The organism is Caballeronia pedi (genome assembly GCF_001544915.2).
Taxonomy (GTDB): Bacteria; Pseudomonadota; Gammaproteobacteria; order Burkholderiales; family Burkholderiaceae; genus Caballeronia; species Caballeronia pedi.
In genome coordinates this window covers 1-109,605 of sequence record NZ_FCOE02000008.1, presented here as the reverse complement: position 1 = coordinate 109,605, position 109,605 = coordinate 1, and the positions used below count along the sequence as shown (strand labels likewise).

Below are 109,605 nucleotides of genomic sequence, written 5' to 3'. Positions count from 1 at the left end.
ATCGACGCCGCCCGTTTCACTGATCGACTGCACGATGACCGGCAGCGTGCGCACGGCCTTGTTCCGATACACGACTTCGAGCATGCGAACCTCACCATCGTCATAGGCGGCGAGCAGGGCGAGATACGCGGGGTCGGTCGGGTCGATGAAAAAATCGAACGTGAAGGTCCCCGGATCGCGGAAGCCGACGAGCGAAGTCTTTTCGTCATCGCACAGGGTGGTTGTGTCGATCGAGGTCGCGGGCGTCTGCTGCACAGAGTACGTGCGTGCACACAGGTCGATAAACGTGCTCAACGACCACATCGAGAGGTCACCGAACTCCGCTGTCTCTTCGGTCGCGTCACTGCCATAGAGGGCCGCTGACTTGCCGTTAACGTCGAGGTCCTGAAGCACGAACGACTGATTGTCGAGCGAGGGCCAGCCGGTCCCGGTGATTAGAACCGGCTCGCCGTTCTTCAGCTTGCTTACGTCATCGAACACCGCATAGACGGGTTCGCTCGCGCTCGCCGATACAATCGCGCCGGTTGCCGTCGGCGCGCTCGTCAAATCTTCGAGATACATCTTCGTGCCTTGCGCACTCATGGCTTTTTTCATGCTGTCACCTTTCCGGTTGAGTCCCACGTTATGACCTGAACCATGCGGCGACATAGCCGCGTCTCGACCTCATACAACGACTGCTCGTTCTCCACTGTCGGCTGCGGGTCAGCAGCGTGCAGGGCCTGCTTGACGAGTTCCATATTTGCGCGGGCCTCGCCCTTCGTGCGGGCATAGCTGTCGATCTGCCAGTGACATTGATCGAGCCATGCATAACCGCACATCGTGTTGGTTGGTAGGACCGTCACGTCTTGATAGATGACATACGGCTCGACGGTTCCCTTAGGTGCGATCGGCGTGAACACGCGTCCCGGCATCGCACTGTCGAGGATGGCGAAGAGGTCGGCCTCGGTCATGGTCAGAGGCTCGGCACGAACTTGACGCCGTTCTTTTTGCACCACAAGGCCATGCGTCGTTGCAGTTCGACATTAAGGCCGCGACCGGCGTCGTCCTGCTTGGCGATCGCCGCAGGCCGCAGCCACGGCTTGGCCTCCATCTTCGACGTACCGAACTCGAGGAAACGACCATAGAACGGGTCGTCACCGTAAGGCTTACGCACGCCGTTAATGCGTGCGTTGACCTTGCCGGGCGACTTGCTGCGGCGCTTCAGCTTCACATCGATGCGGGCTGCATAGCCTGTGCGCTTGACCTTGCCGCGCGTGATATGCGAGAACAGCACGCCGCTCGAACGCGGATGCCCGCCGAAGTTCATCAGGACGTTAAGCATTGCCTGATCGAGGATCGGCTTTGCAGCGACGCGCAGCGAACTCGTCAGCATGCTTTTCTGAACCTCTTCGGGCAGTGTCGCCAGAAACTCGTCCAGTTCCTTAAGGCCCTTGACTGCGCTTATCGACATCATGGCTGTCCGCCCTCGGTCACGACGCCGCTGCTGCACATCAGGTTCAGTTCGGACATACTCTCGAACCGAGGCAGCACCGCGTCGATGTTGTAAATCGTGTCACCGGCCTTGCGTGCATGAATGACCCGCCATTGCTCGGTCACGTCATCGCGCCAGCGCACGCGAACTCGGGTTGTCGTGCCTGCGCGGAACTCTGCCGAGAGCAGCCACTCGCGACCGCTCAGGCTCTCGACCGAGGCCCATACGGTTCCACGATCAAGCCATTCCGTAATGACCGGCTCGCCGCTCAAGCTGTCCACCTGCACGACTGGCTCTTCGAGCCTTACCCGATGCCTGAGCGGCCCACCTGCGAGGCCTGTGGTCTTGGTTGCCATCGTCCTTACTCCATCGCCGGGTCACGACGTTGGTGCAGCAGGTTGCAGACGGCCCACGGCAGATAGCCTTGCTCCCATGTCTGTGACTCGACGCCATCCGGGTCCCGCAGCAGAATGCCGGCGAGCAGCAAGGTCGCCTGCTGCACGTTCGGCGGGGGCTTGTTCTCGTCGGTGTACGGTTCCTTCAGCTTCAGATACTGAATGACCGAATCGCTCGCGCTCGTGATCGCGATCTGAACCGTGAGGTCGGGGAAGTCATCATCGAGCCGCAGTGCCGCGCGGGCCTGATCGATTGTTACGAGGTCGCCTGTCATGCTGCCGCCCCCACAATGCTCATGCGGTCCTTACCATCACGACCGCGTTTCGCAGCGAGAGTCCATGCATCGCCGCCCGTGTCGGGCTTCGTGTCGGTCGTCGCATTGCAGTGCCAGAGGGAACCGGCCCATGTCACGACGTCACCGGCCTTGTATGTTTCGCCCGCCACAAACACGCCGCGATAGATCATGACCGGCAGGGCGAACGTCGCTGTCTCGTGTGCGCCGCCCGAGCGCACGATATGCACCGTGAAGCTGCGTTCGCTGTCCATCGTGACTTGCGTCGATGCGATGCCATCGACCACGCAGGCCCAGCCGTGCTCGCCGTGCGTGTTTGCGTGTGCACGCCACAAACCGCCCTGATGCTGGGCGAGCGTGCCGCGTGCGTAGTCCTTCGCGAAGTCGATGACCGGCAGCACGTCGAGCTCGAACGCATCGCGCCCCGGCTCGCCATCCTTCACGACAGGCGGCTCGCGGCCTTCGATCGTCTTGACCCGCTCGCCGAGCGCATCGAGGCCGCTCGCGACACGATCCAGTTCGCGCCGGTGCTCGGCAGTCTGCTTGGCCTGCTCTTCGTCATTGCGTTGCAGGCTCGCAACCGCTTCGCTGTGATCCTTCACCGGGAAGCTGGTCACGTTGACGACCGGCTCGCTGCGCTTTTCGATCGAGTCAAGGCGGGCGATGATCGACGCGCAATAGGTCTGCACGTGCAGCTTGATCGCACGCGCGATCACGTCGAGCAGTTCATTCGGGATTCCGGTCACGTCACGCATGATCTGCCTCCGTTAGGCCGCTCACGAGCCGATCGAACCAGCGCGCCGAGCGCTCGCTCGCTGTCTCGTCGTCGTTGGCGTCGTCCGCGTTGCTGCCGCCATTGCCGCTGCTCGTCGGTTGCGGCGGGCCGATGGTCGGCGCAGGGTCAGGCTTCGCGAACGGTGCATTGCGATCGCGTTCGTCGAGTGCCGCCAGCGAATAGTTCTGCTGTTGCAGGTACGGCGTCTGCCCGCCCTTCACAGGCCGCAGGTTCAGCCGCTTGCGTGCTTCATTAGGTGCTGCGATGCCGCCGCCGACCGAATCGACCAGCGTCTTAACCATCGTCGCGGTATCCATGCGCAGCAGGCCGTCGAGGTCTAGCTCGGTGCGATACTCGGGTGGCAGTGCGAGGCCTTCGTCGAGGCATAGCTCGAACGATTCGATCAGCGATTGCAGGCACTGCGAATAATAGTTTTGGGACAGCGACTCAATATTGTTATAGGTCGGGGCAGCGCCAACGCCAACCATATAGCCGGGGACATGAAACACCGAGCACACGACCTCGCTCGTCATCTTCAGTTGATCGACAAGTTCGGCATCGACGGCGGTCATCGTCAGCGGTTGATACTTCAGGTTGTCACCGAGCACGGCAATGCGGCCTCGGTTCGCCCCGCCGTAGTTTTCCTCCCACCGATCCTTAAGGCGCTTCGCTGTCTCGTCACTGATCGCACCGGGCGCGACGAGGATGCCGCCCGGTTCGGCTCCGTTCTCGAAGAACGCCGCCGAGTTGTTCAGGATCGCAAGGCCCTGGCGGGCAGCGAGCGCGCACGCGAACAAGGGCGACGTGCCGCACAGCGGATGGAACAGGCAGTTCATGCGGTCGTGAATGATTTCACTTGCAGGCACGATGACCTGTCCGCCGCGATTGTCATCGTCGGGGACGATGCCCGCGAGGTAGTCCATATCAAGCTGGTAATAGACCGCGCCGTCCTCGGTGACGAGCGGCTTGCATCGGTTCGGGTCGAGCACGTAGAGGGCGACGACGATGCCGCGCGCATCGCGTTCCTTGAGCACGTACGTGTTGCCGCGCGTCAGCTTCGACATGATCCAATTCTCGATAAATTGAATGTGGTTCTGATAGCGGTTCGGCTTGCGCAGCACAGGCGAGAACGCGGGCGACGATGCTTCGATCCAGACCTCGCCCTCGCGGGTCATCAGGCGCACGGCCAGCTTGCCGATATCGGCACTAATCAAGGTGACACAGGCATAGACGGCGTGATACGCGAGGATCGTCTCGGGCCTGAGTTCGATATTGCGTTGCCATGCACCTGCGAAGGCCTCGCGTACGATCAGCGGCCACCAGCCGCCACTACCGAACGGCCCCAGGCTCCCGCTGCCGACCGTGCGGCCATCCATCGGCACGACCGGCTGCGAGGCCGTCGTGCTGCCTGCGCTGCCTGTGCTGCCTCGCGGCGCGGCGCGTGTGATCTCAAGGCCGAAGAGTCGCATGGTCATTCGTCTCCGCTCGGGTTGCCCTCGGCAGTCATGTCGCGGCGCTTGTAGGCTTTGCCCTTGCCCTTGCGGCCCTTGCTGCCTTCCTCGGCATCGTCCTGCTGCTCTGCGTGCTCCTGTCGGTTATCAGGGGCTTGGTGGGGCTTCTGGCGTCCTGCCTGAGGCTTGGCCTTGCCTGCTGTCTGCTCAGGCACGAGGATGCGGCCGGTCGCGGCCAGCAGCTTCGCGTCGCGCTCAGGCATCTCGATTTCGTCGCCCTTGTCGTACTGCTTGCGCCCGTAAGAGAACGCGCGATTCGCCGTGACTTTCATGGTTGCTACCCTCAAAAAGAAAGGGCACGCCGATCGCCGGTCGTGCCCTTCGTTTAGCTGCTGCGGCCTGTTTAGCCTGTATGTGTTGCGCGATCGACTAAACGCACTAGCTGCGGGTCGTCGTCACAAGGCCTGCGTCGCGTACCGGCTCGCCGTTCGTCCCTTCCTCGCCATCAGTCACAGGCGGCTTCGGGATAATGAAGTTGCCGCCGTAGCGTGCGCCCGTGATATAGGCGACCGCCTGATTGCGCCGACGCTGCCAGTTGATGAAACGCTCGGCACGCAGCGCGACCATGTTGTTTTGCCACAGGCTGACGAGCGTCGCGGCTCCCGCTGTCGGCGCATCGTCGAGTTGCAGCGAGGCCTCGCGCGATGCATCGAGCGTGACGCCGCCGTCATCGGCGAGCAGGATTTCAGACGGCAGCACGAGCACGAGCATGGTCGTCGCCGGGTCCGATTCACCTGTGCTCGTGTGGTGCGGCACGTTCGAGGACACGACTACCGGCAGGCCGAAGAACACGCCACCGTTCATGTTGATGCCGGGGAACTCGGCTTGACCGAGCGCGTTCGACAGCATGCCGATCGAGAGCGCCATCACCGGGTCCATGATCCAGTACGCGCCACGAATCGACATGTTGGCTTGCACGAACATCGCGAACAAGGTCCCGATATCCTGCCGCAGGTCATCAGCGGTCGGTCCGCTCGCCGGGATGTTCGGCGCACCGTTCGTGATCGAGGCGGGATGCACGCCCGCGACGGCGGCGACAGTCGGGTCGATGAACTGCACGTCAAGGAACTGTGCGATGGTCGCGATCATGTCGCGTTGCACGATCGCCTCGGCGCTCGGGTTCGAGAACCGGACAAGCTCGTCGGTCATGACGACGATGCCAGCGGCCTTGCTAAAGCCGAGCGTCACCGTGCCGAAGCTCAGGGCGCTAACGGGCTTCGGCTTGCCTTCACCGACCCATTGCGCACTGCTGCCGGAAAGCTGCGACGGCATTTTGATATTGAACGGCACACGACGAAAGCCCTGAATCTGGCCCATGATCGTTTCAGGCCGCAGCAGTTCGATAAACTCACCGGTCATGTTCGTGTAATCAACGAGCGGCGCGGCCCATGCCGGATCGGTCGTCGTGCCTGCGGCAACAGCAGCACGCAACACGAGTTCGACCTGCGGCGTGCTGTCGTGCCAGCCTCGGGCGATCTCGGCGGCTTGCATCAGGTCGCCTTTAGCGCGCATCAGTGCGATCGCATAGCGCGTGAAGGCGACGCCCTTCGCGACGTTCTGCTGCACCGTGATAACCGGATTGCGTTGCTGCTGCTGCGGGACCACGACGCCGCCGCGCACGGCGCTCGCGCTGGCCGGGTCGGTGACGATGATCGGTGAAGCGGCGCGGATGACTTGAGCCTCGATGGTCTTGAGCCGTCCGATATGCGAATCGATCGCCTTGATTTCATCGGTCAGCGTGTCGAACTCTTCCTGTTGGGCGGTGTCGAGCGTCGCGCCGACTTCGGCGGCCGCTTCCATGATTTCGACCATGCGCGCGTTCGCGCTGGCCCGGCGTGCCTCGAACGCCGCGATCTGTTCCTGAATGGTGAACTTCATTTCACGCTCCGATGGATAGTGTGAATCACGAAGGGTTCGCGAGCGCGCGAGAGGGGATCGTCATGCAGGCGCACGACGCGTGATGCGGGACGTTCGATCGTCGACGAACCTTGGCCGGACGCGGCCCGTTCGCTGGCGTCGATGTTGCGAACGACGTTGATGGTTGCCTCACCGTTCGCGGGGATGGTCACGAGCGATAGCTCTAGCCACTCCCACGACAGGAAGCGAATGCCGCCGCCTTCGATCATTGAATACTCGATCGGACGGAAGCCGATACTGACGGCACGAATGAGGCCCATCTTGACGGACTGCCAAGCCTCGTCGAGCCGATCGCGAAGCGTGCCCGGCTCGTCAGTCTTGAGCACGCGGGCCTTGAACGGAATGCCGGTCTTGTCGGGCTTCGCAAACTCGACATGTCCGACAGGTGCGTCGCTGCGGTGCTGCCACAACAGCGGCATCGGCAGTGCATACTTCGCGCCGAGCGGCTCGACGATATCCTCGTAGCGGTCAGGCGTCGGCGTGCTGGCGATGCCCTCAATCGTGCGGGCTTCGTCGTCACTGCTGCGCACGTCGAGCAGCGTGTAAGCGCGTTCGAGTTTCATGTCTATCTCCGTTAGCCGATGAAAAGCATTTGGTACTCGGGCTGGCGCTCGGTCGCGCCTGCGAGTGCGATCGCCATCGTCAAGGCGACAAGGCCGTCGATGCGCTTCTGCTGCCGGGCCTTGTGAAACACGCGATTGTTCTTCGCGTCGGCCTTGACCTCGGCGTTCAGCACGTTCCAGCGCAGGCAGGGGTTATAGGCGACGCGCAAGGTCTGATCGAACACAAGCTGTTCGAGTATTTCGATCGAGCGTGGCATCCATAGGCCCGACTCCGCGGCGCGTGTGAAGCCTTGGCCGTGAGGTACGAGTTTCAGCACGAGGCGGGCCTCTTCGAGGGCCTGCTCGAAGTCCTTCATGCGATACGTGTCGAACGCGATGCGCGCAATGTTCAGTTGCTCGTGTAGCTCGACGAAGCGCTGCACGACATCGCGATAGCGCACGATCGAACCCTCACGCGCATGCATGAATCCGGCCTTGCTCCAGACCGTGTACGGCACGTTGTCCAGTCGCGCACGTTCGGCGAGCGTGTCGCCGGGCGTCCAGAACTCAACGAAGGCATCGACGCTGCCGTCGTCCTGCTTGCACGCAGCTGCGAACGCGGTCAAGTCGCGCGTGCCCGAGAGGTCAAGCCCGCCGAACACTTCGCGGCCTTTCATGCGCTCAAGCATCGCGTCGCGTTCAGCGAGCGCACGCTCGACGGTCGCTTTCCATGTCGCGGGCATCGCGTCGCTATCGGTGTCGGCGATGACCTCATGCACTGCGAGCGGTGCGCCGACCTCACATGACTTCCATACGTCGGTCGTGATCCAAGGATCGTCGGCGTCCACCCACTGACAGAAGTTCAGGCGCCGTACGGTGGATTCGAGCGAAGGCATGCCGCGCGCCTGCCGAACCTGCTCGTCGAGATAGCTATGCTGGATGGTCTGCCCGAGCGAGGGATTCGCCTTGACCCAACAGGCCTCGTCTTCGAACGGGTCCTCGCCTTCGTCAAGGGAACAGATGAACGCGAAGAACGCATCGTCGGCAAGCTGCTGCGCGGCGACCTTTTGCCCGTACTCGTGTTTCTCGAAGCAAAGCGACGTGCGATCGCTGCCCGAGTTCGTAATCATGAAAATGAGTGGCTGGCGTCGGCCTTTCTTGCCTGCCTGCATCATGTCGATGACGGTGCGGTCCTTGTGCTCGTGAATCTCGTCGATCAGTGCGCAATGCGGGCGCGGTCCTGACTGGCCTGTCGTGTCACTCGCGATCGTGCGAAAGAACGAGGCCTTATGTATGTACGCGAGGTTGAACGTGCGTTCGGCGCGGCCCGACTTCGTGATACGTGACGAGAGCGTCGGCGATAGATCGACCATCGCGACCGCATCGCGAAACAGAATCTGCGCTTGCTCTTTCTTCGTCGCTGCTGCATACACCTCGGCACGTTCCTCGCCATCGGCGACGAGCATGTACAGGCCAATGCCGGCCGCAAGCGGTGACTTACCGCTACCCTTGCCCGACTCGACATAGGCCTCACGAAAGCGGCGTGAGCCGTCGCGACGCTTCCAGCCGAACAAGCTGCCGACGATGAAGGCCTCCCACGGCAGCAGGCCGAAGGACACGCCCTCGAACTCGCCGCCGTTCAGGCGCAGCACGTCGGGATAGAAGTTAATCACGCGCATCGCGGCGGGCAGGTCCCACTTAAGCCCTCGGGCCTTGCCGTGCCGCAGGTCATGCAGGTGACGGCGGCAGGCCGCGCGCACGTCAGGGCCTGCCACGATCGCACCGCTATGAACGTCCTTCGCGAACTGCGTGACAGGATCAGCGACCGGCCCTGTCGGCTCAGAAGTAGGCTTTGGCCGGGTCTTGGTTGTCATCAGGATTCACGCGGATGTTCGCGCGTGCCGAAGGTGAGAGGCCGAACTCGGCGGCAAGGTGGACGTATTGATACGCCGCGCGGTTCGCCGTGCCGATCAGCGGGTGCTGTATCCAATTGCCGTTGGTCGTCTTGTACAGCAGCGGACGGCCCATCTTTTCGAGCGCTTCCTCGGCATCGACCCAACGACCGTAGGCCGAGCAGACAGCCGCGAGCGCGCCGCGATCGAGATGCGTGAGCAGGCCGAGCCTGAACAGGACCACACTTAGGCGGTCCCATTCGGCGCGCGCCGTGCGTGACATATGCGTCGGCGGCTCAGGGATCGCGAGTTCGGGCTTAGGTTCGTAGGGGTTGCGGTTTTTGTGCGTCGTGCCTTCAATCACCCGCAGGTGAGTTGGCTTTCTTGGCACTGTGCCGCGCCCTTTTCGGATTCCGGGCATGAGTCACCGTCTTAAGGATGGAGCGCGAGGGTCGGTGTTGAACCGCCGCTGTACCGGTGGAACCGGTCATCGCCCGCTTCTCGCGCGGGGTTGAATCAGACTTCGGGTAAGGCTTGGCAAGCGGTGCGACCTGAGCACGCATGTCGTCATCGAGCGGCAGCAGGTAGCGATGCTTGTCGCCGCCGTCGATGCGGGTCGCCTTCGGATCCACGTTCGCGATTAGCCACTTGAGGTTGAACCCTCGCTTGCCGTAGCGGCTGCTCGCGGTCTTACCGTGCAGGACCTCGCCATGCACGACGACGCGTGTCGTCTTGCCGACGCCGGTATAAATCCAGTTCATGGCCTGATAGATGCCGCCGACATGGCCTTGTACGGTGTCGGCATAGCTGACGATCAGGCGCAGGCCGGGTGAGGCCTTGCGCAGGAACTTGACGGCCAGCATGACGATGCGCGACACAGGCGTCTGATGGTCACGCAGCGCGACGCGCGAGAGTTCGCAGCACTCGGTTTGCGTGAGGCCGTAGGGGTTGCCGATATGCCGGTTCGCGCCGCGACTGAACAGCACGATGCCGATAAAGCGATCGCCTTCCCATGCGCCGATCTTGACGTTCGTACTGACCGGGACCGATCGGGAGTAGTGCCAGTGACCGCAGGCATAGGCGACAGCCTCGTCGGTCGCCCAATCGATGCGCAGAGCGGGCTTCGCTCCGGTCGCTTCGGACAGGCGAGCGGGCGTGCTCATTTGCGGGGGACCTCACCGCCGCAATGCGGGCAGATGATCGGCTGTAACGTCGAGAGGTCGCCTTGATCGCCTGCGCTGCCGGGGCCGAATTCGCCTGCGTTTGCAAGGGCGTCCATCTCGTCGTTCGTGAAGCCGAGCAGCGACATGTCGAACTTATCGGACGCGAGCGCGTCGAGTTCGACCGCCAGCAGTTCATCGTCCCACGGCGACTCGGCCAGGCGGTTGTCGGCCAGGACATACGCGCGGCGTTGCGCGTCGGTCCAACCCTTCGCGATCATGACCGGCAAGCGCTCCCATTCGAGCAGTCTCGCTGCCATGACCCGACCGTGACCGGCGATGATCGTGCCATCCTCGGCGGCGAGAACCGGCATCGTGAAGCCCCACTCGCGCATGCTCGCGGCAAGCTGCGCGACCTGCGTTGCAGAGTGCTGTTTCGCGTTGCGTGCGTAGGGAATCAGCTTCTCGATGTCCCACAGTTGCACCTTGGCCGCGGGCCACTGCGGCGCATTTTTAACAGGCTGGTCCATTGACGCTCCCTATGAGGCAGGCCCGGCGATAGAACGGATTTCTAAAAATAAAGGAGGGCACGGGGTGTCCACCGCTCGCGAAAAAAGTTACAAACGGCCCCCCACGGCGCGACCCGCGAGCGACGACGGCGGCGGCCGATCATCGGAACTTTCGTTTCGCCTCGATCGGCGAGCCGAACACGTCGCAACCGATCGGAGCAAGGCCGCAGTCGTCGCGAGTCTTGTCCGCATGACAGGTCACGCAGAGCGATTGCAGGTTGCTCGGGGCATCAGTGCCGCCCTTGAACAAGGGGACTATGTGGTCGACTTCCTGTGCCTGAGTGGTGAAGCCCTGAGACAGGCACTTGACGCAGAGCGGGTACTCGGCAAGGTGACGGGCCCTGATCCTGAGCCAGCGGCGGCCTCTGGTCCGCACTTGCCGGGGTTGGTCAGGTGCAGACATGACAGAGCGGGCTTTCAGCCAAATGCTAGGAGGGGCTGGCAGGGGCTTCCCGCTGTCCTACTACCTCCGAAGGCCTGCCAGAGGCTTCTAGCTCTACCTGTAACAGATCAGAATCGATTCCTGCCTTTGCCCTTTCCCTCTCTTCCTCAGTCATCAGGGCCTTGACCCAGAATCCGGCAGGATTTACCGCCATGCCAGTGAGGCGCATCTCTGAAGGGGACAAGCATCTGCGGGCCTCAGGTCCTTCGTACACTCCGATGCGGCCTGTACGGTGCTTATCGAAAGCGCCTGAGCTATTGAACAGCAGGCCGCACTCGCTGCACTGATTGCGATCGCCAGACAGGGTTATGCCTTGCCGCATGTCGCGGGCCTGTTGCATCGTCAGCATGAGACCTCCTAGAGCTATCCGCCTATCGGGCGTTGCATAGGGCGAGTCGTCGGATCGACGACCCGAACGATATCGACACGAACGTCTTCGCCGACCATCAGGCAGCAGTTGACCGTCCTCGGCAGTCGTGTCGTGAGGTCCGCGCGCAGCCGCTCGACCTGATCGGGCGATAGCTGCTCGGGAAGGTGAAAGATAAGCAGGTCGCCGGGATGCAACGAGGCGATCTCGATCTCGCTCACGATCGGCGCAACGTCGCCAGTGACCTTGCGCAGCCAGCGTCCGAATGCGTTCATCGTGGCGTCGCTCCAAAAAAAAAGTCCGCTCCCTGCCGAGGGAAGCGGACTGAGACAGCGCAAGCAGAAATGGCGAACACACGACGCCACATTGCGCAGAGCATAGGCAATTTGTCCCACGACCGCAAGAATGTTTCACGCGGTCTGTTTCACGGACCCGCTAGGCGTGCTATCGATCCGGGCGAGCAGCGCCTCGCATAGGCCCTCAGGCACGAATGAATGTTCGAGACTCTTAAGCGCCTGCTGTTCGAGCGCGTCGAGGTCATGCGCGAGTTCGTCGGCGCGGCGCGACAGTGCGGACTTGCTCATATGCGTGCGGCGCGCAATCTCCCGCAGCGACAGGCCGTCGCCGTAGCGCTGCGGCAGGTAATGACGCCAGAGCAGGTCCCACAGGGGATCGGCGAGCGGGTCATCGAGCGAGCGCAGGGAAGCGGGACCCGTCGCCGAGAAATGCGCGACGAGTCCCGACACACCCATTTGCTTCTCGCCGGGGGTTTGACTGAAGCGCGCGAGCACGGCGCACGCTTCGGGAATCGATAGCCGGTTGACGACGGCCTCGCGCACGAGCGCGCATTGTGCGCGGGCTTCGAGCCGCGTGAGTCCTGAGAGGTCCACGACGCGCGAGGGATAGCCGACCAGCCGTTTCACGTAGTCGGACTGCATGCGTGAGCGGCTGGCCTGCGAGACGGCGATCACGATCAGGGCGCGGCGGGTCGCGCCAGCATCGACGGCGGGTGTACTCGCCATGCGATAGCTGGTCGTCAGTGCGACAGCGACGTCCCGAAAAATCTCACCGTGCATGTTCGTCCTCGGTCGTGCAGTTCTCCGCGATCCAAGCGAGCGCGGCCTGATGCGCCTTCACGTAGTAGCGGGTCGGGTGCGCGTCGGCGGCAAGGCCTTGCCGATACGCGCGACCGATCCACGAACGCAGCTGCGACGGCAGCATGTACCAATGCACCTTGCAACCCCACATGTTGCGTGCGACCAATTCGTCGCAGTGAGGCCACGCGCAGCGGTGCTTCGTCGAGTGCATCGTCGTCAGTCCTCGTCGTTGCCGTCGCGGCCTTGGTCCTGGCCCTTCTCGGACGGCGACTGTTTCGTAGGCGCATCAGCGGGTTGCGCAGGCGCGGCAGGCTGCGCCGGTTGGCTAGGAGCAGCAGGTGCCGACGGTGCCACAGGCGCAACAGGTGCGACCGGTGCCACAGGCGCAACAGGTGCAGTCGGCGCTTGTGGATCGACAGGTGCGCTAGCCGGTTGTGCATTGCTGCTCGGCTGTTCATTGGCTTGGCTCATGATGTTTCTTGCTCCGGGTGACGCGGCTCGTGCCGCAATGCTTTGTTCTCGGGTTCTGCCGACAGCAGCGCATTGCGTGCGATGCGTGCGCAGTTGCGAAGGTCAGTTTCGGCATGGCCTTCGCCGATAGCGGCGATCAGTGCCAAGGCTTCACGCAGTCGTTCATTGTCTGCTGCGAGCCGATGCCTGATCGCTTCGAGTCTTACCATCATCGTGAATCCCTTGGCGTTCATGATGCGAATGGGTCATCGACCGTTTGCGGTTGCACAGGCATCGCATCGAAGAGGGCCTGCTGCGGCTCGATATACGGCACGCGCTCAATCGTCACGACGACGCATGCTTCTGGTTTCGGCTCACCGCGTGACGCATCGATTTTCCACACAAAGCGGTCGTCGTAAAAGACTCTGCCTTTGAGCGAGTCAAACAAAATTTTCAGGGCGTTGTCGAGGTCGATGCACAGTAGATCGTCCTCCCAACGATCGCCGAACTTGCGCATGCGCAGCCGTGCATCCTGCGGCATCTTCGGATGCAGCACGATCGTGACCTTGACCCGACCGAACGCAGGCTCGCGAATCTTCGCGACCTTGAGCAGCCAAGCGACCTCGCGACGATAGGCCTTCGCTTCGGCAGACACGACGGTCTGTGCATGACCCTGCACGACGTAGGTCCGCCAATACCTGTTCGAACTCGGCGGATACGGCAGTCTCAGCGTGACCGGCTGCGTGAGCGGCAGCACGTCAAGCGGCTTGTGAGCGGGCAAGGTCGTGCGGGTCATGGTCGGCTCACCACTGCGCAGGATCGATGCAGGCCGCTTCGCCCCATGTGCAGCAGCCGCACATGCCGGTCGCAACCACCACGATGCCGCGATGCACGCCGGTGACGACTGGCGTCTCGCCGCAGTTCTCGCACTCGTGATCGTAGTCCGGGACCCATTCATCGACCGGCTGCTCGATCATGTCATCGGCGATGCGCTCGCTTGCCTGCTTGGCTTTCTTGCTCATGGTCATTCGCTCCGGTCATCACGATGCACACGCACGAGGCCGCCGAAGTTCGGGACCTTCGGCAGGTCGCCGCCGATCAAGCGGAAGGCTACGACACGCAGCACGAGCGTCGGCAATGCATCGGGCGTTACCTCGACATCGACACGCACGACACCAGCGACGGCTTGATCGTCGATCGTCACGAGCGGCTTTTCGCCACCGAGGTCAAGCGTCAAGGTCGGGTTCGTCATGACTTCCTCCCGTTGAGCATTGCAGCCGCGTAAAGGCCTGTGTAGCAGGTCGCGATACGTAGCTCGGCCAGCGTCAGCAGGTAGGCATACGTCGAGACGTTGACCCGATGCCATGTCTGCATATGTGCATGCACGCTCTCAACGTTGACCGCTTCACCGTCGTCGATCAGTGACCGGATCGAGGCGAAGATCATGCCGTGCTGATCGTGTGAAAAGTCATCGCATCGCACGTTCATGCAATGGCGAATGTTCTCGGACTTGCGCAGCAGTGCCGACAGCAGGTTTTGCTCTGCGCGTGTGCGGCGGTCCTGTTCGTAGCGAATCATTGATTTTCCCCTGCGATCATGAAGGCGACATGCTGCGGCAGGCCGAGCACGAGGTCACCATCGGGCACGCGATAGCCGGTCATCAGCGCAATGCGGTGCAATGCTTCCATCGCTCGCATGTACTCGAAGTCGAGCACTTCGACCAACGTCGCGATGCGGGCACGTTCGGCCTCGTCGATCGAATAGTTCGGGTTACGAAGGTGTTCGATGAACACGCCGAGAGTCACGTTCATGGCTGCACCTCGTCATCGCTGCCCGGCTCACGATCGCCGTAGATATGCGGACTCGCGATGCGCTTCGGCAGTTCGAGCGGTGCATCGTTGTCGGCATCCGCCGCGACATGATGCGAGGCCTTCCACCGGCTGATCGCGTCCTCGGCGAAGGCGACCTGATGCGCGTTCGCTTGGCCGCGCGTCGCCTTGTCGAGCAGCTTGTACGCCCATTGAATCCCATCGGCCCGAGGCGCGTTCGGCAGCGTTGCAGGATTCGCATTGACGATGCCTTTGATGCGTGCGAGTTCTGCGAGGCCTTCAGGCGTCATCGGCGAACGCCCGTTGGTCAGGGCCGGTCGATGTTCGAGCGGTACAGCCTCATGACGGCACAGGCCGATGAACGTCGGCAGGTCAGGCGGGCCGGGATGGTGGAACAGCCGCGCGATGCCGTAGCGCAGGTCATCGGAACTTACGAACGCAAGGCCTTGCGCCCACTGCTCGCGCATGTCCTTGATCGGCACAGCACGCCACTTGTCGACATAGGCACTGCCATACATCGCAGCCATGCGTCGGAACAGGCTGTCGATAACGTGGTCAGGAACGCGGGCCATGCAGGACCTCCGTTGCTTCGACGTCGATCGTCGGCATGTCGTCATCTGCGTGTGCGCCGATCTCGGCCATCCAGCGCTTCCGGTCCTCGTTCTTTTCATCGAAGCGCGGGCCTGCATGTCTGCCGTTGAGCGGCGGCTCACTGCCTTCGGCTTGCCATGCCCGCACGGTCTTGAGCGCATAGGCGGCTCGGTCGTGCGCGCCGTGCTCGACCGCAGCTGCGATCGCATGCGCGAAGCTCGCCGACGTGACACCTTCGGCTGCTGCGGCCTCAATGCCGTTCGCCGTTTTCGGCGTCAGCCGAAGCCCGGCTTCCTCCGCAATTTTTCTCAAGGCGAGGGTCGTCTCGTCTCGTCGATCATCGTCACCGTGCCTCGTGCGTGCGCGCGAGGTTTGCTGACGAGACGAGCTAGAACCCTCGGTTTTAGGTTTTAAGGTTTTAGGTTTACTCCCTTCCTTTCCCTTCCCTTCCCCTCGCGAATTCCTAAGCCTGCCCGGTGACGCGTGGGTCACGCGTGATTCACGCGTTCGCAACGCGTCCGCATTCCCTTGTCCCGCGAGGGTTCGCCAAGTCGCGATATCCTCGGCGCTCGGTGCATCGAGTTCCGAAGCCTGTTCCTTGTTGTTGATCGCCTGATGATGGCGAAAAGTCGGAATCGCGCCGAGTACTTCCCCACTGCGCGACGCGTACTTCACGAGAAAGCCACGCGTGGCTAACGCGTCGAGCACGCGTGAAAAGTCGAGGTCATCGAAGGGCAGAATCGCGGCCTTGAGCGTGCGCGGTCGCCACTGAAAGCGGCCTTCGCGATCGGCCTCGGTGAACAGGCCGATGAACGCGAGTCGCAAGGGCAGGCCGCACTCGTGCTCGGCATCGAACAACGCCTCATGCGTGAACAGCTTCGGCTTTACGGTGCGAATGCGAGCCATGTCGTTCATGTCCCGGTTCTCGCGCTACGGCGCAGGTCGATATACCGCAGGATTTCTTGTCCGTGCTGGAACAGTCCTTTCTCCATCGCCTGTAGCTTGTAGAACTGCTCCATAAGCTGCTCGTCACTCATGCTCTCGATCGGCATCGCAACCTCTGTTCCGTCACGCTCGACCAAGTACTCTTTCTGAAGCCGCTCGAAGCCTTCGAGCACACCTTGCCGATCAGGCACGGCCTCTGTGTTTAGCTTCGCTCTGCGCACTTGAGCGGCGACTGCTTCGCGCACGTTGGCGCGCGTGTTGTACTCGTAAAAGTCCGCGTGCTTCGTCACCTTCGGCAACGGATGCCTGCGCATGATGGCCTGCGTGATCCAGTCCGGATGCTTCGGCAGCTTGCGCTGTTCGAGACGCAGCATGATTCGCGCTATCTCGCGCGTGAGTTCTGATCGACTGAACATGACTATCGGCCCTCGGGCAAGTGGTCAGCGAACGCACGCAGCCAATGACCTGCGGCAGTGATATGGGCACGCAGCACGACGCACTCGTGAGCCTTGAACCCTTGTGCGACCTGTGCAGGGTCATGCGTGTTGCAGAACTCTTCGAGGCGGTGCAACAAGCCGCCGAGTTCGGTCGCGTCACGGAAGTTCTGCGGCTTGATGCCTTCGAGGTCAATCAGCGGTTTAGGCCGTGGCTTAGTGCCTTGCTCGGCCATCTTCGTGACGCTCGGCGGATCGTCACTCTCGACCTGTTCCTCGAACACGTCTTCCGGCACAGCAGCGACGCGCAGTGCCGTCTTGATTTGACCTGTGCTCATTTTTGCGTCATGACCAGCCGCGTAAATTCCATCGACGTGCTTTAGGCCATCTGTAACGAACTCACTCGAAGGGCTACTTGGGTTAACGCCTACCCGAGTAGCTTTGTGCGTCGGACTACCGCCCGGATTGCGCGGCACTTGTGCAAGCAGTTCGCCACAGCGGCGGCTCGCCCGATTCTGAATTCGCACGGCCATCTTGCAGAGCGTGTCGTCACGCGACTGACGGGCATAGGAAGCGAGCGCCATCGCCTTATCGGCCCATGACTGGCACTCGTCGATCTTGGTCGCCTGTTCGAGCGCTGTCACCGCATTGCGATAGACGCTCGGGAGTTTTGCATCAGCGATAGAAGGCAAGTTGTCCATCGCGACGCCGACAATGGCGTTCATGATCGTCACTCGAAGGTCATCGGCAGCGGCGCGAGCTGTGTCACGTTGAACTGTCGCAGACAAGCCGACAGGGAGCCTTCGCAGGCCGACGAAATGCGGCCCTGCAACCGCATCGAACACCACCAACCGAACAGGTCCTCGGCCTCGTGCTGTGACTGGCGTTCGTGGGCGTTGATCCACGCCTGCTGGCGAAAAGTGCGAACGGGACTATTCGGCATTGCGCTGTCGGAAACCATGTCGTTCCTCACTACGGTTAATGCATCGATCGGTCGGACGGCTGTTTTATTTTTGTCGTGCCGCAAATAGCTGTCGTGATTAACTCGCGACAGGACTATCGTGCAGAGTAGTTTCCGACAGAGGCCGAATGCAAGAAAAAAAGTTTCGACCGAATTAAGGAGTTTTTATTAACTTTGAACGTCTGAACTCGAATTAACTAACTCGAACTAATGCGAACGCGGAGTAACTAGCATTAGCTAAGATTCAAAACTGATATGCGCGCTGGCACGTAACTTGGAGTCGCCCGAGCCTGCGATCGCCCTTATGGACTCACGACCCATCGGGGATTACCCGTATGGAAAACTGCGACATTCACTCAACCCTGACTTATTGTTTAGACAACCATCAGAGGGTTGACTTTCACGAATCCGAATGCAGTACTACGAATGCATCTAATACTTAAAGCCAATTCTAGATTTATTCGCCGACTACTTACAGGCCGGATTATCTAGATATCCTTTCGAAGTAAAAATTTCGCCCTGTTCATTTGCCTTACGAGGGTCTAATTTTCAAGCCTTGAACTAACGAACAGCGCTCTACGCGGATTAACTGCCGTGTCCGAATCCGTATCACGCTTATTATCAGCGAGGTAATTCCCGATGAACAAAATCGACAGAGCGACGATGCTGGCGACGCGAAGCCTCGGCATCGGCGGCAGCGAGTGCGCAGCAGCATGCGGCCTCGATGCGCGCGTGACCCGCCGCGAACTGTTCGAGCGCAAAAAACGCCGGGTCGCCGATGTCGAGGACAACGAGCGCATGATGGCTGGCCGCTTCGTCGAGCCTGCGATCGCGAACTGGGCTTCGGAGAAATACGACATACAGGTCTATCAGCGCCACCAGACCTTGACTCATCCGAAGTATCCGTGGATGCGCGCCAATGTCGATCGCCTTCGTCGCGGCGTGAAGGTCGGCGTCGAGATTAAGAACGTCGATCTGATGGTGCATCGCTACAGCGGCGAGTGGGGCGAGGAAGGCTCGTCGATCGTGCCCGAGCCTTACTACCTGCAATGCATGCATTACATGATTGTCCTCGACTACCCCGAGTGGGAACTCATTGCGTGCGTCGGCGGGAACTCGCTGTGCCGCTATCACATCGAGCGTGACCCGGAAGTCGTCGAACTCGTGATCGACAACGAGCATGAGTTCTGGCAGTGCGTCGAACGCGACGAGCCGCCCGAGTTCGACTACACCCACCCGAGCACGATCGGCCTGCTCAAGCGGCTCTATCCCGGCACGGGCGGCGGCGTCATCGAACTGCCCGGCGAAGCCATGCACTGGCACGCGACGCTCGTATCGGCGAAGAAGCGACGCGATGGCTATGACGAGGTCGTCGAAGGCTGCAAGGCGCACCTGCTTGACCTGATGGGCGATGCCGCGATCGGCAAGCTGCCGGGCGTCGGCGAGTACCGCCGAAAGATCGTGCAGCGCAAGGGCTACGAGGTCGCACCGACCGAGTATGTCGACTTCCGTTTCACTAAACCGAAGGGGTTGAACGATGACGAATGACGTAATCACGCAGGTCGATGAATCGAACGACATCGCGCCGCGTACCTATGCCGAGTTGATGGAGTTCGCTCGCATGGTCGCCGAGAGCGGCCTCGCGCCCAAAGACTATATCAACGAGCCTGAGAAATGCGCAGTCGCCATGCAGTGGGGCAACGAACTCGGCCTCAAGCCGATGCAGTCGTTGCAGAACATTGCGGTCATCGGCAACCGCCCTTCGCTGTGGGGCGATGCCGTGCTCGCGCTCGTAACCGCCAGCCCGGCCTGTGAGGACGTGATCGAGTTCTACGAGAACGAAGGCACAGAGGACATGACGGCGGTCTGCATCGCGAAGCGCTACGGCAAGGCGGACAAGTCGGCCCGGTTCAGCATCGACGATGCACGCACCGCAGGCCTCGTCGGGAAGGACGTTTGGCAAAAGTACCCCAAGCGCATGTTGCAGATGCGGGCGCGCGGCTTCGCACTACGCGATCAGTTCCCGGACGTGTTGCGCGGCCTGCCGATCGCTGAACTCGTGCGCGAGGCCGTAGACATGGGCCGTGTCGAAGAGATTGACCCGACGACCGGCGAACTCAAAACAGCCGCGCCGCCGCCGCCGCGTACGCCCGGCGAGTCGGTCAAGTCGAAGCTGCGCAAGGTCACGCTCGCCTCGGTCATGAAGGCCATCGACGATGCGCAGACCGCCGATGCACTGAAGGCGGCCGGCGAGATCGCCTCGAAGCTCACGAACGAGGACGAGAAAGCGAAGGCCCGCCAGCACTATCAGGCGAAGCTCGCCGCCGCGAAGAGTAAAGGCAAGCCGCCGCAGGACGAGCAGACAGGCAAAAAGCCTGCTCAGGCCGAATCTGTCGTCGTGACCTATGCCGAGGTCGCCAGCGCGATCGAGGCCGCAGAGCGCCGTATCGATAGCGAGGGCATCGCCGCCGCGGCCGATCTGATCCAGCACGTCGCCGACGAGCAGCAACGGAAGGAACTCACCGGGCTTTACGAAGCTGCGATGCATCGCCTGGGCGACCGCCAGGGCGATGACGAACAAGGGGCGACAGCATGAGTGCAAATCTACAGTTACCCGACGAGCAGGCACAGCAACAGGTCGCCAAGGCCGCGCTCGCCGCTGCGTGTGAAGCCCTCGCCTTGTTTGAGCACAGGCCCTACGACGGCGAGGCCGAAATGCGTGACGGCGTGCGGGCGATCCTCACAGCGTTCGCCGCCGTGCAACGGATCAGAAGCGACGCGAGCGACCTGCACGAGTGCAGCTTCCACCTCGACGAACACCATATCGTCGCATCGGCACTCGACGCAGGCGGCTATCTCGATCTGAACATGGTGCCGTATTCGATCGGCGGCTATCGATACGTTCTGTTCGCACAGGCCTGCCAACTGCTCGACGCGATGTCGCACGTCGAAAGCATCTTGCAGGACGGCGAGTTGTTCGGCGGCTACTTGGCCGATGACCTGCTCGAACGGTTCTGGCAACCCGCCGACAAAGGGGACCAGTCATGACGATCTACTACTCGTCCGACGTGCTCGTGACTGAGTTCGCCCGATTCGCGAAGGCGAACATTCCCGAGGATGCGAGCGAAAGCCAGCGGCTTGACATGCAGCGCGCTTTCTTCGGCGGCGTCCTAATCATGATGAACCTGCATCAGGGTATCTGTGACCTGCCCGACCATTTGGCGGTCGCTGCTATCCATGCGCTTCAGGCCGAGGCGGTCTCGTTCGCCAAGGCGCAAACCGTGATCGCAAGAATGTCCTCGGAGCCTCACGACCATGATTGACTTCCAGCAGCACGAGCTACGCATAACACAGGTCAACGTGCGCACCGAGCGCCACGGCGACGATGAAGTCCTCGCGATGGATCTGAAGTGCGAGACCGACCTGCCGAACATGGCGCTCGATCGGCTTGACGATGATCTGCGGCCCTCACTGTTTCGCACCGATGCGGACCCGGACCTGCTCGGCAAGGATGCCGGGCATATGCCGAACCTCAAGTTCCCACAGTTGGGTCCGTTGACGTGGAACGGCTCGATATCGCCTGTGTCGCTGGCGCTGCACATCGGCACGAAAAAGAATGAGGTCCTGCTCACTGACGCGAAGCTGAACAAGCTGCGTGTCACACCGCGCGAGGGCGGGACCTGCGGCTTTGCGTGGCGGCTTCAGGTGCATCCGAACGAAGACGAGGCTGCGAAGATAATGACCGTGCTTAAGCACACGATCAAGGGCACGCTCGACGTGAGTGCAGCTAACGAAGAGGACGAGGACGCTGACGATGACTGAACGTGAAAAGATTATGCTCGATGCCTTGCTCGCGATCACGAAGTGGCCCGATACGGGCACACGCTACGGCCAAAAAAACATCAAGCGATTTGCTCGCGAGCAGCTTGCATACGCAGCGCAATTCACCGGCGAGGCCAAGCCGGTGAGCGAGGCCAAGCGATGAATGATCGCCTGCCGGGCTTCGTGCCTGCAAACCGTGTGCGGCTTGTCTCACGCGTGCTCGGTTGGCTCATGCTCATGTTGACGGTCACACTGCTGGTCCTCGCGATCACGGCCTCGACGTGGGCGATTCTCTATCTTATTAGGACAGCACCATGACGCCGACACCGGGAGGGAAGCAAGTGACCAAGAAAGCCGCCGCAGCCGTGAAGGCTGATCCGCTGCCGGCCAAACGCGGCCCCGGTCGTCCGCGCCGCCTGCCGATCGTCGATCAACCTGCGGCAGTGCTCGGGCCACCGACGCTGCCGCCGAAGGTGACGACGCCGAAGGCAACCACGCTCGGCCCGATCGAGCCTGATGCATCGCTGTTCCCGATGCTGCTCGAAGAGTCACGCAAGATTCAGGAACGCTGGGACCGTGAAGAACGCAAGGCCGCGAACGAGGACATCGAGACGACCGATCGCGCAGGCGCGGCGCAGATGATCGGAGCCTCGGTGAGCGTCGTCATTGGACTTGAGCAGGACGACCCCGACTGGCCTGCACCGTTCAAGGTCGGGAAGCAAAACTATCGCTACCTGAAACGCAAGGTGCGCGACTGGCTCAATAAGAAAGCTGCGGATGCCGAGCGACTGAAGCACGGCTTGAGCGAATGAAGCGAAGAGGCCCCGACATGCGGGGCCTCGCTCATTGCAGGGTGCGGGAGTTCTTAGGCGCGGGCGTTCGGCAGTTTGACGACCTTGTTGGCCGAGTCGAGGAACATCGCCCAATCTTTCATCAGCGGCGTGCGCTCTTCAAAAAAGCGGGTGCGCTCGTAGGTCTTAGTGAGCGACTTGCGCGTGTCGTGTGCGATCGCCGACTCGGCGATGTCATGCTCGACGTTCTGAGCACGCAGCCAAGTGCGCAAGGACGACCGCATACCGTGCATCGTGACTTCGCCTTGCTTGTATCCGAGCGAGGTTCGCAGTTCGCTGCTCAAGGCCGAGGCATAGTGACGGGCGCCGCTCGGGGTCGTAAAGACAAGTGTCTCGGGATCGGGCTTGGCGTCCTTGTAGCTCGCCTGTGCCTTGAGCAGTGCGATCGCAGCAGGTGAGAGCGGCACGTCGTGCGCCTTGCCTGCCTTCATGCGCTCGGCAGGGATCGCCCAGACCTTGGCTGCGAGGTCAATCTCTTTCCACGGCATCGCGAGTACTTCCTCGACCCGCGTGCCCGTGAGCACGATGAACTCCATCGGCGCGGCAGCAGGCCGCGTACAGGCCCGCAGCTTCGTCATGAAGTCGGGCATGTCCTTCCATTCGAGGGCAGGCCTGTGCGTGCGCTGCTTGACCTGCTTCGGCAGCAGTTGATCGAGCAGCCCCGTCAAGCGTGCCGGGCTGTCCTGCGGCATCAGGCGCTTGGCCTTCGCCCACTTGAACAGGGCGTTCAGGCGCATGATCGTGTCCTCGGCAGTCTGCCGTTTCTCATGCCACATACCCATGATGGACTCGACCACCATGTCGGGCGTGATCTCGTGCAGGTAGTAGGCCGACAGGACCTTGCCCGCTTCTGCGAAGCTGCGTTCCCATGTCGCCGCTTGCCGGTCCTGCTGTTTGAAGTCCTTTTTGCGCTGAGTCATGAACGGCTCGATCGCATCGCTGTACCGGACCTGCTGGCGGGCGACCTTCGCGGCCTCAAGGCGTTCGGTGCGCTCGTGCGCGATCGGGTCTATCACGCCGTCGGCCCGCAGGCGGCGCAGGGCCTCGGCCTTGTCGCGGGCCTGTGCGAGTGTCACGAGCGGGTAAGGTCCGAGGCCTTTCTCGCGGCGCACGCGCTTCGGCTTGTCGCCCTCGGTCACAGGCGGCAGCGAAAAGTTATACTGAAACAGCCAGCTTTTTGCGCCGGTCTTGGTGACCTGCAAAATCAGGCCACCGCCGTCGTGAAGGTAGCCGGGAGTCGCCGCCGACTTGACGCCAGCAGGTGAGAGTTTGTTAAGGGTCGATGCCATGATCGCAGGGGCCTCAGGTTAGAGCTAGTTCTAACCCCCCTATCTACCCCCCGACAGAGTTCTGACGAGAAAGGTTTAGTTCGGGGCAGAAAACAGCAGTTAATAGAGGTCCATTGTACGGCGATCCTTGCTCCATAAGGGTTTTGGGCCGATGAACTAGAACGAACTGCCGAATTCTGACTCCGAGTGTACGCCTTGTTGAGATGCAGCAGCAAAGAAAGTGACTGCCGCCCCGCACAGGGGCGTGCTAATAGACCAGCACGAATACGGGATCCGGCGAAAAAGCCAAACCAGCGACAAGCGCAAAAACAACAAATGCCCAACGCCAACACCGCCCTGATCGAACGCTTCTACACAGCGTTCCAGAACCGCGATGCCGAAGCGATGTCCGCCTGCTACGCCCCCGACATCCACTTCCAGGACCCCGCCTTCGGCGTGCTGCGCGGCGCGGAAGCCGGCGACATGTGGCGCATGCTCCTCGGCCGCGCGACCGACTTCACGCTCACCTACGACAGCATCGACTCCATCGGTCAGACGGCGAGCGCCACAGCCATCGCGCGCTATACGTATTCCGCCACAGGCAACACCGTCGTCAACGCCATCCAGTCGCGTTTCGCGATCCGCGACGGCCTCATCGTCGAACAAACCGATGTATTCGACCTCTGGCGCTGGAGCCGACAGGCGCTCGGCGTGAGCGGCTGGCTTTTCGGCTGGACGCCGCAGATGCAACGCGCAATCCAGCAAAAGGCCCGCAAGGCGCTCAAGGCATATCGCCAGAAGGCAACCCCATGACGCGCATCGAACGCAACGATCAAACGCCGATCGACGCCGCGCGTCTCGAAGACGAATGGCTCGAGGCCGATGCGAGCGGCGGCTTCGCATCCGGCACCGTCGGCACGATGCGCACGCGGCGTTATCACGCGCTCCTGCTCGCCGCGACGCAGCCGCCCGCCGGACGCGTCGTGCTCGTGAACGGCATCGAAGCGTGGCTCGACGTGAACGGCACGCGCTTTCCCCTGACGATGCAGCGCTACGCCCCCGACGTGCTCTACCCGGACACATCCGCGAGCCTGCTTTCCTTCGACACCGAACCGTGGCCGACGTGGCGCTTTCGCATCAACGACGAAGCGACTGTCATCGCAGAGGTGTTGGTGGCGAAGGAGAGCCGCGAAACCGTGCTGCGCTGGCGTCTCGAAGGGGCGTCGACCGCACGCCTGCAGGTGCGCCCGCTCCTGTCAGGACGCGACTATCACGCGCTGCATCACGAGAATCCCGCGTTTTCCTTCGACGCCACACTGGAAGGCGAACGCGTGCAATGGCAACCCTACGGCGATCTGCCCGCCATCTGCGCGACGTCGAACGGCGCCTACGATCACGCGCCCGACTGGTATCGCAATTTCTGCTATGCGCGCGAGCGCGAGCGTGGCCTCGATTTCACCGAAGACCTCGCGACGCCCGGCGTCTTCACCTTCGACCTCACGCGCGGCGATGCCGTGATGATCCTGCACGCGCACGCGGGCCACGATAAACCGTTCGAAGACAGCGCGCTCGCGCATGCAGCGCGGCTGGCGGCGCGGGAAACGGAGCGCCGCGCGGCGTTCGGCTCGCGGCTCGCGCGCTCGGCCGATGCGTACGTCGTCAACCGCAACGTCGGGCGCACCATCATCGCTGGCTTTCCATGGTTCACCGACTGGGGCCGCGATACCTTCATCTCGATGCGCGGTCTGCTGCTCGCATCGGGACGCTATCAGGAAGCGGAATCGATCCTGCTCGAATGGGCCGACACGATCTCCGAAGGCATGGTGCCGAACCGCTTCCCGGACAGCGGCGGGTTGCCCGAGTACAACTCGGTCGATGCCTCGCTGTGGTTCGTCGTCGCCGTGCACGATTATCTGGCGACCAACCACGCGCACGCCGCGACCACGAGCCGCCTGCAACGCGCCGCCGAAGCCATTCTCGAAGGCTATGCGCGCGGCACGCGCTTCAACATTGCCGCCGATACCGACGGCCTGCTGCGCGCGGGCACGCCCGGCGTGCAACTGACCTGGATGGACGCGAAGGCGGGCGACTGGGTCGTGACACCGCGCATCGGCAAGCCGGTCGAGGTGCAGGCGCTGTGGATCAACGCGCTCTCGATCGCGAGCGCGTGGAATCCGCGCTGGCAGGCGTTGCGCGATCAGGCGCAGGGCGCGTTCGCCGCGCGCTTCGTCGATCCGGACGCGCACACGCTCTTCGATGTCGTCGACGCCGATCACGAGTCCGGCAAGCTCGATCGCTCGATTCGTCCGAATCAGATCTTCGCGGTCGGCGGTTTGCCGTTTCCGCTCGTCGATGGCGATATCGCGCGCGCCGTCGTTGCGCAGGTCGAAACGCAACTGCTCGCGCCGCTCGGATTGCGCACGCTCGCGCCGTCCGATCCGGCGTACAAGGCGCGCTATGCGGGCGGCGTGCTGGAACGCGACGGCGCGTATCACGAAGGCACCGTGTGGCCGTGGCTGATCGGGCCGTTCGTCGAGGCATGGGTGCGCGTGCACGGCGCGGCGGGCGCGCGCGAGCGCTTTCTCGCGCCGCTGTACGCGCATCTCGATCACTACGGCCTCGATCACGTCAGCGAAGTCGCCGATGGCGACGCGCCGTACACGCCCGGCGGCACGCCATTCCAGGCGTGGTCGCTCGCAGAGCTGCTGCGCGTCGAGAAGCTGCTCGACGCCGGCTGAAACGCGCTAAATTACCAGTCTTGCCTGCTGTCTTGCCTTCGCAAACGAGGAGACGTCCATGCCGAAATCGCGCCCCGTCAATCAGCTCGACACCGTCGAGGGCTCGCGGCTCCATTCGAAGGAATGCTCGCGCTGGCAGCGCTGGGGCCCGTATCTGAGCGAGCGCCAGTGGGGCACGGTCCGCGAGGATTACAGCGAATTCGGCACCGCGTGGGAATACTTCCCGCACGATCACGCGCGCAGCCGCGCGTATCGCTGGGGCGAGGACGGTCTCGCCGGCTTCGGCGACGACAAACTCAACTGGTGCATCTCGCTCGCGCTCTGGAACGGCTGCGATCCGATCATCAAGGAGCGGCTCTTCGGTCTGACGAACCAAGAAGGCAATCACGGCGAGGACGTGAAGGAACTGTACTTCTACCTCGACGGCACGCCGACTCACTCCTACATGCGCATGCTCTACAAATACCCGCATGCGGCGTTTCCCTACGCCGATCTCGTCGATGAAAACGCGCGGCGCGGCGCCGACATGCCCGAGTACGAAGTGCTCGACACCGGCGTGTTCGACGACGAGCGCTACTTCGACGTGCAGGTCGAATACGCGAAGCACACGGCCGACGACATCCTGATGCGCGTGACGATCGAGAATCGCGGCGACGTGTCCGCGGCGCTCGACGTGCTGCCGCAGATCTGGGCGCGCAATACGTGGTCGTGGAAGCCGACGCCGGTGAAGCCGTCGCTGAAAGTGGAGACGGTGCAGGGCGAGGGAACATACGTGCTCGCGCAACAGGGCAACCACGAGCCGATGGTCGTCACCGCATGGTCGCCGGATGATCAGGATATCGAATGGCTTTTCTGCGAGAACGAGACCAATGTCGAGCGCCTGTTTCACATGGAAGGCGAAGGACCGTTCAAGGACGGTTTCAACGATTACATCCTGCACGGCGACGCAGACGCGATCCGCCGCGACACAGGCACGCGCGCGGCGGCGCATGCGCATCTGGAACTCGCGCCGCACGGCAAGGCGGTGGTGTATCTGCGCTGGCGGCCCGAATCCGCGCCTGACGCCGTGCCGCTCGACGTCGACGGACTCTTCGCGCGCCGTCTTGCGGAAGCGGACGAGTTCTACGGCGCGCTGCAACACGATATCGTCGATGCCGATCAGCGGCTCGTGCAGCGCCAGGCGCTCGCGGGCATGCTGTGGTCGAAGCAGTTCTATCAGTTCGACGTGACGCGCTGGCTCGACGGCGATCCGCTCCAGCCGAAACCGCCGAAACAGCGGCGCTTCGGGCGCAATGTGGACTGGCGGCATCTGTGCAACGCGGACATCGTGTCGATGCCGGACAAGTGGGAATATCCGTGGTACGCGTCCTGGGATCTCGCGTTTCATGCGGCGGCGTTCGCGCTGATCGATCCGGAGTTCGCGAAGCGTCAGTTGCTGCTGCTCGTGAAGGACCGCTATCAGCATCCGAACGGCCAGTTGCCCGCCTACGAATGGGCTTTCAGCGATGCAAACCCGCCGGTGCATGCGTGGGCGACCTGGCGCGTCTACGAGATCGATCGCGCGATCACGGGCACGGGCGATCGCGATTTTCTGGAACTCGTGTTCCACAAGCTGCTTCTGAACTTCTCGTGGTGGGTCAACCGCAAGGACGCCGACGGCAAGAACATCTTTCAGGGCGGCTTTCTCGGGCTGGACAACGTCGGCATCTTCGATCGCTCATCGCCGCTGCCGACGGGCGGTCACATCGATCAGGCCGACGGCACCGCGTGGATGGCCGCGTACGCGCTCGACCTGATGCGCATCGCGCTGGAGCTGGCGTACGCGAACAAGGTATTCGTCGATATCGCGGTGAAGTTCTTCGAGCACTTCCTGTATATCGCCGAGGCCGTGAGTTGCGAAGACAACTGCGATACCGGTCTCTGGGACAGCGAGGACGAATTCTTTTACGACAAGCTGCGTCTACCGGACGGCTCGAACATCCCGATGCGCATTCGCTCGATCGTCGGGCTGATTCCGCTGTTCGCCGTGCACGTGCTGGAGCCGAAGGTGTATCGCTCGCTGCCGGAGTTGCGCGAGCGCCTGCACTGGTTCCTGGAACATCGCACCGATCTCGCGCGGCTCGTGTCGCGCTGGAACGTGGCGGGGCAGGGCAACAGCGTGCTGCTGTCGCTGTTGCGCGGACATCGGATGAAAGCGCTTCTCGCGCGCATGCTCGACGAAACCGAGTTCCTCTCCGATCACGGCGTGCGCGCGCTCTCGCGCGTGCATCTGGACAACCCGTTCGTCTTCTATCACAACAGCGAGAGCTTCAGCATCCGCTATCTTCCGGCGGAATCGGACTCGCGCGTGTTCGGCGGCAATTCGAACTGGCGCGGTCCGGTGTGGATGCCGGTGAATTATCTGCTGATCGAATCGATCCGCGAGTTTCATCGCTATTACGGCGACGATTTTCGCGTCGAATATCCGACCGGCTCGGGGCAGAAGTTCTCGCTCTCGCAGATCGCCGACGAACTCGCGCGCCGCGTGACCACGCTGTTCCTGCTCGATAAGAACGGCGAACGCCCGGTGATGGGCGCGTATCCGCTGCTTCAGGCCGATCCACGCTCGCGAGATCTCGTGCTGTTTCACGAATACTTCCACGGCGACAACGGGCGCGGCGTGGGGGCTTCGCATCAGACGGGCTGGAGCGGGCTGGTCGCGCTGCTGTTGCATCCGCATGCGACGGGACCGTCCGGCGTCGTGCCGCTCGCGGGCGAAGCCGATGCCGATATTCAGGAGTTCGCCGGAGCGAAGTGAAGGGTCGCGCGGCGTGATTTTCGGTGTTTTGCGGAAGTCAACAGCGAAACGCCGAAAACGCATTGTTCGGAATTATCTGGTGTTGCTGGCGTCTCCAACTGAGTAAATTTGTGACGGCGCAAATCGACAACAGTTTGGAGAACGGAATGAATCACTCCATCGGCGGATATTCGTTGAGTGGCTACCAATTGGGCTTGGGAGCCTGCAGCAACACGCATATCGAGCACGAACACTGTCCGCCGTTCATTCTCGTCATGCTGGTGTTCGCTGCCGCCATGCTGGGCGGCGCGTGGTTCAGCAACCATTTCGACAGTTTCGCTGCCGGATGGATCGCGTGGGTCGCGATTCTCGCCATGTTGGGCGCATTCATCGATCGCCGGTTCAGTGGCGCGGCCGCGCTCGAACGTCGCATCCGTCAGCGGGAGAAGGCGCGTCTTCACGCGCTCTGCAGCATGTCTGAAATAGGTGCCTTCAGGCAGCAATTGCCTGACTGGAGGCAGTCAACAACACGGGAATGGACTTCGACGTCGGCGTACCGGCGCCATCCGCAACCGATGACAACGGCACGAGCGGGTTGGTTTCCGGATAATACGCACCGAGGCAGCCTCGCGGAATGTCGTATTCGACGAGCCTGAAAGCGTCCACGCGGCGCTCGACGCCGTCGTCCCACACGCTCGTGATGTCCACGATATCGCCCGACTCGAAGCCGAGCATATCGATATCCTCGCGGTTGGCGAACAGCACGTGACGCTGTCCGTACACGCCGCGATACCGATCGTCGAGGCCGTAGATCGTCGTGTTGTACTGATCATGCGAGCGCGTGGTCATGAGCGTCATCAGGCGCTCGCCGTGAAGCGCGCGAGCGCGGTGGATCGGCGTATCGAACGCGATCTCGTGCACGATGAATTGCGCCTTGCCACTCGGCGTCTTCCAGACGCGATCGCGCGAGGCCACGCCGAGATGGAAACCGCCCGGCTGCTTCAGGCGTTCGTTATAGCGTTCGAAGCCTTCGATCACCTTTTCGATGCCATCGCGGATCAACGCGTAGTCGGCCGCATGCGCGCGCCAGTCGACCTTCGATGAACCGAGCGTCGCATGCGCCATGCGCGCGACGATCGCCACTTCGGAAAGCAGGTTCTGCGACGCCGGCTTGTTCATGCCGTACGAGATGTGCACCATGCTCATCGAATCCTCGACGCTCACGCCTTGCGGCACGCCGTTCTGCAGGTCGATTTCCGTGCGGCCGAGCGTCGGCAGAATGAGCGCGTCGCGGCCATGCACGAGATGGCTGCGGTTGAGCTTGGTCGTGATGTGCACGGTGAGATCGCACGAGCGCATCGCTTCCCAGGTGCGCGGCGTGTCGGGCGTCGCGATCGAAAAATTGCCGCCCAGTCCGATGAACACCTTCACCTTGCCTTCGAGCATCGCGTGAATGGTTTCGACGACGTCGTAGCCGTGCTCGCGCGGCGGCTCGAAATCGTAGGCGGCGCCCAGACTGTCGAGAAACGCCTGCGTCGGCTTTTCCTCGATGCCCACCGTGCGGTCGCCCTGCACGTTCGAATGGCCGCGCACCGGGCACAGGCCCGCGCCGCGCCGGCCGATATTGCCGCGCATCATCATCAGGTTCGAGAGAATCTGAATGGTCGGCACGGAGTTCTTGTGCTGCGTGAGACCCATGCCCCACGTCGAGATGACGGCGCGGCCTTTCGCGTAGATATCGGCGAGATTGAGCAGTTCGTCCATGTCCACGCCCGATTCCGCGATGATCGCGTCCCAGCTTTCGGCGCGCAGGTCATCGGCGAAGGCGTCGAAACCGACCGTATGCTCCGCGATGAAATCGACATCGAGCACGCGTTCGGCGCCGCTCGCGCGGGCTTCATCGTCCAGTTCGATCACGCGCTTCGCGACGCCCTTGATGAGCGCGAAGTCGCCGCCCACTTTCGGGCGCACGAACACCGAGCTGATTTTCACGCCCTTCGGCGAGAGCATGTCGAGCGTGTGTTGCGGGCTCGCGAAGCGTTCGAGGCCGCGCTCCTTCAGCGGATTGATCGAAACGATGGTCGCGCCGCGCTTCGCGCAATCGCGCAGTTCGCCGAGCATGCGCGGATGGTTCGTCGCCGGATTCTGGCCGAAGATCAGCAGCGTGTCGGCGTGTTCGAAGTCGTCGAGCGTGACCGTGCCCTTGCCGATGCCGACCGTATGCGGCAAGCCGCGGCTCGTCGCTTCGTGGCACATGTTCGAGCAGTCGGGAAAGTTGTTGGTGCCGTACATGCGCACGAACAACTGATACAGAAACGCGGCTTCGTTGCTCGCGCGGCCCGAAGTGTAGAACGCGGCGCGATCAGGATCGTCGAGCTTTTTCAGATGCGAAGCGATCAGTTCGAACGCATCGTTCCATTCGATCGGCACGTAACGGTCGCGCTTCGCATCGTAGACGAGCGGGTCGGTGAGACGCCCGTGCTGCTCCAGTTCGTAATCCGTTTGCGCCATCAGCGACGCCACCGTGTTCGCCTCGAAGAACGCGGGCGTCACGCGCTTGCTCGTCGCTTCGGCGGCGACGGCCTTTACGCCGTTTTCGCAGAACTCGAAGGTCGAGCCGTGCTCGCGGTCGGGCCATGCGCAGCCGGGGCAATCGAAGCCGTCGGGCTGGTTCTGCTTGAAGAGCGTGCGGTAGTTCCCGCCGGACACGCGTTCCTTGACGAGATTGATGGCGACCTGCTTCAGCGCGCCCCAGCCGGCGGCGGGATGCGTGTACGGTTCGATGCGGGCTTCGGGCTTCGTCATGGCGTTCGATCAAGGTAAGGCATGCGATGACATGAAGCGTACTGTGTTCCGAATCGAGCGCGGCGCACAGAAAATGCGAAATCGGAGGGATACAGTTGCGGCGTTTTGCCCTAGACTGCAATCACGTCAGAAACAACAGGAAAGCGGCCGTTGAAGCTCTACGAAAAACTCGCCGATGAAATCGCGGAAGCCGTGCGCCGCGGCGTGTTCGCGCCGGGCGAGAAGATCGCGTCCGTGCGGCAGGCGAGCCAGCAGCACGGCGTGAGCATCAAGACGGTGCTGCATGCCTATGCGATTCTGGAAAGCCGCGGCATTCTGGAAACGCGTCCGCAGTCCGGCTATTTCGTGCGCGCGCAACCGCGGGCGGGCGCGGCGCACAGTCAGCCGAAGCGCGTGATCGCGACCGCGTCGGAGGTCGATGTGAGCCGGCTCGTGCTCTCGACCTTGCGCAGCATCGGCGCACACGATGCCGTGCCGTTCGGCTCGCCGTATCCCGATCCCGGGCCGTTCCCCTGGCGGCGCATCAATCAGTACGCGAACGCGATCGCGCGGCGGCATGCAAGCTGGAATCTCATCGACGATCTGCCGCCGGGCAATCCGGAACTGATCCGCCAGATCGCCCGGCGCTACGCGGAGAACGGCGTGCCGGTCGATCCCGAGGAGATCGTGATCACCGTGGGCGCGACCGAGGCGATCAACCTGAGCCTGCAAGCGGTCGCGCAGCCGGGCGACACGGTCGCGGTCGAATCGCCGACTTACTACGCGATGCTGCACGCGATCGAGCGTCTCGGCATGCGCGCGATCGAGGTGCCGACGCATCCGGCCGAGGGCATCGATATCGAGGCGCTCGCGCAGATCATCGGGCGCAGGAAGATCGCCGCGTGCATGGTGATGCCGAACTTCCAGAATCCGCTCGGCTTCCAGATGCCGGATGAGCGCAAGCGGCAGCTCGTCGAGCTGCTGTCCGCGCACGAGATCCCGGTCATCGAGAACGATGTCTATCACGAGCTGTATTACGGCGATGCGCGTCCGTCGGCGCTCAAGAACTTCGACACGAAAGGTCTCGTGCTGCATTGCGCATCGTTTTCGAAGAGTCTGACGGCGTCGTACCGCATCGGCTGGGCGATGCCGGGACGGTATCGGGCGCAGGTCGAGAAGCTCAAGTTCCTCAACACGCTGACGACGCCATCGGTGCCGCAGGTCGCGATCGCGGATTATCTTCGGCAGGACGGCTACGACCGGCATCTGCGGCGCGTGCGCAAGCTGTATCGGCAGCAGTCGCGAATCATGAGCGCGATGGTCGAGCGCTTTTTCCCGGCGGGCACGCGTACGTCGGCGCCACAGGGCGGTTATGTGTTGTGGGTGGAATTGCCGGAACGCGTCGATTCGATGCGGCTGTATCGCGCGGCGCTCGAAAGCGGCATCACGGTCGGACCGGGCCATATGTTCTCGACGCGTAATGCCTTCAGCCACTTCATCCGGCTCAACTACAGTTATCCGTGGACCGCGCAGAGCGAGACCGCGTTGCAGCGGCTCGGCGAACTCGTCGGCGAGATGGGCCACGGCAAGGGAGATCGCGCATGAGTGATGACATCGATCCGGCGCTCGTCGCCGTGCTGGCGCAGCTTTGGCGCGCGCGGACGGAAACGCCCGGGCGCGCGTGGTCGCTCGCGAAGCTGGCGAAACAGTCGGGCTTGCCGATGAGCGCGTTGCGACGGCAACTGACCGGCCTTGCAGACGGCGGGCTCGTCGAAGTGCAGATCAGCGGAGAAGGGACAGGAAGCGCGTGGTTGACGGAGGAAGGGGCGGCACTGTGTCGGGCGGTGTTCGGGGACGATAGCGCAAGTTGAGGCCCGCACGCGAATGATATACGATATGTATATCAAATAGGAGAAATGCGATGGGACGAATTTTGATCGACTTGCCCGATGAGCAGATCGACGACCTCGCGGCGCTCGGCGAGGAACAGCAGCGTTCGCGTGCGGCCGTTATTCGCGACGCCATAACCGCGTATGTCGCGAGTAACAAGCGTCGTCCGGCGGTTGATGTATTCGGTCTGTGGGAGGACAGAAAGATCGACGGACTGCAGTATCAGCAGGAGTTGCGCGAAGAATGGTAAGAGCACTTTTCGATACGAATATATTGATCGACTATCTGGTAGGAGTCGATGCCGCAAAGGCGGAACTCGAACGTTACGAACGGCGCTCGATCAGCATCATCACGGTGATGGAAGTGCTCGTGGGCGCGAAGCCCGATGCGGAGTCACCGGTTCGCGCGTGGCTCTCCACTTTCGATCTCGTGCCGCTCGATCCGTCCGTCGCGAATCTCGCGGTGACGATTCGCAAGAAAGCGCGTATCAAGCTGCCAGACGCTATCGTGTGGGCGTCGGCGCAATCGGTCGGCGCATTGCTCGTTTCGCGCAACACGAAGGATTTCCCGCCTGACGATCCCGGCGTTCGGGTGCCGTATCAACTGTAATCGCGCCATCGTCACCACCCTTGGACATCCACATCACCCTGCACGGCCGCCGCGACCTCACCGGCCAGATCTACGGCCAGCTTCGCGCGGGCATCATCGAAGGGCGGCTCGCCGCGAATGCGCGACTGCCGTCCACGCGCGATCTCGCCGTGCAGCTCGGCGTCTCGCGCAAGACCACGCTCGAGGTCTTCGAGCGCCTCATCGCGGAAGGCTTTCTGCGCACGCGCGCGGGCGATGGCACGTTCGTCGCGGAAGGGCTCATGCGGCTGCCGTCCGCGCAACCCGAACCCGTCTCGGCCCGCGCCCGCGCTACCGGCATCTGGCGCAAGATGCCCGAACGCATGTCGATGCCCATGCCGACCGCGCCCGAGTCGCTCGACTGCGACTTCAAGGGCGGCGTGACCGACAAATCCCTCTTTCCCCACGACGTCTGGCGGCGCTGCATGAATCACGCATTGCGCGCGCAGGCGCGCTCGAGCGGCGGCGTCGCGGGATATCGCGATCCGGGCGGCGAACAGGAATTGCGGCTCGGCATCGCGCGTTATCTCGCGTTCAGCCGCGCGGTCGTGTGCAACTGGCAGGACGTACTCGTGACGCAAGGCGCGCAGCAGGCACTCGATCTGCTCGCGCGCGTCACGCTCCAGCCGGGCGATGTCGTCGCGGTCGAGGAGCCGGGCTATCCGCCCGCGCGGGCGATCTTCACGGCGCTCGGCGCGCGCATCGCGCATGTGCCGGTGGACGGCGAAGGTCTCGTCGTCGGAAAGCTGCCGCGCAACACGCGCCTCGTCTACGTGACGCCGTCGCATCAGTTTCCGCTCGGCATGCCGATGAGCCTCGACCGGCGCGTCGAACTGCTCGAATGGGCGGCGAAGCGCGGCGCGGTGATCGTCGAAGATGATTACGACGGCGAATTCCGCTTCGAAGGCCGGCCGGTGGAATCGCTCAAGAGTCTGGATCGCGCGGGGCTGGTCGCGTATGTCGGCACGTTTTCGAAGACGCTCTTTCCCGATCTGCGGCTCGGCTACGTGGTGCCGCCGGCGACGCTGTCCGGGCCGCTCTGGAACGCCAAGCAGATCGGCGACTGGCACAGCTGCATGCTGACGCAGACGGCGCTCGGCGCGTTCATGCTCGACGGCGAATACGCGAAGCATCTGCGCCGCATGCACAAGGCGTATGCGGAGCGTCGCGCGATACTGATCGGGCATCTGAGAGGCGCGCTCGCGCCCTGGTTCGAGCCGCTGCCCGCGACGGCGGGCATCCATCTGGTCGCGCGGCTCGCGGATCCGTTGCGCGAAGAATCAGTGGTCGCGGCGGCGCGGGCCGTCTCGGTCGGACTGTATGGAATCGGCGCGCTGTACGCTGGCGAGCCGGCGCAGCAGGGCGTGCTGTTCGGCTACGGCGGGACGAACGCCGTCTCGGTCGAGCGCGGCATGACGCGGCTTGCCACGCTCATGCCGACGCTCATGCGCTAGCCTTCGACGTTCACTGATCGCACAACAGCAACAGCTTCTCCTGCGCGCTGCAACTTGCCTTCTTCGGCTTTTGCGCGGCCGGGTCCTGGTCACGCGTGGCGACTCTGCGCGTCGGGTTCTGCGACTGCTCGGCCGCCGCCGTGCGCTGCGCGATGCACGCGCGCAGATGCTTTTCCATCGGCGGATAGTATTTCCAGCCGCGCGTGAGCGGCGGCAGTTCCAGATGCACCTGCTTCCACTTCGGATGGCCGTTCGCCTGCAGCGTGTCGAAGTTCGCGCACAGTGAATCGGCGAACTTCGACAGCGCGCCGACCGTGCCGCGCAAGCCGTAGTCGTAGGTCACGAGAAACGCCTTCACGGTGAGCGTCGGCGTGTCTTCCTGAATCCAGTTCGGATAGCTCGTCGTGCGGATCGTCGCGGGGAAGTAGGTCTGCTTCGCGCGCGCGGTTTCCTGCGCGCTCGAATCGAGACGCAGCAGCTTGATCTGCTTCAGCAACTCGGGATTCATGTCCTGGAACAGTTTGGCCGGCTGGCCCGCGACGATCACCGCCACATCGATCTTGCCGACGATCAGCCGCGCGAGCGAATCCTCGTTGTTCAGATGCTGCTCGTTCGCCTCGGCGATCGGCTCGCCGAACATCAGCCGATACAGCGTCTCCGCCGATTGCGCCGTGCCGCTGCCGATCGGCCCGACGCTGATGTTCTTGCCCTTGATCTCGTGGATGTACTTCATCGGCGAATCCGCGCGCGTGACGAAATAAATCTCCTCGTCGTAGAGCGGCATGATGAGCCGCAGCGGCTTGATGATCTTGCCCGCGTCTGCGTTGCCCGAGGTCGCCATGTCCATGTACGCCTGATACACGTCCGACTGCACCAGCGCGAACTTCACGCCGGGCTCGTAGCGCATGCGCTGCACGTTCTCCGCCGAGCCCTTCGACGGCAGCACTTCCAGTTCGATGCCCGCCGGCTCGGCCACGTACTTCGACAAGTCCTGGCCGATCTGGATATACGTGCCGCGCTCCTGGCCCGTCGTGATCTTGTAGGGGATCGGATCGGCGGCGAAACTCGCTCCTGCGCCGATCAGCCCGGCGATGGCAAGGAGTGCCAGCGCGCCCCGTGCGGCGTTGCGCATGCTTTTTGTGGTGAACATGATTGACCCTTTGATCGGAGTTGGACGGGTGCTTTTGAAACTCGCGCGATGCGAAGGTCGATTCGCGGCGCGCGCAATCTGCTCATGCGCGGTCACTCACATGCATACCGTGCGTCGTTGTTGTCTCGGCGTGTTCTTGTGCTTTTTAGCGCGACGGCTTGGGCGTCGAGTCGCCGCTCCAGCCGTATTGCTTGATGGCGCGCTCGAGTTCCTCTGATTTGTCCGAATCCATATGCGCGCCCGCTGGCATGGTGGCGAACTGAGGCGACGCCGTGGTGGCGGCCGCCGACTGTGTGCTGCGCTGCGCGACCGGTTGCGCGCTGGCCGTCGCGGGCGGACGCGGCACGGCGGCCTGCGTCGTCGCGGTGGATGGTGTCGTCGTCGAACTGCTCTGGCTGCCCGATTGCGGCGGACGCGGCACGGTGGCGCGCGCGCCCGGCTGCGGCGGGTCCTCGCCGAGGTAATACGGGCCGCGCGCGTTGGCCGGGCGTGTGGTCTGCTGTTGCGGCTCATCGCCGAGATAGTAGGGCGCGCGCGGGCTTGCGGCGCGCGTATTGGCGCTGGCGGAAGGTTGCGGTTCTTCGTCGCCGAGATAGTAGGGCGTGCGTGCCGCCTGCGTGACGCTCGCAGTGTTGGGTTTCGCTGCTGGCTGCGCTGACGACGGCGCGGCGGCGGCTTGTCGGGTCGCCTGTGTGGCGGGCGGGGGCGTCGTCATCGTGGTAGCGACGGCAGGTGCGGCGGGCGGCGTAACGGTCGCCGCGGTGATGGCGTTGGTCGCCGCCTGGCCGCGCGCGAACTTCTCGGCGCGCGATTCGAGAGCGGCGGCTTCGTCGTCGGCCTGGCGCGCGGCGGCGCTGCGTTGCGCCGGACGCCGCTCCGTCGCCGGCTTCTGCGCGAGGATGTTCGGCTTCGCGGACGCTGCAACGTTTGCCTGCGCGGGCAGCGGCGCGGGCGCGCTGGCGCCGGGTTTGGTCGCCGCGATTGCCGCTGTGTCGGCAGGCTTCGACGCGGTGGCGGCCGCAGCCGCCGGAGGCGTCGTGCTGGGCACCTTTTTCGCAAGCGCCGCCGATGCCGTCGGCGCGAGCCAGCCCGCATGCGAGATCACGCGTTCGAGCATGGCTTGCGATTCGATGTTGCTGCCGTCGAGCGCGAGCGCCTCGCCCGCGTTCTGCTGCACGCAGGCCCACGCGGACGTGCGTTCGCAGGCGCGCGCGAGCTGCAGCGCGGCGTCGCGCTGGGATTCGCGCTTGACGAGTTCGTCCTTCAGCGTTTCATATTCCGCGCGGCCTTGCTGCTGCGTCGGAAAAACTCTCAGCCGCGCGCGGGCGGTGGCCAGATCGTGCTCGTCGAGCGCGGCGCGCACGCCTTGCAGCGGATCGCCGGATGCGAGCGGACGAGTATCGGCGGGAACGCGCCGTTCCGAGACGACCGGCGCGGCGGGCGTGTCGGTCGCGCCACGAATCAGCGAGCCGACTTTCGAATCGATGACGCCGGAGACACTGTGATCGGCGGAGGGCGTCCCGCCGCCCTCGGAATCGCCGAGCTGGTAATAGAACGCCGCGCCCAGCAGCAGCACGAGCCCGCATGCGCCCGCGATGATGGTCTTCTTCTGGTTCCAGCGCTCGGAGCCGGGCAGGGCGTCGGCATCATTGCTGGATTCGGCGTAGGCGTTGCGTGCCGCTTCCTCGGCGCGTCGGGCGCGATATTCCGCGGCTTTCTGGGAGATACGTTCGCTCGCGCGCTCCGTCCAGCGCGAGCGCATGCCCGGCTCGACACGCTCGGATGGCTTGCCGCGCGCGCCCATCGAGCCGGCCGAAGGCGATGCCGAAGCCGCCGCCGATGCAAGCGGCGCGGCTTCTTCGAACACGTTCGTGCGTGGTTTGCCCGGGGCGGTCTCGCGCTGCTGGCCGAACGCGGCGTTGCGATCGGCGCCGCAATTGGGGCAACTGTCGGCGTTTTTGCGCATCGTGCTGCCGCACCGCTGGCAGACGACGGAGAACATGGATGCGGGAAACGTCAGACGCGTGGTCATGCTGGAGCCCTCGAAGGACATGTGCGTGAGGTTGCCAAATTCGCGTGGCCGCCAATGCGCGCCGAGTCGTCGCGCCTGTACGCGGAAACTCAGTCCCGCGACAGCAATCCTTCGTCATCCTTCCCCGCGCGTCGTGCACAAGCGGGGAGCGACATTTCGACTATGGTTCAACCGCCATCGGACGTCAATTGCCTTTCGCACCTACTTCCGGGCCATTTTCAGGCGCATCTTAAGCGGTTACACCATAGTGTGGCCCTGATGTCGATGTGAAGGCGTCGGATCGATGCGCGTACGGTTCCGGACCGGCGCGCGCAGAGCGCCACGCTTCTCTCGCTCACGATGTTTCTGACATTTTGGGATGCCGCCGGCGGTTTTGAACCGCCAATCCTTAGCCGTTAACCGACAAGGGGGCGCGACGGCCGGATAACCCACTGATGCCAAAGTGTTTCCGCTCCATGCCGATGCGTTGTTGCGCGCCCACATTGGGGCGCGAAAACACCGATTGGCCAGCCGGCTTGCACCGCGCGGCGGGATCGTTAAGGTTTCCGAACCTTTGTCCGGAAAACGAAAGGGCCGCGGCGCGTAGTTCGCGTCGCGGCCCTGATCGGACTCGGTGAGACCTTAGCTGGCCAGTTGCAGCTTGCCGTCGATGCGGCGGTTCAGGCCGAGCGGATTGTCCGTCTTCAACGCGTCGGGCAGGAGCGCGTCAGGCAGATCCTGATAGCTGACCGGGCGCAGGAAGCGGTTGATCGCCAGGCTGCCGACCGACGTCGAGCGGCCATCCGCTGTCGACGGGAACGGGCCGCCGTGCACCATCGCGTGCCCGACTTCCACGCCCGTGCCGAAGCCGTTCACCAGCAGGCGGCCGGTGCGGTGCTCGAGCGCGGGCAGGATGCGCTTCGCTTCGGCGTAATCCGCTTCGTCGATGTGCAGCGCCGAGGTCAACTGGCCTTCCAGCGATTCGACCAGTGCGAGCAGCGTCGCGAGGTCCGGGCAGCGCACCACGAGCGACGACGCGCCGAAGATTTCCTCCTGCAGCGCGTGGCTCTTGCGGAACGCGTCGGCGGTGGTGACGAACAGCGCCGACTGGCCCTGGTTCTCGCCCTTCGCCTCGACGCCGCGCGCAGCAGTCGTCACGCCGGCGTGCTCGCCGGCGCGCTCCACGGCGCTCCGGTACGTCTTGCAGATGCCCGGCGTGAGCATGGTCTGCGCGGCGGTTTCATTCAGCGCCGCCGATGCCGCCGCGATGAACTTGTCGAGATCCGGACCGTCGACGGCGAGCACCAGACCCGGATTCGTGCAGAACTGGCCGGCGCCGAGCACGAGCGAGCCCACGAACGCCTTGGCGATGGCTTCGCCACGGTTTGCGAGCGCCGCCGGGAACAGCAGAACCGGGTTGATGCTGCTCATTTCCGCGTAGACGGGGATCGGCTCGGTACGCGCCGCCGCGAGCTGCATCAGCGCCGTGCCGCCGCCGCGCGAGCCGGTGAAGCCGGCCGCCTTGATGCGGTTGTCCTTGACCAGACCCTGACCGACGTCGCGGCCGCTGTCGAACAGCAGCGAGAACGTGCCTTCGGGCATGCCGCAGTCCTTCACGGCCTTCTGCACCGCGCGGCCGACGAGTTCCGCCGTGCCGGGGTGCGCCGAGTGCGCCTTCACGATGACCGGGCAACCCGCTGCGAGCGCGGACGCCGTGTCGCCGCCGGCGACCGAGAACGCGAGCGGGAAGTTGCTCGCGCCGAACACCGCGACCGGACCCACGCCGATATGGCGCAGGCGCAGATCGACGCGCGGCAGCGGCTTGCGCTCGGGCTGCGCCGGATCGATGCGCACGCCGAGGAAGTCGCCATTGCGGACCACGTCGGCGAACATGCGCAACTGGCCGACCGTGCGGCCGCGCTCGCCTTCGAGACGCGCGCGCGGCAGGCCGCTTTCGATCATGCAGCGCTCGATCAGGTCGTCGCCGATATCGAGAATGTTCTGCGCGATCGTTTCGAGGAACTTCGCGCGCGCCTCGGGCGCGGTTTCGCGATAGACGTCGAACGCGGTCCACGCGAGCGCGCACGCGCGGTCGAGGTCGGCGAGCGTCGCGCCGCCGAAGGCCGGTTCGACGGCCGCGCCGGTCGACGCGTTGACGGCCTTGATCGAGCCGTTCGAACCGAAGACCGATTCCTGACCGATGAGCAGGTTGCCAGTGAGTTGCATGTTGTCTCGTCCTTGCTTGAATTGATTCGTGGCAGCCAGTTGTACGATGACTGCATCATGCCCGACTATACGGCTTCGCGCGGGCGGCTGTATAGTGAAACCTTTCCATCGCTTGATCGCTTTTTGGAATCACCCCGAGCTTTCCCGCAGGCAGAAGCATGAAGAACACGCTCGACGTACTGATGTCGCGGCTGCGCATGAAGCAGCTGCAATTGCTGATCGCGCTGGACGATCATAAATCGCTGCACAAGGCGTCGAGCGCGATGGCGATGACCCAATCCGCCGCCAGCAAGGCGCTCGCCGAACTCGAATCGATGCTGGAGGCGCCGCTGTTCGAACGCGCGAAAAGCGGGCTGATCCCGAATCCGTTCGGCCGCTGCGTCGTGCGCTATGCGCGCGTGCTGGCCGCCGATCTGAGCGCGTTGTGTCAGGAAGTCGCGCAGATTCGCGCGGGCACGGGCGGGCGGCTCACGGTCGGCACGATCATGGGCGCGGTGCCGGGCGTCGTCGCGCCGATCGTCAACGACATGCACGCGAAACATCCGGATCTGGCCATCGAGATCATCGAGGACACGAGCGCGCGCATGCTGCCGATGCTCGACGACGGCCGCGTCGATCTCGTGATCGGCCGCGCGAGCGTGTCGGATCAGCCGTCGAAATATCACTATCAGCCGCTCGCGGACGAGCCGCTGTGCATCGTCGTCGGCCCGGCGCACGAGCGCACGGGTGCGCGGGAAGTCGGGTTCGCGGATCTCGCGACGTATCGCTGGGTCACCTACCCGAGCTACATGCCGATGAGCGCGCTGCTCGAACGCGAACTCGATCTCGCCGGCCTGCCCATGCCCGCCAATCCGATCTCCACCGCCTCGCCGCTCATGACGGTGACGCTGCTGCAGGAAAGCCCGCAACTCGTGTCGATCCTGCCGGCGAGCGTCGCGCGCGTGTTCGAGCGCTACGGCATGTTGCGGATTCTGCCGGTGCGCATGAAATCGAAATCGCAGACGTACGGCATCGTCACCCGCAAGGGCGGGGAGCTCTCGCAGGCGGCGCGGCAGTTCGTGCAGATGCTGCGCGAACAGAGCCGGCCGCATTGAGCTTCACCGACGTTCAGCGCGTCGCGACGATGAAGATGCGCGGGAAGGGCAACAGCGCGGTGCCGTCGTCGAAAACCGTGTAGGCGGCTTTCAGTCCGTCGCGATAGCGTTCTAGGTACGCGGTCTTTTCATCGGCGTCGAGCGGCGCGAGAAATGGCCGCAGCCCGCTGCCCTTGAACCATTCGATGATCGCATCGACGCCGCCTTCGAGCGGATGATGGTAGGTCGTGCGCCACACATCGACACTCGCGCACAGCGGCGCAAGCAGCGCGTAATACGCCTCTGCGCGATAACGCGCCGTGCGCTCCACGCCCTTCAGCTTGTCGCGCCACGGGCCGTCCGCGGCGATTTCGCGCATCAGCCGATGCGCGGGTTCGTCGAGATTGTCCGGCATCTGCACGGCGAGCCTTCCGCCTTTCGCGAGCTTGCGGACGAGCGACGGCAACAGCGTCTCGTGATCGGCTACCCACTGCAGCGACGCGTTCGCGAGGATCAGATCGAACGGGCCTTCGCCCGCCCACGCGGAAATGTCGGCGAGTTCGAAATCGACGTCCGGCAGGCGTTTTCGTGCCGCATCGATCATGTCGGCGGAATTGTCGACCCCGATGACGCGCGCGTGCGGCGCAAAGTCGAGCAGCGTTTCGGTTGAATTGCCGGGGCCGCAGCCGAGGTCGAGCGCGGTGCGCGCGGTCGCGGCCTGCGCCGCGTTCAGCAGATCCCGGACGGGGCGCGTGCGCTGCGCTTCGAACAGCGTGTATTGGCGGGCCTGCCAGTCGGTCGATTGTGTCGTCATGTCGGACTCGAGTCGATGGTTTGGGTTGGGGACAGCCGCGATTCTGGACCCACGCGTGCTCAGCGTAAAATGAATTTATGCTGCGGATTATTTGGTTTTTCTTATGAAAATCGACACGCTGGGCGTGCAGGCCTTCGTCGCTATCGCCGATCAGGGCAGCTTCCGGGGCGCGGCCGAGCGTCTCAACATCACGCAGACCGCGATCACGCAGCGCCTGCAGAAGCTCGAGGAGTTCCTCGGCGTGCCGCTGATCGAGCGCACCACGCGATCGATGACTCTGACCGAAACCGGGCGCACTTTCCTGCCGCAAGCGCGGCGTCTGCTTGCAGAACTGTCCGCCGCGCTGGTCGAGATTCGCGAGACGGGAATGGCGCAGCGCGGCGATGTCTCGATCGCGTGCGTGCCGACCGTCGGCGTGCAATATCTGCCGCGCGTTCTGCAGGCGTACTCCGCGCGCTATCCGCATAACCGCATCCGGATTCTCGATCACGCGTCGTCGGCGGTGGCGCAGGCGGTGCTGCATCGGGAGGTGGAATTCGGCATCAAGATCGCTGGCGAGCATCATCCGGAACTGCACACCGAGCCGCTCGTCGAGGACAGCTATGTGCTCGTCTGCCATCGCGATCATCCGCTCGCGAAACGCAGACGGATCGCGTGGCGCGCGCTGTCGGAGCATGCGCTGATTCTCGCGGGCGACGTGAGCGGCAACCGCGCCCTGATCGATGCCGCGCTGGAAGGCAGCGGCATCCAGTTGCACTCGTTCTACGAAGTCCAGCGCAGTTCGACGGCGCTCGGGCTGGTGGCGCAGCGCGTCGGGGCGGCGGTCGTGCCGGCGCTCGCGATTCAGAAGGACGCGTATCCGACCGTGCGGGCGATCGAACTCGTCGAGCCGACGGTCACGCGCTCGCTCGTGCTAGTGACGCGCAAGACGGCGTCGCTGTCGCCGGCGGCGCAGGCGCTCTACGCCATGCTGATGACACCGCCCGAAGGCATCTGAAGGGAGTACTGAATCCAGGTCGTGGAAAGGTCCAAGGGAAAACTCGGGTATGGCACTTTGATGCGAGCATCGCGCCTATACTGGCGAAGCAATCGCGGGCGGCTCCGGCCATCGGGGCAATGCTTTCGACTGCATATCACCGTCACCACGCGCGCCGCGGTCCGGCGCGTTCAGCAACCGGGACTTCGTAGATGAGCGACACGTCAGTCGGCGGCTTGAAAGGGCTCGTGGCCGCGCTGCGCGGGCAGCAACACGCGCTCACCGAGCGATGGATGAAGCTCGTGTTCGGCGATCAGGAAGTCGAACATTCCGATCAACTCACGTATCGACAGCTCGCGGATCATCTGCCGAGCATTTTCGATGAAATCTGCATCGTGCTGGAATCGCGCAACCTGCGCGACCAGGAGGGCGCGATCGAGCACGACGCGCGTCAACACGGGCAATGGCGCTGGCAGCAGGGTTACCGTATCGATGAACTGGTGCGCGAGCTCGATCTGTTCCGTCAGGTGCTGCTGCTCGCGATTGGCGAGTACGCGAGCACGCACGAGGATTTTTCCCGCGCGGACGAGGAACATGCCCGCCTCATGACCGACGAAGTGGTGAGCTTCGTCACGCTCGCGTCGATTCGCGAGGCGATCGGCGAGCGCGATCGCAAGATCGACGAATACACCGGCATGCTGGAGCGCGCGAACTACGAGCTGACGCTGCGGCAGAAGCTCATCAGCGATCTCTACGAAACGCGCATGCAGATCACGCGGCGCGTCGCCCACGATCTGCGCAATTTCCTCAACGTATTCTCGACGGCGCTGCAACTCGCCACGCGCTCGCCCGCGAAGCGCGACACGGCGCTCGGCCTCGCGAACCGCCAGGTCGCCGACATGGCCACGCTCGTCGATGAAATGGTCGAATATTCGAAAGTCCTCGGCGACGATTCGCTGTTGGTCGTCGAGCCATTCGATCTCGTCGGACTCTTCGACGAACTGATGCAGGCGTGCCGCATCTCGACCGAGGCGAAGGGATTGAAGCTCGTCGGGCATTTCGATCCGGCGCTCGGCACGGTGACGTCGAGCCGGCTGAAGGTGAAGCAGGTGGCGCTGAATCTGCTGTCGAACGCGATCAAGTACACGACCTCGGGCGAAATCGTCCTCGCCATTACCGCCGCGCCCGACGCGCGCTGGAAGCTGCGCGTCGCCGACACGGGCGTGGGCATCGGCGCGGCGGATCAGGAGCGCGTGTTCGAAGAGTTCGAGCGCGCCGCGGATGACGACATTCCCGGCGTGGGGCTCGGGCTCGCGATCGTCAAGGAATTGTCGCGCACGCTGGAAGGGGACTTGCGATTCCAGTCGTCGAAAGGGCACGGCAGCGTCTTCGAAGTGACGTTCCCGATGGTGCTGGAACCGAAGCCGGCGCAAGGCTAGTAAGCAAAAAAGGCGAACGGGTCGCCCCGTCCGCCTTCCGGTCACTACGACACCCGAGCTACGCTCAGGCCGCCGCTTCTTCTTCGACCACTGCTTCGTCGTCCACCGACGCCCGGATCAGATGATCGAACGCCGAGAGCGATGCTTTCGCGCCTTCGCCGGCTGCGATCACGATCTGCTTGTACGGCACCGTCGTCACGTCGCCCGCCGCGAACACGCCCGGCAAGGACGTCGCGCCGCGCGCGTCGACGACGATCTCGCCGTGCTTCGACAATTCCACCGTGCCCTTCAGCCATTCGGTGTTCGGCACGAGACCGATTTGCACGAACACGCCTTCCAGCTCGACATGGTGGCTCGCGCCCGTCGCGCGGTCCGTGTACGTGATGCCGTTGACCTTCTTGCCATCGCCGGTGACTTCGGTCGTCTGCGCCTCTGTGACGATGGTCACGTTCGACAGGCTGCGCAGCTTCTTCTGCAGCACCGCGTCGGCGCGCAGTTCGTTGCCGAATTCGATCAGAGTCACCGCCGAGACGAGGCCCGCGAGATCGATCGCCGCTTCCACGCCGGAGTTGCCGCCGCCGATCACCGCGACGCGCTTGCCCTTGAAGAGCGGGCCGTCACAGTGCGGGCAGTACGCCACGCCGCGGCCGCGATACTCGCGCTCGCCCGGCACGTTGATTTCGCGCCAGCGCGCGCCGGTCGACAGAATCACGGTCTTCGCCTTCAGCACCGCGCCGCTCGCCAGATGAACCTCGTTGATGCGGCCCGGCACGAGCTTCTCTGCGCGCTGCACGTCCATCACGTCGACTTCATAGCTCTTGACGTGCTGTTCCAGCGCCGTCGCGAACTTCGGTCCCTCCGTTTCCTGCACGGAGACGAAGTTTTCGATCGCCATCGTGTCGAGCACCTGGCCGCCGAAGCGTTCGGCGACGACGCCCGTCGCGATGCCCTTGCGCGCCGAATAGATCGCCGCCGCCGCGCCGGCAGGACCGCCGCCGACGATCAGCGTGTCGAACACCGGCTTGTTTTCCAGTTCTTTCGCGGCGCGCGCCGAAGCGCCCGTGTCCAGCTTCGCCAGAATTTCCTTCACGCCCATGCGGCCCGAGCCGAAGCTATCGCCGTTGATGAACATCATCGGCACGGACATCACCTGACGGTCTTCCACTTCCTTCTGGAACAGCGCGCCGTCGATCGCGACGTGTTTGATGCGCGGATTGATGATCGCCATCACGTTCAGCGCCTGCACGACTTCCGGGCAGTTCTGGCACGACAGCGAGAAATACGTCTCGAATGCGAAGTCGCCGTCGAGTTTGCGGATCTGCTCGATGGTGGCGTCGTCGAGCTTGATCGGATGGCCGCCCGTCTGCAGCAGCGCAAGCACGAGCGACGTGAATTCATGGCCCATCGGGATGCCGGCGAACTGGATGCCCGCGGGCTTGCCCGCCTCGCCGATGGTGAAGGACGGACGACGCACGCCGGCGTCCTCTTTCTCGACGACGCTGATCTGGGCAGACAGCGAGGCGATCTCGTCGAGCAGGCTTTTCAGCTCGCGCGACTTGTCGCCGTCGTCGAGAAAGGCGACGAGTTCGATCGGCCGTGTGACCTTTTCCAAATACGCTTTTAACTGGTTCTTGAGATTGGCGTCGAGCATGGCGATGTCCGTTCCTTGACTTGGGTAGTGCAGACGCGCTTCACCGCGGCGCTGCGAAGGTCGCAGCGCCGGACGAAGGCGTCTTTTGGGGTGAACCGGCCGCTGAAGCGCGGCAGGTTCGATGCAGCGCTCGTGAATGACGAGCTTAGATCTTGCCGATCAGGTCGAGCGACGGGGTCAGCGTTTCAGCGCCCGGCGTCCACTTGGCGGGGCACACTTGGCCCGGGTGCTTGGCGATGTATTGCGCTGCCTGAACCTTGCGGAGCAGTTCGCCAGCGTCACGGCCGATGCCGTTGTCGTGGATTTCGCACAGCTTGATCTGGCCTTCCGGGTTGATCACGAACGTGCCGCGCAGCGCCAGGCCTTCTTCCTCGATCAGCACGTCGAACGCGCGCGAGATTGCCAGCGTCGGGTCGGCGATCATCGGGTACTTGATCTTCTGGATCGTGTCCGACGTGTCGTGCCATGCCTTGTGCGTGAAATGCGTGTCGGTCGACACCGAGTAGATTTCCACGCCGAGCTTCTTGAATTCGTCGTAACGGTCAGCCAGGTCGCCCAATTCGGTCGGGCACACGAACGTGAAGTCGGCCGGGTAGAACACGAACACCGACCACTTGCCCTTCAGGCTTTCATCGGTGACGGTCTGGAAGTCGCCATTGTGGTAGGCGGTTGCTTTGAACGGCTTGACTTGACTGTTGATGATGGGCATTACCAGATTCCTTTTGGAGTGGTGTTGAAGAAGTAGATGAACTATACAGGAAAGCTATCACTCTTGCGAAGTGGATTGATTTTATTGTCGGGATAGCGATGGGCTATCGGCCCGATATTTTCTCGTTTTCCCGCATCCACACGCTGCTCTTAATGATGTGATGGCTTACATCTTCATTTCAACCTTGGGCGCATGAAATCAGAATTATCGGAGCCGGGCGGAAGCAGTGCGCGCCATGAGACAATCTGCAAACTTTCCCGATGAGCCTTAACATGACGGTCCGGCTGGCGCGATGGGCGTGATTCATCGAGTCATCGTCCGGCGTCGTGGACTCGCAGATTGATCTATGAAAACCGCTTCTCCCCCGCAGGACGTGCAGGACCCGCAACACCGCTTCGGCGAGTGCGATGAGTGCGCGGATGTCGAACTCGTCGCGACCGCCACGATTCCGACCCGCTACGGCACTTTCGACTCTTACGTGTATCGCGTGAAGCACACGGACGTGGAGCACATCGCCTTCGTGATGGGCGATGTGAGCAATGGCGACTCAGTGCTGACGCGCCTGCATTCCGAATGCGTGACGGGCGATGTCTTCGGCTCCTACCGCTGCGATTGCGGCGAGCAACTCGATCTGGCGCTGCGCTATATCGCCGCGGAGGATCGCGGCATTCTGCTGTATCTGCGCGGGCATGAAGGGCGCGGCATCGGCCTTGCCAACAAGATCCGCGCGTACGCGCTGCAGGAACAGGGGCTCGATACCGTCGATGCGAACCTGCACCTCGGCCTGCCCGACGACGCGCGCGAATACGACTCCGCCGCCGCGATCCTGCGTTCGATGAACGTGAAGTCGGTGCGCCTGATGAGCAACAATCCGTCGAAGTTCGACACGCTGCTCAAGCACGATATTCCCGTGTGCGAACGCGTCGCGCTCGCCATCCCGATGCGCGAGGAAAACGAGCGTTACATCAAGACGAAGCAGGCGCGCTTCGGGCATTACTTCGACGAGAACGAATAAGACCCGCACTCACCGCGCGTCGTGAAAGATCACTCCCAGCATGTGCCGCTGCCCCGAGCGCAGGCGGCTCACGCCGTGCTTCATGTTCACGCGATACGGCCCGCGCGTGCCCTGCACCGGCCGATGATGCACCGCGAAGAACACCGCATCGCCCTGTGAAAGCGGCACGACTTCCGCGCGCGACTGCATGCGCGGCCGCTGCTCGGTCATCACGAATTCGCCGCCGGTGAAATCGCGGCCGGGCGCGGAAAGCAGGATCGCCATCTGAATCGGGAACACGTGCTCGCCGTAGAGATCCTGATGCAGGCAGTTGAAATCGCCGGACACATAACGCAGCAACAGCGGCGTCGGCCGCGTCTGCCCCGCGCGATGACAGCGCTCGATGAACTCCGTGTGCTCGCGCGGATAGCGCGTCTCGATGCGCATCACGTCATTCCAGCGGTTGGCGACCGGCGCGAGATGCGGATAGACCGCGCGCCGCACGCGCTCTAGCGTGTCGGGCAACGGATACGCGAAGTACTTGTATTCGCCGCGCCCGAAGCCGTGGCGCTCCATCACGACGCGGCTGCGGAAAATCCCGTCGCGATCGTACTGCGCGGCGAGCGCCTCGCATTCCTCGCGCGTGAAGAGCGCGGGCGTCGTGGCGCAGCCGTAGCCGTCCAGTTGGGCTTCGAGACCGGCCCAGTCGAGCGCGTCGATGCGTGCTTCCATATCCGCCGCCGTTGCGCGTTCGAGCACCTTCATATTTTTCTCCGGATGTGTGTGAGCGTGCCCGCAGTGTGAGCCGCGCGCCCGGTTCACGCACTCCGGGTCTTGCTGTGCAATTCGCGCCGGGCGTCAATGCGCTATCGCGGTTTCCGCGATGCGCTCCTGCAGCGCGGCCTTGCGCGCAGCCATCTTCGCGCCGAGCGCAACGAGCTCCATCTTGGCTCTGCGCACTTCCGGAAAAAGCGTCGATTCCTCTTCCTCGATGTGATGCGTCGTGTTTTCCTTGAGCACCTTGAACGTCGCGTCGAAGCCGTCTTCGCCGGCTTTCAGGTTCGTGAGCCGCTCGATCAGCGTCTTGACGAGAAAATGCTCGACATAGGCCTCGTCCACATCGATGCGTTCGTGCGCGGCGAGCGCATGCTGGGCGTCGCCATACAACAATTCTTCCTCGACGATCGTGTGAATCGTCAGCAACTCGCACGCGCGCTGAGCGAGCGCGTTCCTGCGAGCGAAGTCGCCGGCGTCGGCGCGTTCGAAGGCATCGAACAATTGTTCGATCGCACGGTGATCGGCTTCGAGCATGTCGAGCGCGTCAATGGGTCGCGGGGTTTGAGCGATAGACATGGGGTTCTCCAATAGAGGGCTCTGGCGGCCCGTTAAGCGACATCTGCGCGTCCTCAGGCGCCAAAGCGCAGCAAGACAAATGCCCGCGATCTGACCAGTTAACGGCGGCGTCGCGCCGGTCTAAATGGTCGAATCCGCCGGAACGCTCAGGTCGAGTTGCCGCAGCACCTTCACCTGCCACCACGCGGGCAGAAGGCGCCGCACCTCGGCGCGCGCAAAGCGGTCGTCGATCAGAAAGAGCACGCCGCGATCGAGCGGCCCGCGAATCACGCGGCCCGCCGCCTGCACGACTTTCTGCAAGCCGGGAAAGAGATACGTATACGCGTAGCCTTCGCCGAACGCTTCGTGCATGCGCGCCTTCATCTGCTCGTTGACGGGATTCAACTGCGGCAGGCCGAGCGTCGCGACGAATGCGCCGATGAGCCGCGTGCCAGGCAAGTCGATCGCCTCGCCGAACGCGCCGCCCAGCACCGCGAAGCCGACGCCGCGTCCATCGGGCACGAAGCGCGCGAGAAACTCGCGTTGCGCTGCCTCGCTCATCGCGCGGGACTGCTGCCAGCATGGAATCGACGGATGCCGCGCCGCAAGCGCCGCCGCCACTTGCGCGAGATAGTCGAAGCTGCTGAAGAAGCTCAGATAGTTGCCTTCGGCACGGAAGTACTGCGCAGCGATGAGATCCGCGATGCGATCCACCGAGCGCTCGCGGTCGCGATAGCGCGTGGACAGATCGGCGATCGCGCGCACGTCGAGCTGATCGGCGGAAAAGGGCGAGTCGACATCGATACGCACGCTCGACTGCGGCAGTCCGAGCGTATCGGCGTAGAAATGCGCGGGCGTGAGCGTCGCGGAAAAGAGCGCGACGCAGTGCGCGCGCGCGAAACGCGGCGCGATGTGTGGCGCGGGGATCACGTTACGCAGGCAGAGCACGGCGTTGCGCTTTTTCGGGCCCGAAGCCGCGCCCGTGAGGGTGATGTCGAAGATCGAGTGCGTCCCGAAACGCTCAGCGATGCGCGTGAAATGCAGCGCATCGAAATAGAAACGCAGGGTGTCGGGCGTGAAGACGTCGGGTTGCTCGCCGAGCGTTTCGGTCATCAGCGAGACGGCCTGCCCGAGCGCGTTCAGAAACCGCGCGGGCGATTCCGGATGCGCCGCGTATTCGACGCCGGCGGCGTGCTGGTCGCTCGCCGTCTCGTTCCAGCTTCGCGCGACACGGCTGAACGCGTTCTTCAGCAACGGCGGCGCGCCACGGCGCATCGCGTTGAAGGCGGCCTGATCGAGCGTCGCGGAATACATGCTGCGCGCGCGTTCGACGAGATTGTGAGCTTCGTCGACGAGCACCGCCACGCGCCAGCGATTCGCCTCCGCGAGCGCGAACAGCATCGCGCTGGTATCGAAGTAGTAGTTGTAATCGCCGACGATCACGTCGCCCCAACGCGACAGTTCCTGGCTCAGATAGTACGGACAGACCTCATGCCCCCGCGCGACCTCGGCGATCGACGCGCGATCGAGCTGCGCGCATTGGAGCGCGGCGGCACGCGCATCGGCGAGGCGATCGTAGAAGCCGCGCGCGAGCGGACACGATTCGCCGTGACACGCGCGATCTGGATACTCACAGGCCTTGTCGCGCGCGACGAGTTCGACAACGCGCAAGGGCGTCGCGGCGAGCGTCGTCAGCGCATCGAGCGCCAACTGGCGTCCCGCGCTCTTCGCGGTGAGAAAGAAGATTTTGTCGAGTCGCTGGCCCGGCCACGCCTTGAGCAGCGGAAAGAGCGTGCCGACGGTCTTGCCGATGCCTGTCGGCGCCTGCACGGCGAGACAGCGCCCGGACACTGCCGAGCGATACACCGCTTCCGCGAGCGCGCGCTGGCCGGGCCGGAAATCCGCGTGCGGAAACGCGAGCGCGGAGAGTGCGGCGTCGCGCGCGGCGGCGTGCGCGAGTTCCTGCCGCGCCCACGCGATGAAGCGTTCGCACTGCGCCTCGAAATGCGCGGCGAGCGCGCTGGCCGTCTGCGTCTCGACGAGCACGCTCTCGCTCTGATCGACGATATCGAAATAGACGAGCGCGATCTCGATGGCGTCGAGCCCGAGCTTGCGGCACATCAGATGCCCGTAGACGCGCGCCTGCGCCCAATGCAGATGCCGATGATTCTGCGGCATCGATTCGAGCCTGCCGCGATGCGTCTTGATCTCTTCGAGCCGGTTGAGCGCGGGATCGTAGCCGTCGGCGCGGCCGCGCACGCACAGCGGCCCCCACGTTTCCGACAGCGAAATCTCTTTCTGGTATCCGGCCGGCCGCCGGCCCGTGACGGTCACGTGGCCCGCGACGCCTTCCTGCGCGCTCGGCGTCGGCGTGAAGCGCAGATCGAGATCGCCCTGCTTCGCCGTGAACTCGCACAGCGCGCGCACGGCGACCGTGTAGGCGGGCTCGGGTACTGTATGCATGTACAGCAGTCTAGCATGCGCTTATCGACGCAAAGCGCGTTTCAGGATGCCGCGCGCAACAGCGTGCCGAGCGTTTTCATCGCGCTTTCGATCTGCGGCGACCACGGATGGCCGAAGTTGATACGCACGTGATTCCCGAACGCGTGGCGCGCGGAGAAGATCGGTCCTGGCGTCACGTTGATGCCGTGTTCGAGCGCGCGCCGATGCAACTGCATCGCGTCGACGTGTCCGGCCAGTTGCAGCCACATGAAGTAGCCGCCGTCCGGCCGCACGCACGCGACGTCCGGCGGCAGCCAGCGCGCGATGGCCTGCTCCATCGCGTCGCGTTGCGCGAGCAGGGCGCCGCGCAGCTTGCGCAGATGCTTGTCGAAGCCGCCATGCTGAAGATAGTCCGCGATGCCCGCCTGGATCGGGATGCTGGTCGAGATGCTCGTCATCAGCTTGAGACGCCGGATCGCACCGGCGTGGCGGCCCGCCGCGACCCAGCCGAGCCGATAACCCGGCGCGAGCGTCTTCGACAGCGATGCGCAATGCATCACGAGCCCTTTGGTATCGAAGGCTTTCGCGGGCGGTGGGCGATCCTGCGCGAAATGCAGCTCGCCGTAGACGTCGTCCTCGATGAGCGGAACCTCGTGCTTCGCGAGCAACGCGACGAGCGCGCGCTTTTTCTCGACGGCCAGCGTGACGCCGGTCGGATTCTGGAAGTTCGTCATGAACCAGCACGCGCGCACCGGATGTTTGTCGAGCGCTTCGGCGAGCACGTCGAGATCGAGACCGTCACGCGGATCGACGGGAATTTCCACCGCGCGCAGTCCCAGATGTTCGACCGCCTGCAGCGCCGCATAGAAGCACGGCGATTCGATCGCGACGACATCGCCCGGCTTCGTCACCGCCATCAGACAGAGCGTGAGCGCTTCCATCGCGCCGTTCGTGACGATGAGTTCGTCCACCGGCTGCGCGATGCCCATGCCGATGTAACGCAGCGCGATCTGCCGCCGCAGCTGCTCGTTGCCCGGCGGCATGTCGACGACGGTGCTCCACGGATCGAGCATGCGGGCTGCGTGCGCGAGCGACTTCGCGAGACGCGCCAACGGAAAGAGCGCGGGCGACGGAAACGCCGAACCCAGCGGCACGATGTCCGGACGCTTGACGGCATCGAGCACGGAAAAGACGAGACTGCTCACGTCGATGGGCGCGGGCTCCGTGAGCGGGACGGGCGGCGGCGCTTGCGGCGGCAGCGTAGCGCCGGGCGCGACGTAATAGCCGGAGCGCTCGCGCGCGCGAATCAGCCCCCACTCTTCGAGCAGGTAATACGCGCGAAAGACCGTGGATTGCCCGACGCCGTATTGCGTCGTCAGATGTCGCACCGAAGGCAGACGCGTGCCGACGGCCAGCCGGCCCGCGCGAATCTCGGCGGCCATCGTGTCGGCAAGGGCTTGATAGCGCTTCATCGCGTGACGTGAGTGAGAGTTCGCGCGAAGGCTTTGCGCGGCGCGAAATTGTCTCACACGGTTTCGCGAAGGAATATCGACGGTCCGCCGCGCGTTTAATGGACAAGCGGTTTAATCGCCGCGCCTGGCTTTTCAATCCTTTCGGAGGTCATTTCATGAAACTCGCCAGAGTTGCAACAGTCGTGCTCGCGCTCCTCGCCGGCCTGCTCGCGGGATGTCAGACCGATGGCGGTTCGACGTCATCGGGCACGACATCCAGCAGCGGCAGCAGCGGCGGATATTGAGCGCGTCTGTCGTCCCCGGCGTCGCGCCGTTGCCGCCAGGCCTGTCGGCGGCGCAGTTTCGCGCGGCGCTCGCGGATTTCGCAGCGGCACTCGGCGGCGATGCGGTGCTGTCGAGCGATGTCGCTTCATATCTCGATCCGTTCGCGCCCGGCGATGCGTCGGCGCATGCGCCGTCCGCCGTCGTGCTGCCGAACGATGTCAAAGGCGTCCGAGCGGTCCTCGCAGTGGCTAACCGGTATCGCGTGCCGCTCTGGACGGTCTCGACGGGACGCAATTTCGCATACGGCGGCGCGGCCCCGCGCATGCGCGGTTGCGTCGTGCTCGATTTGCGGCGGATGAACCGCATCATCGAGATCGATGAAACCCTGGGTCATGCGCTCGTCGAGCCGGGCGTGACGTACTACGACCTGCATCGCGCGCTCGGCACGCCACGGCGTTTCTGGCTCGATCCGCCCGCCGCCGGATGGGGCAGCGTGATCGGCAACACGCTCGAACGCGGCTACGGCACGACGCCTTACGGCGATCACGCGGCCAACCAGTGCGGCATGGAAGTCGTGCTCGCGAACGGCGATGTGATGCGCACCGGCATGGGCGCGATGTCGTCGAGCCGCGACTGGCAGGTGTTCAAAAGTGGCTTCGGGCCGTCTTATGACGGCATGTTCATGCAGTCGAACTTCGGCGTCGTCACCAAGCTGGGCATCTGGCTCATGCCCGCGCCCGAGGGCTACATGATCTGCCGCTACGCATTCGCGCGCGAGGACGATCTGGAAGCCATCGTCGATACGCTGCGCCCGCTCAGGCGCGACGGCACGATTCAGAGCAACGCGGTCATCGAAAGCGCGGTGCGCTGGGCGGCGGGCGTGTCGACGCGCAAACAGTGGTATGACGGCGAAGGCGCCATGCCCGACGACGCCATCGACGCGATGGCGCGCAGGATCGGCATCGGGCGCTGGAATCTGCGCTTCTGCCTGTACGGCCCGGAATCGCTCGTGAAGGCGCGGCGCGATATCGTCCACGCCCGCTTCGAGGCGATCGCGGGCGCGACGCTCTTCGAGATGCCGTATCGCGAGGGCGTCGTGGAACCCGAGGGCGGCGGCGATCGCGCGCAGGTCGGCATTCCTGGTCTCGAAGCATTCAGCCTGCTGAACTGGCGCGGCGGCTCGGGCGCGCATATCGATTTCTCGCCGGTCTGCCCGCCAATCGGACGCGATGCCGTCAGACAGGTGCGCATGGTCCGCGAGCGTGCCGCGCAATCCGGCTTCGACTATTACGGCGGTTTCACGGTGGGAGAGCGCGCGATGCATCACATCTTCGCGGCGATTTTCGATCGCGACGATCCGAAACAGTCGCGCGCGGCGGGCGCGTTGATCGAAACGCTGATCCGCGATGCGGGCGCGGCGGGCTACGGGCAATATCGGACGCATCTCGCGTATATGGATCTCGCCGCCGCCCAATACGATTTCAACGATCACGCGTCGATGCGGCTATCGGAAACGATCAAGCACGCGCTCGATCCGAACGGCATTTTGTCGCCGGGCAAGCAGGGCATCTGGCCGTCGAAGCCTTTTGCGCGGGACGGATGATGAGCGCGACGCGGCGTGAGTTTCTCATCGCGATGGGCGCAGCGGGACTGCCGTGGAAGGCGTCGGGTGACGTCGTCCCGACATCGACGCGCATCTGGGTCGTCGATCAGGACTTGCCGCAAAGTGCTGCCGTGTTGCGTCGGCACGTGCGCATTGCCGCGCTTTCCGGCGATGCGGGCTGGCTCTGGATCGAGCGTCTGTCGAAGGAAGCGGCTGCGCGTCCCGATGGAATCGGCGGAATCACGCGCTTCGCGGACGCCTTCGTGTTGACGCAATTCGGCTCGGAAATTGGCATGCGCGCACGGCATCATCGCGCATGGGACGACGGCGCGCTGCTATGGACGCTCGAACACGGCTGAGAGCGCTTCGCTAGAATGAACGCATCTCGATATTGCCGCGCACGGACGAAACGATGGAAGCCACGCACACCCGCACGATCGCCGACTGGCACGCGCACGTTTATTTCGATGCCGTGAGCCGCGACGCCGCGTGGCAATTGCGGCTCGTCATTGAAGGGCGGTTCGCGGGCGAGCTGCAAAACGGCGCGTTGCGCCTCGGCCGCTTTCACGAACGACCGGTCGGACCGCATCCGATGTGGTCGTTCCAGCTGGGATTCGGTGGCGACCTGCTCGCGCCGATGCTCGCGTGGCTCACGCTCAATCACGGCGCGCTCGACGTCTTCATGCATCCGAATACGGGCGATGCGCTCGTCGATCATCGCGATTCTGCCGTGTGGATCGGCCGTTCGCATGAACTCGTTCTGACGAGTCTGGGCGGCTGACGCAAAAAGAAAAAGGCGGACCGCGTCCGCCTTTTCCTGACTGCTCGCGAGGTTACTTCTTCGCGCTGGCCGTTTTCGACGACACGGCGCGCACGGCCGTCTGGCTCGCGACGCTGGCGTCGTTCTGCGCGGCTTCGACCACTTGCTGCGCGGCTCTCTTGGCGGCTTCATAAGCCGAATTCGCCGATTCCGTCGCGGCGTCGATCGCCGTCTTCCATGCCGTCACCACGGCTTCGCTGCCGGCGGGCGCGTTGCTCGCGAGGCTCTGGACGAACGCCTGCACGTTGCGCTGCGACTTCTCGATCTGATCCTGCGCCGCCTGGAGGTAGCCGCCGCGCACGCCGGCCGCAATCTCGTAGACGCTCAGCCAGTACGATTGCACGCGCTGCGCGCCGGCTTGCACTTGCTGGTTCTGAAGCGCGAAGAATTCCTGCGGATCGCGCACGGACAGCGATCGCGCGATGAGCGCCTGATGTTCGTCGATCGCCGTCCGGACCGTACGCACGTTCAGATCGACCAGTTTCTCGAAACCCTCCACGGCTCGTGCGGCGAGACCGAAGGTCGTATCGACTCCGGCCTTTTGTGACGCGATTACGTTTTCCGGCGCAAGACTGCTCATGCTCGACTCCATAGGGAAGTTGCGAATGGGTAACGCAATGAGGTAACGATGAATTGTGCAGTGCAGCGAATAAGCTATTTTAAGCCAAGCGCATGAAGTGTCAATTACGTTTTCCCCGCTTGACTTTAAATCAGGCAGCCATTTGTTCAAGAATTCTGGCTGAGAGTCAGTAAATGAGCAGGCTCATTAAGACTGTATGGTTTGATCACACATCACATAATGCGCACGATCATTTTATTTCTAGCAATGTTCCGAAAATCGAAACAATCCCGTCCGACCGGACGGTGAACCTGCCGCACCACAGTCGCCTGTCCCACTAGCCCTGACGGCATTCTCCTCGTAAACACCTAAGCCGAAAGCACCCATATGCGTTGTTTACCCACTTGACGCATTCATGTGCCAGTTGAAACAATCTCGCACTGCAACACGCGGGTCGATCGGCATTTGCAGAGCAGGCGTGAGGAGTCGTTCTTGTCACTGCCTCGTCATCGTAAATGCGTACGCTTCAACCTCGCGCGAATGAGCCGGCGCTGAACGGCATATAGATATAAATCGAGAGAATTAGAGAAAATGGGGCGACATTCCCAAACCCTGGGCCACCTTGAGCGTAGTCACGAAGACAACACCCTGCGGCGCGCCATGGCCGCGCGGCTCGACCGAGCCCTGCAGAAAGCCAACATCAGTTCCGCAAAAGCAGCCGGCTGGCTCGAGGTAAGCGAGCACGACGTGCAATTCTGGCGGCGCGGCATCACGGTTCCGCCGTTTGCCGCATTCAACCGCATCGCGAAAGCGCTGGACATCGATCCGCACTGGCTCTGCACGGGCCAGGCGCAGCACGCGCATCACGCCAACTGAACGCGTTCGCGGCGGCGCGTCTCGCACGCGCCGTCTGTCGTGCGTCCCTGAAAGTCAGATTTCCGTCGATACGTCCGCCGGCTTGCGTCCATGCAACAGCACGGTGCCGATGCCGCTCGCGGCAATCACGCACATGCCTATGGCCATCCACATGTCGGGCACCTGGCCGAACAGCAGCCAGCTGAAGAACGCGGCGAATGCGAGCTGACCGTAGGAAAAGGGCGTCAGCAGGGAAAGCGGCGCGCGGCGCAGCGCCTGCAACATCAGCAGTTGACCGCCGGTTGCCATCGTCGCCATGAAGACGACGAGCAGCCAGCTTCCCACGCGCACCTGCGCGAGCGCCGGCAAGGTTTCGGCCTGATCCATCCAGACCAGCACGCACAACACGACCGTCGCGACGAGCGCCGTGAGGAAGTTGGTGGTGATCGCGTCGTCGACACGCGAAAGATGGCTCGACAAGACCTGAAAGCATGCGAACGTCGTGGCCGCGCCGATCGGAAAGATCACGGTCCAGCTGAACTGACTGCCGCCCGGCCGCACGACCAGCAACATGCCGATGAAACCGATCACGACCATCGCCCATTTGCTGCGCGGCACGTCGTCTTTCAGCACGAGCGCGGCGAGCAGCGTGGAGATGAGAGGCGCGAGCATCGCAAGCGAAGTCGTGACCGGCAGCGGTAGATGCCGCAGGCCCGCGAACGTGCATGCGGAATTGGTGAGCAGCAGCACTGCGCGCACGGCCTGGAGCTTCACTGCGCCCGTGCGAAAAAGCCCGAACGCGCCGCGCCGGATTTGCCAGACGCCCAGCACGATCATCTGGAAGAGATAGCGCACCCAAAGAAGCGCCAGCAGAGGGACCGCGGTGCCGATCAGCTTGACGGTGGAATCGCTGGCCGCGAAGAGTGCCGTCGTCAGGATCATGATGGCGATACCGGATCCGGTGTTATCGGTATCAATCCGGTATCGCGCCTTGCCCTCTAAGGTTGCCATCGAACTCTCATGTGTGAAGGACGGCTTTTACGCCGTTGCTTCAATTCTCCCGGCATCACCGGCGACTGGCAAGGCGACAGTAAAGTTCTTTTCATGCGTGTTGTGTGTGGGTCACGACGTTGGAAATGTACTAGACGGTTCGAACAAACGCGTGATGCAGCAGTCCCGAGCATCAACCGTTCGTGCTTTTTGATCCTAATTTTGTCGCTGCGATTTAAGACGTGGATTAGAGCTTTCCTATGCTCGGCTCTTTAATATTTCATCAACGCCGAACAACACAGCACGAACCGCAACCATGAAGAAGAAGCGCATCATCCTCGCCGCCGCGGTCATGTCGATGAGCCTGATCGCGTTCATGTCGATGAACACCGGCCGCGCCGCAGTCGATATGTATTCAAATAGCAGCACGATGTCTGCGGTCGATCACGAGCAGAATCGTTCGCCGGCCGATGCCGTCGCGATGTTCGAGCAGTGGAAGTAAAGCAGTAGCAGTGCAGAAGTAAAAGCAGTTGCAGTAAAGCAGTTGCAATGCCGAAGTAATCAGTAGCAGCAGAGCAGTAGCAGTGCGGAAGTAATGGCAGTAGCAGTAACGTAACGACGTGAAAGTGAGCAGTTGCAGTAGAAGTAACGCAGTAAAAAAACCGGGCGTCTGCGCAAGCAGCCGCCCGGTTTTTTCATGCGACGCCGGGAAAAGCATTCGTGCTCATTATTTCGTTCGCACGCCTTGCGCCTGAGCATTTGCCGCCTACACTTAAAGTAGTTTCTCAACTGCTTCGAGGGAGGCAACGATGAGAACGAGAACCCGCGAAGTCGTGCGCATGCTCGCAACTTTTCGCCATGCCGCGCATTGCCGTCGCTTGCGCGCGGCTGCGGCGGCGCAGGAGGCGCGTGATCTCGCCAACGAGACATCGCAGGACGACGCGGAAGAGGACGAACGTGCAGAACCGGATGTGCGCCCCGCCGTTCGCAAGCCGCATCCCGGCATGCATTGAGCGTCGTGCGCTCAGACGCGTGCCGGATTCCTGAACGGTGAGAAGCGCCAGTGCCCGCTCGCGTCCTTAACCGCGATCGCGCCATGCTCGTGCAGTACCTCGCCGATGGCACCAGGCTTGATATCGTCGGAGATGCGGATGACGAGCAAGGTTCGCTGCGGCGTCGCGTCGTCGGCGGTGTGCGGCGTGGGCGGACGCGGCGGCAACGGCTCTTGCGCCACGAACCGGTTGCGCGCGCCGATCACGCCCTGATGCTCGCCGTGCGCGATGTATTCGGCATCGTCTTCGTCGTGCGCGGGTGGCAGAAGCGCATCGATGTCGACGTTGCCTCGTCCCGCGCGGTAAAGATGTGCATCGTCCCGTCGCAAGCCCGCGAGCTGCAATGCGCGAAGCGCATCGTGTCCATCCCGATAGGAACCGAACACCCCAACTATGACCTGATTCATCGTCGCCCCCTCTGTTGGTCCGCTTCGTCGAACGCACCAAGCAACTGATGTGTTTATGCGCGTGTCTGATCCGCGCTCCGTGTTGCTCATTTCGTCAGAAGAACATCAGCAACGGCCGTTCCCGCATGATGGTTTTGAAAGGAAGGATGTCGGTGACAAGTCGGTAGCAGGTTGCGACCCCAACGGCTATCACCTAAAGTAACTGAGCTTCTTTTCCCGGAACCGCGCGTCACGCGACGCGCTCTTCGCGAGGTTCGAATGATTGCGAAAGCCTGTGCTTGGATGCTCGTGCTGATGGCAGGCTCCGCAGCGGCGGCGCCGTGCTACAGCGACGGCGATGTCGTGACACTCGAAGGCACGGCGACGCGCCAGGGGGCGCGCGAAGCGGACGCGTCCGCGAAACCGGCGTGGGTGCTCGCACTGGCGAGTCCGATCTGCGTCACGAGCGCGGGCACGGGACAAGGCGGGCGGCAGCAGTCGACGGTATCGGCGGTGCAGATCATCGACGCGACGCCGGCAGAGAACGCGCGCATCCAACTGACGGGCAAGCTCGTCACGGGCAACGTCAGCAGCTATTACGCGGTGCCGACCGCGATCTGGGTGCTCAAGCAGCGCGTTCTCTCGGGACAATAGCGCCCGCGCGCCCGCATGGGCGCTGCGCTGCAATCAAAAGAAGAACGAACGATCAGGCCGCTTTCGCGTGCGCGTGACAGCGCCAGTATTCGGCGACCACGATATGCAGCGGTTGATGCTCCAGCTTGCGTTCCTCGGCGAAGCGCCATATGGCGTCCAGTTGCGCGCCGGTGCAGCGGAACCCGTCGCGGCGCGGCGCCGTCTGGTTTTTCTTGTGCGTGGTCATGGCAATCCTTTTTTAGGACCTTCCCCGACAGGCATGGTCGCTTGACGGGATGATCCGTGCGCGCGAACGCTGCCTGCTGCTGTCACATTAAGCCGTAGCCATGCATACGGAACCGGCTGTTAGCGCACATAGCCATGGGGATTGCTTACGCAGTGGGAATAAACCTTACGTCCTGGCCGTTTAGCACTGCAGGAACCCGCGCTGGAAGCGAGACGCGGGCAAGGGAGGAGATGCCTGTGAGCGCCGATCTACATGCGCAGGAGGAACTCGCGCACATCGGGCGAATGATCGCGGAGCTTGAGCGCGCGATGACAGGACGCGGCGACCCGACGCGGCATGCCGTCATGCGGCCGGAATACTGGCAAAGGCGCATCGATGTACTGATGGCCGCATCGACGAACGAGCCGCTGCGGCGCGATGCGGCGGCGCTGCGCGAGCGCCTCGCGGACGTATTCGCCGATGCGCACGAACGAGACACGGGGCAAGCGGGAGAGCAGCGCAGGAGACTGGCGGCAGAAAACGAAGCGAAGCGGCGTGAACGGCGGCGCATCTGAAGTCCGGATGCGCCGCCGTAACGTCAACCCGTTTGCTCGACAGGCGTAACCTCGATATCGAGCTTCTGCGAGCCGCGCAGCACCGCAATCTTCACCGGCCGGTCGATGCGCGACGCATCCAGCGTGCGCTGCAAACCATCGACGCTATCGACGGCCACGCCATCCACCGCGACGATGCGATCGCCCGTGCGCAGACCGCCGAGGGCGGCCGGGCTGCCTTTCACGATCTCCATCACATGCACGCCGCTCGCCGACGCGAGTTCGAAGAAGCGCTGCACGCGCCGCGAGATCGGCGTGGTCGTGCCCGCCACGCCGATATACGCACGCCGCACCCGCCCATAGGCGAAGATCTGCATGATGACCCACTTCGCCGTGTCGATCGCGGTCGCGAACGAGATCGCCTGCGCGCCAGCGATGATCGCAGTGTTCACGCCGATCACGCGCCCCGCCGAATCGATGAGCGGCCCGCCCGAGTTGCCGGGATTGAGCGCGGCGTCGGTCTGGATGACGTCGTAGATCATGCGGCCCGACGTGGAGCGCAACGAACGGCCGAGCGCGGACACGACGCCCGTCGTGACGGTCTGCGCGAGCCCGAGCGGATTGCCCACCGCGATCGCGATCTGCCCGACGCGCAAGCCGCCCGAATTGCCCAGTTCCACGTGCGGCAACGGTTCCGGCGAACCGATGCGCAGCACCGCGAGATCGCTGGCGGGATCGTCGCCGACGAGATCGGCATCGAAGCGCGCGCCGTCGGCGAGCGTGACGACGATATGCGTCGCGCCATGCACGACGTGACTATTGGTCAGCAGATAGCCGTCGGGCGTGAAGATGAATCCCGAGCCCGTGCCGCCGACCTGGCGGCGCGCGCCGCGCTGATCGGTGACTTGCCGCTCGACTGAAATGAACACGACTGCCTGCTGCACGCGCTCGAGAGCGCCGATCACCGTGCGCGAATACGCGTCGAGCAGGGCGCTATCGTCGATAGGGTCGAGCGGGGCGGAGGGCGCGGCGTTCTGCGCGCCACGCGCAAGATCGTCGATGAATTGAGGCCTGCTTCCCATGTTCCTTGACTCCCGATGTTCTGGAAGCGGACATGCGGGCCGCTGCCGCCGATTTCAAGAGATCGTTGCGTTTGCAAGTAATTGCATCGGCCCGAGCGTTTCGACAATGCCGCGTTGCGCATCGTCGCGCACGAAAAGCGAGCCCGCGAAGCCGAGCGCGTTCACCGCGACGCCTTCGACATGCGACACGCCACGCGGCACCGCCAGCATCCAGCGGCGCGTGACGAGCAGGTTGTAAGGCGCGCTCTGATGCGCGACGCCGGCGACATCGAATGGCTGCACGCCGATCGCGTTCAACAGCCGCAGATAGATTGCGTGCGCGTTCGCCGCGCTGTCGTCGTCGAGCCATGCCGCCGCGTGCGTGAACGCGAGTGGCGGCGCACGAAAGACGCCGCTCGTGCGCGCCGCTTCGATGCTCGCTTCGATCGGCAGCGCGTGACCATCGAGCGGCAGCGGCACCATCTGCAGATGCTTGTGCGGCTGGCTCGATCCCGCAATCGTGCCGCCGTTATAGAAGCCGAGCCCGTCGAAACGATCGAGGCAGGCGAACAGCGCCGCGAAATCATCCTCGCCGACGAGCGATTCCTGCAGCTCGAACTCCGTCGTCACGATGAGCAGATGATGCGCGAGCACGTTGAACTTGTTGAGCAACAAAAAGTGCCGCTCGCCGATATCGCCGACACGCAAGGCCTCTTCGCAAGGAGAGAATGGATCGCGCCATGCGCTCGCGGCATCGGCTGTGGATTTCGCCGCGAGCTTCGACGCTTCTTCCTTTCGCGCGAGATTCGCCGCCTGCCTGACGAGAAAGCGCACGCCGCCGTCTTCGATCACGCTTTGCACCGTATCGAAGGAACGCAGCGCGCCGCATGCGAGCGCGCGCTCCGTCTGCGTGACGACGGCTTGCCAAGAAGGAGCGTTCATTCGCGCCATGCTTCTCCCTTGCCGAATTCATATTGATCGAGCGAGGCCGCCTGCATTTCGATGCTGTAGCCGGGCGCTTGCGGCGGCATGTATCGCCCGTTGTTGATGACGACGGGATCGAGAAAATGCTCGTGCAGATGATCGACGTATTCGAGCACGCGATTCTCGAGCGAGCCCGACACGCAGATGTAATCGAACAGCGAAATATGCTGCACATACTCGCACAAGCCGACGCCGCCCGCATGCGGACACACCGGCACGCCGAACTTCGCGGCCATCAGAAGCACGACGAGTACTTCATTCAGGCCGCCGAGACGGCAGCTATCGATCTGACAAAAGTCGATTGCTTCGGCTTGCAGCAGTTGCTTGAAGATCACGCGGTTCTGGCAATGCTCACCGGTCGCGACGCCGATCATCGGTGCGAGACGCTTGCGGATCGCGGCGTGGCCGAGCACGTCGTCGGGGCTCGTCGGCTCTTCGATCCACCACGGATCGAACTCCGCGAGACGGCGCATGTTCGCGATCGCTTCATCGACTTCCCAGACCTGATTGGCGTCCATCATCAGCTTGCGGTCGGGGCCGATCTCTTCGCGCAGGATGCGCGCGCGGCGCATGTCCTCTTCGAGATTGCCGCCGACTTTCTGCTTGAAGTGCGTCCAGCCCGCCGCGACGCCTTCGCGCGCGAGACGGCGAATCTTGTCGTCGTCATAGCCTAGCCAGCCCGCGGAAGTCGTGTAAGCGGGAAAGCCGTGCGCGAGCATTTCCTTTTCGCGTTCGCCGCGTGTGTGTTGCAGGCGCTTGAGCAACGCTAGTGCCTCGGATGGCGTGATCGCATCGGTCACGTAACGGAAGTCGAGACAGCGCACGAGCTGTTCCGGCGTCATGTCGACGAGCAGCTTCCAGACGGGCTTCTTCTCGCTCTTCGCCCAGAGATCCCACACGGCGTTGACCACCGCAGCGGTCGCGAGATGAATGACGCCTTTCTCCGGACCGATCCAGCGCAACTGACTGTCCGATGTGAACGCGCGCCAGAAGCCGCCCATATCGGCGGCGATGTCCTCGACGTTCTTGCCGACGACGAGCGGCGCGAGCGCCTCGACCGCCGCGACGACCACTTCCGTGCCACGCCCGATCGTGAACGTGAGTCCATGACCCGCAAGTCCGGGCGCATCGGTTTCGAGTATCACGTAGGCGGCGGAATAATCGGGCGCGGCGTTCATCGCGTCCGAGCCGTCTAGCGAGCGCGAAGTAGGAAAGCGGATATCGCGCACGGAGAGCTTCGTGATGCGGGTCATGTTCATCTCCTTGGGTTTGTTCGGAGGCCAGTATCAAGACGCAAATATGCTGCAACGCACGCGAGCAAACTGCATTGACAACCCGTGATTCGCCTCCTAGCCTGCTAGCATGTTAGTGCGAAATCAAGGGCGGCGTGAGCTCATCGACGAATGAAAACAGCCTTGCCGCCGACCCTTACCGCGCGTTGCCTCGCTTGCACGCCGCGGGGCGCGGCAGCCTCACCGACGCGGTCGAACAGGCGCTGCGCGCGGCCATCGTCAACCTGGCGATGGAGCCCGGCATGATGATCGACAAGCTCGCAGTGTGTGAGCGCATGGGCGTATCGCGCTTTCCGGTTTCGTCTGCACTGGCGAAGCTCGCGTCGGCGGGTCTCGTCGAAGTCTTGCCGCAGCGCGGCACACGCGTCATGCCCATTGTCATGCACGACATACGCCAGCATCTGTTCATTCGCAGTGCGCTCGAAGTCGAAACCGTGCGTACGCTCGCCGCCGCATGCGATGCTGCCACACTCGATGCACTCGCCGCCAATCTCGAACGCGAGCGCGATGCAGTGCAGCAAGGCTTGCGCCGCGAGTTTCATCTGCTCGATCTCGCATTCCACGAATTGCTGTTGGACGCGATCGATCTGCCGCGCGTGAAGGAGATCGTCGCGGCATCGCGCAATGCACTCGATCGCGCGCGCCGTTTGATGGCGAGTCCCGAGCGTCACGCGCATACGCTCGCCGAGCACACACGCATCGCCGATGCGATTCGCGCGCGCGATGGCGATGCCGCCGCGCGCGCGATGCACGTCCACCTGGATGAAGTCGTCGCGGAACTACGGCGCTTTTCTGTTGAAAGACCGGACCTGTTCAGGGAGTAGAAGACAAGGAAGACGAGCGACATGTAGTCAACCGCAATGGAGGAGACACACAATGAACCTGTTCAAACAAGCCGGCGCCGTAGCCGCGCTCGCGGCTGCCTGTCTCGCCGCATCATCGGCGATGGCGGCCGAGGACTTCAAGGGCGTGACCGTCAACGTGATGACCTTCGTCGGTCCGCAGATCGCCGAGCCGCTGCAGCGCCGCGCGCCCGAGTTCGAGAAGCTGACCGGCGCGAAAGTGAACGTGCTGACAGTGCCGTTCTCCGATCTCTATCAAAAGCTGTTGACGGACTGGGCGTCCGGCACGAACTCCGTCGATGCAGCCGTGTTCGCACCGCAATGGATGGTCGATTACACGAAGGGTGCTTTCCTCGAAGACCTGACGCAGCGCGTCGCGAAAGATGCGGCATTGAAAGAGGACGACGTGATGCCGTTCTTCGTCGACTTCTCGCAGAAGTTCAACGGCAAGACCTATCTGGTCGCGCTCGACGGCGACTTCCAGATGGTCTATTACCGCACCGACATCCTTCAGCAACTCGGCAAGCAGCCGCCGAAAACCTGGGACGATTATCTCGACATCGCCAAGGCCGCCAACGGCAAGGTTTTCGGCGGCGACGGCAAGCCGGTCGCGGGCTCGTGCATTTCGAAGAAGCGCAACGCGCAGGCGTACTGGGCGATCATCTCGATCGCGGGCGGCTATCTGCAATCGAAGGGCACGGCGCAGGGCGCATTCTTCGATCCGCGCAACTTCAAAGCGCTCGTGAATAATGATGGCTTCAAGGAAGCATTGCGCGTCTATAAGGAATCGACGTCCTACGGCCCGCCCAACGAAATCAATCTCGATGTCGGCGATACGCGCAGCGCGTTCATCTCCGGCCATTGCGCGTTGACGCTCGACTGGGGCGATGTCGGCGTGCTCGCGATCGATCCGAAGCAGTCGAAGGTCATCGACAAGGTCGGCGCGGTCATCCTGCCCGGCTCGCGCAAAGTCGTCGATCGCGACACGGGCAAGCTCGTGCCGTGCGACAAGGCCACCTGCCCGTATGCGATCGACGGCGTGAATCACGCACCGTTCGCGGCCTTCGGCGGCTGGTCGGGCGGCATCAACGCGAAGGCGAAGCCGAAGGTGAAGGACGCCGCCTATGCATTCCTTTCGTTCATGAGCCAGCCGGCGCAATCGAACGTCGATGTGACGATCGGCGCATCGGGCTTCAATCCTTATCGGCGCTCGCAGTTCACGGATATGTCGGCGTGGAAAAAAGCGGGCATGAGCGACGCGGCGGCGAAGTCGTATCTCGGCGCGATCCAGCAGAGCTTGCAGAGCCCGAACATGATCATCGATCTGCGTATTCCGCAGAATCAGCGCTATGAGCAGGTCGTGCTCGATACCGCTGTCGCACGCTTCGTCGCGGGCGAAATCGATGCGGACGCGACGATGAAAGCCATCGACAGCGGCTGGAGCGAGATTACCGACGATCTCGGCAAGGACACCCAGTTGCGCGCCTACAAGGCGTCGATCGGCGCGAAGTAAGGAGAAGGGCGAGCGCGTGCATGCGCGGCGCGCTCGCTTTGCATCGGAGAAAGGATGAACACGCCGTCGCACACATCGTCCGTGGCTGCCAGTGAGCGAGGCTCACGCGCGCGCGTCGCGAACTGGCTCGACCGGCAAGCGCCTTTCGTATTCGTGCTGCCGACCGTGCTGCTGATTCTTGCGTTCTCGATCTTTCCGCTCGTGACGTCGGCTTATCTTTCGCTCACGCGTTTCGAACTGGGCGAGGGCGGCTATCAACTGACTTTCACGGGCCTGCGCAATTACGTGCGGCTCTTTTCCGGCAGCCAGCAATATCACTTCACCGGCGTGTTTCGCGCACCGGGAATAATCAGCATTGCAACGATCGTCATAGCGTGGCTCGCCGTGTTGGTCTGGTTCTATCGCTATCTGGCGAGCGAGCGCCGTTCGATCATGGGCACGCTCGGCCGCCTGATCGCCGCGGCCGCGTTTCTGGCGCTCGTATGGCTCGCGGCGAACACGCTGGGCCGCGGCGGCGCGCTCGGCAGCCTGATGGTCACGATCTTCTATGTCGTGCTCGGCGTCGCGCTGCAATTTCTCATCGGGCTCGGGCTTGCTTATCTGTGCACGCTGCCGCTCGAGGGCGGGCGCTTCTTCCGTCTGCTGTTCTTCCTTCCGCTGATGGTGACGCCCGTCGGCATCGCGTACATGTTCCGCATGATGGCCGATACGTCCGTCGGTCCGCTCGCGCCGGTATGGTCGTGGCTCGGTCTCGGCCAGATCGCGTGGGCGGCGGACCCGTGGCTCGCGCGGCTCGTCGTCGTGATCGGCGATACATGGCAATGGGTGCCCTTCATGTTCCTCGTGATGCTTGCGGCGCTCGAAGGTACTTCACGCGAGCAGATCGAGGCGGCGCAGCTCGATGGCGCATCGGCGTGGCGCGTGTTTCGCGATGTCACGTGGCCATCGATCGCGCCGGTCGCCGCGAGCGCTGTGCTGATCCGGCTGATCGAGGCATTCAAGATCGTCGACCTGCCGAACGTGCTGACCAATGGCGGTCCCGGTATCGCGACCGAATCTATGACGCTGCACGCGTTCATCGAATGGCGCGCGTTGAATCTCGGCGGCGCATCGGCGGTGGCGTACATGCTGTTCTTCGTCTCGACCATCGCATGCGTTTCATTCTTCCAGTTCGTCGTGCGGCGCGCGCGGGGAGATCAGGCATGAGCGTATTGAAACGCTGGTTCGTGCCCGCGCGCGTGGATGAGTTGCCTGTCGGCGGTAAGGCGATTGCTTATCTGCTGCTCGGGCTATGGTCGCTTGTCGTGCTGTTTCCGCTTTACTGGATGGCGATAACATCGTTCAAGCTGCCCGTGGATGTATCGACGGGTCCGTTCTACATTCCATTCGTCGACTTCCAGCCGCATCTCGATGCGTGGCATTACATCTTCGTCGACCTCGGCCCGGATACGTATCGTCCTTACATGAACTCGCTGATCGTCGCGACCTGCGGCACGGCAGCTTCGGTCTTTCTCGGTTCGATGGCGGCCTACGCGCTCGCGCGTATTCAGTATCGGCCACCGGTTGCGGCAGTGGGCCTCGGCGTTCTGTTGATCGCGTTGCTGATCGCGGCGGTCGCGTGGGGACATGTCGATTTGCGCATCGCGCTGGCTGTCGCTTTTGCGCTCTTCTTCCTGCTGTTGCGCCCGATCGTGCGCCGCGCGCGCAAGCATCTGAGCAACGACGACATTCTCTTCTGGGTCATATCGCAGCGTATCCTGCCGCCCGTCGTCACGGTGATCCCGATCTATCTCATGTTCAGGGACGTGGGCCTGCTCGACACGCACCTCGCGCTCATCATCACGTATGCGACCGCGAATCTGCCGATCGTCGTATGGCTGATGTACGACTTCTTCGACGGCGTGCCGCGCGAAATAGAAGAGAGCGCACAGATCGACGGCGCGACGCGCTTCTCGATCCTGTTCGGCATCGTATTGCCGCTCGTCGCGCCCGGTCTCGTCGCGACGGCGCTGCTCGTGCTGATTCTCTCGTGGAACGAATACCTGTTCGCGCTCTTTCTGACGACCGCGAATGCACAGACGATGCCGCTGCTGGTCGCCGCGCAGAACGCGACGCGTGGTCCGCAATGGTGGAACATGTCGGTGCTGATACTCATCATGATCCTGCCGGTGATGCTGCTTACGCTGACGTTGCAGCGCTTCATCGTGCGGGGCATTCTCGTGGGAGCGGTGAAAGGATGACGGTCATGGATAGCGAGGCGGTGAAAGTCGACGACGCCCGCCTGACGAAGATCGCGGCGGCGCGCCAGTCGAAGAGCGTGTCGCTGAGAAGCGTCGGCAAGATGTTCGGCGATACGCGTGTTCTGCGCGATCTGTCGCTCGACGTGCAGGCGGGCGAGTTTCTCGTTTTGCTCGGCGAATCGGGCTGCGGCAAGACGACGGCGCTGCGCATCGTCGCGGGACTCGAATCGGCGACCGAAGGCGCGGTCTTCGTCGGCGATACCGATGTCACGCATCATTTGCCGCGCGACCGCGATGTCGCGATGGTGTTCCAGTCGTATGCGCTGTATCCGCACAAGACCGTGTTCGAGAACATCGCGTATCCGCTCATCGTGAGAAAGCGCCCGAAGGCCGAGATCGATGCCGCCGTGCGCGAAGTGGCCGCGAGCGTGCAACTGGAGCCGCTGCTGTCGCGTTTGCCGCGCCAGTTGTCGGGCGGACAGCGTCAGCGCGTGGCGCTGGCGCGCGCGATCGTGCGACGGCCTTCCGCGTTCCTGATGGATGAGCCGCTTTCGAATCTCGATGCCAAGCTGCGCGGCCACATGCGCGCCGAGCTGAAGCACATGCAGCACAAGCTCGGCATCACGACGATCTACGTAACACATGATCAGATCGAGGCGATGACGCTTGCGCATCGCGTTGCCGTCCTCGACAAGGGCGCGTTGCAGCAGCTCGATACGCCCGCGCGCATCTATTCCGATCCGGCGAATCTGTTCGTCGCGGGCTTCATCGGCTCGCCGCCGATGAACTTTCTGCGTGGCACGCTCGCGCAAGGACGATTCGACGCGCCCGATATCTCTCTTGTCACGCCGGTTCGTCACGAGGGCAAGGCGACGCTTGGCGTGCGTCCCGAGGAATGTTCGCTCGTCGCGCAAGGCGAGGGCGAATTGCAAGGGCGCATCTATTCGGTCGAACTGATCGGCGATCATTCGCTCGTCACGATGAACATCGGCGAGCAGCAGATCGTCGTGAAGGTGCCGAATACATTCTCGGGCGAGATTGGCGGCGCGGCGGGCGTACGCGTGAATCGCGAGCGGATCTATTTCTTCGATGAGAGCGGCGCGCGCGTTCGTCAAACCGTTGGGATAACGTAAGCGATTCGCTTCCTGTGCATGTCGTCTATATTGGATTCATGGAGATCCGGTATGGAGGTGCGACATGAGGCGCATCTATTTTCTGCTTCCCAGCGTGGCGAGCGCGAAGGGGATCATCGACGAACTGCTTTTGAAGCGCATCGAATGGCGGCATATCCACGTGCTCGCGCGGCCTCATGAGCCGCTGGAAGATTTGCCGCAGGCCACCCTTGCGCAACGTAGCGATCTTCTCCCGGCGCTGGCTCGCGGCACGGCGGCTGGCGGAGTGACGGGCGCGCTTGCGGGACTCGTCGCGATGGCGTTTCCGCCGGCGGGATTGACGATCGCCGGTGGTGTCGTCGTTTGCATGACGCTCGCGAGCATGGGATTCGGCGCGTGGGCGGCGACGATGATCGGCGTGGGAATTCCCAATACGCGCTTGCGGCGCTTCGAGCATGCGATCGAGGAAGGCGAATTGTTGATGATGGTGGATGTGCCGAAGGATCGGGTAGAGGAGATCGAGGCACTCGTCAAGAGCCATCACCCGGAGGCCGATGTCGAAGGGGCCGATCCTACGATTCCGGCGTTTCCTTGATATTGAAACCCAACAAAAAACACCTGAACCCAAACCCGTAAATTCTGATGCGCTAATATTCATCCCGCGTAAGACGAACCCAACCCAGCTAAAAGAACGCAATAAAAAAACGAGCGTTCAAAACCGAGGATGAATAACCTGATGCGCCGTGTGGTCTTCAATCAAAAGGGTGGCGTAGGCAAGTCCACCATCGTCTGCAATCTGGCCGCGATCAGCGCCTCTCGCGGCCTGCGCACACTGGTCATCGACCTCGATCCGCAAGGCAACGCGAGCCAATACCTGCTCGGCGCACAGTCCCGCGACGCCCAGCCGAATCTCGCGAGTTTTTTCGAATCGGCCTTGAGCTACAGCTTCCGCGAACCGGCGTTCGAATCGTTCATCCACTCGACACCGTTCGAGAACCTCGACATCGTCCCATCGCATCCCAGTCTCGAAGCGCTGCAAAGCAAGCTCGAATCGCGCTACAAGATCTACAAGCTGCGCGACGCCCTGAAGAACCTGCAACAATACGACGCCGTGTATATCGACACGCCGCCCGCGCTCAATTTCTTCACGCGCTCCGCGCTGATCGCGGTCGAACGCTGCCTGATTCCCTTCGATTGCGACGACTTCTCGCGCCGCGCGCTTTATTCGGTGCTCGATAACGTGCAGGAAATCCGCCACGATCACAATCCGGATCTGAGCGTCGAAGGCATCGTCATCAATCAGTTCCAGCCGCGCGCGAGCCTGCCGCAGCAACTCGTCGACGAACTGCGCAGCGAGGATCTGCCTGTGCTCAATTCGCATCTGTCGCTCTCGGTGAAGATTCGCGAGAGCCATCAGCACGCGCGCCCGATGATCTATCTCGAACCGCGTCACAAGCTCGCGCAGGAATATCTGGCGCTGCACGAGGAACTGAACGGCTGAACCGGCTCACGCCATTCGTCTGATCAGCGCGGACTGCAAGAAATGCGGGAATAAATCGGCTTCGTGGACGTTCATGCAGGAGACAGGCGCATTCCGTCGCGCCGCACTTCTCGCTGGATCAATCCAAATGACGACCGCTCAGTTGCAGACGCCGAACGTGTCCCCCGCGTCCCCAAAGGGGACTTCCTTCGGGGCGTCCCCTTCGACAGAAAGCCTCTCCGGCATGGTCGCGTTCGTGCGCGCGGCGGAGTCGGGGAGTTTCGTGGCGGCGGGGCGCGCGCTCGGGCTGTCGGCGTCGGCGGTAGGCAAGAGCGTGATGCGGCTCGAAGCAAAGCTCGGCGTGCAACTGCTCAATCGCACGACGCGCCGGATCGGCCTCACGCACGAAGGCGCGCGCTTCTTCGCACGCTGCAAACGCATGCTCGCCGATCTCGAAGAAGCGGAAAGCGAACTGTTTCATTCGACCTCGTCACCGCGCGGGCGCCTGCGCATCAGCGCGCCGTCGCTCGGCTGCCGGCTGTTGCTGCCGCTCGTGCCGGAATTCCGGCGGCGCTATCCGGATATCGAACTGGATATCGATTTCAGCGATCGCGTGGTCGATGTCACGCAGGAAGGCTACGACGCCGTAATTCGCAGCGGACGTCTCGCCGATTCCCAATTGCTCGCGCGGCCGCTCGCGCAATTCGGTCCGGTGGTGGTCGGTTCGCCCGCGTATTTCGCGGGCCATGGCGAGCCCACGGCACCCGCCGATCTCGAAGGCCATGCGTGCATCCGCTTTCGTTCACCGACCAATGGCCGGACCGAGCCGTGGCGTTTCGCGCGCGACGATCACACCTTCGCCATCGAGCCACACGCGACGCTGACGTTCAACGACATGGAAGCCGTACTCGCCGCGTGCATCTCGGGACTGGGGTTGGCCTATGTGCCCGATTTCATCGCGAAGAGCGCGCTCGAAGGCGGCATGCTGCGCGCCGTGCTCGGCACGCATATGCGCACGGAAGGCGTGTTCCAGATTCTCTGGCCACCGAGCCGTCATGAAGCGCCGCGCCTGCGCGCATTCATCGATCACGTCGCATCACGACTGGGCGGCCTGCCGTCGCACGAAGTCAGATTTCGCGCGGCGTGACGCACGCGTCGACGGTTCAGCTTTTCTTGGAAGTCTTCGCAACGAATGGCGCGGGCGCGTGCGCGATCTTCTCGCTGCCGCACTTGGGGCATTTGAGTTGCACCGTCGCATGCTCGGCGACGTGCTCCGCGTGCTCGAAGGTTTCGCCGCATTCCTGACAACGGTACTGATAAGTCGGCATGACATCCTCCCGCGCGCGGCGGTGATCCGGCGCAATGAACGCCGGTTCCACCCATTCTAGTTCAGCAATGGCGCGCGCAAATCAGTTCAGGACGCGGCGCACGAGCGGCGTCTCCGGCGTCGGATAGCCGGCCTGCTTGAATGTTTCGATGATCGCGCGATTGGTGTCGAAATAGACCTGCCAATAGTCGTTGGTGCTGGTGTAAGGCCGCACGCACAGAAGCGGACCTTCGGGCGTGAAAGACAGCACCTCGACATCCGGCGGCGGCGTCGTGGCGACGTTCGGGATCTTCGCGACCGCTTCCTTCAGGCGCGCGATGGCATCGAGCGGATCGACGCCATTCGCGATCTTCGCCGACAGTTCGACGCGCCGATGCGGCAGCAAACTGAAATTCCAGATCGTGTCGGAAAAGATCTTGTTGTTGCCGATGATGGCCGCGACGTTGTCCGGCGTCGTGATCGTCGTGCCGAAGAGGCCGAGTTCGGTGACGGTGCCGGTCACGCCGCCCGCCGTCACGAAGTCGCCCACCTTGAACGGCCGCAGCACCTGCATGAAGATGCCCGCCGCGAAATGCGCGAGCAGTCCACCCCACGCGGTGCCGATGGCAAGACCGAGACCCGCGAGCAGTGCCGCAAAGGATGTGGTCTGAACCCCAAAGATCTGCAGAATCGCGAGGACGAGCAGCAGATTCAGGATGACGCCGACGATCGAGCCGAGATAATGCGCGAGCGTCGGATCGACCCGGCCATTGCGCCCGAGCAGCTTGCGCAACGCGCTGGTGACGAGACCGATGAGCCAGCGTCCGATGATCCACAGCGCAATCGCGCCAGCGACCATGATCGCGAAGTCGACGCCGCGCGTCATGATGAATACACGTACGGTGTCGAGGTTCATGTTGTTCTCGCGTGCGTGGCATTTCGTCTGGGAACGCGGCAAGCCGGGAAAACATGCCGCATGGGCCACACGAGTTATAGGCGAAGCGCCGCATCATCGCAAGATTTACGCGAGCGTTTAATGTTTGTCGGAAGGATCGACCGCATTGTTCAGGCAATCACGTCCATTCCGCTTCGTCGGCGTTCGGATCGGGCAGGGTCAGGCCGGAGGCGGGCAAGGGCAGCGCGGTCTTGTAGCGCACCTGCTTGAGCGCGAAGCTCGAACGGATATTGGAAACGCCCGGCATCTTCGTGAGCCGTTCCAGGATGAAGCGTTCGAGCGCGGCCACATCGGGCAGCACGACGCGCAAAAGGTAATCGGCATCGCCCGTCATCAGATAACACTCCATCACTTCGGGACGCTCGCTGATCGCCTGTTCGAAACGCGCGAGCGCATCCTTGATCTGCTTTTCCAGGCTGACTTGAATGAAGACGTTGATGGAAAGCCCGAGCGCTTCCGGATTGAGCAAGGTGACGTGCTGCTTGAAAAGCCCCGCCTTTTCGAGCGCGCGCACGCGATTGAAGCAGGGCGTCGGCGAAAGATTCACCGCGCGCGCGAGTTCCGAATTGGTGATGCGCGCGTTTTGCTGAAGCTGATTCAATATACCGATGTCGGTGCGGTCCAGGCGCTGCTTCGCGTTTGCCGTCATAGTCGAAAGATTCCGGTTTTGGGCTTTTCTGAAGAATAAACACACTACCGCAAAGCGCGGCGGCAGCCAAATGAGACGCACATTCTGCGCATCAATGGATATGCTTGAACGTATTCCTTTAGCCAGAACGGAGTCGCCATGACCGACTTGTCGAGCGGAACCAACCAGCTTCTTTCCATTGCCAAGGGGCGCGAAGATATCGACCCCGGCGAAACCGCCGAATGGCTGGAGGCGCTCGATGCAGTCGTCGCGCATGTCGGCCGTGAGCGCGCGCAATATCTGTTCGACAGGCTCGCGGAGCATGCACTGTCGGTGGGCGTGGAATCGGCGCGGGCGCGTGCGACGCCCTATGCGAATACGATTCCCGTATCGCAGCAGCCGCCTTATCCGGGCAGTCTCGACATCGAAGAAAAGCTCGCGGCCGTGCTGCGCTGGAATGCGCTCGCGATGGTCGTGCGCGCGAATCGCGCGTATGGCGAACTCGGCGGCCATATCGCGAGTTATGCGTCGGCGGCGGATCTGTTCGAAGTCGGCTTCAATCATTTCTTCAAGGCGGCCGATGCGAACAATGGCGGCGATCTCGTCTACTTCCAGCCGCATTCTTCACCGGGCGTGTACGCGCGCGCGTATCTCGAAGGCTTTCTCGATGAAGAACATCTGAAGCACTATCGGCGCGAGATCGCCGGGCCGGGATTGTGTTCGTATCCGCATCCGTGGCTGATGCCCGACTTCTGGCAATTTCCGACCGGCTCGATGGGCATCGGTCCGATCAACTCGATCTATCAAGCGCGTTTCATGCGCTATTTGCAGAACCGCAATCTGCAGCGCACGGACGGCCGCAAGGTGTGGGGCTTCTTCGGCGACGGCGAGATGGACGAGCCCGAATCGATCGGTGCGTTGTCGCTCGCGGCGCGCGAGCAGCTCGATAACCTCGTGTTCGTCATCAATTGCAATCTGCAACGGCTCGACGGTCCCGTGCGCAGCAACGGACGTATCGTCGATGAACTCGAAGCCCAATTCACCGGCGCTGGCTGGAACGTGATCAAGGTGCTGTGGGGCTCGGACTGGGATGGGCTGTTCGCGCGCGATCGCAGCAATGCCTTGCTGCGCGCATTCGCGCATACCGTCGACGGACAGTTCCAGACCTTCTCGGCCAATGACGGCCGCTATAACCGCGAACGTTTCTTCGGCCAGAATCCGGAACTCGCGGCACTGGTCGCGCATATGTCGGATGAAGACATCGACCGCTTGCGTCGCGGCGGCCACGACGTGCGCAAGCTGCACGCGGCTTATGCGAAGGCGCTCGCGCACAAGGGCCAGCCGACGGTGATCCTCGCCAAGACGATGAAAGGCTTCGGCATGGGCACGGTCGGGCAGGGCCGCATGACGACGCATCAGCAGAAGAAGCTCGATCTCGACGATCTCAAGCAGTTTCGCGATCGTTTCCGCCTGCCGCTGTCGGATGAAGACGTCGAGCAGGTCAGGTTCTACAAGCCCGCCGACAATGCACCCGAGATGCGCTATCTGCACGAGCGGCGCGCAGCCTTGGGCGGTTATTTGCCGCGCCGTCGCGCGAAGGCGTCGCAAGGGTTGACGCCGCCCGCGCTCGACACGTGGGGCCAGTTCGCGCTCGATGCCTCCGGCAAGGAGATGTCGACGACGATGGCCTTCGTGCGCATGCTCGGCAGCCTGCTGAAGGACAAGACGCTCGGGCCGCGCGTCGTGCCCGTGGTCGCCGACGAAGCGCGCACGTTCGGCATGGCGAATCTCTTCAGGCAAGTCGGCATCTATTCGCCGCTCGGCCAGTTGTACGAGCCGGAGGACATGGGCTCGATGCTGTACTACCGCGAGGACACGCGCGGGCAGATTCTCGAAGAGGGCATCTCGGAGGCGGGCGCGGTGTCGTCGTGGATCGCGGCGGCGACTTCCTACAGCGTGCACGATCTGCCGATGCTGCCGTTCTACATCTATTATTCGATGTTCGGCTTTCAGCGCATCGGCGATCTGATTTTCGCGGCGGCTGACCAGCGCTCGCGCGGCTTTCTCATCGGCGCGACGGCGGGGCGCACGACGCTCGGCGGCGAAGGCCTGCAACACCAGGACGGCACGAGCCATCTCGCCGCATCGACGATCCCGAACTGCCGCGCCTATGATCCCGCGTTCGCGTACGAAGTCGCGGCCATCGTCGATGAAGGCATGCAGGAGATGATGGCGCGCCAGAACGACGTGTTCTATTACGTCACCGTGACCAACGAGAATTACGCGCAGCCTTCCGTGCCTGGCGGCTCGCTGGACGCGCAAACGCGCGAGGGCATTCTGCGCGGCATCTATCGCCTCGACGGTGATCCAGCCGATGCGCAAGTGCAACTGCTCGGCTCCGGCGCGATCCTCAACGAAGCAATCGCCGCGCGCGCGATGCTCGAGCAGGACTGGAACATCGATGCCGCCGTATGGAGCGTGACGAGCTTTACGGAACTGCATCGCGATGGCGCTTCGTGCGAGCGGCTCGCGCGCCTGAATGACGACGATGCACCAACGCCGTTCGTCACGCGCGCGCTCGACGCATCGCGCGGCCCCGTGATCGCGGCGACCGATTACGTGCGCGCCGTGCCCGAACTGATTCGCGCGTACGTGCCGCGGCGCTACGTCACGCTCGGCACCGATGGCTTCGGCCGCAGCGATACGCGTCAGGCGTTGCGCGAGTTCTTCGAGGTGGATCGTGTGTCGATTGTGATTGCGGCGTTGAAGTCGCTGGTGGATGACGCGGTCATTGACAAGGCGGTGTTGAAGGCCGCGCGTGAGAGATACGGCAAGACGCAGGAGGCTCACAACGCGCCGTGGCTGCGTTAGACATCGTTGCGCGCCGCATCGAGCAACTCGCGCACTTCATCATCGCTCGTCTGATCGAAGTCGATATAAAACTGCCCGACGCCGAAGTACCGATGCGGCCGCATCACGCAAACGAACTCATCGACGATATCTTCCACACGCGCTTCCGAGTCGAGCGGCGCGACCGGCAGCGCCGCGACGATCTTCGCCGGATGCGCGTGGCGCAGCGACATCGCGGCGGCCTTCATCGTCGCGCCGGTCGCCATGCCGTCATCGACGACGATCGCAACGCGCCCGTTCACGTCGAGCGGCGGTTTATCACCGCGATAAAGCGTCTCGCGCCGCGCGAGTTCGGCGCGTTCCTTCGCGATCACGCGATCGAGTTCGTCCTTCGAAACGCCCGCGTATTGCACGATGCGCTCGTCGAGAAAGAACGCATCGCCGGATGCGATCGCGCCCATCGCGAGTTCGGGTTGAACGGGCACGCCGAGCTTGCGCACGACGAGCACGTCGAGTCGCGCACGCAGCGCACGCGCCACTTCATACGCAACAGGCACGCCACCGCGCGGTAAAGCGAGCACGGTGACGTTGTCGCGATTGGCGTAGTGCGTGAGTTGCGTGGCGAGCGCGCGGCCCGCCTCGCGTCGGTTCTCGAACACCGAGTTCATGTCGCCTGTCCTTTCGGCCGCGAAACCCGTGAATCACGCGAGACGAATCGCGCCGCGCCGTCGATGCCTTCATCGAATACCGCGTGATAACCATTCGCGCCTTCACGCTGCAAGGCCCGGGCGATATCGGCATCGAACGCGTTTTCATGGACCGATCGCAGGTCCGTACGCAACGCAGCCTGCGGTAGCGCGGCCAGTTCGCATGCGAGTGTTTCCGCAACATTGCGCGCTTCGCCATGCGGCGCGATGCGATTGACGAGCCCGATTGCGAGCGCTTCGTGCGCATCGACCGCGCGTCCGGTGAGAATCAGATCCAGCGCACGCGACATGCCGATGAGACGCGGCAGGCGTACCGTGCCACCGTCGATGAGCGGTACGCCGACGCGTCGGCAAAACACGCCTAGCACCGCGTCCTCCTCGACGACACGCAGATCGCACCACGCCGCGAGTTCGAGCCCGCCCGCGACCGCATGACCCGCGATCGCCGCGATCACGGGCTTGTTCAGCGCGAGACGCGTGGGACCCATCGGGCCGGGGCCGCTGCCATCGGCGTGAATCTCGTTGCGGCGCGCGTCGTCGTTCAACGCGGAGAGATCCGCGCCCGCGCAGAACGTGCCGCCCGCGCCCCACAGCACGGCGATCGACAGCGTATCGTCCGCGTCGAAGCGCACGAACGCTTCACGCAACGCATCGGCGATGCCGCGATCGACCGCGTTACGTCGCGCGGGTCGATCCAGCACGACGGTGACGACGCGTGCATCGCGCGCGAGTGTTTCCGTACGCACGTGATCGCTTATGCGTTCGATGCGAGATGACATCGATAACCTCTCGATTCGCGCGAATCCAAGGCTTCAGGATACTCGCGGCACGCCGCGAACGTGCACCGCGAGCGCGCGCTTTGAAGGCTTGCTATTGGCATACGGTCAGCCTTCATGCTGAAAATTCAGGCGCACAACCGGTGCATTCGATGCAACATGAACGGGCATTGCACCAATATCGCGCACATCGTCGTGAGCGATAAACGCGCGCACTGCACCACGCTTTACCACGCGAAATCAGGCGTGCGCACCGTTTCGATGCTCGTTGCGCCAAGTTGGCCCGGAAATTGCAAAATCAGCGCCTTTTCCCGACCGATCGAATCATGCAGGCACTTCAATCCGGAACCGACACTCTCTTTCTGCTGCTGGGCGCTGCAATGGTGCTCGCGATGCACGCCGGTTTCGCGTTCCTCGAACTCGGCACGGTGCGCCGCGAAAATCAGGTGAACGCGCTCGTGAAGATCCTCGTGGACTTCGCGGTGTCGACGCTTGCGTACTTCTTTATCGGCTACAACATCGCGTATGGCGTGCAGTTCATGCACAGCGCCGATATCCTCGCCGAGCACAACGGCTATGCGCTCGTGCGTTTCTTCTTCCTGCTGACATTCGCCGCGGCGATTCCGGCGATCGTGTCGGGCGGCATCGCCGAGCGCGCGAAGTTCAATCCGCAACTGTTCGCGACCTGCGTGATCGTCGGCTTCATTTATCCGCTGCTCGAAGGCGTGGCGTGGAATGAGCGCTTTGGCATTCAGGGCTGGCTGACGCAGGCGTTCGGCGCGCCGTTTCATGACTTCGCCGGCTCGGTCGTCGTGCATGCGTTCGGCGGCTGGGTCGCGCTGCCTGCCGTGCTGTTGCTCGGGCCGCGTCACGGGCGCTATCACAAGGACGGGCGCATCGCGGCGCATCCGCCGTCGAGCATTCCGTTTCTCGCGCTGGGCGCGTGGGTGCTCGCGGTCGGCTGGTTCGGCTTCAACGTGATGAGCGCGCAGACCGTCGACAAGATCAGCGGCCTCGTCGCGGTCAATTCGCTGATGGCGATGGTTGGCGGCACGCTCGCCGCGTGGTTCGCGGGCCGCAATGATCCTGGCTTCACGTATAACGGACCGCTCGCGGGTCTGGTCGCGGTGTGCGCCGGCTCGGACCTGATGCACCCGCTCGGCGCGCTGATCGTGGGCGCGGTCGCGGGCGTGCTGTTCGTGCAGATGTTCACGTGCGTGCAGAACCGCTGGCGCATCGACGATGTGCTCGGAGTATGGCCATTGCACGGCATGTGCGGCGCGTGGGGCGGCATCGCGGCGGGTATCTTCGGGCAGAAGGCGCTGGGCGGCATCGGCGGCGTTGCGATCGGCTCGCAACTCATCGGCACGGTGGGCGCGATCGCGCTGGCGCTCGCGGGCGGCGCGGCCGTCTATGGCGCGATAAAGTGGACGGTCGGTCTGCGGCTCGATCGCGAAGAAGAGTTCAATGGCGCGGATCTCGCGATTCATCGCATCTCGTCGACGCCGGATCGGGAAATGGCGGGCTGATATCGACGCGTGCGGATAGAGGCGCTGCGCAACTTGCGGTAACGTAGCGACTTCAGAAGCGAAGCGAGCACGCGCAATGTCGAACCGTCACGCCACCCGCCAGCCCGGCATCATCGAAGAACTGAAGGTTCCAGCCGTATTCGATATCGAAGCGGAACGCGAGCGCCGCATTGCGTTCCTCGCCGACTATCTCGAAGCGCAGAAGCTCAAGAGCTATGTGCTCGGCATCAGCGGCGGCGTGGATTCGTCGACGGCGGGCCGTCTCGCGCAACTCGCGGTCGAGCGCCTGCGGGCACGCCATGTCGATGTGCGCTTCATCGCGATGCGCCTGCCGTACGGCGAGCAGCGCGACGAAGCCGATGCGCAGCGCGCGCTCGCATTCATCCAGCCCGACGAGACAATCGTCGTCAACGTGAAGCCCGCCGCCGACGCGATGCGCGAATCGCTGGCAGCCTCGGGTCTCGCGTATCGCGATCACAAGCACGAAGACTTCGTGCTCGGCAACATCAAGGCACGCCAGCGAATGATCGCGCAATACGCGGTGGCCGCCGCGCGCTCGGGCGTCGTGATCGGCACGGACCACGCAGCCGAATCGCTGATGGGTTTTTTCACCAAGTTCGGCGACGGCGGCGCGGACGTGCTGCCGCTCTACGGCCTGAACAAGCGCCGCGTGCGCGCGCTCGCGGAATTGCTCGGCGCGAGCAGCGAGATTTCGAAGAAGGTGCCCACGGCCGACCTCGAAACCCTCACGCCGATGAAGCCCGACGAAGACAGTTACGGCATAAGCTATGAGGACATCGACGATTTCCTCGAAGGCAAGCCGGTCTCCGACGAGGTCTACGCGACCATCTACCGCTTCTACGACGCGACGCATCACAAGCGCGTGCTGCCGATCACACTCTACGACGACTGGCGCGGGCACGCGCTTCGCTGACAAGAGTAAGGCCGGGCCCGATTGACGTTTTCTCCGGCCCGGCTTTCCCGGAGACGCAACACTTGGACTCCACCGAAACCGCGACATTCGATCTGCCGCTGCCCGCGCGCAATTTCGCCTCGATGCGAAAGATGCTGCTGCTGGTGCTGGGCGTATCGATCGTGATTCCGCTCGCGTGCCTGTGCATCTACGGCTATTACGATCATCAGCGCCGCTTCGCGGATGCGCAGGAACTGACCCAGCGCCTGACGCGCGTGGCGAACGAGCATGCGCTGAAGGTGATCGACCTGAATCAGCAACTGGAGACGCGTATCGTCGATCTGCTCGGCGATAGCGACGACGCGCTCATCAAGAGCCGCGAAGAAGCGTTGCATCGCACGCTCGACGACATGAGCGGCACGCTCGCGCAGATTGCCGCGATTTCCGTGTTCGGCGAAAACGGCGGGCTGCTCGCGAACAGCCGCTGGTTTCCGGCGCCTGTCGTATCGATCGCGGAGCGCGACGATTTCCAGTCCGCCCGCGCGGTCGCGCCCGTCACGTACTTCTCGCTGCCGCTACGCGGCAAGGTGGCGCGCAGCGATGTCTTCACGACCACCATGGGCCGGATCGGCCACAACGGGCAGTTTCTGGGCGTCGTGTCGATTGCGCTCAAACGCAGCTATTTCACCGATTTCTATCGCGAGCTCGCGGCTGGCGATCGCGCTGTCGTGATCGGGCTGTATCGTCGCGACGGCAACATCCTCGCGCGCTTTCCGACGAACGCGGACAGCACGCAACCTGCAACGAACACGCCGTTCACCAACGCATTTCGCAACAACGAACTCTACGGCAGCGTGCGCATGCGGTCGAGCATCGATCAGGTCGAGCGGCTGCTCGCGTTCAGGCGCGTGGGCGACTATCCGCTCTATGTCGCGACGGGTTATGCGGCTTCGGTCGTCGAAGCGCGCTGGCGCGACAATCTCGCGCTCGTCGCGGCGATCGCCGCGTTGCCGTGCATCGGCGTGTGGCTGCTGATCGCCTTTTCGATTCGCCGCCTCGATGCCGAGCAGGCCGCGTGGGAGCGCTGGCAGGCGGAAGTCGCGACACGTCTTTCCATCGAGGCATCGAGCCGGCAGTTGCGGCGCATGGGCGCGCTCGGCAATCTCGTCGCGAACGTCGCTCACGACTTCAACAATCTGCTGATGGTGGTCGGATCGAACATGGAGCTGGCGCGGCGCAAGCACTTCAACGGCGTCGAAAACGAAGTGCTCGCGGTGGAGCGCGCGACCGCCGGCGCGGAATCGCTCGCGCGGCGGCTGATGAGCGTCGCGCGCAAGCAGCCTCTCAAGCAGGAACTGATAGACCCCGCCGACTGGTTGAAGAGCGTGCTCGATCTCGTGAAGAAGTCGATTCATCCGACTGTCACGTTGACGCTTGAGCTATCGCCGGATGTATGGAAGGTGATGGCCGATCCGATCGAGCTGGAGCTTGCGCTCGTGAATATCGCGGTGAATGCGAACGATGCGATGCCGCATGGCGGGCGCGTCGTGATCCGCTGCCAGAACGCGCGCGTGCGCGGCGTGGACACGGATATTCCGGATGGCGAATACGTGCTCGTCTCGATCACCGACAATGGCGAGGGCATGACCGAACAAGTGCAGCGGCGCGCATTCGAGCCGCTTTTCACGACCAAGCAGCGCGGCGCGGGCACGGGCCTCGGCCTTGCGCAGGTGCTCGCCGCATGTGAGCAGGCGGGCGGCACGGCTCGCATCACGAGCGTGCCGGGCGCGGGCACGACCGTGCGGCTTTATTTGCCGCGTCATCATGGCGCGGCGCCGGCGACATCGAAAGCGTACGTGCCGCCTGATGCCGCATCGCCGCCGCCACCCGTTGCGGCCAACCATGATGCGGACGAGCCGTTGCGCGGCACGTCGGTGCTTCTGGTGGAGGACAACGCGGACGTCGCGGCGGGCGTGACGGCGGTGCTCGAAGTCCTCGGCTGCGCCGTGCACCACGAAGAAAGCGCGGACGCCGCGTTCGCATTGATGGGCGAGGGCCACAGCTTCGATCTGGTGCTCTCCGACGTGCAGATGCCCGGCCGCATGAACGGCATCGATCTGGCCGAGCAGATCATGAAGCGCCTGCCGTCGCAGAAGCTCGTGCTGATGACCGGTTATGCCGATGAACTGGAGCGTGCGAAGCAACTCGGCGTGCCGATTCTCGCGAAGCCCTTCGACATGGACGATCTGCTCGATTTGATCGCGCCAGGCGTAACGCACTGATCGCGCTCAACGCTTGTTGCCCTTCACCGCACGCGCGCCGACCAGTGGATTGAACGCCGCGCGCTTCGGCTCGGCTGGTTTCGTGGTTTTCTTTGCGCGTGTCGTTCGCTTCGTGTTGCCACCTAGTTGAACTAACAGATCTTCGTCATCCTCAGCGTCTTCGGTTTGATCTTCGACGGCCTCGGGTTCGCTCGCGGCAAGATGCTCGACGACCGACATGAAGTCCTTCCTGGCGCTCTTCAAAGCGCGCTCCGGCATCATGACGAGCACGACGGCTTCGTGCACCGTATGGCCGTCGACGGTTTGCAGCGCGCCTTCATCGTTCCAGTCGATGCCGCTATCGGCATACGCCGCGAGGACGTGATTCAGCACGGCGGGCGACATCACACCCGCATCGTAGAGCGCGATGATCTGCCGCTCCGCGAGCGCGAACAGACTCGGCCGCTGCGGCTTCTTCGCGACCATTCACTTTGCGGCGGGCGCGACCCGCCACACCGCGTTGCCGACATCGTCGGCGACGAGCAGCGCGCCCTTGGCATCGACCGCGACGCCCACGGGACGCCCGAGCGCATGGCCATCCGATGAAAGAAAACCCGTCAGGATATCTTCGGGCGGCCCCGAAGGCTTGCCATTCTCGAAAGGCACGAAAATGACCTTGTAGCCGCTTCTCGGCTTGCGATTCCACGATCCATGCTGACCGATGAACGCGCCATTGCGATAGCGTTCCGGAAACGCGGTGCCTTCGTAGAACGTGAGTCCGAGCGAGGCGGTATGCGCGCCGAGCGCATAGTCGGGCGCGAGCGCTGCCTGCACGAGTTCCGGGCGCTGCGGCTTCACGCGATCGTCGACATGTTGTCCGTAATAGCTGTACGGCCAGCCATAGAACGCGCCATCCTTCACTGACGTCAGATAGTCCGGCACGAGATCATTGCCGAGTTCATCGCGCTCGTTCACGACGGTCCACAGCGCGCCGCTTTGCGGCTGCCACGACATGCCGTTCGGATTGCGCAAACCCGTCGCAAACAGCCGCGATTGTTTCGTTTCGATATCCACTTCCATGATCGCCGCGCGCCCGTTCTCCGCGTCGATGCCGTTTTCCGCCGCGTTACTGTTCGAACCGACCGTCACATAAAGCTTTTTGCCGTCGCGGCTCGCAATGATGTTCTTGGTCCAGTGATGATTGATCTCGCCGGCGGGCAGGTCGATGAACTTCTCGCCGGGCGTAGTGATCTGCGTTGCGCCGTTCTCGTACTTGAAGCGCATGATTGCATCGGTATCCGCAACGTAGAGATCGTCGCCGACGAGCGCCATGCCGAACGGCGAATGCAGCTTGTCGATGAACACGGTGCGCGTTTCGGCGACGCCATCGCCATCGGCGTCACGCAGCAGCATGATGCGATCGGGACTCGGCACGGCGGCGCCCGCGCGCTTCTGGACCTTCTTCATCACGAAGCCCTTGATGCCGGCGTTTTCATCGTGCTTCTCAGGAGCGTTGCTTTCGGCGACGAGCACATCGCCATTGGGCAGCGTCGCGAGCCAGCGCGGATGACTCAGACCCGCGCCGAACGCGGTCACATCGAAACCGGCGGGCGCGGTGGGCTTCTGTCCCTGCGGCCACGGTTTCGCCGGCGCGATGTTGACCGTCGGCATCAGCGATTTTTTCGGCGCGGGCAGGGTTGGATTCGGGCCGAAGCCGTCAGCGTAATCGTCGGCGATGGCTGCGCCGCTTGCGAGCATCAGCGCGAGCGCGATGGCTCGCATGCATTGCTTTGACTGGATTCTCAAGCGAGGCTCCTGACGGTTTGGGATTGCATCGCTACCACTGTAGTGCAAACAACGTTTCTCATGACCTTGCAAGGCTTGCACGGCTCTGGCAGTTTTTTCACGCGCGATGGTCTTTCAGGGCTTGCGCCCGAACGCCTCGCGCAATCGCTTCTTCGCGCGTTCCAGCGTGCTCTTGCGCGACTTCGGCAGATTGCGTCCCGCGCGATTGATATAGAAATTGAGCATCGACATCGCCGATTGAAACGGCGAGCCCTTGCGGCGCGTGGAACGCGTGGACGAGCGCTTCAGCGAGTCGGCGATCTCTTGCGCGTTGCCGGTCTTGAAGATGTCGCGCTGGATATCCATTGCATCGCTCGTTTCCATCACGTGATGCGACCAGCGGTGCGTTGATCGCGTCGGCTTCTTGCGGGCGCTCGCAAGCGAATGCCTTTGCCGCGTGCTGGGACGCTTGCCCTGCTTTTTCGATGCCGTCTTGCGCGTCGTCGTCATGTCGGCTCGCTCAGGCGCGGGCGATGCGCCGCGCTTCGTCGAGCGTGAGCGGCTCGCGCATCGCTTCGGCAAGACGGCACACGGCCTCGTCGTGCTCGCATGCGACGACCGCGCCCACGCGACCATCCTTCATCAGATATGCGATGAAATGCTGCGCGTCCAGATCGCCGTCTAATTCGATCGCGTCGGGCTCGCTGACATGCCCGAGATAATCGAACGTCTTCTCGTAGTGATAAGTCCAGAAATAGGGTACGCCGACATACTCGCGCGTACTGCCCGCCATGTTGCACGCAGCGACGCGCGCATGCTGCTGCGCGACGCGCCAGTGCTCGATGCGCACGCTCTGGTCCGACCGCGGCAACGGAAAGCGCGCGATATCGCCGGCCGCATAGAGCGCGGGCGCGGCGAGCATGGTTGCATCGACTTGAACGCCGCCGTCATCCGCCAGCGTGACGCCCGATAGAAACGATGTCGCGGGCACGACGCCCGTCCCGGCGATCACGACATCCGCCGCAATCTTTTCGCCCGAATCGAGGATCACTTCCGTCACGACATCGCCACCGCTGAATGCGGCGACGCGGGCATTCATATGAAACGTCACGCCGTTCTGCTCATGCATCGCCCTGAACATCTCACCGATGCGCTCGCCGAACTGCTTCGCGAACGGCACCTTGCCCGGTGCGACGACGCTCACGTCGATCTTGCGCTTCCTCAGACAAGAAGCCGCTTCGAGCCCTATGAAACTTGCCCCTACGATGACCGCGCGCTTGCATCCTTCGAGCGACTCGAGAATCGCGCGCGCGTCTTCACGCGTGCGCAGCAGATGAACGTGTTTCAGCGTGGCGCCGGGGATATCGAGCGGCTTCGGAACGCCGCCCGTGCAGACGAGCGCGGCTTCGTAATCGATGGCCTGACCGTCGGCGAGTTCGACGCGCTTCGATTTCGCATCGAGCTTCGCGGCCTGTGCCTCGATGCGTTCGATGTCGTGTTTCGCGAAGAAATCGTCATCGAGCAGCGGAGGGACGTCGTCGGGCGGCATGTCGCCCGCGAGCGTGAACTTGCTGAGCGACGTGCGATCGTAAGGCTCGCGCGCTTCGTTGCCGGCGAGCACGATGCGTCCGACGAAGCCGACCTCGCGCAAGGCCGAGCATGCGGCTGCGCCTGCCGCGCCCGCACCGACGATAAGCATGGTCCGACTCGCGTCGCGTGCCTTCTCGCGCGTCTCACCACTGTCGACGGGCCGTGCGGACACATACACGCCGCCGTCCCTGATCGTCGCTTCATAACGCGTCAGCGCTTTCAGCGGCGGCGGTTCGACGAGGCTGCCGTCGCTGACCTCGAACGTGCCCTTGTGCCACGGACACACGATGCGTCCGTTGCAGATCGCGCCTTCATCGAGCGGCCCGCCCGCGTGCGGACATTCGGCGCCATACGCGCGCACGGTTTCGCCGTCGCGCACGAGCAGGATGGGGATTTCCTTCGCGTCTTGATCGTCGCTCTTGACGTTCACGCGTGTGCCGCGCTCGGCGGGCAGATCCGCGAAGCGCGCGACTTTATGCAGGGTGGGGGACATCGCACTCTCCGTTGGCTAACGCATCGGCCATACGAAGAGCGCGGAGCAATTTTCGGACCGCGATAGTCCGCTTTGTCAAAGGGCGTCGGTCACCGCGCGCAGAAACTGTCGCGTGCGTTCATGCTGCGGCGCGGAGAAGAACTGCTGCGGCGGCGCCTGTTCGATGATCTTGCCTTGCGAAAAGAAACACACGCGATCGGCGAACTCTTTGGCGAAACCCATCTGGTGCGTGACCATCAGCATCGTCAGGTCGTGCTCCTCGCCGAGACGGCGAATGACGTTGAGGACTTCGCCGCAGAGTTCGGGGTCGAGCGCGGAGGTCACTTCGTCGAACAGCATGATCTTCGGGCGCATCGCGAGCGCGCGCGCAATCGCGACACGCTGCTGTTGTCCACCCGACAACTGCGACGGATAGTGATTGCACTTTTCTGCGAGACCCACCAGCGACAACAGTTCGCGCGCGCGTTCGTTAGCTTCCTTCCTCGATAGCCCGAGCACGCTCATCGGCGCTTCGATGGTGTTCGCGAGCGCGGTCATGTGCGGAAACAGATTGAAGCTCTGAAACACCATGCCGATCTTGCTGCGCACCTGCCGCACATGCCGTGGCGATGCGGGCACGAGCTTGCCGCCGCGCATCTCGTGCGTGAGCGGTTCGCCGTCCACTTCGATGACGCCATCGGTCAGTGGATCGAGCGTCATCAGCACGCGCAGCAGTGTGGACTTGCCCGAGCCGCTCGGTCCGATGATCGCGACCTTCTCGTTGCGCGCGACATCGAGATCGAGGCCGTCGAGCACGGTGAGCGGGCCATAGCGTTTGGTGACGTTGCGAAAGCGCACGATCGGCGCGTTCGCGTTCTTTTCCGCCGCCGCGCCGAGCGCCGGGTCGAGGTCTCGTTTCATCTGCTGCTCCTGGAGTTGCATTACCGTGCGCCGTCCAGCGGGGTCGGAGTGGTCGATACGCGAGGGCGAGCCATCATGGCAGCCTCACGCGCCGTTCGAGATGACGCACGCCCGAGGCGAACGTCACGCTGATGATGAGAAAGAAAATGCCCGTCATCGTGATCGGTTCGAGATAGCGGAAGGTCTCGGAGCCGATGTTCTTCGCCTGCTGCATCAGTTCGACGACGGTGATCGCGGACAGCACCGGCGTGTCCTTGAACATCGCGACGAGATAGTTGCCGAGCGCGGGAATCACCGGGCGAATCGCCTGCGGCAGCACCACGCCGGTATAGGTGCGCCACGGCGAGAGCGATAGCGCGCACGACGCTTCCCATTGCCCGCGCGCGACGCCGTTCAGACCCGCGCGATAAACCTCGGACACATAGCACGCGTAATGCACCGCGATGCCGAGCGTGCCCGCGGTCAGCGCGGACATCGTAAAGCCATAAAGTGGCGCGACATAGAAGAGCACATACACCTGAATCAGAAGCGGCGTGCTGCGGATGAACTCGATGAAGATCGCAGTTGTCTTCGCGAGCGGGGCGAATTCGCTGCGCCGCATGATCGCGAGCACGAGACCGAGCACGAGTGCGATCGCGAAGCCGACGAGCGTGATGCCGATCGTATATGTCGCCGCTCGCGCGAGCTCGGGCAGGATATGCAGCGCGTATTTCACACCGAAGAGTTGACCCAGCGATGTCATGATGCGGCCCTCGGAACGGCGCGGCGAATGGCGACATGACTGCTCACGCGCCGCTCGAACACGCGCATCACGGCGACGATCACCTGCGCGAGCACGAAGTAGATGAGCAGCGTGAGCCCGAAGACCTGCGCCGTCTTGAAGGTCGCTTCGTCGAGCTGGCGCGCGCGGAAGGTGAGGTCCGAAAGCGTGATCAGCGAGACGAGCGAGGTGCCCTTGAGCAGTTCGATCATCAGGTTGGTCGCGGGCGGCAGCGCGTTGATCATCGCCTGCGGCAGCACCACGCGGCGCAGCCGCGCCGCCGCCGGCATGTTCAGCGCGAGCGCCGCTTCGTATTGCCCGCCCGGCACCGAGCGCAGCGCGCCGCGCAGAATCTCCGAGCCATACGCGCCATAGTGCAGCCCCAGACCGACGATCGCCACCGTGAACGGCGTCAACTGCACGTTGAAGGGCGGCAGCGGCAACACGAAGAACAGCCAGAACAGTTGCACCAGCAACGAGGTGCCGCGAAAGACTTCGACATACACGTTGCCGGCCCAGCGCACGGCGCGATAGGGCGCGCCGCGCAACGCCGTCGCGACACTCGCCATGACGATCGCGAGCAGGATGCTGATGACGGCGATCTGGATCGTGACGAGCGTGCCCTTCATCATCAAGGGCAGAAGCTCATTGAGGTCACTCATGACGGTTCCTCGCTGATAGATGGATGCTCTGCGTCACTGGAGAAAAGCGACGTTCAGCCGGCGCACAGTTCCGGCGCTTTCTTCGTCGTCACGTTGGACTTGTCGAAGCCGAACGGCCCGACTGTCTTCAGGTGATCGTCGGTGCCGAGCCACTGATGCAGTTCCTTGTTCACCGCATCGCGCAGGTCGGTGTCCTCCGGACGGAATGCGAGCGCGCCGTAGCCGGTGTGCTTCGGATCGTCGTTGAACTGGCTGACCGCTTCCACCTGCGGGCCGCCCTTCGATGCGAGACCCTTCATCGTCAGCGAAGTGCCTACGGCCGCATCGGCGCGGCGCGCGCGCACTGCCTGCAATTGCGCGGTGGTGTCCGGAACCTGCAGGATCTGGTCATCCTTGATGCCCGCCTGGCGCGCATAACCCAATTCGGCTGTCCCTGCCATCACAGCAAGTTTCGTGTCCGGTTGCTTGGCGACATCGGCATAGCTGTGCAGATTCTTGGGATTGCCTTTCATCGTCAGCAGCGTATCGGGGATCTGGTATTGCGGATCGGCGAACGCGACCTGCTTGCAGCGCTCGGGCGTGATGTACATGCCCGCGGCGATCACGTCGAAGCGGCCCGCCTTCAGGCCGGGAATCAATGCGCCCCATTCGGTCAGCACCGCGTCGACTTTCTTAACGCCCAGCTTGGCGAACACCTTCTTCGCGATTTCGGGCGATTCGCCGGTCACGGTGCCATCGGGCGTCGTGTAGGCAAAAGGCGTTTCATTCGCATAGCCGATACGCACCTCGCCGGTGCGCTGGATGCGCTGCAACGTGGTTTCCGCGCTTGCGCTCGTGGCATGGGCGGCGAGGGCCGCCACCGCGACGCACGCCGCTGCCAGCATGCCAGACAGTCGCTTCGTGTTCATATCGTTCCCGTATTGATGGTTCTTCAAGCGTGGTCGAGGAAGGGCAATCCGATGGCCGGGATACGCGCGAGAGACAGAGAAAACCCTTACTCCTCAGGGCTTTGACGCGCCTCGCAGCACAGCCACGAACGCAGAATACAAAGCCATATATTTGTTCCGATTGCTCTAGGACAATTATTTTCGCGTGCGCTTTTGCGCCACTATTGCGCATGGAATCAGGCAAGCGAGGAGCAGGACGTGAACGAAAGATGGCGCGACGCCGTGCGCACGGTGCAGGGCGTGCAGTCGAAGTACAAGCGGCTGGTCAAGGCGATGGCCGCAGACATTGAAAGCGGCGCGCTCGCATCGGGCGAGCGACTGCCCCCGCAACGCGAAGTCGCGGCCGATCTCGCGATCAGCGTGCAGACCGTCACGAACGCGTACAAGGAACTGGAGAGGCAAGGGCTGATCCGTTGCGAAGTGGGGCGCGGCAGTTTCGTCTCCGCGCGCGTGACCGAGACGATGTCCCATTACATGCTCGATACGGCCGAGCGTTCCGTGGTCGATTTTTCGATTGCGCGCATCGTTCATACGCCGGAGCACGACGCGATGTGGCGCAAGGTCTGCGCGACGCTTTCGACCATCGAGGATCAGCCGTGGATTCGCGCATTCCGGCCGATCGCGGGCTTCGACAGTCATCGTCAGGCGGGCGTCGAATGGCTCGCTTCGCTCAACATGCCCGCGAAAGTAGAGACGCTCCTTGTCACCAATGGCGTCGCGCACAGCATCTTTCTTGCGTTGGCGTCGATCGTCGGTCCGGGCGATACGGTGCTGTGCGAAAGCCTCACGGATCACGGCGTGATCGGATCGGCGAACGTGCTGGGGTTTACGCTCAAAGGTCTGGAGATCGACGAGCACGGCATTCGTCCCGAGCACTTCGAGGAAGTCTGCGACAGCGAACGAGTGAGCGCGCTCGTCTGCACGCCGACGCTGAACAATCCGACCGTCGCGATGATGCCCGATTCGCGCCGCCGTGCGATTGCGCGCATTGCGGAGCGCTACGGCGTGTATGTGATCGAGGACGATGTCTACGGCGCGTTGCCCGCGAAGACGCAGACGCCCATCGCGAGCCTGATTCCCGAGCTCGCGTTCTACTGCACGAGCATGACGAAGTCGGTATTGAGCGGCTTGCGCACGGGCTTCATGACGGTGCCGCGGCGTCTCGCGCTGCGTGCGGAAAGCGTATTGCGCGTGAGCTGCTGGATGGCGACGTCGCCGATCGCAGAAGTCACCTCGCGCTGGATCATGGACGGCACCGCACAACGCCTCGTGCAGATTCAGCGCGAGCGGCTCGCGGCGCGTCAGGGCGTCGTGCGCGAAGTGCTCGGCGATTACGTGCTCGGCAGTCATCCGAATGCGCTGTCGGTCTGGTTGCGCGTGCCCGACGAATGGGAAGCCGAGCGCATCACGCGTGAATTGCGCAATCGCAATATCGCGGTGACATCGCCCGATCCTTTTCTCGTGCGCGGTGCGGACCGGCCCAACGCAGTGCGGCTTTGCGTGGGCGCGGAAGTCGGTGAAAGCACGTTTCGCAGCGCGGTGGAAACCATGCGCGAAGTCTTCGGCCAGTACCCGCACGTACATGACTTCAACTAAATGAACTAGGACAATCGAAAACGATTTTTTAGGACATTAGACTGAGTTGCATCGTGACCCGAACACGCAATTCAGCCCACATGTCCGCACTTACGCTCGCCGATGTCTACCGCGCCCGCCAGCGCATCGAAGGCCGCGCGCTCGTCACGCCGCTGGTTCAATCGACGGCGCTTTCGCGCATCGCGGGCGTGCCGGTTCATCTGAAGCTGGAACCGCTGCAACCCACCGGCAGCTTCAAGCTGCGCGGCGCGACGAATGCACTCGCGCAACTCGCTGAAGCAGGCTGCAAGCGTGTGGTCACGGCATCGACGGGCAATCATGGCCGCGCGGTTGCCTATGCGGCGCGCGCGCTCGGCATCGAAGCGGCGGTGTGCATGTCCGCGCTCGTGCCGCAGAACAAGGTCGATGCCGTCGCCGCGCTCGGCGCGCGCGTCGTCATCGCGGGCAAGAGTCAGGACGATGCGCAGGGCGAAGCGCAACGTCTGGTGCGCGAAGAAGGCTATGCATTCGTGCCGCCTTTCGACGATGAACGCGTGATCGCGGGACAAGCCACCATCGGCCTCGAAATTCTCGAAGCACTGCCCGATGTCGCGAGCATCGTCGTGCCCTTGTCGGGCGGCGGCTTGTTCAGCGGCGTCGCGTTCGCAGCGAAAAACATTCGTGCCGACGTGAAGATGATCGGTGTGTCGATGCAGCGCGGCGCGGCCATGCACGCGAGTCTCGCGGCGGGCAAGCCCGTATTCGTCGATGAACTGGAAACGCTGGCCGATTCGCTCGGCGGCGGCATCGGCCTCGACAACCGCCATACCTTCGCCATGACGCGCGAGCTCATCGACGAAATCGTGCTGCTCGATGAAGTGTCGATCGCGCGCGGCATCGTGCATGCGTACCGCGAAGAGCGGCTCGTCGTAGAAGGTGCGGCTGCGGTCGGCATCGCGGCGCTGCTCGATGTCGCGATCAAAGTGCAGGACGGACCGATCGTCGTCGTGGTGAGCGGCAGCAATATCGATATCGAAACGCATCGCCGCCTTATCGGAGCGGCCTGAACTCATGTCCAACATCGAACCTTCCACCGTGCTGCTAGGGCAGGCGCAATTGCGCAAGCTCGTGCCGCTCGACCTCGACGCGATCGAGCAAGTCGAAGCCGCGTTCAGATCGCTCGCGACCGAAGCCGTCGCAATGCCGCCAATCCTGCGTCTCGACATTCCTGAACACGCGGGCGAAGTCGACGTGAAAACCGCGTATTTGCCGCGTTTTCCGAGCTTCGCGATCAAGGTGAGCCCGGGCTTCTTCAACAATCCGTCGCTCGGGCTGCCGAGTCTGAATGGGCTGATGCTGGTGCTGTCGGCGCGCACCGGTCTGACCGAAGCCGTGTTGCTCGACAACGGTTATCTGACCGCGGTGCGTACCGCGGCGGCGGGCGCGGTTGCTTCGCGCTGGCTCGCGCGCAAGGATGCGAAGCGTGTAGCGATCATCGGCGCGGGCGAGCAGGCGCGCCTGCAACTGAAGGCATTGCGCCTCGTGCGCGATATCGAACACGTGACCGTATGGGCGCGCGATTCCGCCAGCGCGCATCGCTTCGCGCACGACTGCGAAGGCTTGCCGTGCGATGTCGCGGACAGCGTGAATCAGGCGTTGAGAAACGCCGACGTCGCCATCACGACGACGCCGAGCCGCGAGCCCCTGATTCACGCGCGCGATCTGCATCCCGGCCTGCATATCACGGCGATGGGATCGGACGCCGAGCACAAGAACGAAATCGCGCCGGACGTCTTCGCAAAAGCGCGCTACGTATGCGACCGCGTGCAGCAAGTGCGCGTGCTGGGCGAACTGCATCACGCGATCGAAGCCGGCGTGATCGATGCCGATGCGTCCTTTGCCGAATTGGGCGAAGTGATCGCGGGAAAGGCGACGGGCCGCGCGAACGACGACGAAATAACCGTGTGCGATCTGACCGGCACGGGCGCACAGGACACCGCGATTGCAACGCTTGCGATCCAGCGTGCGCGCGGGAGCCATGCAGGAACCATTTTCCACAACGATGTGACCGCTTGATAGAGGGGACGATGTCCGAAATCATGCAAGAGAAGAAGGGTCAGGCGCCCGTGGTGCGCCTGCCGTTCGAGCGCAGCGAGTACGACGCGCGCATCGCGAAGACACGGCGCGCGATGGAGAAGGCCGGCATCGATCTGATGATCGTGACCGATCCGACCAACATGGCGTGGCTCACCGGTTACGACGGCTGGTCGTTCTACGTGCATCAATGCGTATTGCTGGCGATGGACGGCGAGCCGGTCTGGTATGGCCGAGGCCAGGACGCGAACGGTGCGAAGCGCACAGTGTTCATGTCGCCCGACAATATAATGGGGTATCCTGATCATTACGTGCAGTCGCAGGTACGCCATCCGATGGATTACCTGTCCACGGAAGTCATCGCCGCGCGTGGATGGGACGGCAAGCGCATCGGCGTGGAGATGGACAACTATTACTTCAGCGCGAAGGCGTATGCGTCGCTGACGCAGCATCTGCCCAGCGCGAAGTTCGTCGATGCGACCGCGCTCGTCAACTGGCAGCGCGCGGTGAAGTCGCCGCGCGAGATCGAATACATGCGCGTTGCGGCGCGCATCGTCGAGAAGATGCATGCGCGCATTCTCGACACGGTCGAGCCGGGCATGAAGAAGAGCGATCTCGTCGCGCAGATCTATGAAGCGGGCATCACGGGCGTCGAAGGTTATGGCGGCGACTATCCGGCGATCGTGCCGCTGCTGCCGACCGGCGCCGATGCCGCCGCGCCGCATCTCACGTGGGACGATTCGGCGTTCACCGCGAATGCCGGCACGTTCTTCGAGATCGCAGGCTGCTTCAGGCGCTATCACTGTCCGCTGTCGCGTACCGTGTATCTGGGCCGTCCGCCGCAGCATTTCATCGAAGGCGAGAAGGCGGTTGTCGAAGGCATCGAGGCGGGTCTCGCGGTTGCGAAGCCGGGCAACAAGACCGAGGACATCGCTAATGCGTTCTTTGCGGTATTGCGCAAATTCGGTATCGAGAAGGACAGCCGCTGTGGTTATCCGATCGGCGCGAGCTATCCGCCGGACTGGGGCGAGCGCACGATGAGCCTGCGTCCGGGGGACAAGACCGTCCTCGAACCTGGCATGACGTTTCACTTCATGCCGGGGCTGTGGCTCGACGACTGGGGCCTCGAAATCACGGAGAGCATCCTGATTACGGAGACCGGCGTCGAGACTTTCTGCAACACGCCTCGAAAATTGTTCGTGAAGGAGTAACACGATGCGCGCGTCACCGATCAGCCCGACCGTCGACTTCGATGCCGAGGGCGTTCAGCACGGCTTCCTGAAGCTGCCGTACTCGCGCAACGATTCCGCGTGGGGCGCCGTGATGATTCCGGTCACCGTGATCAAACGCGGCGACGGACCGACGGCGCTGCTCACGGGCGGCAATCACGGCGACGAGTACGAAGGGCCGATCGCGCTCGCAAAGCTTGCATCGACACTCGATGCAAACGACGTGAACGGCCGCGTGATCATCGTGCCGTACATGAACTACCCGGCGTTTCGCGCGGGCGCGCGCACATCGCCGATCGATGCCGGCAACCTGAATCGCAGCTTTCCCGGTAAGCCGGACGGCACGGTGACGGAGAAGATCGCGGATTACTTTCAGCGTCATCTGTTGCCGCTCGCCGATTACGTGCTCGATATCCATGCGGGCGGCCGCACGCTCGACTTCCTGCCGTTCGCGGCGATTCACGTGCTGAACGACGCGACACAGCAAGCGCGTTGCGAAGCCGCGATGCGCGCATTCGGCGCGCCGTATTCGATGCGCATGCTGGAACTCGACAGCATCGGTCTTTACGACAGCGCGGCCGAGGAAGCGGGCAAGGTGTTCGTATCGACGGAACTGGGCGGCGGCGGTTCGTCGACGGCAAGGAGCGTGGCGATCGCGGAGCGCGGCGTATACGGCTTTCTCGCGTACGCGGGCATCATCGAAAAAGAGGTGGCGCGCGAGGAAGCGCGCACGACAACCTTGCTCGATATGCCCGATGGTTCCTGCTACACCACCAGCGAGCATGGCGGGCTGCTCGAAATGTGCCGCGATCTCGGGGATAGGGTGAAAGCAGGCGACGTGCTTGCGCGCGTCTATGACATCACGCGCACGGGCGCGGCGCCGGTCGAATATCGCGCGAAGCGTGACGGCCTGCTGGCGGCGCGGCATTTTCCGGGCCTCGTTCAGACGGGCGATACCGTGGCGGTGGTCGCGGATATCGTCGAACGCAACATTGCCGTGAGCGTGTAACTTGATCAAGCTCGACCGCTACGATCTGGGCATCCTGCGCATTCTTGCGCGGGATGGCCGCATTACGAAATCGCGACTCGCGGAAGAGGTCAATCTGTCGATCTCGCCGGCCTGGGAGCGGGTGAAGAAGCTCGAAGACAGTGGAGTGATTCGCGGCTATCGCGCGAACGTGGATTGGACGGCGGCGTTCAAGGGCAGCCGTATTGTCGTCGAGGTGACGCTTTCGCGACATACCGCGGCGGATATGCGACGTTTCGAAGAGCGCGTTGCGGCGGCTTCGGAGATCGTGCAGTGCTACGCCACCGGGGGTGGCGTGGATTATGTGCTGCATGTCGTGGCGCGAGATATCGATCACTATCAGCGGTTCATCGATTCTTTGCTCGTCGAGGAGCTTGGGATCGAGAAGTACTTTACTTATATCGTCACCAAAGTCGTCAAGGACTTGGGGGATGGGGCGCCGGAGTGGGTTGAGGTTTGACTGGCTAAAGCCCAAAAAAACACCCAGACGCACGCCCCATGAACAGAAAAAACATCAATCCTGCACCGCGATAACAAAAACAACCAGAACCATAAGAACCGTAAAGTAGAACGCATCGGATCAACGTTAAATCGCTCGCCCGCGAGGGCAACGTCCAGACGCGAAAGGAGACTCCCATGCTGCTAGGCCATCCCGTTCTATTCAAATCGCTGTGCTATATCGACGGCCGCTGGGTCCACAGCGACAGCGCCGCATCGATCGCGGTGACGAATCCCGCGGATCAAAAGGTGATCGGTCACGTACCCATGCTCGACAAGTCGCAAATCGTCAGCTCTGTCGACGCTGCCGATCGCGCATTCCAGTCCTGGCGCTGGATGCCGCAGCAAAAACGCAGCGCATTGCTGTTGCGCTGGCATGAACTGATCATGCGTCATCAATCGGACCTCGCGGGCATCTTGTCGCTGGAACAGGGAAAGCCACTTGCCGAATCCAAAGGTGAGATCGCCTATGCCGCGAGCTTCATCGAATGGTTCGCGAACGAAGCAAAGCGCCTCACGGGTCGCACGATTCCCACCCATATCGATGGCGCGCATCTCGGCACCGTGATGGAGCCCGTCGGCGTGGCGGCATTGATCACGCCGTGGAATTTCCCCGTCGCGATGATCACGCGCAAAGCCGCCGCCGCGATGGCCGCAGGCTGCACGGTCGTCGTGAAACCCGCGCACGAAACGCCTTTTTCAGCGATCGCACTTGCCCAACTCGCGGAAGAAGCGGGTTTCCCGCCAGGCGTATTCAACGTCGTGATCGGCGAGCCGCAGATGGCGATGGAAACGCTCGTCAGCGATACGCGCGTGCGCGCAGTCAGCTTCACAGGATCGACGCGCGTCGGCGGTCTGGTTGCGAAAGCGGCCGCGCAATCGGGCATCAAGAAGCTTGCACTGGAATTGGGCGGCAATGCGCCGTTCATCGTGACGGAAGATGCCGATCTGGAACAGGCCGTGCGCATCGCAGTGGGTGCGAAGTTTCAGACGTCCGGGCAGGATTGTTGCGCCGCGAACCGCATTCTGGTCGCGCGTCCGCTTTATGAGCAATTCGTCGGACGCTATACGGAAGCGGTGAAGGCGCTGAAGGTGGGCAACGCATTCGAGGCGAATGTCGATATCGGTCCGCTCATGCATCAGGCCGCCTTCGACGCAACCGTCGCACGCATCGAGGACGCGAGAGCGCAGGGCGCGCGCATCACCGTCGGTGGCAATGCACACGCGCTCGGCGGATGGTTCTATGAACCGACCGTCGTCGCCGATGCCAAACCAGGCATGTGTATTTATGACGAAGAGAACTTCGCGCCGATCTCCGCGATTTCCCCGTTCGATACGCTCGACGAAGCCGTCGCGCGCGCCAACGACACGGAGTACGGCCTCGCCGCTTACGTCTGCGCGACGCGCATCGACACGATCTTTCAGCTCGTGCGTCGACTCGACTTCGCAATGGTGTCGGTCAATGGCGTGAAATTCACCGGCGCGCCGATTCCATTCGGTGGCATGAAAGCCTCGGGCCTCGGCCGCGAAGGCGGCGCGGAAGGGTTCGAGCCCTTCGTCGAAACGAAATACTTTTGCCTCGGCAATCTGGGCCTGCCGCTCACGAGCGCGGCCTGAACGAACTATCTTCAAAGAGACACATCGGGAATTCAAGGAGAAGCATATGACCCAGCAGAATCAATCGCTCGAACAACTGTTCGCCGAAGATCGCGCGCACTTCATGCACCCGTCCACGCACGCGCACGATCATGCGAGCGGCGCGCTGCCCGGCAAGATCGTCACGGGCGCGAAAGGCATCCGCATTCAGGATCATCAGGGCAAAAGTTATATCGATGCATTCGCGGGTCTTTATTGCGTGAACATCGGTTATGGCCGCACCGAAGTGGCCGATGCGATCTACGAGCAAGCAAAGAAGCTGGCGTATTACCACACGTATGTTGGACACTCGACGGATACGATCATCGAATTGTCGTCGCGCATCATCGACTGGTCGCCCGAAGGGATGAAGAAGGTTTATTACGGCATGTCGGGATCGGATGCGAACGAAACGCAGATCAAGATCGTCTGGTATTACAACAACGTGCTGGGCCGCCCGAACAAGAAGAAGATCATTTCGCGCGAGCGCGGCTATCACGGATCGGGCATCGTGACGGGTAGCCTGACCGGTCTGCCGAGCTTTCATCAAAACTTCGATCTGCCGATCGATCGCGTGAAGCATACCGTTTGTCCGCACTGGTATCGCAAGGCGCCCGCCGGCATGAGCGAAGCGCAATTCACCGCTTATTGCGTGGAAGAACTCGAAAAGCTGATTGCGAAGGAAGGCGCCGATACCATCGCTGCGTTCATCGCCGAACCGGTGATGGGCACGGGCGGCATCATCGCGCCGCCGCAAGGTTATTGGGAAGCGATCCAGAACGTGCTCAGGAAGCACGACATTCTTTTGATCTCCGATGAAGTCGTGTGCGGCTTCGGACGTCTTGGCTCGAAGATGGGCGCGCAGCACTTCGGCATCAAGCCGGATCTCATCACGGTGGCGAAGGGTTTGACGAGCGCGTATACGCCGCTGTCGGGCGTGATCGTCGGCGAGAAGGTGTGGGACGTGATCGAGAAAGGCTCGCAGGAATTCGGCCCGATGGGTCACGGCTGGACGTATTCGGGACATCCGATCTGCGCGGCCGCGGCAATCGCCAACCTCGATATCCTGGAGCGCGAGAACCTCACGCAGAATGCCGCCGATGTCGGCGCGTACCTGCAGCAGCAATTGCATACGGCCTTCGACGCGCATCCGCTCGTCGGCGAAGTGCGCGGTGCGGGCATGCTGGCGGCGCTCGAATTCATGGCCGACAAGGACGCGCGCAAGCCGTTCGATGCAGCGCTGAAGGTCGGGCCGAAGGTGTCTGCAGCGGCGCTTGAGCGAGGAGTGATCGCGCGTGCGATGCCGCATGGCGATATCCTCGGCTTTGCGCCGCCGCTCGTCACGACGCGCGCCGAAGTGGATGAGATCGTTGGTATCGTGAAACAGGCCGTGGATGCGGTCGCGAACGAAGTTATCGGTTCGGCGCTCTCGACGCAGGCAATCTGAGATTCTGGAGAGGCCCGCGCAACGGGCCCAAAAAAGCAAAACGGCCACTCAATGTGGCCGTTTCGTCATGCCCGATTAGCGCGTCGCGATATACATCGTAATTTCGAATCCGAAGCGCATATCGGTGAAACTCGGGGTTTCCCACTTCATAGAGCCTCCTTGTGCATGATTGGCCAGACGGATGTCGGACCATTGCGCGGTTCTTCTACTTCAGGCGCCGTGCAAAGCCGCGCACCCGGATCGACGCTCTCTTCATCCTACGCGAGTTCGCGGGCCGCACGATTGGAAATTGCACCGGCGTTCATTTAATTTATTTATAGCACCGAGGGATTACCCTGTACGAATCTTTCGGATGACATTGCTCAGATCATTACGGCTCAAAACGCTGCGCTCGTTGTCGTCGCACGTGGCGCGAGCGATGCGCGCGTGAGTGCTTCGAGCGGCAGCGGTTTGTCGAAGAAATAACCTTGCGCCTGCGCTGCGCCCATGTCGCGCAACACGGCGAGCGTCGCCGCATCCTCGACGCCTTCAGCAACGAGCGTCAGATCGAGGGATTCGGCCATGCGCACGATCGCGCGAACGATCGCGCGGCTGCGCGGACTTTCAGTCAATTCGAGAATGAAAGACTTGTCGATCTTCAGGCCCGTGAATTGGTATTGATGCACATAGCTGAGCGACGAGAAGCCCGCGCCGAAATCATCGAGCACGACTGACATGCCGTTGTCCGCAAGACGCTGCATCGTGCGGCGCGCGAGATCTGGCTCGGCGACGAGCGCGCCCTCGGTCAGTTCCAGACACACGCGCGATGGCGAAACGCGATACCGCCGCAATAACGCGAGCACGTCATCGGCGAATTCGGGGCGTGTCATGCTGTAGCTCGAGCAGTTCACATGCACCGGCGGCCAGTGCGCGAAATGCGCATTGGCGAGAATCGCGGCAACGCGTTCGAGCATGTAAAGATCGAGCCTGCCGATAAGCCTCAGGCCTTCGACCGAAGGCAGAAATTCACCCGGCCCGACGACCCGGCCATCCGGTTGACGCCAGCGAATCAACGCTTCGAGCGCGACGATTTCGCCGCTCTGCACATCGACGATCGGCTGAAAGTAGGGCAGCAATTCATCGTCGCGCTTGATCGCATTGCGCAGCGCGCCCTCGCGTTCCACCTGGTCCGACACTTCGCGTCGCAGTTCCTGATTGAACACGACGAAGCTGTCGCGGCCCGCATTCTTCACGCGATACATCGCGGTATCGGCATCGCGCAAGAGATCGGCGGGTTCGGTATGGAACTGACTGTCCGCACTCACGATGCCGATGCTGCACGACGAAAACACGACATGCTCTTCGATATGGAACGGCAGGTCGAACGCAGCGAGGATGCGCTTTGCGATCGACACCGCGTCCCGCACGGGCGCATTTGGGGAGAGTACGGCGAATTCATCGCCACCGAGACGCGCGAGCAGATCCGTCGAGCGCAGGCAGTCGCGCAGGCGTGCCGCGGCCTGCACGAGCAGCATGTCGCCGAAGTGATGACCGAGGCTGTCGTTCACGACCTTGAAGCGATCGAGGTCGATGAACATCACGGACAGTTCGTCGCCGCGCGTCTGATAGTCACGCCACGCGCAGCGCAGCCGCTGCATCAGATGGCTGCGATTGGGCAGGCCCGTCAATGCATCGTGCGAGTTCTCGTAGAGCAGGCGCGCGTTCACATCGTCGAGTTCGCGCGTGCGGGCCTGCACGCGCGCTTCGAGTTCGAGATTCGCGGCGTGCAGCGCTTCGGCATCGCGACGGCGTGAAAGCGCGGTGTCGATATGGCGCGATACGAAGGTCAGCAATTCCTGATCGCGCAACGAATAGCGCACGAGCGGCGAATAACTTTGCACCGCGAGCACGCCGCGCACGACATCGCCATCAAAAAGCGGAATGCCGAGCCACGAACGCAGGCGCACTTCGCGGTGCTCGATCTCGAACGCGCCTTCTTCGATGAGACGCAGCGCTTCAGAATGGTCGATGAGCCGCGCGCGCCGCTCGCGAATCACGTATTCGGTGAGGCCGCGTTGTCCGCGTCGCGGCGCGGGGCGTTCCTGCACGATCTCATCGACGTAATAGGGAAACGACACTTCGTCCGTTTCCGTTTCGAACAGCGCGATATAGAAGTTGCGCGCATAGAGCAGCTCGCCGACGATGCCATGCAGGCTGCGAAAGAACTCCATCGTGTCGCCCGGACGGCTCGACAGTTCGGCGATCTGATACAGCGCCGCCTGCAAGTGCTCGGAACGTTCGCGCTCGGCAATCCCATGACGCAGCGCCGCGTTGAGCTTCGATAGTTCGGACGTGCGCCGCGCGACCTGCTCTTCGAGGTCGGCGCGGTGCAGGATACGGTCGAGCGCCATCGCCACATGGCGCGCGACGACGAGAAAGAGCGCGCGATCTTCGGCGGTATAGATGCGCGAGACGTCGTAGACCTGCATCGCGAGCATGCCGAATACTTCGTCGCTCGCATTCTTGAGCGGCGCGCCCATCCAGAACTCGGGACGATCGCCGATGCAATAGAAGCGGCCCGCGCGTTCGGCCGCGCAGATATCGGCGGCGGTGATGAAAAGCGGCTGCCCGCTCGTGAGCACTTGGCCCGTCATCGACAGGCGCGCCGGATTCAGAATGTCGTAGTTCTCGGCAGCGACGACATCGGTGTCGATAACATCGACGTAATACGGATAGGTGATCTTGCCCGTCTTGCGATCGTAGAGCGCGAGATAAAAGTTTTCCGCGTCGATCAGCGTGCCGAGACGTTCGTGCACGCCACGCAAAAAATCGGCGCGCTCGGGCACTGAACTCGCGAGATACGCGATTTCATACAGCACGCGCTGCGTGAGTTGCGCGCGCGCGAGTGCGTCGGCCTGTACGCGCTCGCCGAGCGTGCGCGCGAGTTCGGTGAGATGCATATCGTCGCGATGCGCGACGGGCGCGAGTAACCAGCCGAGCACGCTTTCGCCGCGTCCGGTCGGCCAGCAGTGCCAGCCCTGCGTGGCGCAGATATCCGCGAGCCGTTCCTCCGCGATGCTATGCGGCCATGATTGCGCGTCGGTCAATGGCGCATCGCCGCGCCGCTCCAGGTGCAACTGCTCGCCCGCGCGATACCAGGCCCACTGCTGCGGGCAGCCCATCGCGGCGGCCTCGCGCAGCAAGGCGTCGATCGATGACGCGACGCCGGCGAAGACCTTTTCGTCGGCCGCCGTCACGGTTGCAGGGTCGACCGCGGTTGCGCGGGCAACCTGCGCGTCGTACGCGGGAAACACACTCATCGGCGCTCCAGGCCATATTTGCCGCCACCTCGGGCGGGTCTCGTTCAGCGACTGCGCTCGCACGCAGCCCGGGGCGCGTGTCTTTAGCAAACGGTCTTATAGGGCTAACGGCAGCGAGCATACAGGCTTGAGTACGCAGGACAAAAAAAGCGTCGACACCGCGCGCGTGCGCGCATTCATGCCGGATGCGCGGCGCCGACGTAGTCGTGTCCGGTAAATCTCTCGCGATACGCTTGCGGCGATACGCCGAGTGATCGCAGAAAGCCGCGCCGCATCGTTTCCTCGGTGCCGAAGCCGCAGCGGGCGGCGACGCGCTTCACCGGCAACGCCGTATCGCCGAGCAGTCGCCGCGCCGCTTCGAGCCGCATGCGCTCGATCGCACGTGCGGGCGTGGTGCCGGTTTGCGCGCGGTAATGGCGCACGAAACTGCGCTCGCTCATGCCGACGCGCGCGGCGAGCACGCCGACCGACAGATCCGCCGCGAGATTTTCCGCGATCCATGCGTGCAATTCGCCGAACCGCTCGCCCGATTTCTGCAACGACAGCGCCGCGCTGAACTGCGCCTGCCCGCCGGGGCGCTTCAGAAACACGACGAGATGGCGCGCGACATCGAGCGCGAGCGCGCGCCCGAGATCTTCCTCGACGAGCGCGAGCGACAGGTCGATGCCCGCGGTAACGCCCGCCGAGGTCCACACGTCGCCGTCGCGGATGAAGATCGGATCGGGCTCGACATGCACCGCCGGAAAGCGCGTGGCGAGTTCGGCGCAGCGCGTCCAGTGCGTGACGGCGCGGCGCTCGTTCAGCAGGCCGGCGGCGGCGAGCAGGAACGCGCCGGTGCAGACCGACGCGGTGCGCCGCGCATGGGCGGAATGTGCGCGCACCCAGTCGACCAGTTCGCGGTCGTGCGACGCTGTATGCACGCCCCAGCCGCCCGCTACGATCAGCGTGTCGCAGGCGTCGTCCACATCCGGCAAGACCTCGCCGACGAGCCCCAGTCCCGCCGACGCGTTCGCCGTGCCGCCTCGCGCGACGACCCGCGGACGATACGGCCGCGGCAAGCCCGCCGCCGTCGCCAGGTCGTTCGCGGACGCGAACACCTGCAAGGGACCGGCGACGTCGAGCAACTGGACGTCGGGAAAGGCGAGCACGTCGATGATGCGCGGGGCGTCGTTCTGCATTTGGCGGAAAACGTGGGTTGTGTGTCGACTTCGCCATAGCGTAGCGGCGTAGCATCGGTTCGTCTACTGCCAGAAACCATCGATCAAGGAGAAGACGATGACCTTACATATCGGCCTGCTGGTGTTCCCGCGCGTGCAGCAACTCGACATGACCGGCCCCTACGACGCGTTCGCGCACATGGCCGACACCCAGGTGCACCTCATCTGGAAGACGCGCGAACCGGTCAAATCGAGCGCCGGCATGATCCTGACGCCCGATGCGACCTACGCCGATTGCCCCGCGCTCGACGTGCTGTGCGTGCCGGGCGGCTCGGGCGTCGGCGATCTGATGGAGGACGAGGAGACGCTCGCGTTCATTCGCGCGCAGGCGGCGCACGCGCGCTACGTGACGTCCGTTTGCACGGGCTCGCTCGTGCTCGGCGCGGCGGGCTTGCTGCGCGGCAAGCGCGCGACGACGCACTGGGCGTTTCACGGCCTGCTCGCGGAACTGGGCGCGATTCCGGTGCATGAGCGCGTCGTGCGCGACGGCAGTCTGTTCACGGGCGGCGGCATCACGGCGGGGATCGACTTCGCGTTGACGCTCGTGGCGGAACTCGTCGGCGAGCACGAGGCACAGGCGATTCAACTGCAAATGGAATACGCGCCCGCGCCGCCGTTCGACGCCGGCGACCCGGCGCGCGCGCCGGCGGCGGTCGTCAGCGACGTGCGCGAACGATCCGCGCCGTCCCTCGCGGCGCGAGGCGCGATCACAGCGCGTGTCGCGGAACGGCTGAAACTGAATGCGTAATGCAAAACGCAAAATGCAGGATGGTCGAATGTATGCGTAATACAAAACGCCAAAGTGCTAGAACTGCTTCTGCATGAAATAGCGTGACTGGCCGGCGTGGAAATCGGCGAGTTCGCCGAAAGTCGCATACCCGCAGCGCGCGTAAAGCGCGTGCGCTGCGGGATTGACCGTATCGAGCCACGCCGCGCGGCAGCCTCGTTTCTTCGCTTCGGTTTCCGCGGCTTGCAGGGCGCGCGCGCCGAGTCCAAGGCCGCGCGCATCCTCGCGTATCCACAACCATTTCACGAACAGCCAGTCCCACGCGGTAAAGCCCGCGAGACCGCCGAGAAAATCGTCATCGCGATAGAGCGACACCGCCAGATCGCGCTGATTGCTCGGGCCGAGTTGCGCGCGGTTGAACGCGGCGAGCCCGCCCGCGACGTCGCGCTCGAAACTCGCGTCGATCCAGTCGGTGACTGCCAGGGTGACGTCCGCGCTCATGTGAATTCTCAGACCTGTGCGGCAGGCGCGACCGACGCGCCCTGGATGCCGTGCCGCGCGAGCGCATCCGCGACGAAGCCCGAGCGCTTCGCATCCTCCACGAACTCGCGCAGATAATTCGCGGCCTCGTCGCCGCGTCGTTTCGACAGCCCCATCGCCTGCTCGATCACCATGAATCGTCCGTCGAGCAGGCGCAGTCCGGGTGTGCGCGCCGCATCGGCTTCGAGTTGCTGCCTGACGCCCGCCGCGACTTCGAGGTCATCGCGCAGAAAGTCATCGACGACGGTCTGCGACAACGCCGTGCGCACGATCTGCGCGTGCCTGATCTCGCGCGTCAGAAAGAGATCGTAAGCGCTGCCCTTGCCGACCAGAATGCGGTTGCCTTCGCGATCCACATCTTCATGGCGCGTGAGCGGCGATTCATTGCGCACGAGATAGCAGCCTTCGATCAGCACATAAGCCGCGCTGAACGCGATGCCCGCGCCGCGCAACGGATCGATCGCGAAGAAGCCGATGTCGGCGCCTTCGTTCGTGACGGTCTCGACCGACTCCGCGGCGCGATCGAATTCCGTGAAGGCGACTGGCACGCCGAGCCGCGACGCAAGCTCGCGCGCGAGATCGACCGATACGCCGCCCGGCTCGCCACTGTCCGTGCGATTCACGAGGACCGGGTTGCCGAGATTGAGCGAGGCGCGCAGCGTGCCGGTGGGTGCGAGGGCATTGCGCAAGGAAGCGGAAAGAGTCATGGCGTTCGTCGATGAGTGGAAGAGGAGTGGCGATGCGGGCAATCCGATGCAGAATACGCGAACCGCAACCGCTATTGCAAAGGAACGGCATGCAACGCGAATGTATCGATAGCAGGGCATTGATCGAGCGTCTCGGGCTCGAACCGCATCCTGAAGGTGGATTCTTTCGTGAGACGTATCGGGCGAGTGGCCACGTCACGCGCGAAAACGAGAGCGAATCCCGCTCGGCGTCGACCGCGATCTATTTCCTGCTATGCGATGGCGCGCATTCGGCATGGCATCGCATTCGCTCCGACGAGGTCTGGCATTTCTATGCGGGCGATCCGATCGACGTGCATGTGCTCGATGCGAACGGCGCGCTCGTCACGCATCGTCTGGGCAACGCGCTCGTGCATGCGGATTCCGTGTTTCAGGCCGTCGTCAAGGCAGGCGACTGGTTTGCCGCCGAGTGTCACGACGCGAAGGGCGCGTCGCTCGTCGGCTGCACGGTCGCGCCGGGCTTCGAGTTCAGCGAGTTCGAACTCGCTGCGCCGGGCGCGCTTGAAACGCGCTATCCGCAGCATCGCGAACTGATCGCGCGGCTAGGTTCGAATCCGTGACGTTGCGAGTGCGGTTATCATCGCGCGCATCATCGACAACAAAAGAAGGTCAGGCATGAGCGTAGTGCGCCGCGGGATTCAATCGATCGAAGTGGGTGGGGCGCTCTTGCGCGCGCTGGTGGATCACGGCGGCCCGATGCTGCTCGGCGATCTCGCGAAGAAAGCGGGCATGCCTTCGGCGAAGGCGCATCCGTATCTCGTGTCGTACGGCAATCTCGGCCTGATTCAGCAGGACGCCGCGACGGGCCGTTACGAGCTCGGGCCGTTCGCGTTGCAGATGGGTCTGATCAGCCTGCAACGCGTCGATCCGGTGCGTCTCGCGATTGCGGAAGTGGCGAACATGACGCCGCGCGTCGAACACACAGTAGCGCTCGCGAGCGCGGGCAGTTATGGACCGACCATCGTGCATATTCAGCAGGCGAGCGTGCCGATTCACGTGACGATGCGCACGGGCACGGTGATGTCGCTGTTGCAGACTGCGACGGGCCGTGCATTCGCCGCGTATCTGCCGCCGATGACGGTGGATGCGCTCGTCGCGATCGAGCGCGCGGGCGCGTTGCAGATAGGCGCGCAACGCCGTGATTACACGCGTGGGCAGATCGACGCGATGCTGGCCGAAGTGCGCGAACATGGCATCGCGAGGGCGATCGATGAACCCGTCGCGGGGATTAGCGCGATCAGTGCGCCGGTGTTCGATCATTCGCGCAATATCGTGCTTGCGATCACGGCGATTGGACCGAGTGGCTCGTTCGATGGAGCATGGAGTGGTGATATTGCAAGGGCATTGCGCGATTGTGCGGGACGGGTGTCGAAGATGCTCGGGTTCGTTGCGGTTTGATTTCGGTTCGGGCCGAAAGGGTCCGTTGGGGATTTTGTTTGCTCTTGGGTTTGTCGCTGGATCCCGTTAGCGTGTCGGTCTATAAGCGTTGCCCCTGTGCGGGGCGGCACCTACTTTCTTTGCTGCTGCAAAGAAAGTAGGCAAAGAAAGCAGCTTTCCCCATCCAAAGCGCTTCATGCCGGCCGCGGCACAGGCGATCGTTTTGGGCACAGCAGTAGCGAGTGCCCTCGTAGGTCTAATCGGGCTTGGATCGCGCACGGTCTGTCACATCGCGCCGCGCGCGTAGCAGGTTCAGCACGAAATAGCTCCGACCCGCTTCGCGGCCGATGGGTACATCGGGTCTGCGCGTGCTTCGGCGTTTCTCTTTTCTCGTTGGTTTCCCTTGCATTCCTCACGGCAGCGCGTAGCGCTGTGCCGGAACGCTTTCGTGCTGAACCCGCGCCCTAAAACGAATAGCTTGTCAGAGCGTGCGCGGTCCACGCCCGATGGGGCCTATGAGGGCACT

118 protein-coding genes (1 of these 118 only partly in view) are annotated in these 109,605 nt (G+C 63.2%); 51 read left to right on the top strand and 67 right to left on the bottom strand.

The genetic code is table 11. The annotated features are described in order from the left end of the window. The 29 genes from AWB80_RS14505 to AWB80_RS14355 all read right to left on the bottom strand — a co-directional run. Nucleotides 1–594 carry the 5' portion of a phage tail tube protein gene (locus tag AWB80_RS14505; protein WP_061175359.1) on the bottom strand. It extends 357 nt beyond the left edge of the window, so the window shows 594 of its 951 coding nt (coding positions 1–594); the start codon lies at nt 592–594; its stop codon lies off the left edge, out of view. Beyond that, nucleotides 591–950, bottom strand: a complete 360-nt coding sequence (locus AWB80_RS14500; RefSeq protein WP_061175358.1) for a DUF3168 domain-containing protein — start codon at nt 948–950, stop codon at nt 591–593. The genes AWB80_RS14505 and AWB80_RS14500 overlap by 4 nt, the downstream gene beginning before the upstream one ends. A 2-nt stretch (nt 951–952) precedes the next feature. Then, nucleotides 953–1,489 (bottom strand): HK97-gp10 family putative phage morphogenesis protein, encoded by a 537-nt coding sequence (locus tag AWB80_RS14495; protein ID WP_143328037.1) that lies wholly within the window; start codon nt 1,487–1,489, stop codon nt 953–955. Beyond that, entirely contained in the window at nt 1,450–1,827 is a 378-nt protein-coding gene (locus AWB80_RS14490) for a phage head closure protein (RefSeq protein WP_087131280.1), read from the bottom strand. The genes AWB80_RS14495 and AWB80_RS14490 overlap by 40 nt, the downstream gene beginning before the upstream one ends. Nucleotides 1,828–1,832: 5 nt before the next feature. Next, nucleotides 1,833–2,141 (bottom strand): head-tail connector protein, encoded by a 309-nt coding sequence (locus AWB80_RS14485; protein WP_061175355.1) that lies wholly within the window; start codon nt 2,139–2,141, stop codon nt 1,833–1,835. After that, the gene (locus tag AWB80_RS44605) at nt 2,138–2,914 is read right to left on the bottom strand and encodes a hypothetical protein (RefSeq protein ID WP_061175354.1); all 777 of its coding nucleotides are present in this window, start codon (nt 2,912–2,914) and stop codon (nt 2,138–2,140) included. The genes AWB80_RS14485 and AWB80_RS44605 overlap by 4 nt, the downstream gene beginning before the upstream one ends. Beyond that, a complete protein-coding gene (locus AWB80_RS14475; protein WP_244206508.1) occupies nt 2,907–4,409 on the bottom strand; it encodes a phage portal protein in 1,503 nt (500 codons plus the stop codon). The genes AWB80_RS44605 and AWB80_RS14475 overlap by 8 nt, the downstream gene beginning before the upstream one ends. Continuing rightward, the gene (locus AWB80_RS14470) at nt 4,406–4,717 is read right to left on the bottom strand and encodes a DUF7210 family protein (RefSeq protein WP_061175353.1); all 312 of its coding nucleotides are present in this window, start codon (nt 4,715–4,717) and stop codon (nt 4,406–4,408) included. Before AWB80_RS14470 ends, AWB80_RS14475 begins: the two co-directional genes overlap by 4 nt. A gap of 106 nt (nt 4,718–4,823) precedes the next feature. Beyond that, nucleotides 4,824–6,323: a phage major capsid protein gene (locus tag AWB80_RS14465; RefSeq protein WP_087131277.1), complete on the bottom strand. Its 1,500-nt coding sequence runs from the start codon at nt 6,321–6,323 to the stop codon at nt 4,824–4,826. Beyond that, nucleotides 6,320–6,925, bottom strand: a complete 606-nt coding sequence (locus AWB80_RS14460; RefSeq protein ID WP_087131276.1) for an HK97 family phage prohead protease — start codon at nt 6,923–6,925, stop codon at nt 6,320–6,322. Before AWB80_RS14460 ends, AWB80_RS14465 begins: the two co-directional genes overlap by 4 nt. An 11-nt stretch (nt 6,926–6,936) precedes the next feature. After that, on the bottom strand, nt 6,937–8,679 hold the full coding sequence (locus AWB80_RS14455; RefSeq protein WP_244206507.1) for a terminase large subunit: 1,743 nt from the start codon (nt 8,677–8,679) through the stop codon (nt 6,937–6,939). A 64-nt stretch (nt 8,680–8,743) separates the two neighbouring features. Further along, on the bottom strand, nt 8,744–9,079 hold the full coding sequence (locus AWB80_RS14450) for a phage terminase small subunit P27 family (protein ID WP_208635647.1): 336 nt from the start codon (nt 9,077–9,079) through the stop codon (nt 8,744–8,746). A gap of 73 nt (nt 9,080–9,152) precedes the next feature. Next, complete coding sequence (locus AWB80_RS14445; protein ID WP_208635646.1) at nt 9,153–9,959, bottom strand: Mom family adenine methylcarbamoylation protein; 807 nt, start codon at nt 9,957–9,959, stop codon at nt 9,153–9,155. Beyond that, the gene (locus tag AWB80_RS14440; RefSeq protein ID WP_061175350.1) at nt 9,956–10,486 is read right to left on the bottom strand and encodes a ParB/Srx family N-terminal domain-containing protein; all 531 of its coding nucleotides are present in this window, start codon (nt 10,484–10,486) and stop codon (nt 9,956–9,958) included. The genes AWB80_RS14445 and AWB80_RS14440 overlap by 4 nt, the downstream gene beginning before the upstream one ends. 139 nt (nt 10,487–10,625) lie before the next feature. Beyond that, on the bottom strand, nt 10,626–10,928 hold the full coding sequence (locus AWB80_RS14435) for an HNH endonuclease (protein ID WP_061175349.1): 303 nt from the start codon (nt 10,926–10,928) through the stop codon (nt 10,626–10,628). A gap of 402 nt (nt 10,929–11,330) precedes the next feature. Beyond that, nucleotides 11,331–11,609 (bottom strand): hypothetical protein, encoded by a 279-nt coding sequence (locus tag AWB80_RS14425; protein WP_061175347.1) that lies wholly within the window; start codon nt 11,607–11,609, stop codon nt 11,331–11,333. Nucleotides 11,610–11,744: 135 nt separating this feature from the next. Further along, the gene (locus tag AWB80_RS14420) at nt 11,745–12,410 is read right to left on the bottom strand and encodes a MarR family transcriptional regulator (RefSeq protein ID WP_061175346.1); all 666 of its coding nucleotides are present in this window, start codon (nt 12,408–12,410) and stop codon (nt 11,745–11,747) included. After that, a complete protein-coding gene (locus AWB80_RS43960; protein ID WP_160147440.1) occupies nt 12,400–12,555 on the bottom strand; it encodes a hypothetical protein in 156 nt (51 codons plus the stop codon). Before AWB80_RS43960 ends, AWB80_RS14420 begins: the two co-directional genes overlap by 11 nt. Before the next feature lie 343 nt (nt 12,556–12,898). Then, on the bottom strand, nt 12,899–13,135 hold the full coding sequence (locus AWB80_RS43955; RefSeq protein ID WP_061175344.1) for a hypothetical protein: 237 nt from the start codon (nt 13,133–13,135) through the stop codon (nt 12,899–12,901). Then, nucleotides 13,132–13,638, bottom strand: a complete 507-nt coding sequence (locus AWB80_RS14400; RefSeq protein WP_244206506.1) for a RusA family crossover junction endodeoxyribonuclease — start codon at nt 13,636–13,638, stop codon at nt 13,132–13,134. Before AWB80_RS14400 ends, AWB80_RS43955 begins: the two co-directional genes overlap by 4 nt. A 46-nt stretch (nt 13,639–13,684) precedes the next feature. Next, entirely contained in the window at nt 13,685–13,903 is a 219-nt protein-coding gene (locus AWB80_RS14395; protein ID WP_061175342.1) for a hypothetical protein, read from the bottom strand. A gap of 2 nt (nt 13,904–13,905) precedes the next feature. Then, a complete protein-coding gene (locus AWB80_RS14390) occupies nt 13,906–14,133 on the bottom strand; it encodes a hypothetical protein (protein WP_061175341.1) in 228 nt (75 codons plus the stop codon). Further along, nucleotides 14,130–14,459 (bottom strand): DnaB-like helicase N-terminal domain-containing protein, encoded by a 330-nt coding sequence (locus tag AWB80_RS14385; protein ID WP_061175340.1) that lies wholly within the window; start codon nt 14,457–14,459, stop codon nt 14,130–14,132. Before AWB80_RS14385 ends, AWB80_RS14390 begins: the two co-directional genes overlap by 4 nt. Next, complete coding sequence (locus AWB80_RS14380; RefSeq protein WP_061175339.1) at nt 14,456–14,692, bottom strand: hypothetical protein; 237 nt, start codon at nt 14,690–14,692, stop codon at nt 14,456–14,458. The genes AWB80_RS14385 and AWB80_RS14380 overlap by 4 nt, the downstream gene beginning before the upstream one ends. After that, nucleotides 14,689–15,282, bottom strand: coding sequence for a hypothetical protein (locus AWB80_RS14375; protein ID WP_143328035.1), 594 nt, complete (start codon nt 15,280–15,282; stop codon nt 14,689–14,691). The genes AWB80_RS14380 and AWB80_RS14375 overlap by 4 nt, the downstream gene beginning before the upstream one ends. After that, the gene (locus AWB80_RS14370; RefSeq protein ID WP_061175337.1) at nt 15,266–16,216 is read right to left on the bottom strand and encodes a hypothetical protein; all 951 of its coding nucleotides are present in this window, start codon (nt 16,214–16,216) and stop codon (nt 15,266–15,268) included. The genes AWB80_RS14375 and AWB80_RS14370 overlap by 17 nt, the downstream gene beginning before the upstream one ends. Next, nucleotides 16,213–16,620, bottom strand: a complete 408-nt coding sequence (locus AWB80_RS14365; RefSeq protein WP_143328034.1) for a hypothetical protein — start codon at nt 16,618–16,620, stop codon at nt 16,213–16,215. The genes AWB80_RS14370 and AWB80_RS14365 overlap by 4 nt, the downstream gene beginning before the upstream one ends. Before the next feature lie 44 nt (nt 16,621–16,664). Further along, nucleotides 16,665–17,405, bottom strand: coding sequence for a hypothetical protein (locus tag AWB80_RS14360; protein WP_143328033.1), 741 nt, complete (start codon nt 17,403–17,405; stop codon nt 16,665–16,667). A gap of 5 nt (nt 17,406–17,410) precedes the next feature. Beyond that, nucleotides 17,411–17,641: a hypothetical protein gene (locus tag AWB80_RS14355; RefSeq protein ID WP_061175334.1), complete on the bottom strand. Its 231-nt coding sequence runs from the start codon at nt 17,639–17,641 to the stop codon at nt 17,411–17,413. A 639-nt stretch (nt 17,642–18,280) separates the two neighbouring features. Between AWB80_RS14355 and AWB80_RS14350 the strand changes: the two genes are divergently transcribed. From AWB80_RS14350 to AWB80_RS14325, 7 genes are all read left to right on the top strand, one after another. Next, the gene (locus AWB80_RS14350; RefSeq protein ID WP_061175333.1) at nt 18,281–19,189 is read left to right on the top strand and encodes a YqaJ viral recombinase family nuclease; all 909 of its coding nucleotides are present in this window, start codon (nt 18,281–18,283) and stop codon (nt 19,187–19,189) included. Beyond that, nucleotides 19,179–20,237 (top strand): hypothetical protein, encoded by a 1,059-nt coding sequence (locus AWB80_RS14345; RefSeq protein WP_061175332.1) that lies wholly within the window; start codon nt 19,179–19,181, stop codon nt 20,235–20,237. Before AWB80_RS14350 ends, AWB80_RS14345 begins: the two co-directional genes overlap by 11 nt. Next, entirely contained in the window at nt 20,234–20,689 is a 456-nt protein-coding gene (locus tag AWB80_RS14340) for a hypothetical protein (RefSeq protein WP_143328032.1), read from the top strand. The genes AWB80_RS14345 and AWB80_RS14340 overlap by 4 nt, the downstream gene beginning before the upstream one ends. Next, nucleotides 20,686–20,964: a hypothetical protein gene (locus AWB80_RS14335; RefSeq protein ID WP_061175330.1), complete on the top strand. Its 279-nt coding sequence runs from the start codon at nt 20,686–20,688 to the stop codon at nt 20,962–20,964. Before AWB80_RS14340 ends, AWB80_RS14335 begins: the two co-directional genes overlap by 4 nt. Next, a complete protein-coding gene (locus AWB80_RS14330; protein WP_061175329.1) occupies nt 20,957–21,463 on the top strand; it encodes a hypothetical protein in 507 nt (168 codons plus the stop codon). The genes AWB80_RS14335 and AWB80_RS14330 overlap by 8 nt, the downstream gene beginning before the upstream one ends. Beyond that, nucleotides 21,456–21,626 carry a hypothetical protein gene (locus AWB80_RS43950; protein ID WP_160147439.1) on the top strand — a complete coding sequence of 57 codons (171 nt, stop codon included), beginning with the start codon at nt 21,456–21,458 and terminating at the stop codon, nt 21,624–21,626. Before AWB80_RS14330 ends, AWB80_RS43950 begins: the two co-directional genes overlap by 8 nt. Before the next feature lie 151 nt (nt 21,627–21,777). Next, nucleotides 21,778–22,275 carry a hypothetical protein gene (locus tag AWB80_RS14325; RefSeq protein ID WP_061175328.1) on the top strand — a complete coding sequence of 166 codons (498 nt, stop codon included), beginning with the start codon at nt 21,778–21,780 and terminating at the stop codon, nt 22,273–22,275. Nucleotides 22,276–22,328: 53 nt separating this feature from the next. Here AWB80_RS14325 and AWB80_RS14320 read toward each other — a convergent pair whose 3' ends face one another. After that, a complete protein-coding gene (locus AWB80_RS14320) occupies nt 22,329–23,603 on the bottom strand; it encodes a tyrosine-type recombinase/integrase (RefSeq protein WP_087131273.1) in 1,275 nt (424 codons plus the stop codon). A 315-nt stretch (nt 23,604–23,918) separates the two neighbouring features. On the opposite strand from AWB80_RS14320, the gene AWB80_RS14315 reads away from it, so the two are divergent. The 3 genes from AWB80_RS14315 to AWB80_RS14305 are packed head-to-tail and all read left to right on the top strand — an operon-like array spanning nt 23,919 to nt 29,117. Then, complete coding sequence (locus tag AWB80_RS14315; RefSeq protein ID WP_061175326.1) at nt 23,919–24,395, top strand: nuclear transport factor 2 family protein; 477 nt, start codon at nt 23,919–23,921, stop codon at nt 24,393–24,395. Further along, complete coding sequence (locus tag AWB80_RS14310; protein ID WP_061175325.1) at nt 24,392–26,320, top strand: amylo-alpha-1,6-glucosidase; 1,929 nt, start codon at nt 24,392–24,394, stop codon at nt 26,318–26,320. Before AWB80_RS14315 ends, AWB80_RS14310 begins: the two co-directional genes overlap by 4 nt. A gap of 58 nt (nt 26,321–26,378) precedes the next feature. After that, the gene (locus AWB80_RS14305; RefSeq protein WP_061175324.1) at nt 26,379–29,117 is read left to right on the top strand and encodes an MGH1-like glycoside hydrolase domain-containing protein; all 2,739 of its coding nucleotides are present in this window, start codon (nt 26,379–26,381) and stop codon (nt 29,115–29,117) included. On the opposite strand, the gene AWB80_RS43235 is transcribed toward AWB80_RS14305, so the two are convergent. Together AWB80_RS43235 and AWB80_RS14295 are read right to left on the bottom strand one after the other, a co-directional pair. Then, nucleotides 29,093–29,557, bottom strand: coding sequence for a hypothetical protein (locus AWB80_RS43235; protein ID WP_143328031.1), 465 nt, complete (start codon nt 29,555–29,557; stop codon nt 29,093–29,095). The genes AWB80_RS14305 and AWB80_RS43235 overlap by 25 nt on opposite strands. A 31-nt stretch (nt 29,558–29,588) precedes the next feature. Further along, nucleotides 29,589–31,901, bottom strand: coding sequence for an FdhF/YdeP family oxidoreductase (locus tag AWB80_RS14295; RefSeq protein ID WP_061175322.1), 2,313 nt, complete (start codon nt 31,899–31,901; stop codon nt 29,589–29,591). 150 nt (nt 31,902–32,051) lie between these two features. Between AWB80_RS14295 and AWB80_RS14290 the strand changes: the two genes are divergently transcribed. The 5 genes from AWB80_RS14290 to pdxR are packed head-to-tail and all read left to right on the top strand — an operon-like array spanning nt 32,052 to nt 35,851. Next, on the top strand, nt 32,052–33,485 hold the full coding sequence (locus tag AWB80_RS14290) for an aminotransferase-like domain-containing protein (protein ID WP_061175321.1): 1,434 nt from the start codon (nt 32,052–32,054) through the stop codon (nt 33,483–33,485). Further along, nucleotides 33,482–33,751, top strand: a complete 270-nt coding sequence (locus AWB80_RS14285; RefSeq protein WP_061175320.1) for a helix-turn-helix domain-containing protein — start codon at nt 33,482–33,484, stop codon at nt 33,749–33,751. The genes AWB80_RS14290 and AWB80_RS14285 overlap by 4 nt, the downstream gene beginning before the upstream one ends. Nucleotides 33,752–33,801: 50 nt before the next feature. Further along, nucleotides 33,802–34,020: a ribbon-helix-helix protein, CopG family gene (locus AWB80_RS14280; protein WP_061175319.1), complete on the top strand. Its 219-nt coding sequence runs from the start codon at nt 33,802–33,804 to the stop codon at nt 34,018–34,020. Beyond that, the gene (locus AWB80_RS14275; RefSeq protein ID WP_061175318.1) at nt 34,014–34,379 is read left to right on the top strand and encodes a type II toxin-antitoxin system VapC family toxin; all 366 of its coding nucleotides are present in this window, start codon (nt 34,014–34,016) and stop codon (nt 34,377–34,379) included. Before AWB80_RS14280 ends, AWB80_RS14275 begins: the two co-directional genes overlap by 7 nt. Nucleotides 34,380–34,399: 20 nt before the next feature. Beyond that, on the top strand, nt 34,400–35,851 hold the full coding sequence (gene pdxR / locus AWB80_RS14270) for a MocR-like pyridoxine biosynthesis transcription factor PdxR (RefSeq protein WP_061175317.1): 1,452 nt from the start codon (nt 34,400–34,402) through the stop codon (nt 35,849–35,851). 10 nt (nt 35,852–35,861) lie between these two features. On the opposite strand, the gene AWB80_RS14265 is transcribed toward pdxR, so the two are convergent. The 3 genes from AWB80_RS14265 to AWB80_RS14255 all read right to left on the bottom strand — a co-directional run bounded on the left by AWB80_RS14265 (nt 35,862) and on the right by AWB80_RS14255 (nt 41,238). Next, on the bottom strand, nt 35,862–37,001 hold the full coding sequence (locus AWB80_RS14265) for a TAXI family TRAP transporter solute-binding subunit (protein ID WP_087131271.1): 1,140 nt from the start codon (nt 36,999–37,001) through the stop codon (nt 35,862–35,864). 145 nt (nt 37,002–37,146) lie between these two features. Continuing rightward, on the bottom strand, nt 37,147–39,033 hold the full coding sequence (locus AWB80_RS14260; protein ID WP_061175316.1) for a zinc ribbon domain-containing protein: 1,887 nt from the start codon (nt 39,031–39,033) through the stop codon (nt 37,147–37,149). Between the two features lie 621 nt (nt 39,034–39,654). Further along, entirely contained in the window at nt 39,655–41,238 is a 1,584-nt protein-coding gene (locus AWB80_RS14255) for an aldehyde dehydrogenase (NADP(+)) (RefSeq protein WP_061175315.1), read from the bottom strand. A 158-nt stretch (nt 41,239–41,396) separates the two neighbouring features. Between AWB80_RS14255 and AWB80_RS14250 the strand changes: the two genes are divergently transcribed. Next, nucleotides 41,397–42,332, top strand: a complete 936-nt coding sequence (locus AWB80_RS14250) for a LysR family transcriptional regulator (protein ID WP_061175314.1) — start codon at nt 41,397–41,399, stop codon at nt 42,330–42,332. Nucleotides 42,333–42,345: 13 nt separating this feature from the next. Here AWB80_RS14250 and tam read toward each other — a convergent pair whose 3' ends face one another. After that, the gene (tam, locus tag AWB80_RS14245) at nt 42,346–43,125 is read right to left on the bottom strand and encodes a trans-aconitate 2-methyltransferase (protein WP_061175313.1); all 780 of its coding nucleotides are present in this window, start codon (nt 43,123–43,125) and stop codon (nt 42,346–42,348) included. A 103-nt stretch (nt 43,126–43,228) separates the two neighbouring features. Between tam and AWB80_RS14240 the strand changes: the two genes are divergently transcribed. Continuing rightward, nucleotides 43,229–44,122, top strand: a complete 894-nt coding sequence (locus AWB80_RS14240) for a LysR family transcriptional regulator (protein ID WP_061175312.1) — start codon at nt 43,229–43,231, stop codon at nt 44,120–44,122. A 191-nt stretch (nt 44,123–44,313) separates the two neighbouring features. Next, nucleotides 44,314–45,540 carry a sensor histidine kinase gene (locus AWB80_RS14235; protein ID WP_061175311.1) on the top strand — a complete coding sequence of 409 codons (1,227 nt, stop codon included), beginning with the start codon at nt 44,314–44,316 and terminating at the stop codon, nt 45,538–45,540. Nucleotides 45,541–45,604: 64 nt separating this feature from the next. On the opposite strand, the gene ahpF is transcribed toward AWB80_RS14235, so the two are convergent. Then, nucleotides 45,605–47,191, bottom strand: coding sequence for an alkyl hydroperoxide reductase subunit F (gene ahpF / locus AWB80_RS14230; RefSeq protein WP_061175310.1), 1,587 nt, complete (start codon nt 47,189–47,191; stop codon nt 45,605–45,607). Between the two features lie 145 nt (nt 47,192–47,336). Beyond that, nucleotides 47,337–47,900 carry an alkyl hydroperoxide reductase subunit C gene (ahpC, locus tag AWB80_RS14225; RefSeq protein ID WP_061175309.1) on the bottom strand — a complete coding sequence of 188 codons (564 nt, stop codon included), beginning with the start codon at nt 47,898–47,900 and terminating at the stop codon, nt 47,337–47,339. A gap of 346 nt (nt 47,901–48,246) precedes the next feature. On the opposite strand from ahpC, the gene ribA reads away from it, so the two are divergent. Further along, nucleotides 48,247–48,915 carry a GTP cyclohydrolase II gene (ribA, locus tag AWB80_RS14220; RefSeq protein ID WP_061175308.1) on the top strand — a complete coding sequence of 223 codons (669 nt, stop codon included), beginning with the start codon at nt 48,247–48,249 and terminating at the stop codon, nt 48,913–48,915. A gap of 9 nt (nt 48,916–48,924) precedes the next feature. Here ribA and AWB80_RS14215 read toward each other — a convergent pair whose 3' ends face one another. From AWB80_RS14215 to AWB80_RS14200, 4 genes are all read right to left on the bottom strand, one after another. Beyond that, the gene (locus tag AWB80_RS14215; RefSeq protein WP_061175307.1) at nt 48,925–49,659 is read right to left on the bottom strand and encodes a 2OG-Fe(II) oxygenase; all 735 of its coding nucleotides are present in this window, start codon (nt 49,657–49,659) and stop codon (nt 48,925–48,927) included. A 93-nt stretch (nt 49,660–49,752) separates the two neighbouring features. After that, a complete protein-coding gene (locus AWB80_RS14210) occupies nt 49,753–50,247 on the bottom strand; it encodes a hemerythrin domain-containing protein (protein ID WP_061175306.1) in 495 nt (164 codons plus the stop codon). Between the two features lie 120 nt (nt 50,248–50,367). Then, on the bottom strand, nt 50,368–52,689 hold the full coding sequence (locus AWB80_RS14205; RefSeq protein ID WP_061175305.1) for an ATP-dependent DNA helicase: 2,322 nt from the start codon (nt 52,687–52,689) through the stop codon (nt 50,368–50,370). A 41-nt stretch (nt 52,690–52,730) separates the two neighbouring features. Continuing rightward, nucleotides 52,731–54,140, bottom strand: coding sequence for an aminotransferase-like domain-containing protein (locus AWB80_RS14200; RefSeq protein WP_061175304.1), 1,410 nt, complete (start codon nt 54,138–54,140; stop codon nt 52,731–52,733). Nucleotides 54,141–54,295: 155 nt separating this feature from the next. Here AWB80_RS14200 and AWB80_RS45315 point away from each other — a divergent pair, with 155 nt between their 5' ends. The 4 genes from AWB80_RS45315 to AWB80_RS14180 are packed head-to-tail and all read left to right on the top strand — an operon-like array spanning nt 54,296 to nt 56,788. Next, entirely contained in the window at nt 54,296–54,424 is a 129-nt protein-coding gene (locus tag AWB80_RS45315; protein WP_279628655.1) for a hypothetical protein, read from the top strand. Further along, nucleotides 54,421–56,007, top strand: a complete 1,587-nt coding sequence (locus AWB80_RS14190; RefSeq protein WP_244206505.1) for an FAD-binding oxidoreductase — start codon at nt 54,421–54,423, stop codon at nt 56,005–56,007. The genes AWB80_RS45315 and AWB80_RS14190 overlap by 4 nt, the downstream gene beginning before the upstream one ends. Then, nucleotides 56,004–56,366: a hypothetical protein gene (locus AWB80_RS14185; RefSeq protein ID WP_244206504.1), complete on the top strand. Its 363-nt coding sequence runs from the start codon at nt 56,004–56,006 to the stop codon at nt 56,364–56,366. Before AWB80_RS14190 ends, AWB80_RS14185 begins: the two co-directional genes overlap by 4 nt. Nucleotides 56,367–56,419: 53 nt before the next feature. Continuing rightward, nucleotides 56,420–56,788, top strand: a complete 369-nt coding sequence (locus AWB80_RS14180; RefSeq protein WP_061175521.1) for a DOPA 4,5-dioxygenase family protein — start codon at nt 56,420–56,422, stop codon at nt 56,786–56,788. Nucleotides 56,789–56,840: 52 nt separating this feature from the next. Here AWB80_RS14180 and phaP read toward each other — a convergent pair whose 3' ends face one another. Next, nucleotides 56,841–57,407, bottom strand: a complete 567-nt coding sequence (gene phaP / locus AWB80_RS14175) for a TIGR01841 family phasin (protein WP_244206503.1) — start codon at nt 57,405–57,407, stop codon at nt 56,841–56,843. A gap of 570 nt (nt 57,408–57,977) precedes the next feature. On the opposite strand from phaP, the gene AWB80_RS14170 reads away from it, so the two are divergent. Further along, nucleotides 57,978–58,262 carry a helix-turn-helix domain-containing protein gene (locus tag AWB80_RS14170; protein ID WP_061175301.1) on the top strand — a complete coding sequence of 95 codons (285 nt, stop codon included), beginning with the start codon at nt 57,978–57,980 and terminating at the stop codon, nt 58,260–58,262. 54 nt (nt 58,263–58,316) lie between these two features. Here AWB80_RS14170 and AWB80_RS14165 read toward each other — a convergent pair whose 3' ends face one another. Next, on the bottom strand, nt 58,317–59,252 hold the full coding sequence (locus AWB80_RS14165) for a DMT family transporter (RefSeq protein WP_061175300.1): 936 nt from the start codon (nt 59,250–59,252) through the stop codon (nt 58,317–58,319). 295 nt (nt 59,253–59,547) lie between these two features. Between AWB80_RS14165 and AWB80_RS14160 the strand changes: the two genes are divergently transcribed. After that, complete coding sequence (locus tag AWB80_RS14160; protein ID WP_061175299.1) at nt 59,548–59,733, top strand: hypothetical protein; 186 nt, start codon at nt 59,548–59,550, stop codon at nt 59,731–59,733. A gap of 307 nt (nt 59,734–60,040) precedes the next feature. Then, nucleotides 60,041–60,244: a hypothetical protein gene (locus AWB80_RS14155; RefSeq protein WP_061175298.1), complete on the top strand. Its 204-nt coding sequence runs from the start codon at nt 60,041–60,043 to the stop codon at nt 60,242–60,244. An 11-nt stretch (nt 60,245–60,255) separates the two neighbouring features. Here the strand turns inward: AWB80_RS14155 and AWB80_RS14150 are convergent, their stop codons facing one another. After that, nucleotides 60,256–60,690, bottom strand: a complete 435-nt coding sequence (locus tag AWB80_RS14150) for a hypothetical protein (RefSeq protein WP_061175297.1) — start codon at nt 60,688–60,690, stop codon at nt 60,256–60,258. A gap of 294 nt (nt 60,691–60,984) precedes the next feature. On the opposite strand from AWB80_RS14150, the gene AWB80_RS14145 reads away from it, so the two are divergent. Further along, a complete protein-coding gene (locus AWB80_RS14145) occupies nt 60,985–61,323 on the top strand; it encodes a hypothetical protein (RefSeq protein ID WP_244206502.1) in 339 nt (112 codons plus the stop codon). Nucleotides 61,324–61,375: 52 nt separating this feature from the next. Here the strand turns inward: AWB80_RS14145 and AWB80_RS43945 are convergent, their stop codons facing one another. Then, entirely contained in the window at nt 61,376–61,549 is a 174-nt protein-coding gene (locus AWB80_RS43945; RefSeq protein ID WP_160147438.1) for a hypothetical protein, read from the bottom strand. A gap of 236 nt (nt 61,550–61,785) precedes the next feature. Here AWB80_RS43945 and AWB80_RS14140 point away from each other — a divergent pair, with 236 nt between their 5' ends. Continuing rightward, entirely contained in the window at nt 61,786–62,103 is a 318-nt protein-coding gene (locus AWB80_RS14140; RefSeq protein WP_061175520.1) for a hypothetical protein, read from the top strand. Nucleotides 62,104–62,126: 23 nt separating this feature from the next. On the opposite strand, the gene AWB80_RS14135 is transcribed toward AWB80_RS14140, so the two are convergent. Genes AWB80_RS14135 through AWB80_RS14125 form a run of 3 tightly spaced genes read right to left on the bottom strand, consistent with a single transcriptional unit; the run spans nt 62,127 to nt 65,380 of the window. After that, on the bottom strand, nt 62,127–63,164 hold the full coding sequence (locus AWB80_RS14135; protein WP_061175295.1) for a S1C family serine protease: 1,038 nt from the start codon (nt 63,162–63,164) through the stop codon (nt 62,127–62,129). A 54-nt stretch (nt 63,165–63,218) separates the two neighbouring features. Next, on the bottom strand, nt 63,219–64,094 hold the full coding sequence (locus tag AWB80_RS14130; protein ID WP_061175294.1) for an ATP adenylyltransferase family protein: 876 nt from the start codon (nt 64,092–64,094) through the stop codon (nt 63,219–63,221). Then, the gene (locus AWB80_RS14125; protein WP_061175519.1) at nt 64,082–65,380 is read right to left on the bottom strand and encodes an L-fuconate dehydratase; all 1,299 of its coding nucleotides are present in this window, start codon (nt 65,378–65,380) and stop codon (nt 64,082–64,084) included. The genes AWB80_RS14130 and AWB80_RS14125 overlap by 13 nt, the downstream gene beginning before the upstream one ends. 134 nt (nt 65,381–65,514) lie before the next feature. Here AWB80_RS14125 and AWB80_RS14120 point away from each other — a divergent pair, with 134 nt between their 5' ends. The 8 genes from AWB80_RS14120 to AWB80_RS14085 all read left to right on the top strand — a co-directional run bounded on the left by AWB80_RS14120 (nt 65,515) and on the right by AWB80_RS14085 (nt 73,753). Then, entirely contained in the window at nt 65,515–66,243 is a 729-nt protein-coding gene (locus AWB80_RS14120; RefSeq protein WP_244206501.1) for a GntR family transcriptional regulator, read from the top strand. Between the two features lie 52 nt (nt 66,244–66,295). Beyond that, nucleotides 66,296–67,774: an extracellular solute-binding protein gene (locus tag AWB80_RS14115; protein ID WP_061175292.1), complete on the top strand. Its 1,479-nt coding sequence runs from the start codon at nt 66,296–66,298 to the stop codon at nt 67,772–67,774. A gap of 54 nt (nt 67,775–67,828) precedes the next feature. Then, the gene (locus AWB80_RS14110; RefSeq protein WP_061175291.1) at nt 67,829–68,980 is read left to right on the top strand and encodes a carbohydrate ABC transporter permease; all 1,152 of its coding nucleotides are present in this window, start codon (nt 67,829–67,831) and stop codon (nt 68,978–68,980) included. Next, nucleotides 68,977–70,014, top strand: coding sequence for a carbohydrate ABC transporter permease (locus tag AWB80_RS14105; RefSeq protein ID WP_061175290.1), 1,038 nt, complete (start codon nt 68,977–68,979; stop codon nt 70,012–70,014). The genes AWB80_RS14110 and AWB80_RS14105 overlap by 4 nt, the downstream gene beginning before the upstream one ends. A gap of 5 nt (nt 70,015–70,019) precedes the next feature. Continuing rightward, entirely contained in the window at nt 70,020–71,147 is a 1,128-nt protein-coding gene (locus tag AWB80_RS14100) for an ABC transporter ATP-binding protein (RefSeq protein WP_279628654.1), read from the top strand. A 64-nt stretch (nt 71,148–71,211) separates the two neighbouring features. After that, nucleotides 71,212–71,721 (top strand): hypothetical protein, encoded by a 510-nt coding sequence (locus tag AWB80_RS14095; protein WP_061175289.1) that lies wholly within the window; start codon nt 71,212–71,214, stop codon nt 71,719–71,721. A 141-nt stretch (nt 71,722–71,862) separates the two neighbouring features. Then, nucleotides 71,863–72,627: a ParA family protein gene (locus AWB80_RS14090; protein ID WP_061175517.1), complete on the top strand. Its 765-nt coding sequence runs from the start codon at nt 71,863–71,865 to the stop codon at nt 72,625–72,627. Between the two features lie 223 nt (nt 72,628–72,850). Next, nucleotides 72,851–73,753: a LysR family transcriptional regulator gene (locus AWB80_RS14085; protein WP_061175288.1), complete on the top strand. Its 903-nt coding sequence runs from the start codon at nt 72,851–72,853 to the stop codon at nt 73,751–73,753. 16 nt (nt 73,754–73,769) lie between these two features. Here AWB80_RS14085 and AWB80_RS14080 read toward each other — a convergent pair whose 3' ends face one another. The 3 genes from AWB80_RS14080 to AWB80_RS14070 form a co-directional block, all read right to left on the bottom strand. Continuing rightward, nucleotides 73,770–73,934 (bottom strand): FmdB family zinc ribbon protein, encoded by a 165-nt coding sequence (locus tag AWB80_RS14080; RefSeq protein ID WP_061175516.1) that lies wholly within the window; start codon nt 73,932–73,934, stop codon nt 73,770–73,772. 81 nt (nt 73,935–74,015) lie between these two features. Continuing rightward, the gene (locus AWB80_RS14075) at nt 74,016–74,828 is read right to left on the bottom strand and encodes a mechanosensitive ion channel family protein (RefSeq protein ID WP_061175515.1); all 813 of its coding nucleotides are present in this window, start codon (nt 74,826–74,828) and stop codon (nt 74,016–74,018) included. A 157-nt stretch (nt 74,829–74,985) separates the two neighbouring features. Beyond that, nucleotides 74,986–75,516: an Lrp/AsnC family transcriptional regulator gene (locus AWB80_RS14070; RefSeq protein ID WP_061175287.1), complete on the bottom strand. Its 531-nt coding sequence runs from the start codon at nt 75,514–75,516 to the stop codon at nt 74,986–74,988. A gap of 138 nt (nt 75,517–75,654) precedes the next feature. Between AWB80_RS14070 and mdeB the strand changes: the two genes are divergently transcribed. Then, on the top strand, nt 75,655–78,366 hold the full coding sequence (mdeB, locus tag AWB80_RS14065) for an alpha-ketoglutarate dehydrogenase (protein WP_061175286.1): 2,712 nt from the start codon (nt 75,655–75,657) through the stop codon (nt 78,364–78,366). On the opposite strand, the gene AWB80_RS14060 is transcribed toward mdeB, so the two are convergent. Further along, nucleotides 78,363–79,013, bottom strand: a complete 651-nt coding sequence (locus AWB80_RS14060) for a phosphoribosyltransferase (protein ID WP_061175285.1) — start codon at nt 79,011–79,013, stop codon at nt 78,363–78,365. The genes mdeB and AWB80_RS14060 overlap by 4 nt on opposite strands. Next, the gene (locus AWB80_RS14055; RefSeq protein ID WP_061175284.1) at nt 79,010–79,831 is read right to left on the bottom strand and encodes a crotonase/enoyl-CoA hydratase family protein; all 822 of its coding nucleotides are present in this window, start codon (nt 79,829–79,831) and stop codon (nt 79,010–79,012) included. Before AWB80_RS14055 ends, AWB80_RS14060 begins: the two co-directional genes overlap by 4 nt. A 323-nt stretch (nt 79,832–80,154) precedes the next feature. On the opposite strand from AWB80_RS14055, the gene AWB80_RS14050 reads away from it, so the two are divergent. From AWB80_RS14050 to AWB80_RS14040, 3 genes are all read left to right on the top strand, one after another. Continuing rightward, complete coding sequence (locus tag AWB80_RS14050; protein WP_061175514.1) at nt 80,155–81,357, top strand: ammonium transporter; 1,203 nt, start codon at nt 80,155–80,157, stop codon at nt 81,355–81,357. 76 nt (nt 81,358–81,433) lie between these two features. After that, the gene (nadE, locus tag AWB80_RS14045) at nt 81,434–82,291 is read left to right on the top strand and encodes an ammonia-dependent NAD(+) synthetase (protein WP_061175283.1); all 858 of its coding nucleotides are present in this window, start codon (nt 81,434–81,436) and stop codon (nt 82,289–82,291) included. Nucleotides 82,292–82,353: 62 nt separating this feature from the next. Continuing rightward, nucleotides 82,354–84,552 carry a hybrid sensor histidine kinase/response regulator gene (locus AWB80_RS14040; RefSeq protein WP_061175282.1) on the top strand — a complete coding sequence of 733 codons (2,199 nt, stop codon included), beginning with the start codon at nt 82,354–82,356 and terminating at the stop codon, nt 84,550–84,552. A gap of 6 nt (nt 84,553–84,558) precedes the next feature. Here the strand turns inward: AWB80_RS14040 and AWB80_RS14035 are convergent, their stop codons facing one another. The 8 genes from AWB80_RS14035 to ehuB all read right to left on the bottom strand — a co-directional run bounded on the left by AWB80_RS14035 (nt 84,559) and on the right by ehuB (nt 91,629). Beyond that, entirely contained in the window at nt 84,559–85,017 is a 459-nt protein-coding gene (locus AWB80_RS14035; RefSeq protein WP_061175281.1) for a hypothetical protein, read from the bottom strand. Further along, on the bottom strand, nt 85,018–86,289 hold the full coding sequence (locus AWB80_RS14030) for a PQQ-dependent sugar dehydrogenase (protein WP_061175513.1): 1,272 nt from the start codon (nt 86,287–86,289) through the stop codon (nt 85,018–85,020). 162 nt (nt 86,290–86,451) lie between these two features. Beyond that, nucleotides 86,452–86,826 carry a DUF3175 domain-containing protein gene (locus tag AWB80_RS14025; RefSeq protein ID WP_061175280.1) on the bottom strand — a complete coding sequence of 125 codons (375 nt, stop codon included), beginning with the start codon at nt 86,824–86,826 and terminating at the stop codon, nt 86,452–86,454. Nucleotides 86,827–86,836: 10 nt separating this feature from the next. Next, the gene (locus AWB80_RS14020) at nt 86,837–88,399 is read right to left on the bottom strand and encodes an FAD-dependent oxidoreductase (protein WP_061175279.1); all 1,563 of its coding nucleotides are present in this window, start codon (nt 88,397–88,399) and stop codon (nt 86,837–86,839) included. A gap of 75 nt (nt 88,400–88,474) precedes the next feature. Next, nucleotides 88,475–89,299 (bottom strand): ectoine/hydroxyectoine ABC transporter ATP-binding protein EhuA, encoded by an 825-nt coding sequence (gene ehuA, locus AWB80_RS14015; RefSeq protein WP_087131304.1) that lies wholly within the window; start codon nt 89,297–89,299, stop codon nt 88,475–88,477. A gap of 73 nt (nt 89,300–89,372) precedes the next feature. Beyond that, nucleotides 89,373–90,041 (bottom strand): ectoine/hydroxyectoine ABC transporter permease subunit EhuD, encoded by a 669-nt coding sequence (ehuD, locus tag AWB80_RS14010; RefSeq protein WP_061175277.1) that lies wholly within the window; start codon nt 90,039–90,041, stop codon nt 89,373–89,375. After that, nucleotides 90,038–90,721, bottom strand: coding sequence for an ectoine/hydroxyectoine ABC transporter permease subunit EhuC (gene ehuC, locus AWB80_RS14005; RefSeq protein ID WP_208635645.1), 684 nt, complete (start codon nt 90,719–90,721; stop codon nt 90,038–90,040). Before ehuC ends, ehuD begins: the two co-directional genes overlap by 4 nt. A gap of 53 nt (nt 90,722–90,774) precedes the next feature. Next, nucleotides 90,775–91,629: an ectoine/hydroxyectoine ABC transporter substrate-binding protein EhuB gene (gene ehuB, locus AWB80_RS14000; RefSeq protein ID WP_061175276.1), complete on the bottom strand. Its 855-nt coding sequence runs from the start codon at nt 91,627–91,629 to the stop codon at nt 90,775–90,777. A gap of 237 nt (nt 91,630–91,866) precedes the next feature. Here ehuB and ehuR point away from each other — a divergent pair, with 237 nt between their 5' ends. From ehuR to AWB80_RS13960, 8 genes are all read left to right on the top strand, one after another. Further along, nucleotides 91,867–93,264, top strand: a complete 1,398-nt coding sequence (ehuR, locus tag AWB80_RS13995; protein WP_061175511.1) for a MocR-like ectoine utilization transcription factor EhuR — start codon at nt 91,867–91,869, stop codon at nt 93,262–93,264. A gap of 80 nt (nt 93,265–93,344) precedes the next feature. Further along, on the top strand, nt 93,345–94,310 hold the full coding sequence (eutB, locus tag AWB80_RS13990) for a hydroxyectoine utilization dehydratase EutB (RefSeq protein ID WP_061175275.1): 966 nt from the start codon (nt 93,345–93,347) through the stop codon (nt 94,308–94,310). A gap of 4 nt (nt 94,311–94,314) precedes the next feature. Further along, nucleotides 94,315–95,319, top strand: coding sequence for a cyclodeaminase (locus AWB80_RS13985; protein ID WP_061175274.1), 1,005 nt, complete (start codon nt 94,315–94,317; stop codon nt 95,317–95,319). Nucleotides 95,320–95,330: 11 nt separating this feature from the next. After that, nucleotides 95,331–96,548, top strand: coding sequence for an ectoine hydrolase DoeA (gene doeA, locus AWB80_RS13980; RefSeq protein ID WP_061175273.1), 1,218 nt, complete (start codon nt 95,331–95,333; stop codon nt 96,546–96,548). Between the two features lie 4 nt (nt 96,549–96,552). Beyond that, complete coding sequence (doeB, locus tag AWB80_RS13975; protein WP_061175272.1) at nt 96,553–97,575, top strand: N(2)-acetyl-L-2,4-diaminobutanoate deacetylase DoeB; 1,023 nt, start codon at nt 96,553–96,555, stop codon at nt 97,573–97,575. A 1-nt stretch (nt 97,576) separates the two neighbouring features. Next, entirely contained in the window at nt 97,577–98,053 is a 477-nt protein-coding gene (locus AWB80_RS13970; RefSeq protein WP_061175271.1) for an Lrp/AsnC family transcriptional regulator, read from the top strand. Nucleotides 98,054–98,229: 176 nt separating this feature from the next. After that, on the top strand, nt 98,230–99,708 hold the full coding sequence (locus AWB80_RS13965; RefSeq protein WP_061175270.1) for an NAD-dependent succinate-semialdehyde dehydrogenase: 1,479 nt from the start codon (nt 98,230–98,232) through the stop codon (nt 99,706–99,708). 46 nt (nt 99,709–99,754) lie between these two features. After that, the gene (locus AWB80_RS13960; RefSeq protein WP_061175269.1) at nt 99,755–101,173 is read left to right on the top strand and encodes an aspartate aminotransferase family protein; all 1,419 of its coding nucleotides are present in this window, start codon (nt 99,755–99,757) and stop codon (nt 101,171–101,173) included. Between the two features lie 75 nt (nt 101,174–101,248). Here AWB80_RS13960 and pqqA read toward each other — a convergent pair whose 3' ends face one another. The 3 genes from pqqA to AWB80_RS13945 all read right to left on the bottom strand — a co-directional run bounded on the left by pqqA (nt 101,249) and on the right by AWB80_RS13945 (nt 105,650). Further along, nucleotides 101,249–101,323: a pyrroloquinoline quinone precursor peptide PqqA gene (pqqA, locus tag AWB80_RS13955; RefSeq protein ID WP_008353049.1), complete on the bottom strand. Its 75-nt coding sequence runs from the start codon at nt 101,321–101,323 to the stop codon at nt 101,249–101,251. 227 nt (nt 101,324–101,550) lie between these two features. Continuing rightward, nucleotides 101,551–104,472 carry a bifunctional diguanylate cyclase/phosphodiesterase gene (locus AWB80_RS13950; protein ID WP_061175268.1) on the bottom strand — a complete coding sequence of 974 codons (2,922 nt, stop codon included), beginning with the start codon at nt 104,470–104,472 and terminating at the stop codon, nt 101,551–101,553. A 176-nt stretch (nt 104,473–104,648) separates the two neighbouring features. Beyond that, nucleotides 104,649–105,650, bottom strand: a complete 1,002-nt coding sequence (locus AWB80_RS13945; RefSeq protein ID WP_143328030.1) for a GlxA family transcriptional regulator — start codon at nt 105,648–105,650, stop codon at nt 104,649–104,651. A gap of 97 nt (nt 105,651–105,747) precedes the next feature. Here AWB80_RS13945 and AWB80_RS13940 point away from each other — a divergent pair, with 97 nt between their 5' ends. After that, on the top strand, nt 105,748–106,437 hold the full coding sequence (locus AWB80_RS13940; RefSeq protein ID WP_061175267.1) for a DJ-1/PfpI family protein: 690 nt from the start codon (nt 105,748–105,750) through the stop codon (nt 106,435–106,437). Nucleotides 106,438–106,494: 57 nt separating this feature from the next. On the opposite strand, the gene AWB80_RS13935 is transcribed toward AWB80_RS13940, so the two are convergent. Together AWB80_RS13935 and AWB80_RS13930 are read right to left on the bottom strand one after the other, a co-directional pair. Continuing rightward, entirely contained in the window at nt 106,495–106,917 is a 423-nt protein-coding gene (locus tag AWB80_RS13935; protein ID WP_061175266.1) for a GNAT family N-acetyltransferase, read from the bottom strand. Nucleotides 106,918–106,925: 8 nt separating this feature from the next. Further along, nucleotides 106,926–107,663, bottom strand: a complete 738-nt coding sequence (locus AWB80_RS13930; protein ID WP_061175265.1) for an ABC transporter substrate-binding protein — start codon at nt 107,661–107,663, stop codon at nt 106,926–106,928. Between the two features lie 89 nt (nt 107,664–107,752). Here AWB80_RS13930 and AWB80_RS13925 point away from each other — a divergent pair, with 89 nt between their 5' ends. Then, the gene (locus AWB80_RS13925) at nt 107,753–108,262 is read left to right on the top strand and encodes a cupin domain-containing protein (protein ID WP_061175264.1); all 510 of its coding nucleotides are present in this window, start codon (nt 107,753–107,755) and stop codon (nt 108,260–108,262) included. A gap of 55 nt (nt 108,263–108,317) precedes the next feature. Further along, nucleotides 108,318–109,100, top strand: coding sequence for an IclR family transcriptional regulator (locus AWB80_RS13920; RefSeq protein ID WP_061175263.1), 783 nt, complete (start codon nt 108,318–108,320; stop codon nt 109,098–109,100). The last annotated feature ends 505 nt before the right edge of the window (nt 109,101–109,605 follow it).

What these genes read in the sequence shown, in the direction of transcription:
- AWB80_RS14380 (WP_061175339.1), bottom strand. Translation starts at nt 14,692, where the DNA reads ATGAACGTGACTCTCGGCGTGTTCATCGAACACCTTCGTAACCCGAAC.
- AWB80_RS13960 (WP_061175269.1), top strand. Translation starts at nt 99,755, where the DNA reads ATGACCCAGCAGAATCAATCGCTCGAACAACTGTTCGCCGAAGATCGC.
- AWB80_RS14135 (WP_061175295.1), bottom strand. Translation starts at nt 63,164, where the DNA reads ATGGGAAGCAGGCCTCAATTCATCGACGATCTTGCGCGTGGCGCGCAG.
- AWB80_RS14320 (WP_087131273.1), bottom strand. Translation starts at nt 23,603, where the DNA reads ATGGCATCGACCCTTAACAAACTCTCACCTGCTGGCGTCAAGTCGGCG.
- AWB80_RS14130 (WP_061175294.1), bottom strand. Translation starts at nt 64,094, where the DNA reads ATGGCGCGAATGAACGCTCCTTCTTGGCAAGCCGTCGTCACGCAGACG.
- AWB80_RS14150 (WP_061175297.1), bottom strand. Translation starts at nt 60,690, where the DNA reads ATGAATCAGGTCATAGTTGGGGTGTTCGGTTCCTATCGGGATGGACAC.
- AWB80_RS14125 (WP_061175519.1), bottom strand. Translation starts at nt 65,380, where the DNA reads ATGACCCGCATCACGAAGCTCTCCGTGCGCGATATCCGCTTTCCTACT.
- AWB80_RS14435 (WP_061175349.1), bottom strand. Translation starts at nt 10,928, where the DNA reads ATGTCTGCACCTGACCAACCCCGGCAAGTGCGGACCAGAGGCCGCCGC.
- AWB80_RS13985 (WP_061175274.1), top strand. Translation starts at nt 94,315, where the DNA reads ATGTCCAACATCGAACCTTCCACCGTGCTGCTAGGGCAGGCGCAATTG.
- AWB80_RS14310 (WP_061175325.1), top strand. Translation starts at nt 24,392, where the DNA reads ATGACGCGCATCGAACGCAACGATCAAACGCCGATCGACGCCGCGCGT.
- AWB80_RS14335 (WP_061175330.1), top strand. Translation starts at nt 20,686, where the DNA reads ATGACGATCTACTACTCGTCCGACGTGCTCGTGACTGAGTTCGCCCGA.
- AWB80_RS14165 (WP_061175300.1), bottom strand. Translation starts at nt 59,252, where the DNA reads ATGGCAACCTTAGAGGGCAAGGCGCGATACCGGATTGATACCGATAAC.
- AWB80_RS14070 (WP_061175287.1), bottom strand. Translation starts at nt 75,516, where the DNA reads ATGACGGCAAACGCGAAGCAGCGCCTGGACCGCACCGACATCGGTATA.
- AWB80_RS14030 (WP_061175513.1), bottom strand. Translation starts at nt 86,289, where the DNA reads ATGCTCGCAAGCGGCGCAGCCATCGCCGACGATTACGCTGACGGCTTC.
- AWB80_RS14115 (WP_061175292.1), top strand. Translation starts at nt 66,296, where the DNA reads ATGAACCTGTTCAAACAAGCCGGCGCCGTAGCCGCGCTCGCGGCTGCC.
- AWB80_RS14315 (WP_061175326.1), top strand. Translation starts at nt 23,919, where the DNA reads ATGCCCAACGCCAACACCGCCCTGATCGAACGCTTCTACACAGCGTTC.
- AWB80_RS14200 (WP_061175304.1), bottom strand. Translation starts at nt 54,140, where the DNA reads ATGAAGCGCTATCAAGCCCTTGCCGACACGATGGCCGCCGAGATTCGC.
- AWB80_RS14095 (WP_061175289.1), top strand. Translation starts at nt 71,212, where the DNA reads ATGAGGCGCATCTATTTTCTGCTTCCCAGCGTGGCGAGCGCGAAGGGG.
- AWB80_RS14055 (WP_061175284.1), bottom strand. Translation starts at nt 79,831, where the DNA reads ATGTCATCTCGCATCGAACGCATAAGCGATCACGTGCGTACGGAAACA.
- AWB80_RS13925 (WP_061175264.1), top strand. Translation starts at nt 107,753, where the DNA reads ATGCAACGCGAATGTATCGATAGCAGGGCATTGATCGAGCGTCTCGGG.
- phaP (WP_244206503.1), bottom strand. Translation starts at nt 57,407, where the DNA reads ATGAGCAGTCTTGCGCCGGAAAACGTAATCGCGTCACAAAAGGCCGGA.
- AWB80_RS14470 (WP_061175353.1), bottom strand. Translation starts at nt 4,717, where the DNA reads ATGAAAGTCACGGCGAATCGCGCGTTCTCTTACGGGCGCAAGCAGTAC.
- AWB80_RS13965 (WP_061175270.1), top strand. Translation starts at nt 98,230, where the DNA reads ATGCTGCTAGGCCATCCCGTTCTATTCAAATCGCTGTGCTATATCGAC.
- AWB80_RS14260 (WP_061175316.1), bottom strand. Translation starts at nt 39,033, where the DNA reads ATGACCACGCGTCTGACGTTTCCCGCATCCATGTTCTCCGTCGTCTGC.
- AWB80_RS43950 (WP_160147439.1), top strand. Translation starts at nt 21,456, where the DNA reads ATGACTGAACGTGAAAAGATTATGCTCGATGCCTTGCTCGCGATCACG.
- AWB80_RS14420 (WP_061175346.1), bottom strand. Translation starts at nt 12,410, where the DNA reads ATGCACGGTGAGATTTTTCGGGACGTCGCTGTCGCACTGACGACCAGC.
- AWB80_RS14330 (WP_061175329.1), top strand. Translation starts at nt 20,957, where the DNA reads ATGATTGACTTCCAGCAGCACGAGCTACGCATAACACAGGTCAACGTG.
- AWB80_RS14375 (WP_143328035.1), bottom strand. Translation starts at nt 15,282, where the DNA reads ATGGCCCGCGTTCCTGACCACGTTATCGACAGCCTGTTCCGACGCATG.
- AWB80_RS14285 (WP_061175320.1), top strand. Translation starts at nt 33,482, where the DNA reads ATGAGTGATGACATCGATCCGGCGCTCGTCGCCGTGCTGGCGCAGCTT.
- AWB80_RS13930 (WP_061175265.1), bottom strand. Translation starts at nt 107,663, where the DNA reads ATGACTCTTTCCGCTTCCTTGCGCAATGCCCTCGCACCCACCGGCACG.
- ahpF (WP_061175310.1), bottom strand. Translation starts at nt 47,191, where the DNA reads ATGCTCGACGCCAATCTCAAGAACCAGTTAAAAGCGTATTTGGAAAAG.
- AWB80_RS14385 (WP_061175340.1), bottom strand. Translation starts at nt 14,459, where the DNA reads ATGATTCGCTACGAACAGGACCGCCGCACACGCGCAGAGCAAAACCTG.
- AWB80_RS14445 (WP_208635646.1), bottom strand. Translation starts at nt 9,959, where the DNA reads ATGAGCACGCCCGCTCGCCTGTCCGAAGCGACCGGAGCGAAGCCCGCT.
- AWB80_RS43955 (WP_061175344.1), bottom strand. Translation starts at nt 13,135, where the DNA reads ATGAACGCCAAGGGATTCACGATGATGGTAAGACTCGAAGCGATCAGG.
- AWB80_RS14340 (WP_143328032.1), top strand. Translation starts at nt 20,234, where the DNA reads ATGAGTGCAAATCTACAGTTACCCGACGAGCAGGCACAGCAACAGGTC.
- mdeB (WP_061175286.1), top strand. Translation starts at nt 75,655, where the DNA reads ATGACCGACTTGTCGAGCGGAACCAACCAGCTTCTTTCCATTGCCAAG.
- ehuC (WP_208635645.1), bottom strand. Translation starts at nt 90,721, where the DNA reads ATGAGTGACCTCAATGAGCTTCTGCCCTTGATGATGAAGGGCACGCTC.
- AWB80_RS14490 (WP_087131280.1), bottom strand. Translation starts at nt 1,827, where the DNA reads ATGGCAACCAAGACCACAGGCCTCGCAGGTGGGCCGCTCAGGCATCGG.
- AWB80_RS14325 (WP_061175328.1), top strand. Translation starts at nt 21,778, where the DNA reads ATGACGCCGACACCGGGAGGGAAGCAAGTGACCAAGAAAGCCGCCGCA.
- AWB80_RS14050 (WP_061175514.1), top strand. Translation starts at nt 80,155, where the DNA reads ATGCAGGCACTTCAATCCGGAACCGACACTCTCTTTCTGCTGCTGGGC.
- AWB80_RS14275 (WP_061175318.1), top strand. Translation starts at nt 34,014, where the DNA reads ATGGTAAGAGCACTTTTCGATACGAATATATTGATCGACTATCTGGTA.
- AWB80_RS14210 (WP_061175306.1), bottom strand. Translation starts at nt 50,247, where the DNA reads ATGTCTATCGCTCAAACCCCGCGACCCATTGACGCGCTCGACATGCTC.
- AWB80_RS14020 (WP_061175279.1), bottom strand. Translation starts at nt 88,399, where the DNA reads ATGTCCCCCACCCTGCATAAAGTCGCGCGCTTCGCGGATCTGCCCGCC.
- ehuD (WP_061175277.1), bottom strand. Translation starts at nt 90,041, where the DNA reads ATGACATCGCTGGGTCAACTCTTCGGTGTGAAATACGCGCTGCATATC.
- doeA (WP_061175273.1), top strand. Translation starts at nt 95,331, where the DNA reads ATGTCCGAAATCATGCAAGAGAAGAAGGGTCAGGCGCCCGTGGTGCGC.
- eutB (WP_061175275.1), top strand. Translation starts at nt 93,345, where the DNA reads ATGTCCGCACTTACGCTCGCCGATGTCTACCGCGCCCGCCAGCGCATC.
- AWB80_RS14250 (WP_061175314.1), top strand. Translation starts at nt 41,397, where the DNA reads ATGAAGAACACGCTCGACGTACTGATGTCGCGGCTGCGCATGAAGCAG.
- AWB80_RS14350 (WP_061175333.1), top strand. Translation starts at nt 18,281, where the DNA reads ATGAACAAAATCGACAGAGCGACGATGCTGGCGACGCGAAGCCTCGGC.
- AWB80_RS13940 (WP_061175267.1), top strand. Translation starts at nt 105,748, where the DNA reads ATGACCTTACATATCGGCCTGCTGGTGTTCCCGCGCGTGCAGCAACTC.
- AWB80_RS43960 (WP_160147440.1), bottom strand. Translation starts at nt 12,555, where the DNA reads ATGCTGCCGTCGCAGCTGCGTTCGTGGATCGGTCGCGCGTATCGGCAA.
- AWB80_RS14475 (WP_244206508.1), bottom strand. Translation starts at nt 4,409, where the DNA reads ATGACCATGCGACTCTTCGGCCTTGAGATCACACGCGCCGCGCCGCGA.
- AWB80_RS14255 (WP_061175315.1), bottom strand. Translation starts at nt 41,238, where the DNA reads ATGCAACTCACTGGCAACCTGCTCATCGGTCAGGAATCGGTCTTCGGT.
- AWB80_RS14370 (WP_061175337.1), bottom strand. Translation starts at nt 16,216, where the DNA reads ATGAACGACATGGCTCGCATTCGCACCGTAAAGCCGAAGCTGTTCACG.
- AWB80_RS14180 (WP_061175521.1), top strand. Translation starts at nt 56,420, where the DNA reads ATGGAAGCCACGCACACCCGCACGATCGCCGACTGGCACGCGCACGTT.
- AWB80_RS14280 (WP_061175319.1), top strand. Translation starts at nt 33,802, where the DNA reads ATGGGACGAATTTTGATCGACTTGCCCGATGAGCAGATCGACGACCTC.
- AWB80_RS14305 (WP_061175324.1), top strand. Translation starts at nt 26,379, where the DNA reads ATGCCGAAATCGCGCCCCGTCAATCAGCTCGACACCGTCGAGGGCTCG.
- AWB80_RS14450 (WP_208635647.1), bottom strand. Translation starts at nt 9,079, where the DNA reads ATGTCACGCACGGCGCGCGCCGAATGGGACCGCCTAAGTGTGGTCCTG.
- doeB (WP_061175272.1), top strand. Translation starts at nt 96,553, where the DNA reads ATGCGCGCGTCACCGATCAGCCCGACCGTCGACTTCGATGCCGAGGGC.
- AWB80_RS14440 (WP_061175350.1), bottom strand. Translation starts at nt 10,486, where the DNA reads ATGGACCAGCCTGTTAAAAATGCGCCGCAGTGGCCCGCGGCCAAGGTG.
- AWB80_RS13945 (WP_143328030.1), bottom strand. Translation starts at nt 105,650, where the DNA reads ATGCAGAACGACGCCCCGCGCATCATCGACGTGCTCGCCTTTCCCGAC.
- AWB80_RS14345 (WP_061175332.1), top strand. Translation starts at nt 19,179, where the DNA reads ATGACGAATGACGTAATCACGCAGGTCGATGAATCGAACGACATCGCG.
- ehuB (WP_061175276.1), bottom strand. Translation starts at nt 91,629, where the DNA reads ATGAACACGAAGCGACTGTCTGGCATGCTGGCAGCGGCGTGCGTCGCG.
- AWB80_RS14240 (WP_061175312.1), top strand. Translation starts at nt 43,229, where the DNA reads ATGAAAATCGACACGCTGGGCGTGCAGGCCTTCGTCGCTATCGCCGAT.
- AWB80_RS14170 (WP_061175301.1), top strand. Translation starts at nt 57,978, where the DNA reads ATGGGGCGACATTCCCAAACCCTGGGCCACCTTGAGCGTAGTCACGAA.
- AWB80_RS14060 (WP_061175285.1), bottom strand. Translation starts at nt 79,013, where the DNA reads ATGAACTCGGTGTTCGAGAACCGACGCGAGGCGGGCCGCGCGCTCGCC.
- AWB80_RS14145 (WP_244206502.1), top strand. Translation starts at nt 60,985, where the DNA reads ATGGCAGGCTCCGCAGCGGCGGCGCCGTGCTACAGCGACGGCGATGTC.
- AWB80_RS14425 (WP_061175347.1), bottom strand. Translation starts at nt 11,609, where the DNA reads ATGAACGCATTCGGACGCTGGCTGCGCAAGGTCACTGGCGACGTTGCG.
- ribA (WP_061175308.1), top strand. Translation starts at nt 48,247, where the DNA reads ATGAAAACCGCTTCTCCCCCGCAGGACGTGCAGGACCCGCAACACCGC.
- AWB80_RS14365 (WP_143328034.1), bottom strand. Translation starts at nt 16,620, where the DNA reads ATGCTGCGTCTCGAACAGCGCAAGCTGCCGAAGCATCCGGACTGGATC.
- AWB80_RS14100 (WP_279628654.1), top strand. Translation starts at nt 70,020, where the DNA reads ATGGATAGCGAGGCGGTGAAAGTCGACGACGCCCGCCTGACGAAGATC.
- AWB80_RS13950 (WP_061175268.1), bottom strand. Translation starts at nt 104,472, where the DNA reads ATGAGTGTGTTTCCCGCGTACGACGCGCAGGTTGCCCGCGCAACCGCG.
- AWB80_RS14215 (WP_061175307.1), bottom strand. Translation starts at nt 49,659, where the DNA reads ATGAAGGTGCTCGAACGCGCAACGGCGGCGGATATGGAAGCACGCATC.
- AWB80_RS14025 (WP_061175280.1), bottom strand. Translation starts at nt 86,826, where the DNA reads ATGACGACGACGCGCAAGACGGCATCGAAAAAGCAGGGCAAGCGTCCC.
- AWB80_RS14395 (WP_061175342.1), bottom strand. Translation starts at nt 13,903, where the DNA reads ATGAGCAAGAAAGCCAAGCAGGCAAGCGAGCGCATCGCCGATGACATG.
- AWB80_RS14360 (WP_143328033.1), bottom strand. Translation starts at nt 17,405, where the DNA reads ATGAACGCCATTGTCGGCGTCGCGATGGACAACTTGCCTTCTATCGCT.
- AWB80_RS13935 (WP_061175266.1), bottom strand. Translation starts at nt 106,917, where the DNA reads ATGAGCGCGGACGTCACCCTGGCAGTCACCGACTGGATCGACGCGAGT.
- AWB80_RS14075 (WP_061175515.1), bottom strand. Translation starts at nt 74,828, where the DNA reads ATGAACCTCGACACCGTACGTGTATTCATCATGACGCGCGGCGTCGAC.
- AWB80_RS14355 (WP_061175334.1), bottom strand. Translation starts at nt 17,641, where the DNA reads ATGGTTTCCGACAGCGCAATGCCGAATAGTCCCGTTCGCACTTTTCGC.
- AWB80_RS14235 (WP_061175311.1), top strand. Translation starts at nt 44,314, where the DNA reads ATGAGCGACACGTCAGTCGGCGGCTTGAAAGGGCTCGTGGCCGCGCTG.
- AWB80_RS14105 (WP_061175290.1), top strand. Translation starts at nt 68,977, where the DNA reads ATGAGCGTATTGAAACGCTGGTTCGTGCCCGCGCGCGTGGATGAGTTG.
- AWB80_RS14090 (WP_061175517.1), top strand. Translation starts at nt 71,863, where the DNA reads ATGCGCCGTGTGGTCTTCAATCAAAAGGGTGGCGTAGGCAAGTCCACC.
- AWB80_RS45315 (WP_279628655.1), top strand. Translation starts at nt 54,296, where the DNA reads ATGAAACTCGCCAGAGTTGCAACAGTCGTGCTCGCGCTCCTCGCCGGC.
- AWB80_RS14460 (WP_087131276.1), bottom strand. Translation starts at nt 6,925, where the DNA reads ATGAAACTCGAACGCGCTTACACGCTGCTCGACGTGCGCAGCAGTGAC.
- AWB80_RS14500 (WP_061175358.1), bottom strand. Translation starts at nt 950, where the DNA reads ATGACCGAGGCCGACCTCTTCGCCATCCTCGACAGTGCGATGCCGGGA.
- tam (WP_061175313.1), bottom strand. Translation starts at nt 43,125, where the DNA reads ATGACGACACAATCGACCGACTGGCAGGCCCGCCAATACACGCTGTTC.
- ehuA (WP_087131304.1), bottom strand. Translation starts at nt 89,299, where the DNA reads ATGAAACGAGACCTCGACCCGGCGCTCGGCGCGGCGGCGGAAAAGAAC.
- nadE (WP_061175283.1), top strand. Translation starts at nt 81,434, where the DNA reads ATGTCGAACCGTCACGCCACCCGCCAGCCCGGCATCATCGAAGAACTG.
- AWB80_RS14185 (WP_244206504.1), top strand. Translation starts at nt 56,004, where the DNA reads ATGATGAGCGCGACGCGGCGTGAGTTTCTCATCGCGATGGGCGCAGCG.
- AWB80_RS44605 (WP_061175354.1), bottom strand. Translation starts at nt 2,914, where the DNA reads ATGCGTGACGTGACCGGAATCCCGAATGAACTGCTCGACGTGATCGCG.
- AWB80_RS14295 (WP_061175322.1), bottom strand. Translation starts at nt 31,901, where the DNA reads ATGACGAAGCCCGAAGCCCGCATCGAACCGTACACGCATCCCGCCGCC.
- AWB80_RS14160 (WP_061175299.1), top strand. Translation starts at nt 59,548, where the DNA reads ATGAAGAAGAAGCGCATCATCCTCGCCGCCGCGGTCATGTCGATGAGC.
- AWB80_RS13920 (WP_061175263.1), top strand. Translation starts at nt 108,318, where the DNA reads ATGAGCGTAGTGCGCCGCGGGATTCAATCGATCGAAGTGGGTGGGGCG.
- AWB80_RS14390 (WP_061175341.1), bottom strand. Translation starts at nt 14,133, where the DNA reads ATGACGAACCCGACCTTGACGCTTGACCTCGGTGGCGAAAAGCCGCTC.
- AWB80_RS14465 (WP_087131277.1), bottom strand. Translation starts at nt 6,323, where the DNA reads ATGAAGTTCACCATTCAGGAACAGATCGCGGCGTTCGAGGCACGCCGG.
- AWB80_RS14085 (WP_061175288.1), top strand. Translation starts at nt 72,851, where the DNA reads ATGGTCGCGTTCGTGCGCGCGGCGGAGTCGGGGAGTTTCGTGGCGGCG.
- ahpC (WP_061175309.1), bottom strand. Translation starts at nt 47,900, where the DNA reads ATGCCCATCATCAACAGTCAAGTCAAGCCGTTCAAAGCAACCGCCTAC.
- AWB80_RS43945 (WP_160147438.1), bottom strand. Translation starts at nt 61,549, where the DNA reads ATGACCACGCACAAGAAAAACCAGACGGCGCCGCGCCGCGACGGGTTC.
- AWB80_RS14205 (WP_061175305.1), bottom strand. Translation starts at nt 52,689, where the DNA reads ATGCATACAGTACCCGAGCCCGCCTACACGGTCGCCGTGCGCGCGCTG.
- AWB80_RS14080 (WP_061175516.1), bottom strand. Translation starts at nt 73,934, where the DNA reads ATGCCGACTTATCAGTACCGTTGTCAGGAATGCGGCGAAACCTTCGAG.
- AWB80_RS14485 (WP_061175355.1), bottom strand. Translation starts at nt 2,141, where the DNA reads ATGACAGGCGACCTCGTAACAATCGATCAGGCCCGCGCGGCACTGCGG.
- AWB80_RS14110 (WP_061175291.1), top strand. Translation starts at nt 67,829, where the DNA reads ATGAACACGCCGTCGCACACATCGTCCGTGGCTGCCAGTGAGCGAGGC.
- AWB80_RS14155 (WP_061175298.1), top strand. Translation starts at nt 60,041, where the DNA reads ATGAGAACGAGAACCCGCGAAGTCGTGCGCATGCTCGCAACTTTTCGC.
- AWB80_RS14265 (WP_087131271.1), bottom strand. Translation starts at nt 37,001, where the DNA reads ATGTTCACCACAAAAAGCATGCGCAACGCCGCACGGGGCGCGCTGGCA.
- AWB80_RS14035 (WP_061175281.1), bottom strand. Translation starts at nt 85,017, where the DNA reads ATGGTCGCGAAGAAGCCGCAGCGGCCGAGTCTGTTCGCGCTCGCGGAG.